Origin of the sequence: Amycolatopsis sp. NPDC024027 (assembly GCF_040638975.1) — a bacterium.
Lineage (GTDB): Bacteria > Actinomycetota > Actinomycetes > Mycobacteriales > Pseudonocardiaceae > Amycolatopsis.
Window position 1 is genome coordinate 228253 of record NZ_JBEZYY010000004.1, and the last position, 90647, is coordinate 318899.

Below are 90647 nucleotides of genomic sequence, written 5' to 3' on the forward strand. Positions count from 1 at the left end.
GGCCGCCGTCCGCGGGCAGCGGCGTGACGAGCGCGATCAGGTCAACGGGAATGTCCGGCGCGGTTTCCAGTGCCATGGCCCGGGCTCGTTCCCGGGCTTCGGCCGCGATGCCGGCGTTGGCGGCGGTGGCGTAGCGGGGGACGTCACCGAGGCGGGGGTGCCAGAGCAGGTGGTCGAAGTGCGGGTGGGTGGAGAACCCGGCGACGACGGGACTCCCGAGCCGGTCCAGGTCGTCGGCGAGTTCGTCGAATTCGGCACCGTGGATGCCGGGGTCGACGACGATCAGCCCGTCGTCCGTTTCGACGACGGTGGTGTTGCTCCAGACCCACGCGCTCTGCCGCACCCACACGCCGTCGGCCACCTGATTCAGCATCGGCTCACCGTGTCAGGTGTCCCTCGCGGACGCAATCACCTCGGGGCGGCGGGGTTTGCCGTGTCTGCGGGGGAGGTGAAGGTTGCCGGTTTACCGGATATTCGGCTTTGGGGCGTCCGGGTTTCGGGCTCTTCGGCGTGGAAGCCGCGGCTCGACCGCCGGATCCCGGGCGCGGATCCTGGGGCGCCCCCCCGAATACCAGTCTATCGGCCCCTGCCGACGAAAACCCCGGAAAAAGCGCCGCCCGGGCCGGCTGGTCCACATCACGAACAGCCTGTGGAAAAGCAGACCCGGGCAGAGAGCTCAGAGGCGTTCCTGCAACGCGTCCGCGGCGGCAAGGAGATCCGCCGCCCAGCGCGCTCCCGGCTTGCGGCCGATCCGCTCGATCGGTCCCGACACCGACACCGCGGCCACGACCGTGCCCGCCGAATCCCGCACCGGCGCCGAAATGCTCGCCACGCCCGGCTCTCGTTCCGCCACGCTCTGCGCCCACCCGCGCCGCCGGACCTCCAGCAGCGTGCGCTCTCCGAAGACCGCGTCGGCCAGGATGGTGCGCTGCGTGTGCGGGTCCGCCCAAGCCGCGAGCACCTTCGCGCCCGATCCCGCCGTCATCGGCAGGCGCGAACCCACCGGCACCGTGTCGCGCAGGCCACTCGGCGGCTCGGCGGTCGAGACGCACACGCGCTGGACGCCGTCGCGCCGGTACAGCTGGACGCTCTCGCCGGTGACATCGCGCAGTTTCGGCAGCACCACGCCCGCGGCGTCGAGCAGCGGGTCCGTCGAACCGCCCGCGAGCTCGGCCAGTGCCGTACCGGGGCGCCAGCGCCCGTCCGGACCGCGGCGCAGCAGCCGGTGCACTTCCAGGCCGACCGCGAGCCGGTGCGCGGTGGCCCGGGGAAGGCCGGTCCGCGTGCACAGTTCCGCGAGGCCGCAGGGGTCGTCCGCGACCGCCTGCAGGACGGCCACTGCTTTGTCCAGTACTCCGATACCGCTATGCTGTCCCACGACCCGATACTAGCGTCCCGCACTTTGGGAAGTCCAGCATCTGGGAAAACCCTGAACTCGAGCTGCGCCCTCCTTCGCGGCTCGCACCCCGGTTCCGCAGGTGCGCGCCCGAGTTCGACGACGAACCGTGGAAGGAGCCGGAGATGACCAGCCCGACCGGCAAGGCCCGCACGCTGGCGGAGAAGGTGTGGGAAAGCCACCTCGTGCGCCGAGGCGAAGGCGCCGAACCGGACCTGCTCTACATCGACCTCCACCTGCTGCACGAAGTCACCAGCCCCCAGGCCTTCGACGGCCTCCGGCTGGCCGGGCGGCCGCTGCGCCGCCCCGACCTGACCATCGCGACCGAGGACCACAACGTCCCGACCGTCGACATCGAGCTCCCCATCGCCGATCCGGTCTCGCGCACCCAGGTCGACACCCTTCGCCGCAACTGCAAGGAGTTCGGTGTCCGGCTGCACCCGATGGGTGACGCCGAGCAGGGCATCGTGCACGTCATCGGCCCGCAGCTCGGCCTGACCCAGCCCGGCATGACCGTCGTCTGCGGCGACAGCCACACCTCGACGCACGGTGCGTTCGGCGCCATCGCCTTCGGCATCGGCACGTCCGAGGTCGAGCACGTCATGGCCACCCAGACGCTGCCGCTGCGGCCGTTCAAGACGATGGCGATCACCGTCGACGGGGAGTTGCGGCCCGGCGTCACGGCGAAGGACATCATCCTCGCGGTGATCGCGAAGATCGGCACCGGCGGCGGCCAGGGCTACATCCTGGAGTACCGCGGCCAGGCCATCGAGGCACTCTCGATGGAGGCGCGGATGACCGTCTGCAACATGTCGATCGAGGCCGGCGCCCGAGCCGGGATGATCGCCCCGGACGAGACCACGTTCGCCTACCTGAAGGGCCGTCCGCACGCCCCGCAGGGCGCGGACTGGGACGCGGCGGTCGAGAACTGGCGGCAGCTGCGCACCGACGACGGCGCCGAGTTCGACGCCGAGGTGCACCTCGACGCGAGTGCGCTGACGCCGTTCGTGACCTGGGGCACCAACCCCGGCCAGGGTCTCCCGCTGGGCGCCGAGGTGCCCGACCCGGAGCAGATCCCGGACGAGAACGACCGCATCGCCGCTGAAAAAGCCCTGTCCTACATGGACCTGAAGCCGGGCACGCCGCTGCGCGAGATCGCCGTCGACACCGTCTTCCTCGGCTCCTGCACCAACGGCCGGATCGAGGACCTGCGGGCCGCGGCCGAGGTGCTGCGTGGTCGGAAAGTGGCGGACTCGGTCCGGATGCTGGTGGTTCCCGGCTCGATGCGGGTCCGCAAGGCGGCCGAGGAGGAGGGCCTCGACCAGGTCTTCACCGAGGCCGGCGCCGAGTGGCGCCAGGCCGGCTGCTCGATGTGCCTGGGCATGAACCCGGACCAGCTGAAGCCGGGAGAGCGCAGCGCGTCGACGTCGAACCGCAACTTCGAGGGCCGGCAGGGCAAGGGCGGCCGGACGCACCTGGTCTCGCCGCTGGTGGCCGCCGCCACGGCCGTCCGGGGCACGCTGTCGTCGCCGGAAGACCTGCTGACCGCCGCCCGCTGACAACCGAGGAGCTACCGAACATGGAACCGTTCACCCAGCACACCGGCGTCGGCGTCCCGCTGCGCCGGTCCAACGTGGACACCGACCAGATCATCCCGGCGGTCTACCTCAAGCGGGTGACCCGGACGGGGTTCGAGGACGGCCTGTTCGCCGCCTGGCGCGGCGACGAGAACTTCATCCTCAACCAGGAGCCGTTCAGGAACGGAAGCGTGCTCGTCGCGGGGCCGGACTTCGGAACCGGTTCCTCCCGCGAGCACGCCGTCTGGGCGCTGATGGACTACGGCTTCAAGGTCGTCATCTCCGCCCGGTTCGCCGACATCTTCCGCGGCAACTCCGGCAAGGGTGGCCTGGTGGCCGCCCAGTGCGAGCAGCACGACGTCGAACTGCTCTGGAAGCTGCTCGAAAACGAGCCCGGCACCGAGGTCACGGTCGACCTCGAAACCAAGACCGTGCGGGCCAAGGACTTCACCGCGCCCTTCCAGATCGACGACTACGTCCGCTGGCGGCTGCTGGAAGGTCTCGACGACATCGCGCTGACGTTGCGCCATGCCGGTGAGATCGACAGCTTCGAGGAAAGCCGCCCGTCCTGGAAGCCGGCGACGACGCCGGTGGCCGCGGGCTAGTCCGGTCGCGGGGTGGGATCGCTTGCGTGACAAGGGATCCCGCCCCTTTTCGGGCTACTGCGCCCGGCCCTCCAGAAGCTCTTGACCGGCCCTCGCCGTGCGGCGGAACCCTTCCCGGGGCAGGGGAAAGTTCCGCGCGCCGGTTGGATTTGCGCTGCCTGGGTAATACCGTGTCGCTAGCCGGCCGACGCGGCCGTGGATCCTTCCTGGAGGACTGGACATGGCCAACAAGGCCCAGCTGATCGAGGCGCTGACCGAGCGCCTGGGCGACAAGAAGGCCGCTTCCGAGGCGGTCGACGGTCTGGTCGACATCATCATCCGGACGGTCAACAAAGGCGAAAAGGTCAACATCACCGGCTTCGGGGTGTTCGAGAAGCGCGCCCGCGCAGCGCGGACGGCCCGCAACCCGCGCACCGGCGAAGCGGTGCGGGTCAAGAAGACGAACGTGCCCGCCTTCCGTGCCGGCACCACCTTCAAGGACGTCGTTTCCGGAGCGAAGAAGCTGCCGAAGGCCACCCCGGTCAAGCGCGCGACGACGGCCACCCGCGCGGCGGCCACGTCCCGCACGGCGGCGGCCCCGAAGCCGGCCACGACGCGCTCGACGACCACGCGAACCCGCGCAACGGCGGCAAAGCCGGCCACGACGAGGACGGCGGCGGCAAAGCCGGCGACCACCCGCACGAGGGCGGCGGCACCCAAGTCGACGGCGGCGAAGGCGACGACAGCGGCGAAGACCGCCGCGGCGAAGGCGACCACGGCGGCGAAGACGACGGCGGCAAAGGCGACGACAGCGGCGAAGAGCACGGCGGCGAAGGCGACCACGGCGGCGAAGACCGCGGCGAAGCCGACCGCGGCTCGCAAGACCACGGCCGCCCGGACCCCGGCGGCCAAGACCACCGCGACCCCGGCGGCCAAGACCACGACGGCCAAGACCACCGCGGCCAAGACCACCGCGGCCAAGACCACCGCGGCCAAGACTCCGGCGAGGCGGACTTCGGCGAGTCGGACTTCGGCCGCGGCGAAGAAGGACTGATCGCCCGAAACTGTCGGACCCCTGCGGTAACGTGAAATCCGGGGGACCCCCTGCGGGCGACCCCCTGCTAGACGAGCAGCTTTCCGGCAGGGCCCCGCGCGACGTGCGCGGGGCCCTGCCGCACGTCCGGACCGTTGCGGCAGAAGCGGCCAGCCCGCCTGGAACGACGGCTCGCGTACCCAGCCAGTCGGTTCAAACCTTGAGCAGTCGGCTCCCGTACCGGGACGGTCGGTTCGCGTACCGGGAGGGTCGGCTGGCGTACCGCGGGGGTCGGTTCAAACCTTGAGCAGTCGGCTCCCGTACCCGGACGGTCGGCTCGCGTACCGGGAGCGTCGGTTGGCGTACCTGGACGGTCGGCGCGCGGCTCGAGTCGCGGCGCGGGTGAACCGGCTGTCCGGCTGGGCAAACCAAGTCCCCGGGCCCGCGAACGAACTGCGGGCGCAAGCGATCCGACTGTCCGGGCCCGTGAACCGACCCTCCACGTACGCGAACCGACTGCCTGAGTACGTGAGCCGACCCTCCGGGCACGCGATCCGACTGTCCACGCCCGCGAATCGACCCTCCGGGCAAGCCAAGCCGAGCGCTCGGGAAGTCACCCGCTGCCAGCACCAGCGTCCCGAACGGACACCGCGCGTCACCCGCTCGGCCCAACCCCGGCCCCGGGACCGGTTCCGCCCAATTTCGCAAAGTTGCTTGAGCGCCCGGCCGAGTGGTGCCACGCTGCGTTCCTCGGGGCCCGCGGGTGGCGCGGGCCGGCCGTGCGCGAGGCGAACCTGGGGGCGACCACCATCGACATCCGGCTGCTCGGCCCGTTCGAAGTGCTCGTCGACGGTGCGCCGGTCGTGCTGACCAGTTCCCGTCAGCGCGCGCTGCTCGCCACGCTCGCGCTCGCCGCCGGCCGCCTTGTGTCGATCGATGCCCTCGCCCGGGGCGTGTGGGGTGAGACTCCGCCCGCGCACATCCGGGGCAGCCTGCAGACCTACGTGATGCGCCTGCGCCGGCTGTGCGGCGAAGACACCGTCGTCACCGAACCGGACGGCTACCGGCTGGTCGCCGACCCGTCCCGGGTGGACGTCCTGCGCTTCCTCCAGACCCTCGACCAGGCCGCCGCCGCGACGGAACCCGCCCGCCGCCGCGAACTGCTCACCGCCGCGCTCGACGGCTGGGGCGGCGTCCCGCTCGAGGGCGTCGGCTCTCCCGCCCTCGCCGCGGAATGGGGGCCGCTGCTGACCGAGCGGTACCTCTTCGCCGTCGAGCAGCGGATCGACCTCGACGCCGGGCTCGTCCCCGACGCGCGGCTCGTCGCCGAACTCACCGACCTCGTCGCCCAGCACCCGCTGCGGGAGTCGTTGTGGGAACGGCTGGTGCGCGCCCTCGCCCGGTCCGGGCGCCGCGCCGAAGCGCTCGCGCGGTACGCCGGGTTGCGGGCGTTGCTGGCCGACGAACTGGGCGTCGAACCAGGCGAAGACCTGCGCCGCCTGCACGCCGAACTGCTCGCCGCCGACGCCGATCCGGCCGTCCACACCGTCCCGCGGCAGCTGCCCTTCGACGTCGCGGGCTTCACCGGCCGCGGCCCTGAGCTGGCCGAACTCGACCGGCTGCCGCCCGGCGGCGCGTCCGGCATCGTCGTCATCGAAGGCACCGCCGGTGTCGGGAAGACGTCGCTGGCCGTGCACTGGTCCCACCGCGTCCGTGACCGCTTTCCCGGCGGCCAGCTGTTCCTCGACCTGCGCGGCCACTCCGCGGCCACCCCGGTCACGCCCGGCGCCGCGCTGGCCGGCTTCCTGCGCGCCCTCGGCGTCCCGGCCGAAACCCTCCCCTCCACTGTGGAGGAACGCTCGGCGCTGCTCCGCAGCAGGCTGGCCGGCAGCCGCACCCTGATGCTGCTCGACAACGCCCGCGACGCCGACCAGGTCCGTCCGCTCCTGCCCGGGCCCGGCAACCTCGTCGTGGTGACCAGCCGCAACCAGCTGCGCGGCCTCGTCGCCCGCGACGGCGCCCGCCGCATCGCCCTGCGCTCGTTCGACGACCGCGACGCGACCGCGTTGCTCGCCGGCAGCGTCGGGTCGCAGCGCCTCGCCGCCGAGCCCGGCGCCGTCGCCGAACTCGTGGAGCTCTGCGGGCGCCTGCCGCTGGCCCTGGCGCTGGCCGGGGAACGCGCTTCGCGGTTTTCCGGCGTCTCGCTCGCCGGAATCGTCGAAGAACTCCGCGACCAGCGGCTGCGGCTCGACACCCTCCGCGACCCGCAGGACGCCGGCACCGACCTCCGGGCCGCGTTCTCCTGGTCGTACAAGGCCCTGCGCCCGGCCGCGGCGCGCTTCTTCCGGCTGCTCGGCCTGCACCCGGGCCACGGTTTCAGCCTCTCCTCGGCGGCCGCGCTCGCCGGCGTCGAGCTACGCGAAGCGCGTGAACTCGCCGACCAGCTCGCCGCCGCCCACCTGCTCAACCAGCCCGGGACCGACCGCTACCAGTTCCACGACCTCTTGCGCGTCTACGCGGGCGAGCTCGTCGAAACCGAAACGACGGAGGCCGAGCGCGCGGCGGCGCTGCGCCGGCTCGTCGACTGGTACCTCGCCAGCGTCGCCGAGGCGAACAAACTGATCCGTCCCGACCTGCTCACCGAGGACATCACGCTCGAACCCCCGCCGCTGCCCGCCGTCCGCTTCGCCAAGCACGAGCAGACCATCGCCTGGTACAACACCGAACGCCAGGCCCTCACCGCGCTCGTCGGCATCGCCGCCGGTCACGGCTGGACCGCGCACGCCTGGAAACTCGCCTGGCTCCTGCGCGGGTTCTTCGCCGAGCGCCACGACCGCGACGACTGGATCACGACCGCGCGCACGGCCGTCGCGGCCACGCGCGACGCCGGCGACAGCACCGGTCTCCAGTACAGCGCCAACAACCTCGGCTCGGCCTACCTGCGCACCCTCCAGCCCGACCAGGCGCTCGAGGCGCTGGAGGAAGCGCGCGCCGCGTCCGAAAACGGCGACGGCACCGCGTTGACGGTGGCGATCCTGTCCAATCTCGCCGGCGCGTACTACGTCCGGGCCGAATACGCCGAGGCCGAACGCCACGCGCTCCAAGCCGTCCACCTCGCGCGCGACCACGGCCAGCGGACGTTCGTGCCGCACGCGCTCCTCAACGTGAGCGCCAGCCGCATCGGCCTGCGCGACTACGACCACGCCGCCGAAGCCGCCCAGGCCGCGCACGAAGCCTTCGCGGAGCTGGGCGACCGCTACCACGCGGCGCTGGCGCTGGGGAACGTCGCCGAGGCCCTCGAAGGTGCCGGCCGGCACGACGAAGCGGAGCGGGCCGGCCTCGACGCGCTCGCCGAGCTCAAGAAGCTGAACGCCGACTACGGCACGATCGACGTCCAGATCACCCTCGGCCGGCTGAAGCACCGCACGGGGCGCGCCCACGAGGCAGGCGGCCATTGGGCCGAGGCGCTGACCGTGAGCCAGCGCCTCGGCGACCCCCGTGTCACGGAGGTCCAAGCCCTGCTGGCCTTGATGCCGGCAGGAACCCCCTCGCCCGGAGATGCGCCGTACCCCTAGCCCGGCGCAGCCCAGCGGGACCCAGGACAAGTACACCAAGATCGACTGTCATGCCGCTGTCTCGTGATGACAGCGCTCTCCGGCGGGGCTTTGCGCGGTATCTCGCCGGGCTGGGGTTTCGCAGTTTTGAAGCCCGGCCGCCACCGGCTGAAGATCGCGGCCGGGTGGCACTGCGGGGCTGTCCACATTGCGGCCCCGATGTGGACCACCGGCTCAGGAGCGGCTGGGGGAGGGGGCCGGGAGGGCGCTCGGGTGGTAGTCGGCCGCCAGGAGCAGCGGGCCTTCCGAGGCCGTCGGCGGGCGGAACGACAACACCCAGAACGAGCCCTTCTTGCTCGGCACCGCTCCGCCGCGCGCTGCCGAAAGCTCCACGCCGTCGCGGTCCGCCAAGGCGCTCACCAGGTCCGGGATCACGCCGCCCTGGCTGCACACCACCGGTGTTCCGCCGTCTCCGGCCACCGCCAGGAGGCGCGCCATGCCCAGGACCGGGTCCGGCCAGTAGCCCTCTTCCGAGAACAACGGCTCGTGGCGCACTTCGCCCGCGAAGTCCTCCGCCACCCCGTGGACCGTCTGCACGCAGCGCAGCCGCGGGGCCGACAGCACCCGGTCCGGGCCGAACAACGACAGCACCCGGCGCAGCGCCGACGCTTGGCGCCGGCCCGCCTCCGACAACGGCCGGAGGTCGTCGTCGCCGGACCATTCGTCGCGCTTGCCCGCCTTGGCGTGCCGCACCAGCAACAGCGTCGTCAAGCCCACCGGCAGCTCGCAGAACGCCCGCAGCACCCGGACGTCCTCCGGCCGCGTCAGCAGCTTTTCCGCCGCCGTCGGGTCCAGCCAGCGCAGCTCGTCGACCTCGTCGTTCTCCTCGAACTCGCCGGAAACCGCTTCCGCCGCGAAGTAGTCGACCGTCTTCGGGACCGTCCCGGACCCGTGGCGCGACGGCACCGGGTACGCCGTCCGGGCCAGGTACCGGCCCAGGACCGCCGTGAACCCGGTCTCCTCCCGCACTTCCCGCACCGCGGCCTCGGCGATCGTCTCGCCCGGGTCGAGCTTCCCCTTCGGGAACGACCAGTCGTCGTACCGCGGGCGGTGCACCAGCGCGACTTCCGTCGCGCCCCCGGCGCCGCGCCACAGCACCGCGCCGGCCGCCCGTACCTCCTGGGTCATCCGGCGGCCCCGTGCAGCTTCGCCAGCTCCAGCTGGTGGTCACGCACGCGCGAACCGTCGGCCGGGAACGGCGACCACTCGCCGCTCGCGGTCAGCACCCAGCAGCGCGTCGCCGGGTCCAGCGCCGAGTCGAAGATGTTGTCGAGCTGCGCGATGAGCTTCGGGTCCTTGACGCGCACGAGCGCCTCGATCCGCCGGTCCAGGTTGCGGTGCATCATGTCCGCGCTGCCGATCCAGTGCGTCCCGCCCGCGCGGAAGTTGAAGATCCGCGAATGCTCCAGGAACCGGCCGAGGATCGACCGGACGTGGATGTTCTCCGACAGCCCTTCGACGCCGGGCTTGAGCGTGCAGATCCCGCGCACCACGATTTCGACCGGCACCCCGGCTTGGGACGCGTGGTAGAGCGCGTCGATGACCTGCTCGTCGACCAGCGAGTTGCACTTGATCCGGATCCCGGCCTGTTGCCCGGCCCTGGCCAGCTCGATCTCCTCGCCGATCGCGCGCACGATGCCGCGGCGGATGCCGTGCGGCGACGTCAGGATCGTCCGGTAGGTGTCCTGGCGCGAGTAGCCGGTCAGGACGTTGAACAGGTCGGTGACGTCCGCGCCGATGCTCGGGTCGGCGGTGAACAGGCCGATGTCCTCGTAGAGCCGCGCCGTCTTCGGGTTGTAGTTGCCGGTGCCGATGTGGCAGTAGCGGCGGATGGTCGAGCCCTCCTGCCGCACGATCATCGACACCTTGCAGTGCGTCTTCAGCCCGACCAGGCCGTACACGACGTGCACGCCCGCGCGCTCCAGCGTCCGCGCCCAGGTGATGTTCGCCTGCTCGTCGAAGCGCGCCTTGATCTCCACCAGCGCGACGACCTGCTTGCCCGCCTCGGCGGCGTCGATCAGCGCGTCGACGATCGGCGAGTCACCGGACGTCCGGTACAGCGTCTGCTTGATCGCGAGGACCTTCGAGTCGGCCGCCGCCTGCTCGATGAACCGCTGCACGCTGGTCGAGAACGAGTCGTACGGGTGGTGCACGAGCACATCACCCTCGCGCAGCGTCGCGAAGACGCTCTTCGGCGTCTCGCGCTCGCCGAACGCCGGGTGCGTCGCCGGCACGAACGGCCGGTCCTTCAGCTCCTTGCGGTCCACACCGGACAGCTGGTGCAGGCAGGTCAGGTCGAGCAGGCCGGGCACCTCGACGACGTCGGCCGGGTCGACGTCCAGCTCGCGCAGCAGCAGCTCTAGCATGTGCTCGCTCATGTCCTGCGCGACCTCGAGCCGCACCGGCGGGCCGAACCGGCGCTGCGCCAGCTCGCGTTCGAGGGCCTGCAGGAGGTCTTCGTCACGGTCCTCGTCGACCTCGAAGTCGGCGTTGCGGGTGACGCGGAAGACGTGGTGCTCGGTGACGTCCATCCCGGTGAACAGCTCGCCCAGGTGCGCCGAGATGAGCTCTTCGAGCGGCAGGAACGTCGCCGTCCGGCTGGTGCGCTCGGTCTCGACGCGCATCAGGCGCGGCACGTTGCTCGGCACCTTGACCCGGGCGAAGCGCTCGGTGCCGCCTTCCGGGTCGCGGACCGTCACCGCGAGGTTGAGCGAAAGGCCCGAGATGTAGGGGAACGGGTGCGCCGGGTCGACGGCCAGGGGCGTCAGGACCGGGAAGATCTGTTCGGAGAAGTAGCTCGACAGCCGCAGCTGGTCGGCGCCGGCCAGGTCGGCCCAGCCGACGATGTGGATGTCCTCCTCGGCCAGCTGCGGGCGCAGGTGCTTCTCGAAGGCGCCGGTCTGCCGCTCGACGAGGTCCTGGTTGCGCTTGGCGATGTAGCCGAGCTGCTCGCGCGGGGTGAGCCCGTCCGCGCTGCGCACCAGCAGGCCGGTCTCGTCGCGGCGCTTCAGGCCGGCGACGCGGACCATGTAGAACTCGTCCAGGTTGGACGCGAAGATGGCGAGGAATTTCGCCCGTTCGAGCAGCGGCTGCGACTCGTCCTCGGCCAGCGCGAGCACGCGGGCGTTGAAGTCCTGCCACGACAGCTCGCGGTTGAAGTACCGGTCGTCGGGCAGCGTCTCGACAGCGGTGGGCGCGGTGGTGACCGCGGGCGGCGCCGACGGCACGGCCTGGAACTCCTCGGGGCCGCGCGGGTTGCCCTGGGTGGAGCTGCGCCGCCGCGTCGTCGCCGGGGTGGCCGCCGGCGACGTGGACTTGCGGGTGCGTGGCTTGCCGGCGGTGGCACGGGCGGCGGTGTCGCGCGCGGTGGACTTCGACGGGACCTTCTTGGCGGCCACCGGTTTGGCGCTGGTGGTCTTCTTCGCCGTCTCCGAAGATCCGCTGGCCGGGTTCCGTCGCCTCCGCTGTGCGGGCGTGCTGCCGTCGTCTGTGCTCACGGCCCCCATTCTTCACTACGTCACGGGGAATTGCGCAGGCCGCGGTGAAGGTCAGATGAACAGCTCAGCGCGCTACCGGGCACGGATCGCCGAGGCGGGCGGCGGTGTGTTTTCCGACACCGAGGGCGCGGACGTGGGCGAGATCATCCGGGGTGTCGACGTCGCTGCGCAGGGTCGGCAGCGGCTGGGACAGGGCGATCGCCCCGGACGCGGCGTGCAGCCGCGCCGAGCCGGGCCCGAAGCGGGGATCGAGGGGCTCGCCGGGCGCGGCGAGCAGCAGGGTGGTGCCGGTGCCCTGGCGATCGGCGACGAAGGCCCGGGTGCCGGCGGCCTCGGCGATGGCGGCGGTGAGATCGACGGCGCGCAGGGCGGGCAGGTCGGCTTGGAGGGCACCGACGACGGCGGCCGGATCGTCGGCTTTGAGCAGGGCTTCGCCGTGGCGGAAGGCGGCGTTGAGGGTCTTTTCGGCGGGTTCGGCGACGATCTCGACGCCGAGTTCGCCCAGCTCGGCGACGGCTTCGGGATCGGCGGCGACGAGCAGGACGCGCCTGACCCGCGCACTCGCGGCCACGGCGGCGAGCGTGTCGGCGGCGAGCGCCAGGACCAGCCCGGGATGGCGATCCGCCTCGACGGCACCACGCAGCCGCGACTTGCCGTCGCGGGGGTGTTTCATCGGCACGACCAGATCCACGTCCACGTGTCCATCTTTACCCGAAAGCCGCGGCGGCCGGGGGTGGGTGGGGTGGGTTGTCCACAGGTGACGGGTGTTGTGGACAGGTTCGGGGTGGGTCGGGTCCGGGGATCCGAACCGCCCTCGCCGGGGCGGCCCGAGCTTGGCCAAGCCGGCCAGGCCGAGCAGCGCGAAAGCAGCCCCCGGCCTGGTGACGACCGCCGTCACCGCCGCCGAACCGACCCTCCCTGGACCGGCCGGAGCCCGGCGCGGCAGGATCAAGCCCCGGACGTGACGTGTGGAGGAGGAGATCGTGGCCCGGCGTGAGAAGGGCGGCTTCTGGGTGGGGCTCGCCGCCGTACTGTTCTACCCGCTCACCGCCATCGGGCGGCGGGTCTACGTCGGGGCCGAGAAGATCCCCCGGCAGGGGCCCGCGCTGCTCGTCATGAACCACATCTCGCACTTCGACCCCGCCGTCGATGCCGTCTTCGTGCACCGGCAGAAGCGCGTCCCGCGGTTCCTCTTCAAGGAGAGCCTGACGCGCGCGCCGATCCTCGGGCCGATCGTCTCCGGGTCCGGGCAGATCCCCGTCTCGCGGGGTTCGGCCGCCGCCGGGGACAGTCTCAAGGCCGCGCACCAAGCCCTCGAAGACGGGAAGATCGTCGTCATCTACCCCGAAGGCACCATCACCAAGGACCCGGCCGGCTGGCCGAAGGAGTCCTTCACCGGCGCCGCGCGGCTCGCGCTGCAGAACGACGTCCCCATCATCCCCGTCGCCCGGTGGGGCACCAGCCAGATCTTCAACGGCTACACGAAGAAGTTCACGCCGTTCCCGCGCAAGACGATCACCCACTTCGTCGGCGACCCGATCGACCTGTCCGCCTACCGCGGCGGCAACACGCGCAGCGCGACGAAGCTGCGCGAAGTCACCAAGGTCATGATGGACGAAGTGACCCGGCTCCTCGCCGAAATCCGGCACGAGGAACCGCCGGTGGCGAAGCCGGGGGATCCCGCCTGATGCGCGCCGACGTGCAGCGGGTCACCGTGCTCGGGGCCGGGTCGTGGGGCACCGCCTTCGCCAAGGTGCTCGGGGACGCCGGCCGGGACGTCACGATGTGGGCGCGCCGGGACCAGGTCGCCGCGGACATCCGGGAGCGGCACACCAACAGTGCCTACCTGCCCGGCGTGACCCTGCCCGGGAACATCACCGCGACCAGCGACCCGGCGGAAGCGACGAAAGGCGCCGAAGCCGTCGTCCTGGCCGTGCCCAGCCAGAGCCTGCGGGCGAACCTGACGGCGTGGCGCGACCTGCTGCCGCGGGACGCGATCCTCGTCAGCCTCGCCAAGGGCGTCGAACTCGGCACGCTCAAGCGGATGAGCGAGGTGATCGGCGAGATCGTCGGTGTCACCGCCGACGACGTCGTCGTCGTCACCGGGCCGAACCTGGCCAAGGAGATCGCCGCCGGGCAGCCGTCCGCCTCCGTGCTGGCCTGCGCCGACCACGAACGCGCCGTCGCGATCCAGCGCGCCTGCGCCAACTCCTACTTCCGCCCGTACACGAACACCGACGTCGTCGGCTGCGAGCTCGGCGGGGCCTGCAAGAACGTGATCGCGCTCAGCACCGGGATGGCCGCGGGGCTGGGGCTCGGCACCAACACGATGGCGACGCTCATCACCCGCGGCCTGGCCGAGATGGCCCGGCTCGGCGCGAAGCTGGGCGCCGACCCGCTCACCTTCGCCGGGCTCGCCGGCGTCGGCGACCTGGTCGCGACCTGCTCGTCGCCGCTTTCGCGCAACCGCACCTTCGGCGAACGACTCGGCCGTGGGGAGACGCTCGAACAGGCGCAGGCCGCGGCCGGCGGGCAGGTCGCCGAGGGCGTCATGTCGTGCTCGTCGATCCGCGCGCTGGCCCAGAGCCTGGGCGTCGACATGCCGATCACCGACGCCATGCACCGCGTCTGCCACGAGGGCGTCGACCCCCGCCAGGCCGGCGCGGAGCTGCTGGGGCGGTCCCAGAAGCACGAGTGGTCCTGATCTCCCGTCAGGTGAGACGTCTTGACCGGCCGCGATGCGGCTGGGACTCTGGTCGCATGTTCGCGCACGCCATGTCCGAGTCGTGGGGCCGCACCGGCCTCGGCTCGAGCGTGCGCGCGTGTCGCTGTTGTCGGTGAACCCCGCCCCGGCCCAGTTCGACACCCTTTTCTTCCCGTGAGGACCTTCATGTTCGCCGTTCCGGACAACACCCTGCTGCGACCCGAAAACCCCGCGCTGCGCCACCCGGTGCGCGTCGCCCTCGAGGTCGCCGCCGACCGCGACCGCTGGCGCCACCTGCTGCGCTACGACCCCGACGAGCGCTTCGCGACGCTGGTGTCGGAGGACGAGCAGCAGCAGGTGTGGCTGATGAGCTGGCTGCCCGGCCAGCGCACCGACCTGCACGACCACGCGTTCGCCAGTGGCGCGTTCACCGTGGTCAGCGGGCACCTGACCGAGGCGGTGGCGCGCCGGGCGCCGGACGGCCGCGCGGTCACCGAGCTGCACGCCCTGTCCGCGGGGCAGTCACGGGTGTTCGGGCCGGGGTACGTGCACGAGGTCCGCAACGACGGCCCGGACCCGGCGATCTCCCTCCACGTCTACCGCGATGCGGGCCGCGCGATGCGCCCGTACCACCTCGACCCCGTGGAAGGGCCGGTCCGGGACTGATTGCTCAGTCCAGGTCGCCGCGAGCCCGGAACTCCCGCTCGATCCGGGAACGGTCCGCGCCGGAGGCCAGCAACGCGTGCAGCAGGATCCGCGACTTCCGCGCGTCCAGCCAGCCCGCCATCGTCGCGCCCATCGCGATCAGGCTCGACTCCGAGCCGTGGAAGCCGTACGTCGACCGCAGCGTCGGGCCCGCCCCGGTCCGCGAAGCGACGACCACCGGCAGCGACGGCACCAGCCGCGCGATGACGTCCGCCGTGCCCGAGGAAACGTGCCCCACGCCCGCCGCGGCGATCACCACGCCGCGCACTCCCGGCTGGGAAGCCACGTGCGCCAGCACCGCTCCCGAGTCGTCGAGACCGGCTTCCACCACCGGGACCAGGCCGCCGAAGTCGGCACCCTCGAGGGCGGGCGGCCGGGACGGCGACGGGTGGAAGTAGTGCACGGCGTGCTCGACGACCATGCCCAGCGGCCCCGCCGGCGCCGACGAGAAGGCCTCGAGGTGGCTCGAATGCGCCTTCCGCACCCAGCGCGCCGCGTGGACGTCGTCGTTGAGCGTGACGAGCACGCCCCGGCCGCGGCTGCGCGGATCGGCCGCGACGGTGAGCGCGTTGCGCAGGTTCGCCGGGCCGTCCGGGCTGAACAGACCGGCGTTGCGCATCGCGCCGGTGATCACCAGCGGGACGTCCGATGGCCAGCACAGGTCCAGGAAGTACGCCGTTTCCTCGAGCGTGTCGGTGCCTTGGACGACGACGAACCCGTCGGCGTCCTGGCGCAGGCCCCATTCGCGGCACCGCAGCAGGGTCGCGAAGTCGAGCGACGCGCTGCCGATCCCGGCGAGGGTTTCCGCCAGGACGTCCATCGGCAGGTCGCCGAGCCCGCCGAGCAGCTCGGCCGCACCGAACCGCGGAACGGCGCCGCCACCGCCGTCGACCGGGGCCATCGAGATGGTGCCGCCCAGCGTGGCGACGGCGATCAGGGGACGTGCCATGCCGCCACCCTATTCAGCCGGTCTTGACCGCCTGGAGCGTGTAGCTCGCCGCCAGCCGCGACGGCGTGTCCTTCAGCCGCCATTCTTCGGTGGCGGGGTCGTGCACCATCTGACCGGGCAGCGCGTTCCACGGGACGCTGTCGTGCTCGGTGAAGCCGGTCACGGTGAGGCCGTGGTCCAGCAGGGCCGTGATGATCTCGCCCAGCGAGTGGTTCCACGAGTGGGTGACGCCGTGCTCGATCGGCCGGTCGACGGCGACGTAGGTTTCGGGCTCGTCGAAGACCAGCGGCTCGGCGTGCTCGAAGTAGGAGTACCGCGGGGACGCCGGATCATTCTCGTCCAGGGTGCCCAGCATGGGGTGCCCTTCGCGGATGAAGAGCCGCCCGCCCGGCCGCAGCAGCCCGGCGACCACCGCCGCCCAGCGCGCCGCCGAAGGCAGCCAGCACAGCGCGCGCCGATCCCGGTGTAGACGAGGTCGAACCGCCCGGCGCCCAGCACCTCGACGGCGTCGTGCACGTCGGCCTCGTGGAAGTCGATCGCCGCGCCGGCCGCCTCGGCGAGACGGCGGGCCTCGGCCAGCGCCGCACCCGAGAAGTCCAGGCCCGTCATGGCCGCGCCCAGGCGGGACAGCGAAACCGTGTCCGTGCCGATGTGGCACTGCAGGTGCACCGCGCGCAGCCCGGTCAGGTCGCCCAGGCGCGGGCGGTCGAACCGCACGACACCGCTCAGGTGCGCCGGATCCGCCGCGAACCGGGTGAAGCCGTAGTCCGGCGAGGCCGCGTGCAGCACCGCGCGCTCGTCCCAGTTGGCCTTGTTGACCGCGAACGAGTCCGTCACGACGTCGCCGCGCGCTCGGCCGCGCTCCTCAGCACGCAGAACTCGTTGCCCTCGGGGTCGGCGAGCACCGCCCAGCCGGTGCCGTCCGGGTTGCGGAGGTCGTTCACCAGGGTCGCGCCGAGGGCGAGGATCCGCGAGATCTCCTCGTCGCGCGGGATGTCCGGCTGCAGGCACAGGTGGAGCCGGTTCTTCACCGTCTTCGGCTCCGGCACGCGCAGGAAGAGCAACGCCGTGTCGTCGGTCAGCTGGAAGCCGACCTCGTCGTTGCCCGGCTGGTCTTCTTCCGGGATCGGTTTCCCGGTGACTTCGCTCCAGAACCGGCACAGCTGGTACGGGTCGGCGCAGTCGACGGAAACGTTCAGGACGGACGACGGCATGGCACTCCTCGAAGACGGGTTGCTGCCGAGTCTGGCGCAGCCGTCCGGGGAGGGCGAACCGATTTAGGACGCCAGCGCCAGCCCCGCCGTCCGGTGCACGCGGCGGCTGTCGTCGACGATGAGGATCTCGCAGTCCGGGCGGTCGGCCGCCCAGGTGATGCCCTCGGCGCCCATCGCGAACGCCGCCGTGGCCAGTGCGTCCGCCGTCACCAGGTCGCCGGCCACCACGGTGACGCTCATCAGGCCCGTCGCCGGCGTTCCGGAGCGGCCGTCGAGGATGTGGGAACCGCGCTCGTAGGCCGCCGACGTCGCGATCGCGCCGTTGCGCGACTCCAGGACCGCGCACACGGCCAGGGGCTGCTCGGGGTGGCGCACCCCGACCCGCCACGGACGGCCCGGCTGCGGTTCGCCCGCGGTGACGACGTCGCCGCCGGCGTTGAGGCAGAACGTCGTCGCGCCCTCGGCCTTGAGCATGTCGGCCGCGCGCTGCACCGCCCAGCCCTTGACCACCGCGCACGGGTCGAGACCGCGGCCGGGCAGCCGCGCGCGGAACGCGCCGCCGGAGAGCTGCTCGTAGTACGCGCAGAGCTCCAGCACCTCGAGGAGGTCGTCGCTGAGCTCGGCGGCCGTGAGCTCGCCCCGGTCGTACCGGCTGACCTCGCTGTCGTCCTTGAACGGGCTGAACCGGGCGTCGACGTCGCGGAACCAGGCGAAGACGTCGTCGACGACCTCGGCGAAGTCGCCTTCGTCACGCAGGTCGAGCGAGATCGGCAGGCCCATCACCTGTTCGACGCGGGTGATCATCGGTTCTTCGCCTTTGCGTCGATCGCGGCCTGCAGGGACGTCTTGTACGACTCGCTGGTCTCGGTGGCTCCGGTCACCGTGTCGATGTCGGCGCTCTGCGCTTTGATCGCTTCTTCCTGCAGCCGCGGGAGAGCGGTCAGCGACCGGCCGCCGTCCGGGGCCTGCAGCAGGGTGATGACGGCGATCCGCGAGCCGGTGAACGTCACCTGCACCTGCACGGTGCCGTACCGGCTCGTCTCGGCGCTGCCTTCGGTGGTCACCGTCTTGTTCGGGTTGTCGCGAGTGGACGGTGTCTCCGAAGTGGACGGCGTGGCCGCGGTCGAGGGCGGCGGCGCGGCCGAAGTGGACGGTGCCGAGGTGACCGGTGTGGACGGTGCGGGTGGTGCGGTGACGTTCGGGGGTGGCGCCTGCGCGATGGCGGCGGTGTTCTGCACCGGCCCGGGCTCGAACCGCCAGACCGAGATGAACCCGGCGATCGACAGCGCGACGACGAAAATGGTCTTCTTCACAGCAACTTCCCCCTAGGCCGCGAGGCTGAAACGTTCGGCGTGGACCTGGGCGTTGGGCACGCGCAGCTCGCGCAGGCTGCGCAGCACGGCGGAAGTCATCCCCGGCGGGCCGCAGACGAACACGTCCCGCTCGTGCACGTCCGGCACCATCATGTGCAGGTTCGCCGGCCCGAGCATCACGCCGCGCGGCCCGACCGCCTGGTCCGGTCCGGTGAGGACACTGACGCTGGCGCCCCGGGCCTTGGCCAGCTCGTTCAGCTCCGGCAGCAGCACCGCGTCGGCCTGGTTGCGCACCCGGTACAGCACGACGACGTGGCCGTCGATGTCCTCCAGCAGCGCGCGGATCGGCGTGATCCCGACGCCGCCCGCCACGAGCAGCGCGTTGGGCCGCCGCTGGTGGATCGTCGTGAAGGCGCCGTACGGTCCTTCGGCGAACACGCGCGTCCCGACGCGCAGGCTGCGCAGCCCGGCACTGGAATCGCCGAGCGCCTTCGCCGTCAGCCGCAGGGAACGGCCGTCCGGCGCGGCCGACAGCGAGAAGGGATTGGCTTGCCACCAACGGTCCTTCGTCAGGAACCGCCAGAGGAAGAACTGCCCCGCCTTGGCCGGCATCTTGTCCAGGTGCTTGCCGGACATGTACACCGAAACGACGTCCGGGGACTCGGAAACCACCGCCGTGACGCGCAGCTGGTGGCGCAGGTTCCGCCACAGCGGCAGCACGACGCGCCCGGCGAGCACCGCGGCGCCGGCGCCGAGCCAGAGCGTCCACCAGTACGCCTTCGCCTGCTCCGAGCCGGCGAACGACTGGCCCAGCGCGATCTGGTGCGTGAACGCCAGCACGATCGCGGCGTAGGTGTAGAGGTGGATGAAGTGCCACGTCTCGTAGGCGAGCCGCTTGCGGGCGAACTTCGCCGAGGCGGCGCCGACGATGAGGATCACGGCGAAGGCGACCAGCGCCCGCAGGATCCCTTCGAGCGTGTTGGCCATCTCGACCAGCTCGTCGACGACGCCCTTGCTGGAGACCTCCGCGTAGCCCATGGTGATGAACACCAGGTGCGCCAGCAGGGTCCAGAGGATCGTGAAGCCGGTCCAGCGGTGCCAGGTGGTCAGCCGGTCCATCCCGAGCCGGCGGTCCAGCCAGGGCAGCCGGGCCACCAGCAGCAGCTGGAACGCCATCGCCAGCGCGCCGTACAAGCCGGCGAGCCTGCCGATCGTGATCAGCACGTTCTGCGAAACCCCGGCCTGGACGAACAGGACGGTGACGGCGGCCACGTTGGCGCCGAGGAAGAGGAAGAGGCCGGATTTCGCGGCGATCCGGGGGCGGATCGCCGGGCGCGCGGCCTCGGCGGTCTGCGTCATGGTCCTCACACGGATCCCCCTTCGGTTCGGTTCACGAAGGCCAGCCTCGCCGCCGGTCCTGTGGCGAGTCTGGGTGCCGGCTGTCGGCTTCCTGTCGGCCACCGCGTCCGGTCGCCGGGCGCGCCCGCCGCGGGAGAAGATGCAGGGGTGCAGACTCCCGACCCCGTGCGCCTGCTCGTCGTCGACGACGAGCCGCACATCGCCGACCTCGTCGCCACCGTCGCCCGGTACGAGGGGTGGCAGGCGGTCACGGCCGGCACCGGGCAGGCCGCGCTGAGCCGGGCCGCGGAGTTCGGGCCGGACATCGTCGTGCTCGACCTGATGCTGCCCGACCTCGACGGCTTCACCGTGCTCGACCGCCTGCGGGCCGGGGGCAACGCGGTGCCCGTGGTCTTCCTCACGGCCAAGGACGCGACGGCCGACCGGATCGCCGGGCTCACCCGCGGGGGTGACGACTACCTCGTGAAACCGTTTTCGGTCGAGGAGCTGATGGCGCGGCTGCGGGCGGTGCTGCGGCGCAGCGCCGGCCTCGCGCACCAGCCCGAGGCACGCGGCGCCGTGCTGCGGGTCGGCGACCTGACGCTGGACGAGGACACCCGCGAGGTCCGCCGCGGCGAGCGGCTCGCCGAGCTGACGCCGACGGAGTACGAGCTGCTGCGCTACCTCATGCGCCGCTCGCCGTCGGTGCTGACCAAGGCGCAGATCCTCGACCACGTCTGGGAGTACGACTTCGGCGGCCGGTCCAATGTGGTCGAACTGGTCATTTCGCACCTGCGGCGCAAGGTCGACGCGGGCGACGGCGAGCCGCTGATCCACACCGTGCGCGGCGTCGGGTACGTCGTGCGGCAGGCCCACCGGTGACGGGCGTCCTCCGCCGGTGGTACGGGGCCTGGCAGCGCACCCGGCTGGGCACCCGGATCACCCTCGGCCTCGGCGCGCTCGCGCTGGTGGTGTTCGCGGCCGTCGGCGTCACGACGGTCGGGATCATGCACGGCTACCTCGACCGGCGGCTCGACGAGCAGCTGTCCAAGAGCCAGAACACGCAGCTGCCCCAGCTGCGCGAGACGCACGGCTCACCGCAGTCGGTGTACTCGTGGTACTCGGCGCTGTACAAGGTCACCGGCGGCGTCGCCGTCCCCGAGCCGGGCGGCAAGCTGCCGGGCGACGCCGAGCAGCTGGCGAAGATCGCCGCCGACGCGGTGGGCGGCGACGTCACCCGGAACATCTACCTGCGTGACGACGGCCCGTACCGGGTGCGGGCGTGCCCGGTCGACACCGACTCGGTGCTGCTGTCCGCCGCGCCGCAGAAGGACCTCGACGGCACGGTCCGGCAGCTGATCTGGGTGGAGGTCGCCGCGTTCGCGCTCGCGCTGGGCGTGCTGGTGGTCGTGGGACGGCTGGTGCTGCGCCGCGGCCTGCGCCCGCTGGCCGACATGGCCGGCACCGCGCACGACATCGCCGCCCACGACCTCACCGCGAACCCGGACCTGCCGGTGCGCGCGGCGGGCACCGGCGGCGGCGCCGAAGTCGAAGAGCTGCGGACGGCGTTCAACGTGATGCTGGCCCACATCGACACCTCGCTCGCCGCGAAGACCGAGGCGAACGAGCGCCTGCGCCGGTTCGTCGCGGACGCCTCGCACGAGCTGCGGACGCCGCTGACGTCGATCCGCGGCTACGCCGACCTCTTCCGCTACGCCGCGGCGAACGAGCCGGCGGAGCGTGAGGCGCACCTGGCGAAGATCCGCGAGGAGACCGCGCGGATGACCGTGCTCGTCGACGACCTCCTGCTGCTGGCCCGCCTCGACGCGCGGGCCGCCGAGACGCCGTTGCGGCCCGAGCGCGTCGACCTGGCCGAGCTGGCCGGGGACGCGGCGGACGCGTTCGCCGCCGGCCGGCCGGACCACCCGCTGACTTCGGCGCTCTCGGCGGCCTTCGTGGACGCCGACCCCGTGCGCCTGCGTCAGGTGCTGGACAACCTGCTGGCCAACGCCGCCGTGCACACCCCGCCGGGGACGTCGGTGCACGTGTCGGTGACGGCGTCCGGCGGCGAGGCCGTCGTCCAGGTCACCGACACCGGGCCCGGGATCGCTGTAGGTGATCAGGAGCGGATCTTCGACCGGTTCTTCCGCGTCGACGACTCCCGCACCCGCGGCAACGGCGGCACCGGGCTCGGGCTGTCGGTGGTCCAGTCCCTGGTCGCCGCGCACGGCGGCACGGTGTCGGTGGCTTCGTCGCCGGGCCGGACGACCTTCAGCGTGCGGTTGCCGCTCGCCCGGTGACGTGCTTCGGGGTGGTCCAGCCGGGGGAGAGGTCTCCGGACGGCTCGGGCGTGCCGAAGACCGTCCGCACCGGCAGCACCCCGGCCCAGGCGGTGTCCGCTTCGACGTCCCGGGGCTCGTCGTCCGGGCCCTCGGCGCGCATCTTCACCGACGCCTCGGCGAGGTCCAATGCGAGCACGGACACCGCGGCGAACTCCTTGGCGTCGACCTCGCGCGCGTGCTCCCACGAGCCCGGCGCGAGGTGGTCGGTGAGGACCTTCAGGCCGTGCATCTTCGCTTCGGCGTCGAGGACCGGCTTCGCCTGGCCGAGGATGACGGCGCTGCGGTAGTTCATCGAGTGGTTGTTCACCGAGCGCGAGTAGACGATGCCGTCGAGGAGCGTCACCGTCACGCAGACGTCGAGGCCGTGCGCCGCGGTGCGGAGGCTGGCGGCGCCGGTCGAACCGTGGAGGTAGAGCGTGTCGCCGTCGCGGCCGTAGCCGGTCGGGAGGACCAGCGGCACGCCGTCGCGAACGACCCCGAGGTGGCAGATCAGGCCTTCGTCCAGGACGGCGTGCAGTGCGGAGCGGTCGGTCACGGCGCGGTGCTTCTTGCGGCCGAGCGTGGTGCGGGGCGTGGTCGACAACATGCGACCAGCGTCTCCCGGCACAGTGGCCTCGGAAAACGGCCACTTCTCGTACACTTGGGAAGTCCACTCGAGGAGGTCCCGTGTCCGACACCGCGCTCCCGGTTCGCCTCGACCGTGCGGCGGTGACGCCGCTGGCCGTCCAATTGGCGGACGCGCTGCGCGAAGCCGCGGCGAGCGGCCACCTGCGCGGCGGCGACCGGCTGCCCTCGACGCGGGCGCTGGCCGGCCGGCTCGGCGTCAGCCGCACGGTGACGTCGGCGGCGTACGAGCAGCTGCACGCCGAGGGCTGGATCGCGGGACGGCACGGTTCCGGCACCTACGTGACGACTCCGCCTTCGGTTTCGGCTTCGGAGGTCCCGGCGCCCGCGGTCCCGGCGGTCGAGGTCTCGCCGTCCCCGCTGCTCGACCTCGGGCCGGGAACGCCGTGGGCGGCGGGACTGGACCGAGCGGCCTGGCGCCGCGCGTGGCGGGCGGCGGCGGACCCGGAGCCGCTGATCCGCGCCCATCGCGCGGGGCTGCCGGAGTACCGCGCGGCGGTGTCGGAGCACCTCCTGCGCCACCGCGGGCTGGCGGCGGGCTCGGTCCTGGCGACCGGCGGCACGACGGCGGCGGTCGTCGAGCTGGCCGCGGCGGTCCTGGAGCGCGGGGACATCGTCGCCGTCGAAGAGCCGGGCTACCAGCGGGCGGTGCAGGCGTTCCGGCGGGCGGGCATGCGGGTGGTCGGTGTGCCGGTGGATCTTGAAGGGTTGCGGCCGGATTCTCTCCCGGACGGTGCGCGGGCGGTGTACTGCTCGCCGGCGCACCAGTACCCGATGGGCAGCCGGCTGAGCGCGGCGCGGCGGGTTTCGCTGGTCGAGCGCGCGCGTGCGTCCGGGATGTTGGTGATCGAGGACGACTACGACGGCGAGCTGCGGTTCGACGTCGCGCCGCTGCCGATGCTGGCTTCGCTGGCGCCGGACGTCGTGGTGCACTTGGGGACCACGTCGAAGATCCTCACGCCGACGCTGGGGGCGGGCTGGATGGTGGCGCCCGAGGCGATCACTTCGGCGGTGCTGGCGTATCGAGATTCGACGGGAACGCGGCCTTCGCCGGCGGGGCAGCGGGTGTTGTACGAATTCGCGCGAAACGGAGATCTGGGCCGTCACCTGCGAAAACTGCGCCGGGAGATGGCGGAGCGGCGCACGTTGCTGGCGGGGGCGCTGTCTTCGGCGGGGATTCCGGTGCGGGGCGACGATGCCGGGGCGCACCTGGTGGTGCCGTTTTCCTCGGCCGCGGTGGAGGCGTCGGTGATCGCGGCGGCCGAGCGGCGCGGGATCCGGCTGGATGGGCTGGCGCGGCACTTCGCCGGTCCGCCTTCCGCGCACGGGGTGGCGATCGGGTACGCGGGGTGTTCGCGGGAGGCTCTGGTGGCGGCTTTGCCGGTGCTGGTGGGGCTGTTGCGGTGAGGTTGTCCACAAGCGGGTCGTGATGGGGACAACCTTGGTGGGGGCGGGGTTTCCGGCCTCTGGTGTCACCGGCCCCAGCGAACCCGGCCCGGCGAACGTGGCTGGTGAACCAGGCCCAGCGGACCAGGCCCAGCGGACAGGCCCGGCGAACCGGGCCCAGCGAACCGGGCTCGACGCCGGACCCACCAGCCCCTCGACACACCGGACGTGCCAAAGCCATCACCGGTTGCGTTCGCCGCGCGGACCGTGCCGTCCGTCGCACCGGGCTGGGCTGTTCCGCGAGGTCACCGGGTACGGTGGCTCACCATGAGCGAGAAGATCCGGGTGGCCGTCGTGTTCGGTGGGCGCAGCAGCGAGCACACCATCTCGTGCCTGTCCGCCGGCAGCGTCCTCGGCCACCTCGATCCCGAGCGGTTCGAGGCCGTCCCGGTCGGGATCACGCGGGAAGGCCGCTGGGTGCTCGGCTCCGGGGACTCCGCTCAGCTCGCCATCCGCGGCCGGGAACTGCCCTCCGTCGAAGACGGTAAGGGGCTCGTCCTCGCCGGGGATCCGTCCAGCCAGGGCCTCGTCGCCGTCGAAGCCGGGCGGGAAAGCGAATTGCTGTCCCGCGTCGATGTCGTCTTCCCCGTGCTGCACGGGGCCTTCGGCGAAGACGGCACCATCCAGGGCCTCCTGGAACTCGCCGGCATCCCGTACGTCGGGCCCGGGGTCCTCGCCAGCGCCGCCGCCATGGACAAGGAAACCGCCAAGAAACTCCTCGCCGCCGAAGGGCTTCCGGTCGGGACCTACGCCGCCCTGAGGCGGGGGCAGTCCAGTTTGGACGAACACGAAAAAACCCGGCTCGGGCTGCCCGTCTTCGTCAAGCCCTCCCGGGCCGGGTCCTCCGTCGGCATCTCGCGCGTCGCCGGCTGGGACGAGCTGGATGCCGCCATCGAACTCGCCCGCGCCACCGATCCCAAGGTGCTCGTCGAGGCCGCCGTCGTCGGGCGGGAGGTCGAGTGCGGTGTCCTCGAATTCCCCGACGGCCGCGTCGAAGCTTCGCTGCCCGCCGAGATCCGCGTCCTGTCCGAAGACGAGAACGCCTGGTACGACTTCGAAACCAAGTACCTCGGCGACGACGCCGAACTCGACATCCCCGCCAAGCTCGACGACGCCCTCACCGAGAAGCTCCGCGCGATGGCCGTCGAAGCCTTCCGGGCGCTGGACTGCCAGGGCCTGGCCCGCGTCGACTTCTTCGTCACCGAAGACCACGAACTGATCATCAACGAGGTCAACACCATGCCGGGCTTCACGACGAAGTCCGCCTACCCGAAGATGTGGGAGGTCACCGGCATGGACTACCCGACGCTGCTGACCACCCTCATCGAGACGGCGATCGCCCGCGGAACCGGCCTGCGCTGACCGAAACCGGCCGAAACCGACCGAAAGCTAACCGAACCGCAGCGGCTGCGGCGCCAGCTTCGCGGCCACCGTGTCCGAAACGGCCTGCAGCGGCCCGGTCCCGGCGCTGTCCGGCACCGTCAGCGCCGCGTAGACCTCGCGGTCCACCACGTACCACGTCGACGCGCCCTCGCCCGGCACCTGCAGCCACTGCACCTTGTTCACCAGCCGCAGCTGCGCCGTCGGCGTCAGCTCCGGGGGACGGCCGAGGCCGCAGCGCAACACCACGGGGTCAGTGGAACCCCAGGCCACCGTCGCGGGCGGCGCCGGGGCCGCCAACGCCCGCACCTTCAGAGAAGTCCCATTGGACGTCAGTTCCGTGGGCACCGCGCCCAGCAGCGTCGCGCACCCCGGCGATCCCGCAAAAGGCGCCGGCACGGGGACCAGCGGCAGCGGTCCCGCGGAGTCCGAAGGGGACGGCCGGGTCAGGGCGAACACGGCGACGGCGACCGCCAAGGCCACGGCGAGCGCGGCCGCGGTGACGAGCACCACTCGGGGCGGTGCGCCGGTGTCGGAGTCAGGCACCCCGCAACTACACCATTGCTCAGAGGTGCACGACCGGGCAGGTCAGCGTCCGGGTGATGCCTTCCACGTTCTGCACCTTCGCGACCACGAGCTGGCCCAGCTGGTCGACGTTGTCGGCGGCGGCGCGGACGATCACGTCGTACGGTCCGGTGACATCCTCCGAGCTGGTGACACCCGGGATGCTGGAGATCTCGGCAGCCACCGCGGCCGCCTTGCCGACCTCGGTCTGGATGAGGATGTATGCGTGGACCACGGCGCGCCCTTTCGTCGGGATCGAAAGCTCAAGGTAGGAACGTCATCAGCAACGTATCGCCAGCTCACGGAAAAACATAGGGCATCCGACTATCGGTGATCGATCTTTGTCCCGGTAGAGAAAGACAGAGGTGACCGGTGTCACCGAACGACGGAACGGTCGCCGAGACCGGGGAGTTCGCGCTCATCCGCGCCGTCACCGAAGGACGGCGCCAGCCCCCGGGCACGCTGCTCGGCCCCGGCGACGACGCCGCCGTCGTCGCCGCCCCGGACGGCCGGGTGGTCGCCAGCACCGACGTCCTCGTCCAGGGCGTCCACTTCCGGCTCGACTGGTCCACGCCCGAGCACGTCGGGCGCAAGGCCGTCGCGGTCAACCTGGCCGACATCGCCGCCATGGGCGCCACCCCGACCACCGTCCTGGTCGGGCTCGCCTGCCCGCCCGACACGCCGAGCGAGGTGGTGAAGGCGCTCACCGACGGCATGTGGGCCGAGGCCGAACGCGCCGGCATCGGCGTCTCCGGCGGCGACATGGTCCGCGCCGACCAGCTCGTGATCAGCGTCACGGCCCTCGGCGACCTCGGCGACCGCGAGCCGGTGACGCGCTCGGGCGCCCGGCCCGGTGACGTCGTCGCGGTGAACGGGCGGCTCGGCTGGGCCGCCGCCGGGCTGGCCGTGCTCGGCCGCGGCTTCCGGTCCCCGGTCGGCGTCGTCAACGCCCAGCGCTGCCCGGAACCGCCCTACGAAGCCGGCCCGCGCGCCGCGCTGGCCGGGGCCACGGCGATGATCGACGTCTCCGACGGCCTGCTCGCCGACCTGGGCCACATCGGCGAGGCATCCGACGTCGGCATCGACGTCCGCACCGCCGACCTCGACATCCCCGCCCGGCTCACCGAGGTCGGCGCCGCCCTCGGCGCGGACCCCCTCACCTGGGTCCTCACCGGCGGCGAGGACCACGCCCTGGCGGCCACCTTCCCGCCGTTCACCGAGCTCCCGGACGGCTGGCGCACGATCGGCGTCGTCACCATGGCCGGCTCCGGGATCACCGTCGACGGGAAACCGTTTTCCCGAGAAGGCGGATGGACGCACTGGCGCTGATCTAGGCTCCGGAAGCGTGAGAATCGTTCCGGTCCCCTACGACCACCCCGACGCGGCCAAGCTCATGACCGCGGTGCAGCAGGTGTACATCGAGCGCTACGGCAGCGAGGACGCCACTCCGCTGAGCCCCGCGGACTTCGATCCGCCGCAGGGCGTGTTCCTCGTCGGCTACCAGGGCGAGGAACCGGTCGCCTGCGGCGCGTGGCGCGCCCACGACGGCCCCGAGCCCGATTTCCAGGACGGCGACGCCGAGTTCAAGCGGATGTACGTCGCCGACTCCGCCCGCGGACGCGGGTTCGCGCGGATGATCCTGTCCGAGCTGGAGCGCACGGCGGCGCTGTGCGGCCGCAAGCGCGCGGTCCTGGAAACCGGGACGAAGCAGCCCGAGGCCATCGCGCTCTACACCTCGTCGGGCTACGCCGAGATCCCGAAGTTCGGCGTCTACAAGAACGAGCCGGAAAGCCGCTGCTTCGGCAAGGACCTCACCTCGGCGTGAGCTTCAGCAGGGCCGCCGCGTGGGGCCGCAGGGTCGAGGAAACGGAGCCGGTGGCAGTGCTCGTTTCCCGGTGGGCCCAGAGATCGCGGACCTGCCAGCGGCCGGGAACCGAAGCGGAGACGGTCGCGGTGGTGCTGCCGGTGTTGAGCAGTACCACCGCGAAACCGCCGTCGCTCAACGGTTTCCCCCACACCTGGTAGCCGGGACCCGCGTCGAGCTGCCGCCCCTGGCTGCCCGCGAAGTCCTGGTCGACGGCGATGGCCTCGGCGTTGCCGAGCGTCGCGAGGTCGCTGTCGCTCAGGTTCGCCGGGTCGGTGCCGGCGAACAGCGGCGCGTTCAGCACGGCCCAGACGCTGAAGTGCGCGCGGGCCTCGTCGGCGGTCAGGGTGCCGTTGCCGACCTGCAGCATGTCCGGGTCGTTCCAGCCGCCGGGCGAGCCGCTGTGGGCGGCGACGCCGGCCTGCTGGTCGATCGTCGTGAGCACCGAGTCCCAGGTCGGGGCCAGGTCGTCGGTGGTGCGCCAGAGGTTCGCCACCGGCCGCGCCCAGGTCCACGGGCTGGAGACGCCGTACTCGGAGATCGCGTAGACGATCGGGCGGGGCAGCGCGGCCAGTTCGTCGCGCATCTTCTCGAACGCGGCCTTCCGGTCGAGGCCGTCGACGGTGTCGGCGTTGCACCAGTCGTACTTGAGGTAGTCCACGCCCCAGCGGTCGAACGTCTCGGCGTCCTGGCGCTCGTGGCCGAGCGAGCCGATGCCGGCGGCGGGGTAGGCGTCGTTCGCCATGGCGCAGGTCCGGCTGCCGGGCACGGCGTAGATGCCGAACAGCAGGCCGCGGGAGTGCACGTAGTCGGCCAGGTCCGCGATGCCGTGCGGGAACCGCGCCGGATCCGGCCGCAGTGAGCCGTCCGCGGCGCGCGTGGGGGCCTGCCAGCAGTCGTCGACGACGACGTAGTGGTAACCCGCGTCACGCAGGCCGGTGTCGGCGAGGGCGTCGGCTGCCTTCTTGACGACGTCCTCGGTGAGGTCGTAGCAGCGGACCTGGTTCCAGCTGTTCCAGCCCATCGGCGGGGTGCCGGCCAGGCCGTTCGCCGGCGCGGCCGACGCGACCGGCAGGCTGAGCAGCCAGGTCAGCACGACGAGCAGGAGCACGAGGCCCGTGCTCCCGGTACTGGCGTTCCGGTTCGCGGCGATGGCGTGATCCAATCGCACGGGAAGTGAAACCGCGGTCACCCGGAGGCGGCATGCCGATCTACGCACTCGGTTCGCTCGAGCCGACGATCCACCCGGACGCCTACGTCCACCCCGACGCGACGGTGATCGGCGACGTCCGGATCGGCGCGCACGCGTCGGTGTGGCCGCAGACGGTCCTGCGCGGCGACCACGGGTACATCGAGATCGGCGAGCGTTCGAACGTCCAGGACGGCTGCGTCCTGCACTGCACCGAGCGGCACCCGACGATCCTCGGGCCGTCGTCGGCGATCGGGCACGCGGTGCACGTCGAAGGCGCGACGATCGGCACCGGCTGCCTGATCGCGTCCGGTGCGGTGGTGCTGAACGGCTCGGTGATCGAGGACGGCGGCATGGTCGGCGCGGGCGCGGTGCTGTCGTACGGCTCCCACGTCAAGACCGGCGAGATCGCGCTGGGCGTGCCGGGGAAGACGCGCGAGAACAAGTCGTTCGGCGCGGAGAACATCGCGCTCGTCGTCGATTCCTACGTCCGGCGGGCGCAGCGGTTCCGGACCGAGCTGAGGCGGCTCGACCCGCTCGGGTGACGCCGGCCACGCCCGGTAGGCTTGCGCGCCGTGACCGCACGACCGTTGCAGGACATCGTCGAGGCAGGCTGGGCGAAAGCCCTCGAACCGGTGGCGCCGCAGGTCACCGCGATGGGGGAGTTCCTCCGCGCGGAGATCGCCGCGGGCCGCACCTACCTGCCGGCGGGTGAACACGTGCTGCGGGCGTTCCAGCAGCCGTTCCACGACGTGCGCGTGCTGATCGTCGGGCAGGACCCGTACCCGACGCCCGGGCACGCGGTGGGCCTGAGCTTCTCGGTGGCGCCGGACGTCCGGCCGATCCCGAAGAGCCTGGTCAACATCTACAAGGAGTACACCGAAGACCTCGGCCACCCGCTGCCGTCCAACGGCGACCTGACGCCGTGGGCCGACCAGGGCGTGCTGCTGCTCAACAGGGCCCTCACCGTGCAGCCGGGGAAGTCGAATTCGCACCAGGGCAAGGGCTGGGAAGAGGTCACCGAGCAGGCGATCAAGGCCCTCGCGGCCCGGTCGGAGCCGATGGTGGCGATCCTGTGGGGCCGCAACGCCCGCAACCTGCGCCCGATGCTCGGCGAGGTGCCGTGCATCGAATCCGCGCACCCGAGCCCGCTCTCGGCGCACAACGGCTTCTTCGGGTCGCGCCCGTTCAGCCGGGCCAACCAGCTGCTGGAGCAGCAGGGTGCGGCGCCGGTGGACTGGAAACTGCCGTAGGTTCGGTGTCCGGATCCGCGGGCCGGCTCCGACCAGGGGGAAACGGATCCTGTGGAGGACACATGAACGTCACTTCGGCCGACGGCACGAGCATCTTCTTCGAGCGGCGCGGGGACGGCCCGCCGGTGATCCTGGTCGGCGGTGCGTTCAACGACCGCACGACCACGGTGGGCCTGGCCGAGGTCCTGGCCGGCGACTTCACGACGATCGTCTACGACCGCCGGGGCCGCGGTGACTCCGGCGACTCGGCCGAGTACGCGGTGGAGCGGGAGATCGAGGACATCGCGGCGCTGATCGCCCAGGTGGGCGGGACGGCGTCGGTGTTCGGGCACTCCTCGGGCGCGGTCCTGGCCCTGGAGGCGGCCGCGGCCGGTCTCCCGATCGACCGCGTGGTGGCGTACGAGCCGCCGTACGCGACCGACGAGCACCCGCGGGCCGACGTCGTGGCCGATGTTCGCGCCCGGCTCGAGGCGGGGGACCGCGACGGCGCGGTGGCGACGTTCCTGAAGGTCGCGGGCACGCCGGCGGAGATGATCGAGGGGATGAAGCAGGCCCCGGTGTGGGCCTGGTTCACGGCGCTGGCGCACACGCTGCCGTACGACTTGACGATCTGCGGCCCGGAGGCTCGCCCGCGCACGGAGAACCTGGCTCGCATCACGGCGCCGACGCTGGTGATCGGCGGCGGCGCGAGCGACGAGGCGCTCCAGTCGGGTGCCCGCGCGGCGGCCGCGGCGGTCCCGGGGGCTCGTCACGAGACGCTGGACGGGCAGGACCACGGGGTGCTCCAGTACCCGGAGACCCTGAAGCCGCTGCTGACGGACTTCCTCAAGTAGGCGTCGGCCCGGCTCCGCATGCAGTGAATGACTCATTCCTGGCGTCAGACGCCAGGAATGAGTCATTCACTGCATCTGTGGCCAGGACGGCTGCGGCCTGGGCATGAAAATGGCGGGTGCTCCGAGGAGCACCCGCCATTCGAACTCTTCTCGCCTCAGCCGCGAACGACCTTGCCCGCCTTGATGCACGAGGTGCACACGTTCAGGCGCTTGCGCTGGGACACACCCACCTTGGCGTGGACGGTCTGGATGTTCGGGTTCCACCGGCGGTTGGTACGGCGGTGGGAGTGCGAGACCGACTTGCCGAAGCCGGGTCCCTTGCCACAGACGTCGCACACGGCAGCCACGTCGAACTCCTTTGGATCTGGGTCAAAGAATGAGCCCAGATGTGCTGGGCAACTCGACCATAGTAACTACTGCGTTCCCGGGGTCCCGCACCGGGTCGATACGCTGCCCCGAAGACCGGTCAGGAGGTTACGGGGTGCGGGTGCTGGACGCGGCGGCGGTGTCGGCCTGGGCTGCGGGTTGTGTGCACAGCCTGGCGAGCCTGCGGCCGGCCATCGACGAGATCAACGTCTACCCCGTCGCCGATTCCGACACCGGCTCCAACATGCTCTTCACGATGACCGGTGCGGCCGCCGAACTCGCCGCCGCCGAGCCGGGAACCGCCGCGGAAGCGCTGAAGATCCTCGCGCGGGGCGCGGTCGCTTCGGCCAAGGGCAACTCCGGCGTGATCCTCTCCCAGGTCGTGCGCGGGCTCGCCGACCGCGCCGAAGGCGACCTGGACGGCCCGTGGCTGGCCCGGGCGCTGGGGCACGCCGACGAGGTCGCCACCGGCGCCGTCAGCCGCCCGGTCGCCGGGACCATCCTGACCGTCCTGCATTCCGTCGCCCTCGCCGTCCGGGGTGACACGAGTTCCCTGGGTGACATCGCCGCGAAGGCCGCGAAAGAGGCCGCCCACGCCCTCGAGAAGACGCCGGAGCAGCTGCCCGCGCTGGCCAGGGCCGGGGTCGTCGACGCCGGGGCACGCGGTCTCGTCGCCGTGCTCGACGCGCTGGTCGGCGTGCTCACCGGCGCGCCGCTCGAACAGGAGCACGCGCTCGAAGTCCGCACCGAAACCCCCGAGGCCTACGCCTGGGAGGTCATGTACCTCCTGGACGGCGTCGACGAGGCGAGCCTGCCGACCCTGCGCAAGGAGCTGAGCGGCCTCGGCGACAGCGTCACGGTGGCCGGCGACGGCTCGGGCAGCCACGCCGTGCACGTCCACTGCGCCGACATCGGCGCCGCCATCGAGGCCGGGCTCGCGCTCGGCCGCCCGCGCAAGATCCGGGTCGAGCCGCTGCTCACGCCGACGCCGATCGAGCCGGGCGGCGGGATCGACCGCACGGTCGTCGCCGTCGTCCACGGCGGGGCGCTGGCCGAGCTGCTGCGCGCCGAGAGCATCCCGGTGCTGGCCGTGCCCGAGGGCGGCACGCCGAGCGTCGAGGACATGATCGGCCTGCTCAACGAGGCCGCCGGGCGCCAGGTGACCGTGCTGCCGGGCAGCGTCGCCCTCACCGCCGCGGCCGACACCGCGGCCGGGCACGCGATGGCCGCCGACCGGGACGTCGTGGTCATCCCGTGCGCCTCGCCGGTGCAGGTGCTGGCCGCCCTCGCCGTGCACGACGCCGGGCGCCGCACCAACGACGACGTCGTCGCGATGGCCGAAGCGGCCGCCGCGACCAGGCGTGGCGAACTGCGGATCGCGCAGGAGGAGTCGCTAACCTGGGTGGGCCGGGCCCAGTCCGGCGACGTGGTCGGCCTGGTCGACGACGAGGTGGTGCTGATCGAGCCCGCGCCCGCGTCCGAGACGAACCTGGTCGCGGCCGCGATGAAGGTGCTGAACCGGATGCTCGCGCTCGGCGGGGAGCTGGTGACGGTGCTGAGCGGGGCGGCGGCCCCGCCGGGAGTCGCCGAGGAGCTCGCGGAGCAGCTGCGGGTGGAGCACCCGGAGGTGGAGATGGCCGGCTACGCCAGTGGCCAGGCGGACGCCGTGCTGCTGATGGGAGTCGAATAGCGGATGGCCGGACTGCGCGACAAGCTGCCGTTGCTGCTGGGTGCCAAGACGGCGAAGGCGCTCGCCACGTCGCTGGACATCGAGACGGTCAGCGACCTGCTGCGCCACTACCCGCGCCGCTACGCCGAGCGCGGCGAGCTCACCGACATCCACGGCCTCGAGCTCGGCGAGCACGCCACCGTGCTGGCGCGCATCGAAAAGGTGAGCAAGCGGCGGATGAAGGCCCGCAACGGGACCATCATCGACATGGTCATCACCGACGGGAAACGCCGGCTGACCTGCGCGTTCTTCAACCAGGCCTGGCGCGAGAAGGACCTCGTCCCCGGCAAGACCGGCCTGTTCGCCGGCAAGGTGTCCGCCTTCCGCGACACCCTGCAGCTGACCAACCCCGAGTACGAGCTGTTCGACGCCGAGAACGAAGCCGAGGCGATGGACAACTTCCTCGCCGCGATCATCCCGGTGTACCCGGCGGCCCAGGGCATGCCGACGTGGTCGATCGCCAAGTGCGTGCGCCAGGTCCTCGACGTCCTCGAGGTCGACGACGACCCGATGCCCGCCGAGCTGCGGCGGCTGCACAAGCTGTCGGACCTCGACAACGCGCTGCGCGGCATCCATCGCCCGGAGAACTGGGCGCACCTGGAGGCGTCGAAGAAGCGGCTCAAGTGGGACGAAGCCATGGCCGTCCAGCTGATCTTCGCGCAGCGGCGCCACTCGGCCGTCTCACGCCCGGCCAAGGCCAACCCGCACGTCAGCGGCGGCCTCCTGGACGCCTTCGACAAGCGGCTGCCCTTCGACCTCACCGCGGGCCAGCGGGGGATCGGCGACGAGATCGCCGCGGACCTGGCCACGGAGCACCCGATGAACCGGCTGCTCCAGGGCGAGGTCGGCTCGGGCAAGACGGTCGTCGCGCTGCGGGCGATGCTGCAGGTCGTCGACAACGGGCGGCAGGCCGCGATGCTGGCGCCGACCGAGGTCCTGGCCGCGCAGCACGCGCGGTCGCTGCGGGAGATGCTCGGCGACCTCGGCCAGGCGGGCGAGCTCGGCGCGGCGGAAAACGCCACCCGCGTCACGTTGCTCACCGGGTCGATGGGCGCGAAGGAACGCAAGAAGTCCCTGCTGGAGATCGTCAGCGGCGAGGCGGGCATCGTCGTCGGCACGCACGCGCTGATCCAGGACCACGTCGAATTCGCCGACCTCGGCCTCGCCGTCGTCGACGAGCAGCACCGCTTCGGCGTCGAGCAGCGGGACGCGCTGCGCACCCGCGGCGCCGGCGACACCAGCCCGCACGTGCTCGTCATGACCGCGACGCCGATCCCGCGCACGGTCGCCATGACCGTGTACGGCGACCTGGAAGTGTCGGCGCTGCGCGAGATGCCGGTCGGGCGCTCGCCGATCGCCACCACGGTCGTGCCGGTCGCCGAGAAACCCGCCTGGTTCGAGCGGATCTGGCAGCGCGTGCGCGAAGAGGTCGGCAAGGGCCACCAGGCGTACGTCGTGTGCCCGCGGATCGGCGACGAGCCACCGTCGGACAAGAGCGACAAGCGGCCACCGCTCGCGGTCCTCGAGGTCGCGCCCGAGCTGGAGCACGGCCCGCTGCAGGGCCTCAAGATCGGCGTGCTGCACGGCCGGATGCCGCCCGACGACAAGGACGCCGTGATGCGGGCGTTCTCGGCGGGGGACCTCGACGTCCTCGTGGCCACCACGGTGATCGAGGTCGGCGTGAACGTGCCGAACGCGACCGCGATGGTGATCATGGATGCCGACCGGTTCGGCGTCAGCCAGCTGCACCAGCTGCGCGGCCGCGTCGGCCGGGGCAGCGTGCCGGGGCTGTGCCTGCTGGTCACCGAAACCCTCGACGGCACCGCGACCCGCGAGCGGCTGGCGGCGGTCGAGTCCACGACGGACGGCTTCGAGCTCTCGCGCCTCGACCTCGAACTGCGCCGCGAAGGCGACATCCTCGGCGCCGCGCAGTCCGGGAAGCGGTCCACGCTCAAGCTGCTGTCGCTGCTGCGGGACGAGGACGTGATCGCCGCGTCCCGGGCCCTGGCGCAGGAGCTCGTCACGCAGGACCCGGAGCTGACGAAGTACCGCGGCCTGGCGCAGATGGTCGCCGACGTCGTCGACGTCGAGCGCGCGGAGTACCTGGAGAAGAGCTGAGCACCGTCCGCGCCGCCACGGTGGCCGACGCCCCGGCGATCGGCGAGATCCACGTGCGGTCCTGGCAGGCGGCTTATGCGGGCTTGATCCCGGAGGACTTCCTCGCACGCCTGTCGGCTTCTTCGCGCGCGGCGTCGTGGGCCCGGCGCATCGGCGAGGGCTCCGGGCAGGTGCTGGTCATCGAGGACGACGGGGTCATCGCCGGGTTCGCGGCATTCGGCCCCGGGCGGCTCTACGCGCTCTACCTGCTGCCGGAGTTCTGGGGACGGGGGCTCGGCCGGACGTTGCACGACCGGGTCGTCGAAGAGTTTTCCGGCGACAGCGCTGTCCTCTGGGTGCTCGCGACGAACGAGCGGGCGAAGGCCTTCTACCTCCGGCAGGGCTGGGTGGACGACGGCGCCCGCCAGACGGAGACGATCGACGACGGGCGCGTCACCCTGGAGGAGATGCGGTTCCGCCGCCGGTTGCCGTGAACACACCGGCTTTCGCGGCCGCGGCGGCCGCGGCGGCGGCGATTCCCGCGTCCGCCGGTGTCACGCCTTCCCGGGACACGAAAAGGCGGTAGAAGATCGGCCCGCAGGCCACCCGCACCGCCTCCACCGGATCGGTGCCGGGCGGGACCTCGCCACGGTCGATCGCCCGGGTCACGGCGGCCGCCGAACGGGCGTGGCGGTCGACGTAGAACTCGCGCAGAGCGTCGGCCGCGCGGGGGGAGAGGAACGCCGCCGAGATCGACGCCGTGGGCAGCTCTCGTTCGCCCGGCGTGGTGAAGTAACGCACCAGCTCGAGGTTGATCGCGCGCAGGTCGCCTTCGAGGGAACCGGTGTCCGGCACCGCCCACTCCTGCTCGGCGCCCAGCAGCAGGGCGGCCGCGACCAGGCCTTCGGCGGACTCCCAGCGGCGGTACAGCGTCGTCTTGTGCACGCCGGAGCGTTCGGCGACCGCCTCGACGGTCAGCTCCGCGTACCCGCGTTCGCCGAGCAGCTCGAGGGTGGCGTCGAGCGCGGCGAGGCGGGTCCGCTCGGTGCGGCCGCCCGGACGCTTCGTCCCGGAAATCTCGGTTGCCAACTGCTACTCCTGTTGCGTTAGTGTGCTCAGTATGCCAGGAACCGTCGCCGTTGCCGAAATCGCCGACCTGATCGGCGACGCCGAGGTCGTCGCCATCGGCGAGAACAACCATCACATCCGCGAGTTCGGCGTGCTGCGCGACCGCCTCCTGCGCCACCTCGTCACCGAGCGCGGGTTCACGGTGCTCGGGTTCGAGGGCGGCTTCGCGGAGGGGCACCTGGTCGACGCGTGGCTGCGGGGCGGCCCCGGCGAGGTCGCCGACATCGCCCGGGACGGCTTCACGTTCGGCCTCGGCGACTCGGCGGAGGTGCACGAGATGCTGACCTGGCTGCGCGGCCGCGGCGTCCGGTTCTCCGGGCTCGACGTGCCCGGTTCGGCGGGTTCGCCGGTGCCCGCGCTCCAGGCGCTGCGCGCGGAGGTCCTGCGGGTGGATCCGGCCAACGTGTCCCTTGTGGACAACGCCATCTCCGCGTGCGAGCCGTACGCGTCGGTGAGCAGCGCGGTCGCGCCGGGTCGTTACGGAGCGATGGGTCCCGAAGCGCGGGATGCCGCGACGACCGCGTTGACCGTCCTGAAAGGACACGTGGAGGCCCTCGGTTACGGTGCCGTCGCCGCGCACCACGCGGAGGGCGCCCTGCGCGTCGACCTGTACCTGCGGGAGCTCGACGCGCTCATGGCGGGCCGCGCGCCCGAGCCGCAGAGCTCGTCGCGGGACACGTACATGGCGGCCACCGTGCGGCTGCTGCGGCGGCGGTTCCCCGGCGAGAAGATCGTGCTGATGATCCACAACGGACACCTCCAGCGCGTCCCGTTCTCGCCGATGCCGGGCATGACGGCGCCGTCGGCGGGCACGCACCTGGCCACCGAGCTGGGGGATCGCTACTTCGCGCTGGCGCTCACCGCCGTCTCGGGGACGACGACCGGCCTGGCGCCCGATCCCGCTTACCCGCTGGGGTTCCGGATGTTCGAGCAGCCCCTCGGGGAACCGGCGGAAGGCAGCGTGGAGGCGGTCCTCGCGGATCGGGCGCCGTGCGTGGTCGCGCATCCGGAGGCGACGGCCATCCGGCACGCGCACATGACGCCCGCGGTGGACGTGGCGGCCGCGTGGGACGCCGTCGTCTGCCTGGAGGAGCAGGAAACGATTTTCGGGGGCACCCCCGGGTAGGTGTGCCCGTTCGGCTGATTGCCGCAGCGCCGGGGTGGGCGTTTCCTACCGGTATGGCCGGGCGGAGGCGGGCGCTGATCGTCGCCAACGGCGAGTACGACAACGCGGGGCTGCAGCGGCTGGGCTCTCCCGCGGCGGACGCCGACGCCCTGGCCGGGGTGCTCGGCGACCGGGCGATCAGCGACTTCGAGGTCTGCGTCGTGCGGAACGAAACCGCGCACGTCGTCCAGGCGGAGATCGAGGACCTCTGTCTCGAGGGCAAGCCCGACGACGTCCTCCTGATGCACTTTTCGTGCCACGGCCTGAAGGACGATTCGGGCGGCCTGTACTTCGCGGCCCGCAACACCCGGCCCGACCGCCTGCGGTCGACGGCGGTCCCGGCGCAGTTCGTGCAGCAGTGCATCCGGCAGAGCCGTTCGCGCAGCATCGTCCTGCTGCTGGACTGCTGCTACGGCGGGGCGTTCGGCCAGGGCGTGGCGGTCCGGGCTTCGGGCGACGCGAACGTGCTCGACAGCTTCCGCGGCGGCCGGGGGCGCGCGGTCATCACGGCGTCCAACTCGATCGAGTACGCGTTCGAGGGTGCGACGCTGGCTTCGGACGAGCCGGCCCGGCCGTCGGTGTTCACGTCGGCGCTGGTGGAGGGCCTGCGCACGGGCGAGGCGGACCGCGACGAGGACGGCTGGATCGCCCTGGGTGAGCTGTACGAGTACCTGTTTGACCGCGTCCGCGAGCGCAACCCGAAGCAGACACCGAGCCGCGACATCGAGATGCAGGGCGAGCTGTACCTGGCGAAGAGCCGGCGGCGGCGCATCAAGCCGTCCGCGGTCCCGCCCGACCTGGCGGCGGCGATCGGGGCGGAGAACCCGTTCACCAGGCTGGGCGCGGTGGCCGAGCTGCGGCGCCGGTTGTCGAGTGCGAACCTGCCGGTGGCGATGGGAGCGTTCGAGGCGCTGAAGACGATGGCCTCGACGGACATCGAGCACGTGGCGGCGGCGGCTTCGGACGCGTTGTCGTTCGCGGTGGTGCGGGTCGACGTGCCGTCGGTGCGGTTGGCGGCACCGGCGGGCGCTCGGGCATCGGCTTCGTTGCGGGTTTCGGGGCCGCCGGTGGCGCGGGAGGTGCGGTTCGAGGCTTCGCACCCGTGGATCCGGGTGACCGAGACGGATTCGGGAGCGGAACTGGCGGTCACGGCCGGGGCGTCGGGGACGCGGCGCGGGAACGTCGTGGTGACCGGGCCGACCGGGGACGCGGTGGTCGCGGTGGAGATCGAGGCCCTCCCGGTCCAGGAGCCGGAGACGGCCGCGGAACCCGAGCCGTCACCTGCTGAACCTGTGGTGAAGCCGGTACCGGAGCCGGCGGTCGCCGAGGTGGAAGGCGGACCTGCCCCGGACTGCGGATCCGCCGTCGCTGCCGGGCCGGAGGCCGATGGTGCGGTGTCCCGGCCCGAACCGACCGGGGAAGAGCTGCGGCCGGCTGGTCAGCTCCCGCCTGCCGTCGCGGATCCCGTGGCGGGGACGGCCGGGGTCCTCGCGATCGCCGCCGCCGTCTTCGCGATGATCGGGCTCAGCCTGGATTACTACTACAGCGACTCTCTCGCCAAATATCGGCCGGGCATGCCCGGCTACGTCGTGATCGTGGCGTTGGGCGCGATGGCCGCCGGGTTCCTGACCCTCGTACCGCGAACGAGGCAGCGGATCGGTCCGTCCTTGTTGGTCGGTTTCGGGTTCGCGGCGCTGTTCGGTCTGCTGCGCTTCGCCGGTGAAGGCTTCGTGATCTCGTCGGATCACTCCGATCCCACGCTGGGCGCCGGGTTCACCTTCGAACTGCTCGCGCACGGCGCGATGGTCCTCGCGGCCGTGTGCGCAGTGGTGGCGTTGCGCCGGAACCCCGCAGGCGGGCTGGGCGCCGGCATGGTGCGCGGCTGGGGAGCGTGGCTGGCGATCGGGCTCGGCGCGGCCGCCGCGGCCGGGTGGATCATCCAGCTCACCGTGCTGGCCGAGGAAGACTCGAGCGTGGCTGAGCGGTCCGCGGCCTACTTCGTCCTCGGCGCGGTGCTCGTCGCCGTGCTGCCCGTCGTCGCGGTGATCCTGCGCCCGCCCGCCGTCGGCTGTGCCGTGCTGGGCGCCGGGACCGTCGGGCTGGCCGGAGTGCTGGCGCTCACGATCAGCACCCTCGAGCCGTATTTCTACCTGAACCTCGCGGGGGAGGGGATCGCGGGGACAGCACTCGTCGGGCTGGTGGTCCACGCCGTCGTCGTGGCCGTCCGGCTCCGGCGGAATCAGCCGAACGGGCGACAGTCCTGAGTTGTCGTCCGGGCAGTGCCGGGGTACCACGACGATCATGAGGATGCTTCTCGCGGCGATGGCCGTGCTCGCCGGGCCGGTCTCGACCGGTGGGGTGCAGCCCGATCCGCCCGGCTGGGGGCTGGACCGGATCGACCAGCGGACCGGCCTCGACCACGCCTACCACTACGCGAGCGACGCCTCGGGCGTCACGATCTACGTGATCGACAGCGGCGTCGACGCGAAGCACCCCGACTTCCAGGGCCGCGTCGCGCCCGGGCGGGACTTCCTGAACGGCGGCTCCGACACCACCGACACCAACGGCCACGGCACCCGCCTCGCCGGCATCGCCGCGGGCAAGGACTACGGCGTCGCGAAGGGCGCGCAGATCGTGCCGGTGCGGGTGCTGGACGCCGGCGGCGGTGGCGCGACCGACCAGATCATCGCGGGGATCGACTGGGTCGCGCAGAACGCCCAGCAGCCCGCGGTCGCCGTCCTGGGCATCGGCGGGGTGCCGAACGACCAGCTCGACGCCGCGGTCAAGCGCCTGGCGACGGTGGTGCCGATCGCCGTGCCGGCCGGCAGCGAGACGGCCGACGCGAGCGGTTTCTCGCCGGGCCGGGTGCCGGAGGCGCTGACGGTCGCGGCCTCCGACGCCCAGGACCGCCCGGACAAGACGTCGAACTCCGGCCAGGACGTCGACCTGTACGCCCCGGGCAGCGACATCCCGGCCCCGATCGCGGGCGGCACGGGGGCGGGCCCGGAATCGGGCACCTCGATGGCGGCGGCGTTCGCGGCCGGCGTGGCGGCGCTGTACCGCGCCCAGCACCCCGGCGACACCCCGGCCCAGGTGGACGAGGCCCTGATCCGCGCGGCGACACCGGACGCGCTCAAGGGGGTTCCGGACGGCACGGCCAACCGGCTGCTTTACGCGGCGCCTGGTGGGTGAGAGGTGCGCCGCCGGGAAGGTGAGAGGCCGGTTGTCGCCCGTGAGGTTCTCCGCAGCGGCAGGCGCCCGCGCTTCGGCGTCCTCGGCGCCTTGACCGCCGTCGCAGCCCAAGAAACGTCGGCCTCTCTCGCCCCCCACCGCGTCGGCGCCGACGTCCAAGCAGCCCTCGTCATCGGCCGCCACGAACGCCACTGGGGGGCCGGTGAACGCTGCCGAGAGACCGGTTGTCCACAACGCAGCCGAGGTGTGGACACCGTGCCCGATTTGCGGCTTTTCCGGCTTGTGTGTCCGCCAGGCCCGATAGGCTGGAGACGGGACGGACCCCCGGGAGGGTGGGCGCTGCTCTGGGGCCGTCGGGGTGCGGCCGGCCACGGCCGGGCGGTTGCGCCACGCGCCGTCTGGCGACCGGGGCCCGGCTCCGGGAAGCTGGTGCCGCAGGAGAAGCGGTACCGGAGGAGGTGCGCCATGCCCGGATTCCCGCTCCCACGTCGGCCGCCCTCGTTCGACCTGGCCGAACTCGTGGGCCGGAAGACCGAGGACGCCAGGGAACGCTGCGAGCGTGACGGCTTCCAAGTGCAGGTCATCGACGCCGGGACACCCTCGGCGGTCACGCTGGACCTGCGCCCGAACCGCATCCGCCTCCACGTGCGCCGAGGTGTCGTCGAGGACTGCCACCAGGGGTGACCGGTGAACCTCCCGGTCCGCATGATGTCCATCACCCGGGACTGAACTCCCGCAGAGCGGGAAGAACCGGGTAACGTGCGTTGACTTACCGATCCAAGAGGGAAGGACCGGGCATGTTCCGCAAGGTTCTGGTGGCCAACCGCGGGGAGATCGCGATCCGGGCGTTCCGCGCCGGCTACGAACTCGGTGCCGGCACGGTTGCCGTGTTTCCGCACGAAGACCGCAACTCGCTGCACCGCCTGAAGGCCGACGAGGCGTACGAGATCGGCGAACCCGGTCACCCCGTGCGCGCCTACCTCTCGGTCGACGAGATCGTCGCCGCCGCGAAGAAGGCCGGGGCCGATGCCGTCTACCCCGGCTACGGCTTCCTCTCGGAGAACCCCGATCTCGCGCGCGCGTGCGAGGAAGCGGGGATCACCTTCGTCGGGCCGAGCGCCGACATTCTCGAACTCACCGGTAACAAGGCCCGCGCGGTGAAGGCCGCGCGCGAGGCCGGCGTGCCCGTGCTCGGGTCGTCCGAACCCTCACACGACGTCGACGCGCTGGTCGCCGCGGCCGAGGAGCTGGGCTTCCCGGTGTTCGTCAAGGCCGTCGCCGGCGGTGGCGGGCGCGGCATGCGCCGCGTCGAGGACCCCGCCGTGCTGCGCGAGTCCATCGAGGCCGCCGCGCGCGAGGCCGAGTCCGCCTTCGGCGACCCCACCGTCTTCCTCGAGAAGGCCGTCGTCGAGCCGCGGCACATCGAGGTGCAGATCCTCGCCGACGGCGCGGGCAACATCATCCACCTCTACGAGCGCGACTGCTCGGTGCAGCGGCGCCACCAGAAGGTCGTCGAGCTGGCCCCGGCGCCGAACCTCGACCCCGAACTGCGCGACCGCATCTGCGCCGACGCCGTCAAGTTCGCCGAGAAGATCGGCTACCGCAACGCCGGCACCGTCGAGTTCCTGCTCGACAAGCAGGGCAACCACGTCTTCATCGAGATGAACCCGCGCATCCAGGTCGAGCACACGGTCACCGAAGAGGTCACCGACGTCGACCTCGTGCAGTCGCAGCTGCGGATCGCCTCCGGCGAGACCCTCGACGACCTGGGGCTCTCCCAGGACAAGATCTACCTGCGCGGCGCCGCGCTGCAGTGCCGCATCACCACCGAAGACCCGGCCAACGGCTTCCGCCCGGACACCGGGATGATCTCCGCCTACCGCTCGCCGGGCGGCTCCGGCATCCGGCTCGACGGCGGTACCGCCTTCTCCGGCACCGAGATCAGCGCCCACTTCGACTCGCTGCTGGTGAAGCTCACCTGCCGCGGGCGGGACTTCAAGACCGCCGTCGGGCGCGCGCGCCGCGCCGTCGCCGAGTTCCGGATCCGCGGCGTGGCCACGAACATCCCGTTCCTGCAGGCCGTCCTCGACGACCCGGACTTCCGCGCCGGGCGCGTCACGACGTCGTTCATCGAGGAACGCCCGCAGCTGCTCACCGCGCGGCAGTCCGCCGACCGCGGCACGCGCCTGCTGACCTACCTCGCCGACCAGACGGTCAACAAGCCACACGGCGAGCGCCCGAAGACGCCGGACGCCACGGTCAAGCTGCCGAAGCTCCCGAAGGGTGCCCAGCCGGCGCCGGGCTCGAAGCAGAAGCTCGCCGAGCTGGGCCCGGCCGGGTTCGCGCGCTGGCTGCGGGAGTCGCCGCACATCGGCGTCACCGACACGACGTTCCGCGACGCGCACCAGTCGCTGCTCGCCACCCGCGTCCGGTCGAAGGACCTCCTCGCGGTGGCGCCGGTCGTCGCGAACACGCTCCCGCAGCTGCTTTCGCTGGAGTGCTGGGGCGGCGCGACCTATGACGTCGCGCTGCGGTTCCTCGCCGAGGACCCGTGGGAGCGGCTGGCCGCGCTGCGCGAGGCCGTGCCGAACATCTGCCTCCAGATGCTGCTGCGCGGGCGCAACACCGTCGGGTACACGCCGTACCCCACCGAGGTGACGAACGCCTTCGTCCAGGAAGCGACGCACACCGGCATCGACATCTTCCGGATCTTCGACGCGCTCAACGACGTCGAGCAGATGCGCCCGGCCATCGAAGCCGTGCGCGAGACCGGCTCCGCGGTCGCCGAGGTGGCGCTCTGCTACACCTCGGACCTGTCCGACCCGGGCGAGAAGCTCTACACGCTCGACTACTACCTCAAGCTGGCCGAGCAGATCGTCGGCGCCGGGGCGCACGTCCTGGCGATCAAGGACATGGCCGGGCTGCTGCGCGCGCCCGCGGCGACCAAGCTGGTCACCGCGCTGCGCAAGGAGTTCGACCTGCCGGTGCACATCCACACCCACGACACCGCGGGCGGCCAGCTGGCCACCTACCTCGCGGCGATCAACGCGGGCGCGGACGCCGTCGACGGCGCGGTGTCGTCGATGGCGGGCACGACGTCGCAGCCGTCGCTGTCGTCGATCGTGGCGGCCACCGACCACTCCGCCCGCACCACCGGGCTCGACCTGCGGGCGATCGGCGACCTGGAGCCGTACTGGGAGAGCGTGCGCAAGATCTACGCGCCGTTCGAGGCCGGGCTGGCGTCGCCGACCGGGCGCGTCTACGACCACGAGATCCCGGGCGGGCAGCTGTCGAACCTGCGCACCCAGGCCATCGCGCTGGGCCTGGGCGACCGCTTCGAGGACATCGAGGCGATGTACGCCGCCGCGGACAAGATCCTCGGCCACCTGGTGAAGGTGACGCCGTCGTCCAAGGTCGTCGGCGACCTCGCGCTGCACCTGGTCGGCGCGGGCGTCTCGCCGGCCGACTTCGAGGCGGAGCCGAACAAGTTCGACATCCCCGACTCGGTGATCGGCTTCCTGCGCGGCGAGCTCGGCGACCCGCCGGGTGGCTGGCCGGAGCCGTTCCGCACCAAGGCCCTGGAGGGCCGGGCCGCCGCGAAGCCGGTCGCCGAACTGTCCGAAGAGGACCGGACGGCGCTTGCCGAGCACCCCCGCCGGACGCTCAACCGGCTGCTGTTCCCCGGGCCGACGAAGGAGTTCGAGGCGCACCGCGAGGCCTACGGCGACACGTCGGTGCTGCCGAGCAAGGACTTCTTCTACGGGCTGCGGCCGGGGGAGGAGTACCCGGTGGACCTCGAGCCGGGCGTGCGGCTGCTCATCGAGCTGGAGGCGATCGGCGAAGCCGACGAGCGCGGCGTGCGCACGGTGATGTCGACGCTGAACGGCCAGCTGCGGCCGATCCAGATCCGCGACCGCTCGATCGCCTCCGACATCCCGGCGACGGAGAAGGCCGAGAAGGGCAACCCGAAGCAGGTCGCGGCGCCGTTCGCGGGCGTGGTCACGCTGCAGGTCGCCGAGGGCGACACGGTCGAAGCCGGGGCGACGGTGGCGACGATCGAGGCGATGAAGATGGAGGCCTCGATCACGGCGTCGGCCGGCGGCAAGGTGGCCCGGCGGGCGATCACCGCGGTGCAGCAGGTCGAGGGCGGTGACCTTCTGCTGGTCCTCGAGTGAGCTGCAGTGAATGACTCATTCCTGGCGTCGGACGCCAGGAATGAGTCATTCACTGCGTTGCGGTCGGCGCTAGCATCGGTGGATGCTGATCAACGCGGTACCGCAACGGCAGGGCGCGCTGGGACCGCGCGCGGCGGAACTGCCGGACGGCTGCGTGGCCCTGTCCGAGCTGGCCGGGCACGTGCTCGGCCGGCCGGTGCACCACGTCCGGCAGACCCGTTCGACGTCCGAAGTGGACGGTGGAATCGCGTCCCGGGCCGAGCTGACCGGCGCGAACCGCGCGGCCCAGCTGGCGGCCCTGGAGGCACCGGGCGGCCCGGTCCTGACGATCGGCGGCGACTGCGGCGTCGAGCTGGTGCCGATCGGCGTGGCCCGCTTCCGCCACGGCCCCGGGCTGGGCGTCGCGTGGTTCGACGCCCACCCGGACCTGAACACGGCGGAGTCGTCGCCGTCGGGCGCGTACCACGGCATGGTGCTGCGGTCGCTGTTCGGCGAGGGCGACCCGGAGTTCGCGGCGGACCCGGCGCTGACCCCGGGGAACGTGGTCCTCGCCGGGACACGGGCGTTCGACCCGGAGGAACGGGCGGCGGTCTCGCGGGGGCTGGCGGTGACTTCCGTGGCCGCTTTGACGGGTGTGGAGAAGCTGTACGTGCACGTGGATCTGGACGTGCTGGACCCGGCCGAGTTCGCCGGGCTGAACTACCCGGAGCCGGACGGCTGGACGATCGCTCGGCTGGTGTCGGAGCTGGACGCGCTGGCCCGGTTCGAGGTGGTCGGCGCGGGGATCACGGAGTGTGTGGGCACACCGCGCGAGGTCGAGGTCCTGGAGCCGGTCGTGGCTGCGGTGGGACGGCTGCTCGCGAGTGGTAAGTAGGGTTCTAACCCTCTTTACCGCTCACGACCGGTAGGCCGCGCGGACTGCGTCCAGGGCTGTGTCCTCGTCCGCGCCCAGGTCCCGGGCCTGGGACGCGAACTCCGCCGCCGCCGCGGCCAGGAGGGCCGCGCGGTCCGGGCGGCCCGAGGGGAGCGTTACCACCGTGCCGCGGGCGCCGGCCGTGGCCACCCAGCCCGCCGCCTCCAGCTCGCGGTAGGCCCGGGCCACCGTCCCGGACGCCAGCCCGAGGTCGCGCGCCAGCTGGCGGATCGGCGGTAGCCGGGCCCCTTCGGGCAGTGCTCCCGCCGTCACCGCCCGGATCACCTGGTCGTGCACCTGCCGCCACGGCGGCACGCCGTTCTCGGTGTCGACGACGATCTTCACGCCGCCGCCGGCAGGCGTTTCGCCGGGGCCGTCACCGCCAGGAAGGCCGCCAGGCCGGCCGCGACCGCCAGGAACGAGATCAAGTCGCCCGCCGGCCAGCCGACCGCCGTGCAGGCGCCGATGCCCAGGCCGACCGCCACGCGCGCGCTGCGGCAGCGCAGCGCCAGGTCGGCACGCGGGGCACCGACCGCCGGGCGGCGCACCGCCAGCAGCGTGATCGCCGCGCTGACCACGACCGTGCCCGCGGCCACCGCCAGCAGCTTCCACTGAGCCGTCAGGCCCAGGTGCAGCAGCGCCGCCGCGGCCGCCAGCCCGCCCAGCACCAGGATCCACGCCGGGACGATCCCCAGCAGCGTCCGCGGCGCCAAATCGGCTTCGCGCCGCGGACCCCGGGACGGGCGCTGGGCCAGCAGCTCGGCGATCAGGCCGCCGAGCAGCAGGGTGGCGAGGATCGAGCCCGTCGTCGTGTCGTCGAGCAGCGGCGGGATCGCGAGGAACAGCCACGGGTACCAGAGCCGGCGCCGCTTCAGGTAGCGGACGGCGAGCTCGACCTCCCCGGCGTCGGGTTCGGCGACGCCCCAGCGCTTCAGCAAGCGCTTACCGTGCTTCTGCCCCGGCCAGAGCACGATCAGGATCACCAGGCCGAACAGGCCCATGATGACCGCGATCCAGAACAGGTTGTCGAGCTGCAGCATCGCCGCTCCTCTCGCTTGTATCAACCACACGATACAAGATGCCGGCGTAACCGCAGCGCGGGCCGGTCGTTGGAGGTTCGTCCGTTCGTACGCACGCCCAGGGGCAGTCGGCGGGACACTTGTCAGCTCATCGCAGCCGAACCGCGTGAAATTGTCACCGTGATGACAAGAAATCGGTTTTCCTTCACGGGTGTGACACGTTTGGCGTTAGTTTTTCGATGTGTCGGTTGTCATCCGGGCAACAGGCACGGGTGCCCGGCCGCGAGGTGCCCGCGACCGGAGTCCGGGGCGGAGCGAAGGAGCTGCGATGTCGGTGGAGCGCGGATTCGATCACGCTGCGCCGCCGCCACCCGCCGCCCTACCGCGCAAGCTCGCCGACATCCTGCGCCCCGAGCTGGCCAGCCTCGCCGCCGAAATCGTCGAAGAGATCCGCGCGACCATCCCGGCCTACGCGCGCCCGCTCGACGGGCCCTACGGCAAGTCGATCCGGGCCGGCGTCGAATACGCGATCACGCTGTTCGTCGCGCAGATCGCCGACCCGACGGTGTCGAAGGAGCAGTCCCACGAGGTGCACCACCGGCTGGGGCAGAACGAAATGCGCGAGGGCCGCAGCCTCGACACGCTGCAGTCGGCCTACCGCGTCGGCGCGCGGGTGTCGTGGCGGCGCATCATGCGCGTCGGGCGGCGCAGCGGCCTTTCGTCGGCGGTGATGTCCCAGCTGGCCGACGCCATGCTGGCGTTCATGGACGAGCTCGCCTCCGTCGCGCTCGACGGCTACCTCGAGGCGAAGGCGCGCACGGCGGGAGCGCTGGACACCTGGCGCCGCAAGCTGCTCCACCTGATCCTCGAGACGCCGCCCGCGTCCCCGAAAGCGATTGCCGAGCTGGCCCAGCTGATCGGCTGGCCGGTGCCGGTGGACGCGACACCGGTGGCGGTCTGCCCGGCCAGTGGCGTCGCCCCGGCCCGCCGGCACGCCGGGCTGGACGCGGACATCCTCGCCGAGCTCGACACGCCGGACCCGAAACTGGTCGTGCCCGGTGAGCTGAGCGGTGCCCGGCTGGCGGCGCTGCAGGTGGCGCTGCCGGACTGCCGCTTGGCGATCGGCCCGTGCGTCCCGCTCGCTTCGGTGGCGGATTCCCTGCGCTGGGCCCGGAACGCGCTGCAGCTGGCCGAGCGCGGCGTCCTGGCGGCGCGCCCGGTGCTGCGCGCGGAGGAGCACCTGGCGACACTGCTGGTCAACTCCGACACGGGCCTGGTCGGCACGCTGCGGCAGCGCCTGTTCGCGCCGCTGGCGGAGATGACGGGCAAGCAGCAGGAGCGGCTCCTGGAGACGCTGCGGGCGTGGCTGGACAGCCAGGGCAACGTGGTGGAGATCGCCGAGCGCCTGGGCGTCCACCCGCAGACGGTCCGCTACCGCATGCGCCAGCTGCAGGCGACGTTCGGCGAGAGTCTCCGCGACCCGGCGGCGCGCTTCGAGATGGAGCTGGCGTTGCGGGCCGGGGCGGCGCCGATGCCGCTGCGGTACCCGGTGAGCGAGCTGCTGCCGTCGCCGCGCTCGGGCGGTTCGCGTCCACAGTGGACGTTGCCGTAGCCGGGGCCCGCACGGACCCCGGCCACGGCGGGCATCACGGGACGTCGACCTGCCAGGAGGCGTCCGCCGCGTAGCCGTTCGGAGTGTCGTACGGGTGCTGGCCGCCGGAGTCGGCCGCCCATACCGCGGTGGTGTACTGGCGCAGGAACCGGCCCCGGGCGCTGAAGGACTCCAGCGTGACGCCGGAGCCGGAGAGCCCGGCCTTCGAACACCAGGTGGCGTCCGCGCGGAACACGTCGGTGCCGTCGGACGCGCCGAGCACGACCCGCAGGCCCTGTTGCCGCAGGTAGTACTCGGGATGGGCCACCGATTCGAAGGAGTGGCAGCTCGGGTCGGCCTTGCCGGGCACGACCCGCCAAGCCGTGTCGGTTCCGGCGCCCGCGCCGACGACGGCGTCGGTCAGGCCGCGCAGGTACCAGCCGGCGGCGCCGGGGCTCTGCGAGCGGACGGACTGGACGAGGGCCGCGTCCTCGTACTGGCCGAGCCGCAGGAAGCGGTCGACGTCGTCGTCGGTGCCCGCCATGGCGGTGTTCGCCCCGGCGACCAGGGCGGGGTGCACGCGGCTCTGCTCGGCGCGCGTCCGCAGTTCGAACAGCAGCCGCCGGTCCGCCTCGCCCTTCTTCCGGATCCAGGTGAACCAGTCCTGCAGGTTCGCGCTGTGGATCCCGGTGCCGATGTACGCCTTCAGCTGCGCCTCGTCCATCGTCCGCAGGGCGCGCTCGGCCGCCGCCCGCACCTCGGTGCCCGTCTTGGCCGCCTGCCACAGATCGAGCACGAAGTTGACGTCCGGCTCGACGAGCTGGCCTTCGCTCGGCACGACGGCGACCACCGCCGCGGCTCGGCTCCGGGCGTCGCGCGCCGCGAGGGCCGCCTTCTTGGCGGCGTCCGCCGTCGTGTCGGCGTCGATCAGGTCCTGCTGGTCGGCGGCGCGGGCGGTGAAGATCCCGGTGAGGATGAAGTCCTTCCGCGCGGCGGCGTCGCCCTGGTAAGCCGCCAGCGCCGCGGCCTTCAGCTTCGGCCCGGAAGCGTGTTCCCACATGGCGAAGGCGAACTCCTGGTCGCTCTGGATCAGCAGCACTTGCGACGGCACGATGCCGTTGACCAGTGCAGCCCGCTGCTTGGCCTCGCGGGCCGCCCGCGCCGCCGCGTCGTCGCGCAGGATGCGGGCCTGGTCACGGGCGTTCGCGTCACGGACTCCGGTCTTGATCCACTGGGTTTGCTCCGGTTCGGTGCCCGCGTAGGCGAGTTCCGCCGACGCCCGCACCTCGGTGCCGGTCGCCCGCTGCCACAGCGCGAACACGAAGTTCCGGTCGGTGAGGATCAGGAGATCGGGACTCGCGACGAGGCCGATCTCCTGCGCCGCGCGGACCTTGTCCTCCTGGGTCGCGGACCGGGGCGCGTCGGCCGTGACCGCGGCGGCGGCCGGGGGAGCCGCCACCGGGGTCACGGTCCCGAGCAGGGCGAGAGCCGCGGCGCCCGCCGCGAGCCCCAGCCGGGTTCTGCCTGTCATCGTGGGGCTCCTTCAGCTCGCCGGGTACACGGTCGCCACGCCGGTGGCGGTGTCGTAGTCGATGCGGCCGCGTTCGAACGTGCTGCGGCGGCCGCCGGGGATGGCGACCTCGTCGGAGGTCGGGTAACCGAGCGTGGACTTCTCCCCGCCGAGGGAGAGCCACTTGGTGCGGATCGCGCCGAGCACGGCGTGCGCGCCGGCGCGGTCGGCCGAATAGATCGAGCCGCCGCCCGCGAAGTTCACGAACCGGCCCGCCTTGTCGGACGTGCAGGCTTCGTCCGTGACCGGCACGCCCAGCGCCGGGTGCCCGCCGAGGCGCAGGTACGCGGCCAGGATTTCGGGGGACGCGCAGGCTGTCCCGCGTCCCGTCGTGAGCGGGTGGACCGCGCCGCCGCGGCTCCAGTAGCTGCGGAAGGCGACCTGCCCCGGCGCGGTCCGGCGCTGGAAGTCCCGGTACCGCACGGCACCGTCGATCTGCTCCGGCCCCAGCGGCGAGACCGGCAGATCGGTGTAGGGGTCGTAGTCGGGCAGGTACTTGTTCAGCCAGTTCACCGTGATCTCGGTCGAGTCCGGCAGCGGTTCGGTGACCCACCAGTAGAACTCGATGCCGACGCCGGCGCGGCCGTCGGCTTGCCGGGTCAGGAAGTCGGCGCCGCCGCGCAGGGTGACCCCGGCGCCGGGCAGGATGTTGTCGACGCACCAGGTGGCGTTCCAGCCGAAGTCGACCGTGCCGTTCGCGGGCTGCACGGCGACCTGCGTCTTCTTGCCGTCGTAGTACCGGGCCAGGTAGTAGTTCGGTTTCGTGGGCGACTCCAGCGAGAAGCAGTCCTCACCCGCCAGCCCCTCGACGACCCGCCAGGTCGCGTCGAGCCCTTCACCGGGCGCCGGTTCCGCGGCCCCGGGCCGGACGACCAGGCCGTCGGCGGTCTCGCGCAGGTACTGGCCGGCGATGTTGCCGTTGACGGCGTTGCGGCTGAAGGACTGCGTCAGCGCCACGTACTGCCCTTGGTCGAGGAACGCGCGGACGTCGTCGACGCCGCCGGCCAGGGCCCGTTCGGCGGCCCGGGCCAGCCGCGGCCGGATGCCGCCCACCACGGCCTTGTGCCGGATCTCGTCGACCAGCGCCCGGTCCGCCTCGGCCTTCCGGGCCAGCACGGCGGCGACGTCCCGCCAGTTGGCCTCGTAGACACCGGCGTCGATGAAGCGCTTCCAGTCCGCGCGGACGCGGCTGCGCAAGGCGGTCACGGCGGCCTTCTCGACCTCGCTGCCCGGCCGGGCGCCGTCGGCGATGACACGGAGGATGTCGTCGTCGGACAGGCTCACGATCTCCGGCGACGGGACCACCAGCACGACGGTCACCGCCCGGCCACGCGCCGCTTCCGCGGCATCGCGGGCTTTCTGGGCTTCGTCGGCCTGCTGGTCGGCGTCGATGGCGTCCTGCTGGTCCTGCGCGTGCGCGGTGCGGACGCCGTTGGTGATGAACTCCTTCTGCGCTGCGGCGGTCGCCCCGAACGCCACGAGCGCGGCCGCCTTGACCCGCGCTCCGGTCGCCCGTTGCGTGATCTGGTAGATGAAGTCCCGGTCGCTCTGGACCACCAGCTCGGCATCGGGTGCGATCCCGACGACGATGGCGGCCTGCTCCTTGGCTTCCCGGGCGACCCGCGCGGCTTCGGCGTCCCGCATCTGCTGCGCCTGGTCGCGCGTGTTGGCGGCGATGATCCCGGACTTGATCCATTCGGTGCAGGCGAGATCGGTACCGGCGAAGGCGAGTTCGGCCGAAGCCCGGACTTCGGGGCCGGTGGCCTGCCGCCAGAGCGCGATGACGAACTCCTTGTCCCGCAGGAGCAGCATGGCATCGGTCGGCACGATCCCGAGGGTGCGGGCGGCACGGAGCTTTTCGGAATCGCTGGCGACGGGCGGGACTTCGGCGGCCGCGGTGGCGACGGCTGGTGCCGCTTTCGCGGGAGTGGACGGCAGGGCGAGCGAGGTCGCCACCACGACGGCGACGGCCAGGGTGGTGAGTGCTCTCACGGTGTCTCCTGTTCCTCGGCCGGATCGCGGACTTCCAACCCGGCCCAGTCCTCGTAGACGTGGTTGTGGGTGGTGAACCCCAGAGTCCGCACGACCTTCGCGAGCGCCCTCTCCATGGCGTCGTTGACCGCTTCGTAGCGCTGGATGTCGGGGTGCCCCGATCGGCCGGCGACGGTGTGCCCGACCACTCGCTCGGTCCACGACGGGTGGACGTACCACTGCACGAACACGCCGGGGGCATGCCGCAGCGTCTTGACTTCGACGACGACGCCGCCTGCTTCCGGGACCTCGGCGTGCACGATGAAACCCGCGGTGCGCAGGCGCTCGGCCACCCGCTCGGCCAGCCGCCGGAGCCGCTGTTCGTGGGCGTGGTCGATGAACGGATCGGGGTTCAGCATCACGGTCTTCTTCCTGGAAGAGTGCTCGGGGCGAGGGCAGGCGGGGCCGGTTCCCGGCCGGGCGGTCCGGCGGGTGCGGTCTCGTGGTGGAGGACCACTTCGATGGCGAATCCGAGACCGCGTCGCGCCTTCGCCTCCGCGACGAGGGTGGCCATCCAGCGGTTGAACGCCCTCCGCTCCGCGAGGTTCTTGCCGTACGGCACCGCCCAGGAGATCTTCGCGCCGGGGTTGTCCTTCAACGCCGTCTTCAGCCTCTTCGCACACCGGGCGCAGGGGGCGCGTTCCGAGAACAAGCCTTTGATCTGGTTCGGCGAATACCCCTTCGCGGCAAGCTGGTCGAGGATGTCGTCTTCGGAGTGGTAGCTGTCGTTGTCGTTGCGGCTGCTGATGCCGATCACGATGTCGGGAAACTTCTCGTGGATCAGCGGCGACTCGCCCGGCCAACCGGGTACGTAGGCCACCGCGATGTTGCGGTTGGAGTCGGAGAGCCCGACCGCGAACCGGACGTCCGCCGCGATGCTGCTGAGCGGATCGCTGTCGTAGACGATCTTGCCACAGGCGAACTCGTCGGAGATGTCGGACTTCTTGCCGGCCGCCGGCCCCGGCGGACCGGCCACGGCTCGCTCGCCGGCGATCCCGCCGAGGACGCTGAACCAGCTGCAGTACCGGTGCAGCCTGGAGAGGATGCTCAGGGCCTTGGCGGCCAGCTTCTCGATCCGTTCGGACCGGAGGATCCACTTGCCGATGTTGGCGACGACGGCCGCGATCGCCTTCACGATCGCCTTGCCCTTGATGAAGGGCAGGACCAAGCCGACCACGTTCACCACGGTCCAGAGGCAGGAAGCGATGTCGCCCTCGCCCAGGCAGCGCTTGAGGTCGTTGACGCCGATGAACTCCAGCAGGACCTCGGCCCCGGCGTCCAGCAGGAAGTCGGTGACGTCCTGTCCGCTGAGGCAGTCCGCGGCCGCCGCGCGGTACTCCGCGAGCGTGGCCCGGCCCTCCGGATCGCTGTTCAGCAGGTCGGCGTCCTCGAGGGTGAGGTCAGGCAGGCACCCCGAGGCGATGATGCTCTGCATCGCCTGCCGGTCCGCGTCGCGTTGCCGTTGGTCGGCCTCGGCCTGGTCCGCCGCGCGTTGCGCGTCCGCGGCGACGTCGCGGGCCCGCTGGGCCGCGTTCGACGTCTCCTGCGCGTGGGCCCTCGCCCGTTCCGCCGCCGCGGCGGCTTCGGCTGCGTAGGTCTCGGCTTGCGCCGCCGCCGCGCGGGCGGCCGCCGCGTCCGTTTCCGCCTGGGTGGCCGCGCCGCGTGCCGCTGCTGCTTGGCCTTCGGCGGCGTCCGCCGCCAGGCCCGCGATCGCCGCGTCCGCGCTCGCTTCGTTCGCCTTCTGCCGCGCTTTGGCGGCGTTCTCGTGAGCTTGCGCGTCGTAGCCGTTGGCCATGTCCGCCGCTGCGCGGGCGAGGTCCGCCACCGAGGCCGCGCTGGCCGCGGCTCGCGCCGCCTCCGCCACCGACTGCGCGGCCTGCGACGCCGACTTCGCCGCGTTGGCCGCGGCCTGGAACGCCGCTTTGGTGTCGGCGGCGGCGTTGTCGGCGGCCTGCTGGGCCTGCTCGGCCGCAAGCCGGGCTTCGTTCGCCCGGTCCTGGGCCGCCTGTGCCTGTTCTGCGCCGGCGGCCTGGGCCTGGGCCGCGACCTCGGCGACGAAGTCGGCGTCGAGATCGGTCCCGGTGAAGGGCGCGACCACGACGATCGCCGTGTTCGCCGGCGCGGTGATGGCGGCCGAGGACGCCCGGGCGGCCAGCGCGGCGCGGCCGGCGAGACCCGCCTGGGTCGCGGCGGAAACGGCCTCGCGGAACGACTCGCCGGCGTTCTGCCCGGCTCTGACCGCGTCGGCCGTCGCCAGCCGGGCCTGCTCGGTCGCCTGCTCGGCGAGCACGGCGGCGGTGCGGGCGTTGGCCGCGGCCTTGACCTCCTCGGCCGTGGCGGTGGCGGCCGCGGCGTTCGCGCGGGTGGCGGACACGTGGGTGTCGGCCGCGGCCGATTCGGCGTTGTCCGCGGCCAGGTCCGCGTTCGCGGCGGCGGTCTGCGCCTGTTCCGCCGCGGCACGGGACGCGGCGGCGGCCGCGGTGGCCTTGGTGGCCGCCTCCCGGGCCCGGGCCGCGGCGCCGGTCGCCCGGTTGGCGGCGTCACGGGCGTCGCGGGCCGCCTGCGCCGCGTTGCCCGCGTCCGCGCGGGCCTCCTGGGCGGCGGCCCAGGCGGGTGCTTCCTGCGCGGTTCCCCTCGCCGCCGCCGCGGACGCCTCGAGCGCTTGCGCCCGGGCTTCGGCAGCGTCTCCGGCGCGTTGTGCCGCCCACGCCAGGTCCCGTGCGGTCGTGGCGTTCTTCTCCTCCCGCCGGGCGGTGTCCTCGCACCCGGCGGCGATGTCCTCCTGGGCGCGGGCGCGGGCCAGGTAAGCCGCGGCTTCGCGCTTCTTCGCTTCCGCCTCGCCCCGCGCCCGGCTCGCTTCGGCCGCGGCCTGGTCGGCCTGCTGGCGGTAGCGGGCGGCTTCGTCGCGCTGGCGTTCGGCTTCCTGGCGGGCCGTGCGGGCGTTCCCCGCTTCCCGGTCTGCCGTGTGGAGGGCGTCGTAGGTGCGTTGCAGGTCCTGCCAGGCCTGGTCACGGGCCGCCGCGGCGGCTATCCGGGCCTGGTTGGCGCGTTCGGCCGCGTCCTTCGCCGCCTTGGCCTGGTCGGCGGCCGCCGCAGCCAGTGACGCCGCCTGCGCTGCGTGCTCGTCCGCGTGCAACCGCCACTGCCGCGCCTCTTCCGCGCGGGCCACGGCCTCGTTCTGGTGCCCGATGGCGGCGTCGGTGGCCACTGTCGCGTCGAGGGCGTGCTGGGCGGTCCCGATCGCCGATACGGCGGCCTGCGCGGCCGAGGACATGCCCTGGGCCAGCCGGGCCCAGTCGGCGCCGTACGGCAGGCCCGCCTCGATCAGGATGTTCGCTTCCGCCGTCGCGGCGACGGAAGCGCTCTGAGCCGCGGACGCCGCTTGCCCCGCGAGGTCCACCTGCCGCTGCACCTCCTGGCGGACCAGGCTGAACGACTCGGGGGAGTGGTGGCCGCCCGCGGTGTTCGCGGCCAGGATCTGCGCGGCCTGCCGGGCCGCCGTACCCGCCGAGACCATTGCGTTCGCCGCGCGCTGCAGCGCCCGGACGCCCCGGCCGTTCGCGACCACGAGGTTCTGCCGGGCCCGCGACGCGCGGGCCGCCCGCTGGGCGAGGTCGCTCGCCGCCTCGGCGGCCTTGTTCCGCTCTTCCAGCTCCTTCAGGTACTGCTCGCGGGCGGCGGCGTCCCGCTGCGCGGCCGCGACGTAGCCGCCGTTGAAGAACGCGACGATCGCCGCGTCCCCGGCGGCCAGCGCCTGCTGTGCGGCGAGCTTCACCTCGGGGCCCGCCGAGCCGGACAGCGCCGTCACCCGCGCCCGCAACTCCTCGGCGCGGGCCTGGGTGTTGCGCCGGGTGCGCTCGTCCCGCTCGGCGGCGATGCCGCGGCCGTAGTCGAGGAACGCGGCCCGGTCGGCGTCCGAACCGGCCAGCACGCGCTCGACCTCGGCGTTGAAGATCGAGCCGCCGGTGCCGCGCAGGTCCAGGACGGCTTCGCGGTTGACCCGGGCCGTCTCGTCGCGGCGGGCCTGGGCGCGTTGCTGCGCTTCGACCTCGCCGGTGTCGAGGAACTCCCAGATCGCGTCCTCGGTGCCGGCGTCCAGCGCGGCCTGCGCCGCCGCCCGGACCTCGGGTTCTTCGGAGAGCTGGGCGATGTCGGAGACCAGCTTCCACAGCCGCGGGTCGAGCGGCTCGCCCATCCCGGCCTCGCCGTCCCAGCCGGGGTATTCGGTGTGCGGAATCGGGCGCTCGCCGGTCGGTGGCGGGTCGTCGGCGGTGACCGAAACGGGGGCCGGGGTGACCGCCTCGACGTCGGTCGTGGCGAACACGGTGCACGCCAGCAAGAGCGCGAACACCTTCGTGACGAATCCGTGCGGCATTTCGGCGTCCTCCGGGAGCGGTTCGGACGAATGAAGGGAAAGCGCTTACTTGTTCGCCGGATTCCGCATCCGGGTTTCCCCGTCGACGGCTTGGGCGAGCAGGTCGGTCCAGAAACCGGCCTGCTCGGCCGCCCAGCTCTGTTCGGCCGCCCAGGCGGCTCCGGTGGGGTCGGCCGCGTCGCGCACGGCCTGCCAGTTCGGCCCGGTCGCGGCCTGTGCGGCCGCGGCCACCGCGGCCCAGTTCGCGGCCTGCTCGCGGGCGACCCGTGCGGCGTCCGCCCAGGCGACGCGCGGCGCGCCGGTCTGCTCGCCGACCCGCTGCCACGCCCGTGCGGCGGCGTCCCGCAGCTGGACCTCGAGCTCGCCGGAGGCTTCGAGGGCGGCCCGTTCCGCCTCCCGCGCGTCGGCGAGGAGCTGCCGGAGCGCGGCCAGCCAGCGGGCCTCCTGCTCCGCGTCCCGCAGGCGGTGGGCTTCGAGGTCGAGTTCGGCGCCGGTCGCCCAGCCGTAGGCGAAGAACTCGACGATGTCCGCATCGGTGGCGCCCGGCCGGGTCGCCCAGGCGGCAGCCGCGCGCACCTGCACGCCGGGGTCGTGCGTGGCGAGCGTGCGGACGTACTGGCGATCCGCTTCGGCGAGAGCTTCCTGCTGGCTGCCGTCCGCCTCCCGGGCGAGCCGGTCGCGTTGCTCCGCGGCCGCGAATCCCTGGCGCACGAACAGGTCCCGATCCGAGTCGGTGCCCAGCAGCGCGCGTTGCGCGGCGGCGTTGACCTCGGGCGCGTACGCCGCGGTGTAGGTCGCCAGGATCCGGCGGCAGAAGTCCGCGTTGACCGAAGCGGTCTCCGCCGCCCGCTGCTCCGCGGCGGCGAGCCCGTGGTCGAGGAACTCGAAGACGACGTCGTCGTTTTCGTCGGCCCACGCCACCCAGGCGTCGGCGCGGACCGCGGCCCGTGGATCCTTCCCGGCGAGCCGGCGCACGAGTTTCCGCGCGGTGGCGGCCGGATCGGCCGCGGCGAGGAACACCGGTGAGTCCGAAGCGGACTTTGCCGCGGCGGGAACTCCGCAGAGCCCGGCGATCGCGGCGGCCACCAGTGTGCCGCTCAGCAGGACGCGAAGCCGCGCCATCGTTGCCTCCCCCTCTGCCGATCGGGCGGGCAAAACGCCCGATCATCAGCAACGTAACACCGCGGTGAAGTAGTGATCAATCGGCCGTTCGGCCCCACGTTCGGTTTTTGTCGTGATCCGATGAAACCGCGAAATTCCCTTGTCGGTCCTTCGATTCTGTGGTTAGCCTCCGAAAAGGACGATTCCGAGGGGGAGTCACGATGGAACGCGCGTTCAAAAGACGGACCGCCCTGCGTGGGGCGGCGGTGCTCGCCGCGGGGACCGCCGTGCCGGTCGGCGCCGCGGACGCGGCCTCGGACGAGTTCACGGAGCTCACGTGGCGGGCGTCCGGGCCGGGCATCAGCCCGCAGCCGTTCCGGACGAGGGTCGTTTCCGGAATCCCCGCGGTCGCCGGCTACGGCACGTCCGTGACGTTCGGCCCGGTCATCGTGCAGGCGATCAGCGACAAGAGCTTCCCGCTGCTCCTCCGGACGACCGGGTACAGCTCGTTGAGCGCGACGGTCACCGGCACGGTCGTGGTGACCGACTCCCGCGGCCTCTCCGGACGCCTGCCGGTGATGATCGTCTTCCCCCGCGTCACGATGCCGGCCACCGCGGTCGAGACCGTCTTCACCGGAACCGCCACCCTGACCGGATCGCCTCAGCTCCCCGCGGTCCGCAATCCCGGAACGATCAAGATCGAGGCGGAGACCGGTTTCCAGGGAGCGGTCAAGGTGTTCAAGGACAACGGCACCAGCGCCTCGTTCACCAGCACGATCACGCTCGTCCCGGTCAACCAGAACCCCGCCGTCGCGACGATCGAGGTGCGGTGACCATGCGCATGGACCCGAGTACGGCGGCCGCGCTCGACGGGGCGAAAGCCCGGCTGGCCGACGAGTACCTCACCGACCCGAACGTCGTCGGCGTCGCGAAGGGCTTCCGCACCCGCGGCGGTGAGCTGACCGAAGAACCGGTCGTGGTCGCCCTGGTCCGCAAGAAGCGCCGCGCCGCCCTGGTTTCCCGGACCCGGTTGCTGCCGGCCACGGTCGGCGGGCACGGTGTGGACGTCGTCGAAACGGGGGAGTTCCGGTTCTCCGGTGCCACCAAGGCGGCCGCGCCGTCGCCGATCGCGGAGCGGTTCCGCCCTCCGTTGCAGGGCGGCAGCCTCGGCTCGCTCGCCGACGGCACCCTGGGCACCCTCGGCTGCCTGGTCCGCGACCGCACCGACGGCTCGATCTGCGTGCTCTCGGCCAACCACGTCCTGGCGAACTTCGGCGCCACCGCGCCGGGCGCCGCGATCGTGCAGCCCGCGCCGCTCGACGGCGGTGCCGCCGAAGCGAACACCGTCGCCCGGTTCAAGCGGGCCATCCCGCTGGTCAAGGGCGTGCCGAACACCGCGGACGCCGCCATCGCCCAGCTGGAGCCGGGCATCGGCGTCAGCTCGACGGTGGCTCGCAACCTGATGGCGCCGATTTCGCCGACCCACCGGGCGATCGGGCTGGCGTTCCTCGCCAGCGTCCACGGCGGCACCTTCATGGCCAAGATCGACACCGTGCTGGCGCAACTGGACGTCGAGCTGCTCACGGCGGACTCGACCACCCCGGTGGTGGAAGGCAGCCGGATCGAGAAGGTCGCCCGCAGTTCGGGGTACACCTCCAGCGTCGTGCTGGACACGACGGCAACGGTGTTCGTCGACGGCTACCAGTTCACCGACCTGATCTACGCGCAGCGGTTCTCGCTCGTCGGGGACTCCGGCGCGGTCGTGTGCGAAGGCGGCAACGGCAAGACCTACACTCCGATGCCGGCGATCGCCTGCCGGATGCTCGGCGCGGCCCAGGCGCTGTACGACCTGCCGTTGGAGAACGACAACGCTTACGTCGACCAGGCCCGCGACGAGTTCTTCGGCCAGAGCACCGTCGGCAACCTGGTCGTCCAGCTCGTCTACCAGAACCTCGACGTCGCGGTGAACCGGCTCGAGGTGGCGACCGTGAGCCCTGAGGAGAAGGCCGAGGCGCGGCGGTACTACGACAAGTACCGCGCGTTGGTCATCGGCTTGCTCGGCGATCCGGCGTCGACCGTGCAGCTGAGCCAGGAGAACGTGGTCGACGTGCGCGCGGTCTTCGCGGGGTTGTCGCCCGAACTGGTCACCTTGCCGGAGAAGCAGGCGCTGTGGGTGATCTTCGACGACGTCATCGCGCCCTCGGTGGGCCGCACGCGCGCCCAGCTGCTCGACTACATGAACGACCTGGCGGTGTACCAGCGGGTGGTGGCGGCGCTGCGGCAGATCCCCGGTCTCGAAGTCGACGACACCTACGGGTTCTCCTCCCGGTGACCACGGCCGCGGACCCCGTCCGGTACCACCTCGTGCGGCTCGTCGGCGGGCTTTCCGCGCCGCTGCGCGACACCGTCGGCGGGCTCGTCGACCGGCCCGGGAAGCTGCTGCGGTCGCGGCTGCTCACCGCCTGCGCCGGATTCGGCCGGCCCGACGCCGGGCGGGTGGCGCGGCTCGGCGCGGTGGTCGAGCTGGTGCACCTGGCTTCGCTGGTGCACGACGACGTGATCGACCGGGCGGCGATCCGGCGGGGCGGACCCGCCGCGCACCGGGCCGCCGGGCCGGAACTGGCGGTGCTCGCCGGCCTGGCCTGCCTCGCGGCGGCCGGAACCGAGGCGGCGGACCTGGGCGAAGGCGTCGCCACCGCGGTGAGCCGGACGGTGGCCGAACTGGCCCACGGAGAGCTGCTCGACGTCGAACGCGGCTTCGACACCGGGCTGTCCCTGCCGGACTACGTCGACCTCGTGCGGCGCAAGACCGGCGTGCTGTTCCGGCTGTGCTGCCTGCTCGGCGCCATCGAGTCCGAGGTGGACAGCGCGGTCGCCGCGGCGCTCGCCGAGTTCGGCGTGGAGTGGGGGATCGCCTTCCAGGTCCTCGACGACTGCCTCGACCTGGAAGCCGCGGGCGACGACAAGCCGGCCGGCACCGACCACCTGCTCGGCCTGTTCGGCGCGCCGACCCTGGCCGCCCTGCGCGCGGACACCACGGGAGAACTGCACCGGCTCCTGCTCACGCCGTCGTTTTCCGGTGGCGACCTGCCGCGGGTGCGGGAGCTGGTCACCGCCCACGGGGGACTGCGGGCCGCCCGCACGCTCGCCGGTGTCCACTTCGGACACGCGCGGGCCGCGCTGGCTCGCACCCCGGACGGCGAAGCGCGCCGCACCCTCTCCCGGATGCTCGAAGCGAGCCGGTCTTGAGCCAGGCCGTCGTCGTCGGCGCCGGACCGGCCGGTGCGGTGGCCGCCGCCGTGCTGGCGCGCGGCGGCCTGCCCGTGGCGCTGGTCGGGCGTGAAGAGCGTGGGCCGGGGTACGACGTCCTGCTCGGCGGCCCGGCGCGGGAGATCCTGCGTTCGATCGGTGTGGCCGTCGATGACTGGCCGGTGCACCCGGTGACGATCGCCTTCGACGCCACCACTTCCCACGCCGTTCCCGAAGCCGGGTATGCCGTCGTGGACAGTTCCGTGCTCCGGGACACCTTGCGAGACCACGCCATCCGGTGCGGAGCCGACTACCGGACGACGGTGCCGGACGCCCCGCACGTGGTGCTGGCCGGCGGCGCGGGACACCTCGGCGAACCGCCGTCGGGCGGCACCGGGGTGAGCTGTGCGCGACGGTTCACCGGACCCGTCGCGGGAGACGGGGTCGTGCTGAGGTTGCTCGCGCCGCCCGCGGACGACCCGCGGGGGCGGCCTCGCTGTGCCTGGCTCGCCCCGGTGCCCGGTGGGTGCACGATCGGCGCGTCGGCGCTGGACGCCGTTGCTGCCGGTGACCTGATGGACGAAGCGGTCGAGGCCTTGGCCGAACTCGATCCCCGCGTCCGGGACTGCGTCCCGGCCGGGCCGTTGGTTTCCGGCCCGCTGTCCTGCGGGTTCAGTCCCGGTTCGGCGGCCGGCCTCGGCGGGCTGCGGGCCGGGGACGCGGCGGGCCTGGTCAACCCGTTCACCGGCGAGGGGCTCAGCGGTGCCGTCCAATCAGGACGGCTGGCCGCGCGCGCCATCCTGTCCGCGCGGGACGATCCGGCCGCCGCGCGCCGGGAATACGAACGGTTGCTGGCGGCCGCGTTCGTGGGCTGTTTCGAGACCGCACGGCACGCGGCCCGCCGGTACCACCTCGCGTGGCGCGTCCTCGCGGCCGGCGCGGGCAGTGAGCACCCCTTCTACGTGAAGGGGCGACGGGCCGTGGTGCTGCCCGAAGGCGCATCCGCACTCGCCGGAGCCGACCCCCTGCACCTGCCGCCCGCCACCCGCGTCCGGCTGCTGCCGTTCCTCGCCACCTGCGACGAGGTGTGCCTCTCGATCGTCCGCGGCGATTGGCCGTTCCTGGCCCGGATGTTCACCGCCGACCGGGATGAAAAACTGCTGCTGCGGCCCGCGATCGGGTTCTTCGCGGCGCTCGTGGCCGGTGGGGACGGCCCGGCGCGAGGGGACGCGTCCGTCGCCGCGGCCATCGAACTCGCCACGCTCGGTGCGCTGGCCTTCCTCGGTCCCGCGGTCGCGCCGCGGGAGGTACGCGGCGTGGACTGGGAGTCCGCGACGACCGTGCTCGCCGGTGACTACCTGCTCGGCCAGGCGTCCCGGCTGATCGCCGAGGCGGCGCCGGAACTGGCCTGGTCCTTTTCGGACTGGCTGGGCGAGCTGACCGCGCTGCGGGCCGCCGTCGTGACGACCGGCGCCGGCGCGGAGGCGGTCTTCGCGTCGCTGTTCGAGTTCCCGCTGCGCATCGGGGCGGCTCTCGGTGGTGTCGACGCCGAGGCGTTCCGGGTCTGTGGCGCGACCCTGGGCCGGTTGTTCCTCCGTGTCGAAGACGTCCTGGCCCTGCGGGGCGACCGGACACGGCTCGACACCACCCTCCCCGACCTGCTCGACGGCCGGATCTCGGCCCTGCCCGAGCTACTTGCCGTGCCGGGCTTGACAGCCGCGGCGCTTCCACGGCACGCCCGGCCGGCCGCCGTGGCGGCGGCTCGGGAAGCCTTCGCGGAGTTCGAGCGGGAGTGCGACCGGCTCCCGGACCCGTTCGCCCGGAGCCTGCTGAGCGCCGTGGGGGCCTGGGTGGCCGCCCCGGCGAAGTGACCGTGTCCGGCGGCTCAGCGGCTCTTGCGGAAGGTCTCCGCCGGGATCGGCGTGACCGGCGGGCACTTGCGGTGGTCCGCTTCCGCGCACAGCGGGATGATCGTGAGCCGTGCCGAGGCCTGGTTGCCGGGGCCGGAGTTCTGACCGGTGAACAGGGAGCTCAGCTTCTCCGCCGCTCCGCAGTTCTTGAACTCCGGCAGGGTGAAGCCCCGGAACTTCGGGTCGGGGTTGTTCGGGTCGGTGCCGATGAAGCCACCGCCGAACGGGTCGTACTCGCCGATCATGTCGATCGGCATCGCCGTCTCCGACACGCAGTCCGGGCCGGCGTCCAGGGGGACGCCGTTCACCTTGACGTCGCTCAGCCGGGAGATCACTTCGAGGTGGTTGCGCAGCAACCCGTCCAGCAGCGTGCCGAAGGAGTGAATCATCGTGCTGCGCTGGTAGTCCACCGGCAGGAACTCGACGGTCGCGCTGATCGGCAGGAAGCCGTAGCCCAGGTAGGACACCGTCACCGGGGCGAAGGCCAGCTCACCGGTGACCTCGCTCCTGATGGGGAATCCGTCCGCGTTCGTGATGTTCAGCCAGACCCCGTTCGCCAGCGCGGCCGGCTTGCTGCGGATCACGGCGCCGGTCTTGGCGATCGTGCTCGTGTTGTCGACCTGGTTCGGCTGCAGCGGCAGCACCATCGTGGTGGTGTCGTCCGGCGGCGGTTCTTCGTCGAGCAGGGAGTGCTTCTGCGGGCCCGCCGGCCGCGGACCGGGTGCGCCCTTCTTCTCCGGTGCCGGCTCGTCCGCCGCGGGCGGGGCGGCCGCCAGGACCGCCACCGAGCCGAACGAGAGGTCCTGGCCGCCGTCGGCCGAGCAGGTCACCTGCTCGGCGGGCTGCTCCGGGGGCGCGCCGGTGAGGCCGAGCGCGAGTTTCGGCGCCGTCACCCGGATCCGCAGCACGCCGGCGGCGGACGGGGAAAACGCCGGGAGCTTTCCGGTGGCCACCAGGGAGAGATCGCCTTCGGCGGGCAACCCGGTGGCGGCGATGGTCATCGGGACGGTGAGGGCGTCCTTGTCCTTCCCCTGCTCCAGCAGGAGCTGGAAGGTCAGTCCGCCTTCGAGGGTGCTGCCGGTGCCGAGCAGCTGCTGGGCGGCGGCGCGCGGGAGGGAGAACGACGCGACCAGGCCGTCGATGGTCACCGGCTGCCCCACGGTCATCGAGGCGGGCAGCGATGCGGTCGTCTTCACGGCGAGCTCGAGCGGTCCGACCGGGTCGGCGAACGGGCACGTCGTGGCCAGTGTCTTGGTCAGCTCGTGCCGTCCGGACGCCGCGTCGCCGTCCGGTTCGCCCGGTGCGGCGGAACCGATGCCGGTGAACGCGCCGGTGGTGACCGACACGACACACATCAGCGCGAGCGCGCCGCGGGTCGCCGTCCGCCGGGTCAGCCGCAAGGCCATGCCGTACTCCAGTTCGGGCCGCTGGGGAAACGAACCGTAGGGATGGCCGGGGCCCCGGCCATCCCTACGGCTGCTTCACCCGGTGATCAGGGGGTGATGACGAAGTCCGGCGAGAACGCGGGGTTCTGCGCGGGCGTGGTGGTCTTCAGGGTGCAGGTCATGTTCCAGTTCGCCCAGGTGTCGTTGGACTTCTTGTGGAACTGCAACGCCGCGGTGATCGGCGAGGCGAGCGACAGCGTGTCCGTGCCGTCGGTCGCCGGGGCGGTGTAGGTGGGGACCGTCGAGTTCGCGTCCTGGGCGATGTTGACCGTGATCGGCCCGCCTGCCGGGTAGATCGTCTCCGGGATGTTGAGGTCGGCCGCCGGCCCGGAGACCGTTCCACGAGCCGCGGTGACCGGGACGGTCGCCAGGCCCCGGATGCCGTCGTAGCCGACGGCGGTCAGCAGCGAGTGGACCGCGGCGGAGATCGTCGCGGTGCCGCCGACGTTGGTCGGCACAGCGGTGCCGTTGACCGGGATCGAGTCCGGCCCGGTCAGGAACGCGGTGATTCCCACGTCCTGCTGCGGGATGCCGGGGAACGTGCATCGGTGCGTGGCCGACGCGGTGTAGGCCGTGTCGGCCGCCGCGACGCCCGCGGTGAGCAGGCCCACCGTGCTGACGATGGCTGCGGTGGTGACTGCCTTGAGGGACAAGGTCCTGAGTCGGGTCATGACTGTCAATCTCCTTCGATCATCCAGTTGACGTCTTGGCCGGCGCTGCCCATGCGCCTCGCGGACCGATCGGTACCCGCGAATTCCCCCGGTATTTCCGTGGCCCAGCCCTGACCCTCGCGAGGTGGCTGTGAGAAATAAGGTTACTCGCCAGTCGGTTGCGCAACAAGCATGTGACGTACCGGGCTGGGCAGTGGTCCTCCCGGCCCCGATTTTTGTCAACAGCGGAGTATGCGCGGGGGGCTCTTGGTTGGCGCTTGACAAAGAACTCGACGGGTGTCGTCCGGCGATTCTCCGGGTTAGTATCTGGGTGCGCGCGTGCACCGTAACCGCGCGAATCGATTCAGCGAAAGAAGATACCGTGGCCGAAGTCTTCCGTTTCCGGAGCGCATCCCGGCGGTCCGCCGTGCTGGCGGCCGCGGCACTGGTCGCCGCCCCGCTCGTGCCGTCCGCGGCCGCTTCGGCCCAGGACACCGGCGGGGTCCTGGAGTGGGGTTACTCGAACTACATCTCGGGGCCGTCGCCGGACGCTCTCGACGGCGTGACCGCGGTGTCCATGGGCAGCATGGACGCGATGGCCCTCAAGGACGGCGGGGTCCTGGTGTGGGGCGACAACAACTTCGGCCAGACGGAGGTGCCGCCGGCGGCGGCGTCCGGCGTCAGCGCGATCGCCGCCGGCTGGGCCCACGAGCTCGCGCTCAAGAACGGTGGCGTGCTGGCCTGGGGAAACGACTGGTACGGCCAGACGGACGTGCCCGACGAGGCGAAGTCCGGCGTCGTCGCCATCTCCACCAGCGCCATGCACAGCCTCGCGCTCAAGGCGGGTGGCCGCGTCGTCAGCTGGGGCCTGCGGTCGGACGTCCCGGCCGCGGCGACGTCCGGCGTCACCGCCGTTTCCGCCGGCGGTGACCACAGTCTCGCCCTGAAGAACGGCGGGGTCCTCGCGTGGGGCAGCGACAACTTCGGCCAGTCGGAGGTCCCGGCCGACGCGCAATCGGGTGTCACGGCCATTTCCGCCGGTCACCAGCACAGCCTCGCGCTCAAGGACGGCCGGGTGATCGCCTGGGGCCGCAACGACAACCACCAGGCCGAGGTCCCGGACGCGGCCCTGTCCGACGTCGTCGCGATCGACGCGGGCTGGACGTTCAACCTCGCGCTCAAGAGCAACGGCGACATCGTCGGCTGGGGGTCCAACGACCAGATGGAGAGCGACCCGCTGAGCAACGGCATCTGCGGTCCGCTGCAGGCCGTCTCCGCCGGCGACCGGTTCAGCGTCGTGCTGAAGGCGGATCCCTCCGCACCCTGCTGATCCGGACACGGAAAGAGGGGCTCCCCGGCCGGGAAGCCCCTCTTTCCGTGTCCGGATCAGCCTTCGGTCTTGGCCGCCAGGTCCAGCGAGATCGTGTTGCCCGGCCCGGAGACCAGCGCGCCCAGCGCCAGGTCGGCGATGAAGCAGTTCTTGAAGTCCGGGATGGTGTAGGTGCCGGTGACGGTGAACTTCGGGGCGAAGATGTCGACGTCCTTGGCGCTCAGGTCGAGCTCGAGCGGCTTGCTCGCCTTGCAGCTGCCCGGCACCGTCGGCAGCGGGATCACCGGGACCAGCAGGCCGGCCCAGATGTCGTAGATCTCCATGTTCGCCTGGGCGTGCGTGGTCAGCGTGCCGTCGGCGAGGGTGCCGGTGGCCGGGCCGGTCGGGGTGATCTTGACCTTCGCCTTGATCTTGAACAGGCCCGACACCAGGGAAATGTTCGCCTGCGACGGCGGCAGCGTCAGGTTCGCGTTGAGGCCGACCGAGCCGGTCTGGTCGTCGATGATCAGGTTGCCGTCGAGGTTGCCCGGGCCGAGGGTCATCGCGCTGCCGGTCTTCTTGACCACGGTGTTGCCGGTGACCGTGTAGCCGACCGGGATCTCGACTACGTCGGCCGAGGCGGGTACGGCGGTGACGACGCTCATCGCGGCGCCCGCGGCCGCCACGACCGCGGCCGCGCGGGCCCATTTCCGGCCATTCGTTCGAGTGCGCAACAAAGTGGGCATGCCAACTCTCCTTCGAATTGTGCAGCGTGCTGAAAACTGGGGTCAGCGGGGGGTGAGGCCGGTAATCTTCCAGGTATTGCCCTCGCGTTCCGCCGTCACCGAAAGCTGCGCGGCCGCGGAACTGCTGGAATTGTTGTCCGCGCGGGTGGCGAACTGATCGAGGAACACGAGAAGCCGGGCGTGGCCGTCGCGGAGTTCCTGAACCGCGGAAGACGTCACCCGCGTCGTCAGCACCAGTTTCTGGGCCGGTGCTTTTTCTTTCACCTGGGCGAACAGCCGGTCGTAGGTCGTGCGCGCGTCACCGCGCAGGACGTCCCGCGCGGCCTGTCCGGTGACGTCGGTCTTGTCGTAGGAGTAGGAGAAGATCCGGTTGAGCGCCAGCGTCACCGCCGACGTGACGTCGGCGGTGGCCCCGACGTCGGTGAGCGCGTGGTTGGCCGCGGCCGGTTCGCCGGCCGCCGAGCGCGCCGCCACGGTGCACACCACGCCCGCCGCGGCCAGCAGCACCGAGACGGCGATCAGCAGGGGGAGCAGGATCGGGCGCCGCCGCGGCCGGTCGACGTCCTCCGGAGCGGCTTCGGCATCGGGAGTGGGCTCGTCATCGGGATCGGGAGGGGTCACGGCGGCCTCTTCTTCGGTGGCGGCCGGTGCGTCGGCGGTGCTCATCGGGCCCCCACCGGCAGCTCGTCGAGCGCGCTGAGCTTCCAGCCGCCGCCGGTCCGCGTCAGTCCCGCCGCGAAGCGGTTGCGCTTGGTCGCCGGGGCGACGCCGTCCTTCTGGGCGGTGATCTCCACCGAGGCCAGCAGCTTCGCGGTGCCGGCGTGCTCGTCGAGCTCGCTCAGGGCCGCGTCCAGCACCTTGCCGGTGGACACCGTCGCGTCCTGGGCGAGGGTCTTCTTCGTGGTGTCGTCGGTGTGGGCCAGCCGGTCGTGCAGCGGGCCGGTCGACGCGTCGAGCCACTGCGCGAGCCCCTGGTCCAGCCGGTGGTAGTCCAGCGTGCAGAGCTGCGCGACCAGCTCCCGGCCACGGGCCAGTGCCTCGTCGCGGGCGGTGCCGTAGGTCAGTTCGGCGCTGTGCGCGGTGCGGTACCAGGAGAACCCCGACCAGCCCGCGAAGGCGGCGGTGACGACCACCGCGAGCACGGCGGCCCGCAGCGGCCACTTCACTTTCCCAGCCACAGCATCTCCTCGATCGTCGGGGACACCGCCAGGCCGGGCGACGCGGGAAGCGGAGCACCGGAGGCGGCCGCCGCGGGGGACGGCACCGGTGCGCGCGACACGTGCTGCGAGCCCCGCACCGAGGTCGCGTCGCCCTTTTCGAGCGTGCAGGACGCACTGGTGTTGAACGGCAGCGGCGAGGTGTCCGTGCTGGGCCGGTACTGCGTGCTCTCGTACCCGGCCCGGCAGGGGACCGGGTCGTAGAACGTCAGCGCCATGGCGAGGTTGCCGTCACCCCCGGGGAAGGCCGTCGACGTCGCCGCGACCATCTTCGGTGTCGCCACCAGCAGCTGCTCCAGCTGGCCGGTGCGGGTCTGGATCACCTGCGCCGTGGTGAGCAGGTTGGCCAGCAGGATCGGCAGCCCGGGGTCGGTCTCCCGCAGCAGGGTGCCGAGCTCGGTCGCGGCCGGCGGCGCGGTGGCGATCAGCCGCCGCAGGTCACCGTCCGAATCGGACAGCTGGGCGGCGAACAGCTTGGCGTTGCCGGCGAACGAGCGCCACTCGGCGGAGGAGTCGAGCTGGGTGCGCAGCACGGTCGAGCCGTCGTCGATCAGCTTCGCCGTCTGCGGCAGGTTGGCCGACGCGTCGTTCGTGAACGACGTCGCGGTGTCCAGCAGCACCTGCAGATCCGGGCCGGTGCCGCGCAGCGCGTCGTCGAGCTCGTCGACGACCGTGCGCAGGTCCCCGGTGGGCACGGACCCGGTCAGCGAGTCGAGGTCGCCGAGCAGGTGCTGCACCGGCATCGGCAGCGTCGTCTTCTCCCGCGGGATGACCGAGCCGCCGTCCAGGAACGGGCCGTCCGACGTGCGGGGCTGGAGGTCGACGTACTGCTCGCCGACCGCGGACCGGTTGGCCACCACGGCCTGCGCGTTCGCCGGGATCGGCGGGGCCGAGCGGTCGATGATCAGGTCCGCCTCCGTCCCGGACGGCGTCAGCCGCAGTTCCCCGATCCGGCCGACGGCGACGCCGCGGTAGGTCACTTCGCCGTTGGTGAAGATGCCGCCGCCCTCGGCGAGCTCCAGCTTCACGGTGTACCCGCCGTTGCCGACGAGCCGGCCGATCCCGGCGTAGTTCGCGCCGACGAACGCGACGGTGACGAGCGAGATCACGACGAACGCGATGACCTGGACCCGGACTCTGGTGGTCAGCATCAGCGCCCTCCCGGGGTGGTGACCTGGCCGGCGGCCGGGAGCGGAAGCGGTGGCAGGGCCGGCAGGCAGGGCGGGTTGCCGGCCGGGGCGTCCGGCTCGCAGGCGGGTGGGACGCCTTCGCCCGGGTTCGGCAGCGGCACGCCCGGTGCCGGGATGACCGACAGGTAGACGTTGAGGTAGTCGCCCTTGATCGCCGGGATCACCGCGTCGGTGTACGGGAAGGACGGCAGGATCTCCAGGGCCTTCGGCAGCGACGCCCCGGCGTCGGCGAGCCGCTGCAGGACCGGCGCGAGCGCGCGCAGGTCGGCGACCAGGTCGTCCTTGCTCTTGTGGATGACGTCGGTGGCGACGCCGGAAAGGTCGTCGAGCGACTGGAGCATCGCCACGAGCTGGGTGCGCTGGTCGGTCAGCGTGCGCAGCCCCGGTGTCAGGTCGGTGAGCGCCCCGGACACCTGCTTGTCGCGGTCGGCCAGCGTCGTGGCCAGCCGGTTGACGCCTTCGAGCGCCGCGGTGATGTCCTGGCGGTGCGCGTCGAGGTCGGTGGTCAGGGTGTTGACGCCGGAGAGGAACGAGCGGATCTGCGTCTCGTTGCCGGTCATCACCTTGCCGAGCTCGCGGTTGATCGTCTGCAGCTGCCCGATGCCGCCGCCGTTGAGCAGCAGCGAAAGCGCGCCGAAGATCTCCTCGACCTCCGGGTTGCGGTTTGTGCGCGACACCGGGATCACGGCGTTGTCGGCCAGCCGGGCCCGGTCCTTCGCCTGGCCGTCGGGGGCGGCGAGTTCGACGAACTTCTCACCGAGCAGGCTGGACTGCCGCAGCCGGGCGACGGCGTCGGCGGGCAGCACGACGTCGCCGTTGACCTCGACGACGGCTTCGGCGGTCCAGCCGTCCGCGCCGAGGCGGATGGTCTGGACCCGCCCGACCGGGACGTCGCCGACCTTCACCGCGGCCTGCGGTACCAGGTCGAGGACGTCGGCGAACTGGACGGTGACGTGGTAGGGGTGGTCGCCGACGTCGGCGCCGCCGGGCAGGGGCAGGTCGTAGACGCCCTTGAACTCGCCCGAGCAGCCGGTCAGCACCAGGCAGCAGCCTGCGGCCAGGGCCGTGACGCGTCGTGCTCTTCTCATTTGCCGCCCGCCTCGTTCGTGTAGACGGACCCGGTCACCGGCAGCGGCAGCAGGTAGTCGATCAGGTCGGTGCGGGTCTGCAGGGTGCCGGTGGCGGGATCGACCGTCTGGATGAGGTTGGTCGCGGCCAGCGGCGCGGTCTCGAGGTACTCGGCCAGCGACGCGCGCTGGTCGACGAGCGTCTGCGTGGTCACCGCCAGCTTGTCCACATTGGACTTGATCAGGGCCCGGTTGTCCTTGATGAAGCCCTGGATGTCGCCGAGCGCGGCCCCGAGCGAGCGCAGCGCCGAGGCCAGCTCGTCGCGGTTGGCCGACAGCGTGCCGGACACCGACGAGAGCTGCTGGTTCACCTGCGTCACCTGCTCGTCGTTGGCGGCCAGCATGGTGGTGAACTGCTGCAGCTCCCGGACGGTGGTGAACAGGTCCCCGGAGTTGCCGGAGAGGGTCCTGGCCAGTTCCGCGAGCTGCCGGACGGAATCGTTGAACGCGGTTCCGTTGCCCCGCAGGTTGTTCGCGCCGGTGGTGAGCAGGTCCGACAGGGCGCCGTTCTTGTTCGCCCCGTCGGGGCCCAGCGCCTTGGTGAGCGAGTCGAGGCTGGCGTACAGCTGGTCCAGCTCGACCGGGGTCGCGCTGCGGTCCAGGCCGATGGTCGCGTGGTTGACCAGCCGCGGTCCGCCGCGGGCCGGCTTGGAGAACTGGACGTACCGGTCGGCGACGACGCTGGGGGCGATGACGACCACGTCGGTGTCGGCCGCGATCGGGGCGGAGCCGTCGTAGGTCAGCGTCACCTCGACCTGCTCGCCGCGCGGGGTCACCGACTCGACCTGGCCGATCCGGACGCCGAGCAGCCGGACGTCGGAGCCGCTGTAGACGCCGACAGCGCGGGAGAAGAGCACGGTGGCGCGGTTGAGGCCGGCGCCGGAGAAGAGCCACCACAGCGCGGCCACGACGACGAGCGCCGTGACGACCGCCGCGGCGAGGAACCGGTAGGTGCGGGTGGCGTTCACTTCGGGGCTCCCGTCCGCTTCGGCGGCACACACGGGTCACGGTTTTCGGGCAGCAGGCCGCAGAGGTAGGAGTCGAGCCAGCGGCCGTTGCCCAGCGCGTTGTTGGCGAGCCGGAAGTACGGTCCGGCGGCGGCCAGGCTCTTGGCCAGGTTGTCGTTCTGCCGGGTCAGCAGGTCGGTCACGGTGTTCAGCTGGCTCAAGGCCGGCTTGAGCGCGCCGGCGTTGTCCGCCACCAGGCCGGAGAGCTGGGTGGCCAGCGTCTGCGCGCCGGTCAGCAGGTCGTGGATGGCCTGGCGGCGCCGGTCGAGCTCGCCCAGCAGCAGGTTGCCGTCGGAGAGCAGCTGCTCGAAGTCCTGGTTCGAGTTCGCCAGTGTCGTCGTGATCTTCTTGGCGTTGGCCAGCAGGCCGGCGAGCTGGTCGTCGCGGGAGGACACGGTCTTCGAGAGCGCGGACAGCCCGTCGAGCGTGGTGCGCACGTGGGCCGGGGCGTTGCGGAAGGTGTCGCTGATCGCGGTGAAGCTGTCGGCGAGCTGCGCGGTGTCGATCGAACCGGCGGTGTTCGCGAGGCCGTTGAACGCTTCGGTGACGTCGTACGGCGTGACCGTCCGGGTGCGCGGGATCGCCTGGCCGGGGTCCTGCACGGCGTCGCCGGTCGGCTTGAGCGCGAGGAACTTGCGGCCCAGCAGCGTCTTGATCCGGATCTCCGCCGACGTCCGGTCGCCGACCCAGGCGTTCTTCACGCGGAAGGTGACGAGCACGTGGTCCTCGGCCAGTGCGACGTCGCGGACCTCGCCGACCTTGATGCCGGCGACGCGGACCTCGTCGTCGGGCTGCAGCCCGGCCGCCTCCGAGAACTCGGCGCGGTAGGTGGTGCCGCCGCCGACGATCGGCAGGTTGTCGTAGTTGAACGTCACGGTCAGCAGCGCGGCGAGGACGACGCTCCCGGCGACGCCGAGGGCGAGTGGATTGCGTTCCTTGAAGGACTTCACGAGCCGCACCTCTTCGCGGTCACGGGTGTTCCGCGGGGCGGCTGGGTCTGGAGGACGGCGCTGCAGACGTAGAAGTTCATCCACGAGCCGTAGGAGCTGATCCGGCCGAGGCTGTTCAGCTTCTCCGGCAACGTGCTCAGCGTCCGCTCCAGACCGGGCAGGGTCTGCTCGTCCGCGAGGTTCTTCGTGACGCCGTCGAGGCCGGTGATGCTGTCCTTCAGCGGGGTCCGCACGTCGCCGAGCAGGCCCGCGGTGGCCGTGGAGAGGTCACCGAGGCCGCCGATCGCGTCGCCGATGACGGTGCGGTCCGCGGCCAGGCCGGAAACGAGCTCCCGCAGCGTCGAAATCAACGTCGTCAGTGCGGTTCCCTTGCTGTTCACCGTGCCGAGCACGTGGTTGAGGTTGGTGATCACTTCGCCGATCAGGTGGTCGCGGCTCGCGAGCGTCGAGGTCAGCGAGCCGGTGTGCGCGAGCAGCTCCTCGACCGTGCCGCCCTCGCCCTGCAGCACTTGCACGATCTCGCCGGAGAGCTGGTTGACGTCGGTGGGCGAAAGCGCCTGGAACAGCGGCTTGAAGCCGTTGAACAGGTCGGTCAGGTCCAGGGCGGGGGTGGTGCGGTTCAGCGGGATTTCCCCGCCCACGGGCAGTGTTCCCTGGCCGCCGGCGCCGCGTTCGAGCGCGATGTAGCGCTGCCCGACCATGTTGCGGTACTTGATGACCGCGCCGACGTCGGCGGGCAGCTGCCGTCCGGCGTCGAGGGAGAACCGGACGTGGGCCAGGCTGTGCCCGGCGATCTCGAGTTCCTCGACCTGCCCGACGCGAACCCCGGAGATCCGGACGTCGTCACCGACGTTCAACGACGTCGCGTCGGTGAAGGTGGCGCCGTAGAGGTCGGTGCGGCCGACGCCGGTGTTGGCGATGGAGATCGCCAGCAGCACGGTCGCGGCCGTGGTGACCAGGACGAAGATCAGGCTCTTGAGCAGCGGGGCGGCGAACTTCCTCACTTCAGCGTCACCTCCGTGCCGCGGTAGAGCGCACCGACCAGCACGCTGCTCCAGTCCGCGACCTCCCCGGTCGGCACGCCCAGCTGCGGGGCGAGCACCGTGGCCAGCAGCTCCCGTTCCTGCGGGGAGTTCGCGACGCCGAGGTCGTCCTGGGTGCCGGTCAGCAGCGGGTGCTGGGGCGTGCCGGGCGCGACCGCGGCGGTGCCGGTCGTCGGGGCGACGCCGCTGGGGTAGCAGCGCGGGCCGCCGGCCGCCGGGTACGCCGGGTCGTCCTTGCCGGGCACGTACTTGCCGCGCGACTGGGTGACGGTGACGGCGGCGTGCATGCCGGGCTGGTTCGTGCCCTTGCCGAGCGCTTCGTCGACCGGCTTGCGCAACGCGTCCATCGCCTTCAGGGTGCAGGGGAAGCTGGGGGAGTACTCCGCCGCGACCTCCAGCGCCGAGCGGCTGTCGGCCGACAGGGCGATGAGGTTGTTCTTGTTGCGGTTCAGGAACTGCTGGACCTCGCCCGCCGAGCTCCGCACCTCCTGGTAGACCGTGGCGAGCTCGGGTGCCTTGTCGTGCACCGTGTTCAGCGTGACGGCCGAGTCGGTGAGCGCGTCCAGCAGGTCGGGGGCGATGTCCCCGTACAGCCGGGAGACCGCCGCGAGGTCTTGGACGTCCTTGGTGAACTTCGGCAGCTGCGGGTTGAAGCCGGTGAGGTAGTCGGCGGCGGTGGACAGCGTCCGGCCGAGCTGCTCGCCACGTCCTTCCAGGGCCGTCGAAACCGCGGTGAGCGTCGTCGCCAGCTTCTGCGGCTGGACCGCTTTCAGCAGCGGCAGCAGGTTGTCGAAGACCCGTTCCAGCTCGATCGCGTTCGCCGAGCGGTCCTGCTCGATGACGTCGCCGGCGGCCAGGTGCGGCGCGCGCTCGCCGTCCGGGATGGACAGCTGGACGTACCGCTCGCCGAACAGCGTCTTCGGCACCAGCAGCGCGGAGACGTTGCGGGGCAGCATGTCCACCTTGCCCGGTTCGAGAGCAAGCGCTATCTCGGCACCCTGCGGGGTGGCCCGGACGCCGCGGATCTCCCCGACGAGCACGCCGCGGGCCTTGACCTGGCCGCCCGCCTGGAGCTGGTTGCCGATGCGGCTCGCCTTGAGCGTCACCGGGACCGTGCTGACGAAGTCCTTGTCGTACACCTTGATGGAGAGCGTCACCAGCACACCCATCACCACGAGGAACAGCACCCCGGCGGTGCGGACCCCGGCCTTGCGGCGGGTTTCCCTTCTCATCCGGCCACCTGCACGGTCGTCGTCGCGCCCCAGATCGCCAGGGACAGGAAGAAGTCGAGGACGCTGATCGCGACGATCGCGGTGCGCACCGCGCGGCCCACCGCGACCCCGACACCCGCCGGGCCGCCGCTCGCGCGGAAGCCGTAGTAGCAGTGCGCCATGACCACCACGATGCTGAACACCAGGACCTTCCCGAACGACCACAGCACGTCGCCGGGGGGCAGGAACAGCAGGAAGTAGTGGTCGTAGGTGCCGGCGGACTGGCCGAAGAACCACACGGTGATCTGCCGCGAGGCGAGGTAGCTCGACAGCAGCCCGATCGCGTACAGCGGGATGACGGCGAGGAAGCCGGCGATCACCCGGGTCGTCACCAGGTACGGGACGCTGGGGATGCCCATGACCTCGAGGGCGTCGATCTCCTCGGAGATGCGCATCGCGCCGAGCTGCGCGGTGAAGCCGCAGCCGACGGTGGCGCTCAGCGCGAGCCCGCTGACCAGCGGCGCGATCTCGCGGGTGTTGAAGTAGGCGGACACGAACCCGGCGAACGCCGACGTCCCGACCTGGTTCAGCGCGGAGTAGCCCTGGAGGCCGACGACCGTGCCGGTGGCGACGGTCATCCCGATCATCACGCCGATCGTGCCGCCGATGACGGCCAGCGCGCCGCTGCCGAAGCTGACTTCGGCCAGCAGGCGGACGACTTCGCGCAGGTAGCGGCGCAGGGCCCGCGGGGTCCACGCGATCGCGCGGAGGAAGAAGAGGATCTGGTCGCCGAGGGTGTCGAGGAAGCCGAACCGGCGGTCGACGGCCTCGCGTACCCGCGCGGTTCTCGGGAGGTCCGTGGTCGTCACTTCAGCTCCCCTTGGGCGGAACGAGTTGCAGGTAGACGGTGGTGAGGATCAGGTTCAGCACGAACAGCAGCAGGAACGTGATGACGACCGACTGGTTGACCGCGTCGCCGACGCCCTTCGGGCCGCCCTTGGGGTTGAGGCCGCGGTAGGAGGCGACCACCCCGGCGACGAAGCCGAAGAGGAGGGCCTTGATCTCGCTGATCCACAGGTCGGGCAGTTGGGCCAGGGCGGAGAAGCTGGCCAGGTAGGCGCCCGGGGTGCCGTGCTGCATGATCACGTTGAAGAAGTAGCCGCCGAGCACGCCGACGACGCTGACCATGCCGTTGAGGAAGACGGCGACGCCCATCGCGGCGAGCACCCGCGGCACGATGAGCCGCTGGACCGGCGAGACGCCGAGCACCTCCATCGCGTCGATCTCTTCGCGGATGGTGCGGGAGCCGAGGTCCGCGCACATCGCGCTGCCGCCGGCGCCGGCGATGAGCAGGGCCGTGACGATCGGGCTGGCCTGCTGGATGATCGCGAGGACGCTCGCCGCGCCGGTGAACGACTGCGCGCCGATCTGCGTGGTCAGCGAGCCGATGTGCAGCGCGATCACCGCGCCGAACGGGATGGAGACCAGCGCCGTCGGCAGGATCGACACGCTCGCGATGAACCAGAACTGCTGGATCAGTTCCCGCGCTTGGAACGGGCGGCGGAAGGTCAGCCGGACGACGTCGAGGCCGAGTCCGTAGAGCCGTCCGGTCTGCCGCAATGCGGCCGTCCCCGGGAACGACGCCGTCGTCGTCCGTTCGGCCATTCGTGTGCCTCCAGCGGTTTCGGCGGCACGCCGAATACACCCGAGCTGACCAAAGGGAAATGGACCGAATGGACTAATAATTACCGGCCATTCACGGTCTCGGGAGTGCCGTGCCGTTTCCTACTGGTCGGTACGCTAACGACGGCCTTGCTGGGAGACAAGAACTTGAGCAGGATCACGGGGTCACGGGCTGGTAACCGCGCATTTCTTGTCCAGAGCTGACAAACGGACCCGATCTTGTTGTCAGCGAAGGAAAAGAAACTCCGCCGGCAACCCCGCCCGCGCTTGACGCCCCACCCCGCTTTGTCAATTCCCGCGCATCCCGGCGGACGACACGCGTGACGGAGGAGCCGGCACGCGTGATCCGGGAGCCGACACGCGTGATCAGGAGGACGACACGCCGCGGGACCCCGGGCTGCGCCGTGTCGACCCTTCAATCACGCGTGTCGACCTTTGAATCACGCGTGTCGACCCTTTGCGCACGTCAGGACTTGAGAGCGGCGAGGAGTTCGTAGGAGCGGACGCGGTCGGCGTGGCCGTGGACCATCGTGGTGACCATCAGCTCGTCCGCGCCGGTGTCGGCCAGAAGCTGCTCGAGTCCCTTTTGGACGGTTTCCGGCGAGCCGACGATGCTGGAGCCGAAGCGCTCGGCCAGGAACGCGCGGTCCATCTCGGTGTACGGGTATTCCGCGGCTTCTTCCGGTGTCGGCAGGGCGATCGGGCGGCCGCGGCGGAGGCTGAGGAACGTCAGCCCGCTGGGGGCGGCCAGGAAGCGGGCGCGCTCGTCGGTTTCGGCGGCGACCACGGACACGCCGAGCATCACGTACGGCTCGTCGAGCACCCCCGGCCGGAAGTTCTCGCGGTAGAGCTGGACGGCCGGGACGGTGTTCTCGGCGGCGAAGTGGTGGGCGAAGGAGAACGGCAGCCCGAGCCGCCCGGCGAGCTGGGCGCTGAAGCCGCTCGAGCCGAGCAGCCACACCGGCGGCTGGTTGCCCTCGGCCACCACCGCGTTGACGCCGCGGGCCTCCGAATGGGTGAAGTAGCCGATCAGTTCCTGCAGGTGCTCCGGGAAGTTCTCCGCGGACAGCCCGCCCGGACCGCGCAGGGCCAGCGCCGTGCGCTGGTCGGTGCCGGGCGCGCGGCCGATGCCGAGGTCGATCCGGCCGGGGTGGAACGCCTCCAGGGTGCCGAACTGCTCGGCGACGACCAGCGGCGCGTGGTTGGGCAGCATGATCCCGCCCGACCCGACGCGGATCCGCTCGGTGGCGTCGGCGACGTGCCCGATCAGCACGACGGTGGCGGAGCTGGCGATGCCGGGCATGTTGTGGTGCTCGGCCAGCCAGTAGCGGTGGTAGCCCAGCCGTTCCGCGGCGCGGGCGAGGTCCAGGGTGTTGCGCAGCGTCTCGCCGACGGTGTTCCCCTCCGAAACGGGGGACAGGTCGAGCACGGACAGCGGCACGTCAGGCAATGAGCTCACAACCGGGGTCAACGCCCCGGTGCCGTCATTGCTTCCCGAAGCGCCGCCGGGTCACCGCCGCGGAAGGTCACGACGCCGTCCGGGCGCACGAGCAGCGCGTCGGCCGGGGCGTCCGGGCAGGCGGCTGTGACGATCTTCACGCCCGGACCGGCGGCTTCCCGCAGGTCGGCGCGGTCGGCGAAGTCGAACAGCACGGTCCGCGCGGCGCGCATGACTTCCGCCACCCGGGCCGGCTCGCCGCCGACGGTCAGTGGCAGGTCGGGGACGTACGGGAGCTCGTCGGCGTCCCGCAGGAGCCCGGCCAGGTGCCGGGTCGCGTCGGGAAACGCGGCCAGTTCGCCGAAGAGTGTCCGCAGGGAGTCGCCGTCCTCGCCGGTCAGGCGGTCGAGCAGGGCCTGGACGCGGGTCTGCGTCAACGTCCGCGCGGCCACCGGGCGCCTTTCGGCGTGGTAGCTGTCGAGGAGGCTTTCCGGAGCTGAACCGCGCACGACGGCGGCGAGCTTCCACCCGAGGTTGACCGCGTCCAGCAGCCCGACGTTGAGCGAAGACCCGCCGGCGGGGAAGACATGCGCGGCGTCGCCGGCCAGGAGCACGCGCCCGGCCCGGTACCGCTCGGCGAGCCGGGCCGAACTCACCGTCCGCGACAGCCACAGCGGTTCGCCCAGCGGCAGGTCGGTACCGAGGACCCGCCGGACGGCGGCGCGGAACTCGTCGAGCGTCGGCTCGCCGGGCGGCTCCGGCGTCACCTCCCGGACGCCGGCGATCACGACGCCCGGTGTCAGCGAGGTCACCAGCACCCGGCCGCCGGGACGGCGGTTCCAGCCGCGCTCCAGTCCTGTCACCGTGGCGAAAAGGTCCACGTCCGCCCGGAAGTGCCCGAGGCGCATCAGCTCGTCGCCGGTGGTGCCGGGGAACCCGATGCCGGCCAGTTCGCGGACGCGGCTGTGCGCGCCGTCGCAGCCGGCGATGTACCGCGGCTCGATGCGGTACTCGCCGTCCGGGCCGCGGACGGTGCCGAAGTCCACCAGTTCGTGACCGCGCCGGACTTCGGCGCCGAGCTCGGTCGCGCGCTCTTCCAGGAGGGCCTCCATCCGTGGCTGCTGCAGCATGAGCCCGCGCAGCGGCGCGTCCAGCCTGGAGAAGTCGAGGGGGACCGGCCCGAACGGGAAACCGGGGAGGGGGCCGGCGAACGTCGCCTCGGCCCGGAACCGGCCGAGGAGTCCCCGGTGGTCCAGCTGCTCGACGATCCGGCCGCCGAGCCCGTTCGCCCGCGGCCGCGGGTCCGGTTCGGTCCGCCGGTCCAGGACCACCACCTTCGCGCCGCCGAGCCGCAGCTCCGCCGCCAGCATCAGGCCCACCGGGCCCGCTCCGATCACCGCTACGTCCATCACGCCCTCCAGGTTGTCAGTTCAAACTGACGCGATTGTCAGGCTAGACTGACACCCGTGGAAGCGGAAGAGCTTTCGGGACGCGTCTCGGAAACGGACCCGGCGGTGGCCTTGCGGGCGGTGGGCGCCCTGCACCGGCTCGCCGAGCAGGTCGAAGCGGCGGCCGTCGCGCACGCGCGGGAGCGGGGCTGGTCGTGGGAGCAGATCGGGGACGCGCTCGGCGTCGCCCGGCAGTCCGTGCACGCCAAGTACGGGAAGTGAGGTGCTCGTGCTCGACCGGCTGATCGCCAGGAGCCCGTTCGCCGTGGTGGTGACGGCGGCCCTGGAGGAATCCCGCCGCCGCGGCGACCGGCGGCTCGGCACCGAACACCTGCTGCTGGGCCTGTTGCACGACCCGGACAGCGCGCTCGCGCTCGGCGTCGGCCTGGCCGAGGCCCGCGCGGCCCTGGACCGCCTGGACCGGGCGGCCCTGGCGGCGCTCGGCATCGAGGTGGAAGGCCTCCGCCCGGCCGAAGTCCCGGCGCGGCGCGGAAAGCTGACGCTGGGAGCGTTCACCTCCGGTGCGCGCGCGGTCGTCAACGAGGCGATCGGCGGGACGCCGCGGCCGCGCGATCCGGCGCGGCTGCTGCGGGTGCTGGTGAAGCTGGCCCCGCCCGACCCGGCGGCCGAGTTGCTGGCGGAACTGGGCGTCGACTCCGAAGCGGTTCACCGGTCGCTGGATTCCCGCACCTGATCGCGCGCTTTTGGCTACGGTGGGCGAACCGGTAAATGAACCACAGGGAGGACCGGGTGCCGCGTCCCGAGCGACCCTTGGATCCCGGGGACGATCTGCTCATCGAATTCGCCGCTGATCTCCGGCGGTTGCGCGAGAGCGCCGGAAATCCGACCTACCGCGAGCTCGGGCGGCGGGCGCACTACTCGGCGGGAACGCTCTCGGAAGCCGCCGGCGGGCGGAAACTCCCCAGCTTGGCGGTCACGCTGGCCTACGTCCGGGCCTGCGGCGGAGCGCCGGCGGAATGGGAGGAACGCTGGCACGCCGTCGCCGAAGAGTCGCGTGCGGACGGTACCGATTCACCGCGCGAGCCGGAACCCGGGGAAACTCCCCCGTATGTCGGGCTGGCCGCTTTCACGTCCGCCGACTCGGATCGATTCTTCGGCCGGGAACGGCTCGTCGAAAAAGTTGTCGAACGGCTCACGAGACAGCGTTTTCTCGCCGTCCTCGGCGCGTCCGGCTCGGGAAAGTCGTCCCTGCTGCGGGCCGGGCTGCTGCCTTCGGTGAAGGGGCCGGCCGTGCTGCTCACCCCGGGGCACCGCCCGCTGGAGGAGTGCGCGGTCAAGTTCGCCGCCGCGCTCGGCGTCGCGCCCGGGGCCCTGTTCGACGACTTCGCCGCGCACCCGCGCCACCTCGGCCTCGCCGCGCGTCAGCTGGCCGACGGCGAGGACGAAGACCTCGTGCTGGTCGTCGACCAGTTCGAAGAGGTCTTCACCCTCTGCCAGGACGACCAGGAACGGGCCCGCTTCCTCGACGCGCTCGTCACCGCGACCACCGAACCCGGCAGCCGCACCCGGGTCGTCCTCGGCATCCGCACCGACTTCTACACCCACTGCGCGCGGCACGCCGAACTCGCCGAGGCCATGCAGGACGCCCAGATCCTGGTCGGTCCGATGACGACCGAGGAGCTCCGGCAGGCGATCTCGCGGCCCGCCGTCGACACCGGCTACCGCGTCGAAAACGCGCTGGTCTCCCGGCTCGTCGCCGACGCCACCGGCCAGCCCGGCGTGCTGCCGCTGCTTTCGCACGCGCTGCTGGAGACGTGGCGGCGCCGCCGCGGCACCACGCTGACCCTCGCCGCGTACGAGTCGACCGGCGGCATCGAGCGGGCCATCGCGCAGACGTCCGAAGGCACCTTCGCCAAGCTTTCCCCGCGCCAGCAGCGGCTGGCGCGGCAGATCTTCCTCCGCATGACCGCGCTCGGCGAAGGCACCGAAGACACCAAGCGGCGCATCGGCCGCGCCGAGCTCGACGCCGACGACGTCGACGACACCGACACCGCCGTGGTTCTCGCCGAGCTGGCCGCCGCCCGGCTGGTCACCCTCGACGACACCGGCATCGAGATCGCCCACGAAGCCCTCATCCGCGGCTGGCCGCGGCTGCGCGAGTGGCTCACCGAGGACCGCGAAGGCCTGCGCGTCCACCGGCAGCTCACCGAGGCGACCGGCGCCTGGGAGTCCGTCGACGAGGACCCCGGCTGGCTCTACCGCGGCACCCGGCTGGCGATCGCCCGGGAGTGGGCCGCGCGCCAGGACTCGGCGCTGTCGCGGCGCGAACGGCGGTTCCTCGACGCGAGCCTCGCCGTCGAACACGCCGAGCGGGACCGCGACCGCCGCCGCACCCGGCGGCTCCGCCAGCTGGTCGCGCTGCTCGCGGTGCTGCTGGTCGTCGCCGTGGCCGCCACCGCCTACGCCGTGCGCGCCGAGACCACGGCCACCGAGCAGCGCAACGACGCGCTCGCCTACAAGGTCGCCGGCCAGGCGCTGGCCATGCGCGCCACCAACCCCGCGCTCGCCGCGCAGCTCGCGCTCGCCGCGTACCGCCTCGATCCCGGGGCCGACGAGCGCAGCGGCCTGCTCGGCATGTTCGGCACGCCGTACGCGACGCGGCTCACCGGGCACACCGGCCGGGTCAACACCGTCGCCCTCCGCCCGGACGGGCGGGTCGTCGTCACGGCCAGCTGGGACGGCACGGCCCGGCTCTGGGACGTCCACGACCCGCACCACCCGGCGCCGCTGGGCGTGCTGGCCGGGCACGAAGGCAACGTGAACAACGTCGCCTTCGCGGCCGACGGCCGGACCGTCGCCACCGCGGGCTTCGACGGCACCGTCCGCGTCTGGGACGTCTCCGACCCGGCGCGGCCGGGGCCCGGCACGACGATCGAGCGGCACGAAGGCAAGGCGTACGCGGTGGCCTTCAGCCCGGCCGGGCCGCTGCTGGCGACCGCCGACGTCAAGGGCACGATCCGGCTCTACGACACCACCGACGCCGCCCACCCGCGGCCGGTGGGGGAGCTGACCGGGCACACGTCCTACGTCAACAACCTCGCCTTCAGCGGCGACGGCCGGCTGCTCGCCTCGGCGTCGGCCGACAAGACCGCCCGCCTCTGGGACGTCGCTTCGCGGACGCAGCTCGGCGTCGTGGCCGGGCACACCGACGTCGTGCACTCGGTGGCGTTCGGCCCCGGCCGGCCCGTCCTCGCCACGGCGAGCCAGGACCAGACCGCGCGGCTGTGGGACATCGCCGACCCGGCCCACCCGGCGCCGCTGGCGTCGCTCACCACGCACAAGGCGATCGTGCGGTCGGTGGCCTTCGCCGCCGACGGGCGCACGCTCGCCACCACCGGCTTCGACCGCACGGCCCGGCTGTGGGACGTCGCCGACCCGCGGCAGCCGCGCGAGCTGCAGTCGCTGCCCGGGCACACCAGCGCGGTCGTCGCCGCGGTGTTCACCCGCGACGGCCGCACCCTCGCCACGGCCAGCGACGACCAGTCCGCCCGGCTCTGGGACCTGCCCGGGCCCGCCGTCGCCGCGCACACGGCCCAGGCGTGCCACGTCACCTTCGGCCCCGGCGGCAAGCTGCTGGCTTCCGGCGGCTACGACGGGACCGTGCGGCTGTACGACCGCACCGACCCGCGCGCGCCGCGGGAGCTGGCCACGATCGGCGGGTTCGGCGACGCGGTCTGCGGCGTCGCGATCAGCCCCGACGGCCGGACCCTGGCCACCGGCAGCTGGGACCACACGATGACGCTGCGGGACATCACCGACCCGGCCGAACCCGGGCCGCCGGTGGTGTTCAACCGGCTCCACGACGACGTCGACGCGGTCGCCTTCAGCCCGGACGGCCGGCTGCTCGCCACCGCGGGCGACGGCCACACGGCCCGGCTCTGGGACCTCGCCGACCGGGCCCGGCCGGTCGAGATCGCGAAGCTCGAGGGCCACGGGGACGACGTCCACACCCTCGCCTTCCGCCCGGACGGCCGGACGCTCGTCACCGCGGGCTGGGACCACACCGCGCGGCTCTGGGACATTTCGGCGCCCCGGGCCCCGCGGCCGCTCGCGAAGCTGACGGGACACACCGACACGATCTTCTCGGTCGCCTACAGCCCCGACGGCAGGCACGTCGCCACGGCGAGCGCCGACCGCATGGTCCGCCTGTGGGACGTCACCGACCCGGCGCACGTGCCGCCCCCGGTGGTGCTGGACGGCCACGCGGACGTCGTCATGTCGGTGTCCTTCAGCGGCGACAGCCGGACGCTGGCGTCCGGCAGCTACGACCGGACGATCCGGCTGTGGGACGTCGCCGCGGCGACGCCGTACGCGGTCCTGCCCGAGCAGCGCGACCGCGTCTACGCCGCGCAGTACGCGCCGGACGGCCACACCCTGGCGGGCGGGGGTGCGGACGGCACCGTGCGGTTCTGGGAGGCCGATCCGGACCGGGCGGCCCAGCGGATCTGCGCGGCGGTGTCACCCCGGATCACCGAAGCCGAATGGAGCGAAAGCTTCCCGGACCTCGGTTACGCCCCGCCTTGCCCCTGATCAGCGCGCCGGGGTTTGTTCGGCGTTGTTGTTCGGTGGGTGAGCGCGGACACCGAACAACCCGGATCGGCTAGACATGCCCTTGGACGCGCTCGTCCCACGACGTTCATTTCACCGGGGGTCTGAAGGGCTCCTTCGAGGGCACGGGAACCCGCCTCCCGCCCCCCGAAGGGGCCCTTCAGCGTCTCTCGCGCCCGGATCAGGCGGCGGGGATCCAGTCCGGGTTCGAGGCCAGCACGATCAGCTGCTGCGTCGCGCGGGTCAGCGCCACGTACAGCACCCGGCGGCCGGTCGTCGATTCCGTGATCAGGTCGACCGGCTCCACCAGCACCACCGCGTCGTACTCCAGGCCCTTCGAATCCAGGCTGCCCACGACCTTCAGCCGCTCGTCCGCCTGCCCCGACAGCCAGCCCGCGACCTCCGGCACCCGGTCCATCGCGGTGATGACGCCGACCGTGCCTTCGACCGCGCCCAGCAGTTCCTTCACCGCGGCCTGCGTCGCCGCGGCCAGGCCGGCCGCCTCCACCGGGCGGACCTCCGGCTCCACCCCGGTGCGGCGGACCGCCACCGGCAGCTCGCCGGACTCCGCGTGCCCGGCCACCACCTTCGCCGCCAGGTCGAAGATCTCCGCCGAGTTCCGGTAGTTCGTGCGCAGCGTGAACCGCCGCCGGGCGGTCTTGACGCCGAACGCCTGATCGCGCGCCGAAGCCGCCTCCGCCGGGTCCGGCCACGAGCTCTGCACCGGGTCCCCGACCACCGTCCAGCTCGCGTACTTCCCGCGCCGGCCCACCATCCGCCACTGCATCGGCGAAAGGTCCTGGGACTCGTCGACGACCACGTGCGAGTACTCGTCGTAGTGCTCCGGCCGCGTCGGCGCGCCGCCCGAGCGCTGCGGCTCGACCTCGATCACCTGGCGCCGCTTGCGCTTCGGCTCCGGCCCGGTCAGGACGCGCAGCTCGTCCAGCAGCGCCACGTCCGCGATCGACCAGCCCCGCGACCGGTCCGCGAAGTCCGCGGCCAGCATCGAGATCTCCGGCCGGTTCAGGACGCCCTTCGCCGCCGAGGCCAGCCGCTTCTCGTCGCCCAGCCACTTGAGGATCTGCGCCGGGTACAGCACCGGCCACCACACGACGAGGAAGCGGTGGAAGTCGATCCGCTCGCCCAGGTCGGTGATCAGCTCCGCGCGGTCGAACGGCCTGCCGTCGTCCTTGGCGTGCTCCTCGGCCTTCGCGGCGAGGGCGTCCAGCAGCATCTCGGCCGCCCGGATCCGCGACCGGTTCGGCGGCGCGCCCTGCGTGTGGGCCTTGCGGCGGATCTTCTCCAGCTCGCGGGCGTTCAGCTTCAGCACCTCGCCGCGGTAGACGATCCGCATCTCCTCCGGCGCCTCCGGCGGCGTGTCCCGCAGCGCCCGCAGCAGCACCTTCCGCATCCGCAGCGACCCCTTGACGGCGGCGAGCGGCGCCGCGTCCTGCCGCGTCGCCTCCAGGCCGTCGAGGACTTCGCCGAGCGCGCGCAGTTCGACGTTCGTCTCGCCCATGGAGGGGAGGACCCGCGAGATGTAGCTGGTGAACACGCCCGACGGCCCGATCACCAGCACGCCGGCCCCGCCGAGCTGGCGGCGGTAGCGGTAGAGCAGATAGGCGGCGCGGTGCAGCGCGACCGCGGTCTTGCCGGTGCCCGGGCCGCCGGTGATCTCGGTGACGCCCCGCCAGGGCGCCCGGATGACCTCGTCCTGTTCCTTCTGGATCGTCGCGACGATGTCGCGCATCTTCTCGCCGCGCGAGCGCCCCAGCGCCGCCATCAGCGCGCCCTCGCCGACGACCTGCATGTCCTCGGGGACGGCGTCGGCGATCAGGACGTCGTCGTCGACGTCGAGGACGTTCTGGCCCGAGCAGCGGATCACCCGCCGCCGCACGACGTCCATCGGTTCCTCGGCGGTGGCCTGGTAGAACGCGGCCGCGGCCGGCGCGCGCCAGTCCGTGACGAGGTTGTCGAACTCCGCGTCGCGGATGCCGAGCCGGCCGACGTAGGTGCGTTCGCCCTCGCGGTCGTCGAGCCGGCCGAAGACGAGGCCCTCGTACTCGGCGTCGAGCGTCTGCAGCGTCTGGTTGGCGTGGTGGACCATCATGTCGCGCTCGAACAGCATCGACGCCTGCTCGAAGATCGCCTCGCGCTGCGCTCCCTGGCCGATCTCGTAGCCCTTCGTGCGCATCGCCTCGGCCTGGGCCTTCAGTTCGTCCAGACGGGTGTACACGCGATCGACGTGGGCTTGTTCGATGGCGATCTCGGCCCGTCTGACCCGAGGTTCGGACACGCATGGCTCCTTGACAGCTTTGGGATCGCCTCCGAGGGCGAAGAACGACTCTACGCGGTGGCCCGGGCGGGGACACCCGTGTCCCGGTCATCCGCGCCCCGTGCCGTCCCCGCACAATCGGGGGGTGACCAGGATCGTGGCCGGGACGGCGGGCGGACGGCGGCTGAAGGTGCCGCCGAAGGGCACCCGGCCGACGTCGGAACGCGTGCGGGAAGCCCTGTTCAACGCCCTCGAGACGGCCGGCGAGCTGGACGGCGCCCACGTCCTCGACCTCTACGCCGGGTCCGGCGCGCTCGGCCTGGAAGCCCTCTCGCGCGGCGCGGCGGACGCGCTGTTCGTGGAGTCCGACCGGCGCGCGGTGGACGTCCTGCGCGGCAACGTCGCGGCGCTCGGCCTGGGCGGCACGGTCCGGGCCGGACCGGTCGAGGCGGTGGTCGCGGCGCCCGCGCCCGCCTCGTTCGACCTCGTGCTCGCCGACCCGCCGTACGCCGTGGACGCGGCCGCGCTCGGAGCCGTGCTGGCCTCGCTGGCCGCGGGCGGCTGGCTGGGGTCGTCGGCCCTGGTGGTGATCGAGCGCGCCGCCCGTGACGGCGAGCCGGACTGGCCGCCGGGCTTCGAGCCGACGCGCGCGAAGAAGTACGGCGACACGGCCGTCTTCTGGGCGGAGTACACAGCTGTGGCGTGAACCACGCGGCGGAGACCCGGTCCGGCACGGTAGCGTCCGCGCCATGCGGCGTGCGGTCTGTCCCGGTTCCTACGATCCGGCCACCAACGGGCACCTCGACATCATCGAACGAGCGAGCGTGCTGTTCGACGAGGTCGTCGTCGCGGTGGGGGTGAACCGGTCGAAGAAGGGCCTGTTCGAGGTCCCCGAACGGCTCGACATGCTCCGTGAAATCACGGCGAAGCTGCCGAACGTGCGGGTCGACTCCTGGGAGGGCCTGCTGGTCGACTACTGCCGCGACCACGACATCGCGGCGGTCGCCAAGGGCCTGCGCTCGGTCAGCGACTTCGACTACGAGCTGCAGATGGCGCAGATGAACCGCGAGCTCACCGGCGTCGAGACGCTGCTGATGGCGAACAACCCGGCGTACGGCTTCGTGTCCAGCTCGCTGGTCAAGGAGGTCGCGGCGCTCGGCGGTGACATCGAGCACCTCGTCCCGGCGGTCGTCTACGAGCGGCTTTCGGAGAAGTTCCCCAAGCTCGGGCGCTGACCCGCCACCGAGTCCACATCGGACCCCGGGTGTCCGGTTCCCGTCGTTCGGCCCCCTCCGTTCGTCGGGACTTGGGCCCGGTGGTGCGGGAGTTCACGTCGACGTCTCCCGACGATCATCCGATCGGGTTACGGTCCGAAAATGGCCAACTACCGATCACGCCTGGTCGCGGTCCTCTTCGCGCTCCTGGCCACGCTGTTCGCCGGGGTCACCGCCGCCGCGGCGTCCTCCCCGGCCTCCCCCGCCGTCGTCGCGCAGAACGCTTGCGGGAACCTCTCCGGCTTCTCGCACACGACGCTCTCGGCGCTGCCGCCCGAAGCGACGAAGACGTACAACCTGATCCAGACCGACGGGCCGTTCCCGTACCCGAAGAACGACGGCGTCGTCTTCGACAACCGCGAAGGCGTGCTCCCGGCCTGCGCGTCGGGCTACTACCACGAGTACACGGTGCCCACGCCGGGCTCGAGCACCCGCGGTACGCGCCGCATCGTGACCGGCAGCGCCGGCGAGTACTTCTACACCGGCGACCACTACGCCACCTTCAAGGTCATCGACATCAGCGGCGGCGGCACGACGCACGCTTGCGGCGACCTGTCGGGCCTGGCGAAGATCGGCTACTCGCAGCTGTCGTCGGCGGCGAAGGCCGTCGTGAACGACGTCCGCGGCGGCGCGGCCACCGGCACGACCTACGAGAACCGCGAAGGCGTGCTCCCGGCCTGCGCGTCCGGCTACTACAAGCTCTTCACCGTCGGCACGAACGACCGCGTGATCTCCGGCAAGGCGGGCGAGCTGGCCTACACCCCCGACCGCTACGCGACCTTCAAGCGGATCGACCTGAATTCCTGATCCGTGCAACGCGCCGCGCCCCCTCGTCCGTGAGGTACACCGAAACGAGGACGAGGAGGCGCGATGCGGGCTGCGGACGACGCAGACTTCCGGGAGTTCGCCAGGGCACGCGCCCTGGCACTGAGACGGACGGCGTACCTGCTGTGCGGTGACTGGCACCTGGCGGAGGACCTCGTCCAGAACGCCCTGGTCAAGCTGTACCGGGTCTGGCCGAAGATCGCGCGGCGGGGGCCCGTCGACAACTACGCCCGGCAGGTCCTGCTGCGCTGCTGGCTCGACGAGCAGCGGCGGCCGTGGCGGCGTCGCGAACGCCGTGACGGCGTCGTGCCGGACCAGCCCGCTGCCGCACCCGAGACCGGGATTTCCGGCCCGCTCCTGCGCGCCCTCGCCGAGGTTCCGCCGAAGCAGCGCGCCGCGGTGGTGCTCCGCTACTGCGCCGGCCTGCCGGCGGCGGAGGTCGCGGACGTGCTGCGCTGCTCGGAGGGGACCGTCCGGAGTCAGGCCGCCCGCGGGCTCGAGACGCTGCGGGGCGTGCTCGAGCACAGCACGGAGAGGACCGCGTGATGACCGACCTGGAAACCCGCCTGCGTGACGTGGAGGTCGCGGAACCACCGCTCGGCTTCGACCCCGACGAGGTCGCCGACCGCGCGGCCCGGCACACCCGGCGGCGCCGGGCGGGGATCACCGGCGCCCTCGCCGTGGCCTCGGCCGTCGCGGCCGTGGCGGTGTTCACCCCCGGCACGCACCCGGTCTCGCCCGCCGCCCCGCCGACCCCGCCGTCGCTCGCCGACCAGGCCCGGATCCGGCAGGCGCTCACCGACGCCGTGACCGGGGTGTTCCCCGGGGTGCGGGGCCTGACGGTCGGCGTGTCCCCGGCCGACGCCATCGGCCCCGGCCTGATGGCCGTGACCGCCGTCTTCGCCGACGAGGCGGGGCGGCCCGGGTCCTTCCAGCTGACGGTGTACGGCCGGCAGGTGCCGGGTGACCACGTGCCGGTGGCCCGGTCCTGCCCGGAGCCGCCCACCGACGGGCTGCGCTGCGACCGGATCCCGCAGCCCGGCGGGGCCGTGCTGCTGGTGTCCGAGGTCGGCTACGTGAGCACCGGGGGGTTCAAGAAGCTGCGCGGCTTCAACGGTGTCCTCAACCGGGCCGACGGTTCCGCGGTGACGCTGGCCGACGCGGCGGACGACGCCGCCGACTCGGCGCAGCTGAGCGAGGAGCAGCTCACGAAGGTGATCACCGATCCGGCTTTCGTGCTGCCGTGGTGACTCCGGCGCCGGGCGTGGTCCAGGGGGACACGCCCGGCGCCGGTCGCGTTCACCGCTTCGGCGCCCGATGCGGGCAGACTGGACACAGCGACAGGGGATTGGAGTTGCCGTGTACCGGGTTTTCGAGGCGCTCGACGAGCTCGTCACGATCGTCGAGGAGGCGCGCGGCGTCCCGATGACGGCCAGCTGCGTGGTACCCCGGGGGGACGTGCTCGAGCTCCTCGACGACGTCCGCGACGCACTGCCGGCGGAGATCGACGACGCCCAGGACGTCCTCGACAAGCGCGACGACCTCATCCACGCGGCCCGCAAGGAAGCGGGCGAGACGGTGGCGGGCGCGAACGCCGAGGCCGAGCGCGCGATCGCCGACGCGACGGACGAAGCGGAGCGCATCCTCGCCGACGCGCGGGCCCGGGCGGAGCAGATGCTCGCCGACGCGCACGACCAGGCCGACCGCACGGTGGCGGCGGGCCAGGCGGAGTACCAGAACCTCACGGACCGGTCCCGCGCCGAGTCCGAGCGCATGGTCCAGGCGGGCCGCGACGCGTACGACCGCGCCATCGAAGACGGCCGGGCCGAGCAGGCTCGCCTGGTCGCCCAGACCGAGGTGGTCCAGGCGGCGCACGCGGAGTCGGCCCGCATCGTGGACGAGGCCCACGCGGAAGCCGACCGCCAGCGAGCGGACTGCGACGCGTACGTGGACGGCAAGCTGGCGGAGTTCTCGGAGCTGCTGGCGACAACGCTGCGGACGGTCGATTCGGGCCGGAACCACCTGCGGTCACCGGCGAACCTGCCGAGTTCCGGCGGGCGGCCGACGCTCTACGACTACCAGGTGTGACGAGCTTCTCCCCGCCTGCCGCCGCTCGCTCCGGACGTGGGGCAGAACACACAAAGGCAGTGCGGGACTACCGCGGAGAAGAAAGGACGACCAGCGAGGGGGGCCACCCGCCCGCACCCCGC

79 protein-coding genes and 1 pseudogene (1 of these 80 running past the window's edge) are annotated in these 90647 nt (G+C 72.3%); 40 read left to right on the forward strand and 40 right to left on the reverse strand.

Features of this window, described 5'->3' with window-relative positions; all coding sequences use genetic code 11:
* Both AB0F52_RS12985 and AB0F52_RS12990 read right to left on the reverse strand, forming a co-directional pair.
* On the reverse strand, positions 1 to 373 hold the 5' portion of the coding sequence (locus AB0F52_RS12985) for an MBL fold metallo-hydrolase (protein ID WP_360168868.1). 335 nt of this gene lie to the left of the window's left edge; only the first 373 of its 708 coding nucleotides appear in the window; the start codon lies at positions 371 to 373; its stop codon lies beyond the left edge, outside the window.
* A gap of 303 nt (positions 374 to 676) precedes the next feature.
* Positions 677 to 1378: an IclR family transcriptional regulator gene (locus AB0F52_RS12990; protein WP_004560682.1), complete on the reverse strand. Its 702-nt coding sequence runs from the start codon at positions 1376 to 1378 to the stop codon at positions 677 to 679.
* Positions 1379 to 1521: 143 nt separating this feature from the next.
* On the opposite strand from AB0F52_RS12990, the gene leuC reads away from it, so the two are divergent.
* From leuC to AB0F52_RS13010, 4 genes are all read left to right on the forward strand, one after another.
* On the forward strand, positions 1522 to 2955 hold the full coding sequence (leuC, locus tag AB0F52_RS12995) for a 3-isopropylmalate dehydratase large subunit (RefSeq protein ID WP_360168872.1): 1434 nt from the start codon (positions 1522 to 1524) through the stop codon (positions 2953 to 2955).
* Between the two features lie 20 nt (positions 2956 to 2975).
* The gene (gene leuD, locus AB0F52_RS13000) at positions 2976 to 3578 is read left to right on the forward strand and encodes a 3-isopropylmalate dehydratase small subunit (protein WP_360168875.1); all 603 of its coding nucleotides are present in this window, start codon (positions 2976 to 2978) and stop codon (positions 3576 to 3578) included.
* A 220-nt stretch (positions 3579 to 3798) separates the two neighbouring features.
* On the forward strand, positions 3799 to 4611 hold the full coding sequence (locus AB0F52_RS13005; RefSeq protein WP_360168878.1) for an HU family DNA-binding protein: 813 nt from the start codon (positions 3799 to 3801) through the stop codon (positions 4609 to 4611).
* Between the two features lie 689 nt (positions 4612 to 5300).
* A complete protein-coding gene (locus AB0F52_RS13010) occupies positions 5301 to 8165 on the forward strand; it encodes a BTAD domain-containing putative transcriptional regulator (RefSeq protein ID WP_360168881.1) in 2865 nt (954 codons plus the stop codon).
* A gap of 213 nt (positions 8166 to 8378) precedes the next feature.
* Here AB0F52_RS13010 and AB0F52_RS13015 read toward each other — a convergent pair whose 3' ends face one another.
* From AB0F52_RS13015 to cofC, 3 genes are read right to left on the reverse strand one after another with little or no spacing between them, the layout of a single operon-like run.
* On the reverse strand, positions 8379 to 9332 hold the full coding sequence (locus AB0F52_RS13015; protein WP_360168884.1) for an NUDIX hydrolase: 954 nt from the start codon (positions 9330 to 9332) through the stop codon (positions 8379 to 8381).
* On the reverse strand, positions 9329 to 11710 hold the full coding sequence (locus AB0F52_RS13020) for an RNA degradosome polyphosphate kinase (RefSeq protein WP_360168887.1): 2382 nt from the start codon (positions 11708 to 11710) through the stop codon (positions 9329 to 9331). Before AB0F52_RS13020 ends, AB0F52_RS13015 begins: the two co-directional genes overlap by 4 nt.
* Before the next feature lie 55 nt (positions 11711 to 11765).
* A complete protein-coding gene (gene cofC / locus AB0F52_RS13025) occupies positions 11766 to 12398 on the reverse strand; it encodes a 2-phospho-L-lactate guanylyltransferase (protein WP_360168890.1) in 633 nt (210 codons plus the stop codon).
* A gap of 271 nt (positions 12399 to 12669) precedes the next feature.
* On the opposite strand from cofC, the gene AB0F52_RS13030 reads away from it, so the two are divergent.
* The 3 genes from AB0F52_RS13030 (at position 12670) to AB0F52_RS13040 (ending at position 15071) form a co-directional block, all read left to right on the forward strand.
* Positions 12670 to 13389 carry a lysophospholipid acyltransferase family protein gene (locus tag AB0F52_RS13030; RefSeq protein ID WP_360168893.1) on the forward strand — a complete coding sequence of 240 codons (720 nt, stop codon included), beginning with the start codon at positions 12670 to 12672 and terminating at the stop codon, positions 13387 to 13389.
* A complete protein-coding gene (locus AB0F52_RS13035; protein WP_360168896.1) occupies positions 13389 to 14405 on the forward strand; it encodes an NAD(P)H-dependent glycerol-3-phosphate dehydrogenase in 1017 nt (338 codons plus the stop codon). Before AB0F52_RS13030 ends, AB0F52_RS13035 begins: the two co-directional genes overlap by 1 nt.
* A gap of 186 nt (positions 14406 to 14591) precedes the next feature.
* Positions 14592 to 15071, forward strand: a complete 480-nt coding sequence (locus tag AB0F52_RS13040; RefSeq protein WP_360169573.1) for a cysteine dioxygenase family protein — start codon at positions 14592 to 14594, stop codon at positions 15069 to 15071.
* Positions 15072 to 15075: 4 nt separating this feature from the next.
* Here AB0F52_RS13040 and AB0F52_RS13045 read toward each other — a convergent pair whose 3' ends face one another.
* The 6 genes and pseudogenes from AB0F52_RS13045 to AB0F52_RS13070 all read right to left on the reverse strand — a co-directional run bounded on the left by AB0F52_RS13045 (position 15076) and on the right by AB0F52_RS13070 (position 19945).
* Positions 15076 to 16059: an asparaginase gene (locus AB0F52_RS13045; protein ID WP_360168899.1), complete on the reverse strand. Its 984-nt coding sequence runs from the start codon at positions 16057 to 16059 to the stop codon at positions 15076 to 15078.
* Positions 16060 to 16072: 13 nt separating this feature from the next.
* Positions 16073 to 16896, reverse strand: a pseudogene (locus tag AB0F52_RS13050) (methyltransferase domain-containing protein).
* The gene (locus AB0F52_RS13055; protein WP_360168902.1) at positions 16893 to 17273 is read right to left on the reverse strand and encodes a VOC family protein; all 381 of its coding nucleotides are present in this window, start codon (positions 17271 to 17273) and stop codon (positions 16893 to 16895) included. Before AB0F52_RS13055 ends, AB0F52_RS13050 begins: the two are co-directional and overlap by 4 nt.
* Before the next feature lie 63 nt (positions 17274 to 17336).
* On the reverse strand, positions 17337 to 18077 hold the full coding sequence (locus AB0F52_RS13060) for an FAD:protein FMN transferase (protein ID WP_360168905.1): 741 nt from the start codon (positions 18075 to 18077) through the stop codon (positions 17337 to 17339).
* The gene (locus AB0F52_RS13065) at positions 18074 to 18586 is read right to left on the reverse strand and encodes an FMN-binding protein (protein ID WP_360168908.1); all 513 of its coding nucleotides are present in this window, start codon (positions 18584 to 18586) and stop codon (positions 18074 to 18076) included. Before AB0F52_RS13065 ends, AB0F52_RS13060 begins: the two co-directional genes overlap by 4 nt.
* 12 nt (positions 18587 to 18598) lie before the next feature.
* Positions 18599 to 19945 carry a ferredoxin reductase family protein gene (locus tag AB0F52_RS13070; protein ID WP_360168911.1) on the reverse strand — a complete coding sequence of 449 codons (1347 nt, stop codon included), beginning with the start codon at positions 19943 to 19945 and terminating at the stop codon, positions 18599 to 18601.
* A gap of 147 nt (positions 19946 to 20092) precedes the next feature.
* On the opposite strand from AB0F52_RS13070, the gene AB0F52_RS13075 reads away from it, so the two are divergent.
* Positions 20093 to 20806, forward strand: a complete 714-nt coding sequence (locus AB0F52_RS13075; RefSeq protein ID WP_360168914.1) for a response regulator transcription factor — start codon at positions 20093 to 20095, stop codon at positions 20804 to 20806.
* On the forward strand, positions 20803 to 22224 hold the full coding sequence (locus AB0F52_RS13080; protein ID WP_360168917.1) for a HAMP domain-containing sensor histidine kinase: 1422 nt from the start codon (positions 20803 to 20805) through the stop codon (positions 22222 to 22224). Before AB0F52_RS13075 ends, AB0F52_RS13080 begins: the two co-directional genes overlap by 4 nt.
* On the opposite strand, the gene AB0F52_RS13085 is transcribed toward AB0F52_RS13080, so the two are convergent.
* Positions 22196 to 22852: a pyridoxamine 5'-phosphate oxidase family protein gene (locus AB0F52_RS13085; protein WP_360168920.1), complete on the reverse strand. Its 657-nt coding sequence runs from the start codon at positions 22850 to 22852 to the stop codon at positions 22196 to 22198. The two genes, AB0F52_RS13080 and AB0F52_RS13085, sit on opposite strands and share 29 nt — an antisense overlap.
* An 80-nt stretch (positions 22853 to 22932) precedes the next feature.
* Between AB0F52_RS13085 and AB0F52_RS13090 the strand changes: the two genes are divergently transcribed.
* Together AB0F52_RS13090 and AB0F52_RS13095 are read left to right on the forward strand one after the other, a co-directional pair.
* On the forward strand, positions 22933 to 24297 hold the full coding sequence (locus AB0F52_RS13090) for a PLP-dependent aminotransferase family protein (protein WP_360168923.1): 1365 nt from the start codon (positions 22933 to 22935) through the stop codon (positions 24295 to 24297).
* A gap of 306 nt (positions 24298 to 24603) precedes the next feature.
* Positions 24604 to 25698, forward strand: a complete 1095-nt coding sequence (locus AB0F52_RS13095; RefSeq protein WP_360168926.1) for a D-alanine--D-alanine ligase family protein — start codon at positions 24604 to 24606, stop codon at positions 25696 to 25698.
* A gap of 27 nt (positions 25699 to 25725) precedes the next feature.
* Here the strand turns inward: AB0F52_RS13095 and AB0F52_RS13100 are convergent, their stop codons facing one another.
* Positions 25726 to 26262: a DUF3515 domain-containing protein gene (locus tag AB0F52_RS13100; RefSeq protein WP_360168929.1), complete on the reverse strand. Its 537-nt coding sequence runs from the start codon at positions 26260 to 26262 to the stop codon at positions 25726 to 25728.
* A 19-nt stretch (positions 26263 to 26281) separates the two neighbouring features.
* On the reverse strand, positions 26282 to 26515 hold the full coding sequence (locus AB0F52_RS13105) for an Lrp/AsnC ligand binding domain-containing protein (protein ID WP_003091994.1): 234 nt from the start codon (positions 26513 to 26515) through the stop codon (positions 26282 to 26284).
* 137 nt (positions 26516 to 26652) lie between these two features.
* Here AB0F52_RS13105 and AB0F52_RS13110 point away from each other — a divergent pair, with 137 nt between their 5' ends.
* Together AB0F52_RS13110 and AB0F52_RS13115 are read left to right on the forward strand one after the other, a co-directional pair.
* Positions 26653 to 27609: a thiamine-phosphate kinase gene (locus AB0F52_RS13110; RefSeq protein WP_360168933.1), complete on the forward strand. Its 957-nt coding sequence runs from the start codon at positions 26653 to 26655 to the stop codon at positions 27607 to 27609.
* A 16-nt stretch (positions 27610 to 27625) separates the two neighbouring features.
* Positions 27626 to 28105 carry a GNAT family N-acetyltransferase gene (locus AB0F52_RS13115; protein ID WP_360168936.1) on the forward strand — a complete coding sequence of 160 codons (480 nt, stop codon included), beginning with the start codon at positions 27626 to 27628 and terminating at the stop codon, positions 28103 to 28105.
* Here the strand turns inward: AB0F52_RS13115 and AB0F52_RS13120 are convergent.
* Positions 28092 to 29315, reverse strand: a complete 1224-nt coding sequence (locus tag AB0F52_RS13120) for a glycoside hydrolase family 27 protein (RefSeq protein ID WP_360168939.1) — start codon at positions 29313 to 29315, stop codon at positions 28092 to 28094. The two genes, AB0F52_RS13115 and AB0F52_RS13120, sit on opposite strands and share 14 nt — an antisense overlap.
* A gap of 32 nt (positions 29316 to 29347) precedes the next feature.
* On the opposite strand from AB0F52_RS13120, the gene AB0F52_RS13125 reads away from it, so the two are divergent.
* The 3 genes from AB0F52_RS13125 (at position 29348) to AB0F52_RS13135 (ending at position 31419) form a co-directional block, all read left to right on the forward strand.
* Positions 29348 to 29878: a gamma carbonic anhydrase family protein gene (locus AB0F52_RS13125; RefSeq protein WP_360168942.1), complete on the forward strand. Its 531-nt coding sequence runs from the start codon at positions 29348 to 29350 to the stop codon at positions 29876 to 29878.
* Positions 29879 to 29908: 30 nt separating this feature from the next.
* Positions 29909 to 30586 (forward strand): uracil-DNA glycosylase, encoded by a 678-nt coding sequence (locus tag AB0F52_RS13130; RefSeq protein WP_360168945.1) that lies wholly within the window; start codon positions 29909 to 29911, stop codon positions 30584 to 30586.
* 62 nt (positions 30587 to 30648) lie between these two features.
* Complete coding sequence (locus AB0F52_RS13135) at positions 30649 to 31419, forward strand: alpha/beta hydrolase (RefSeq protein ID WP_360168948.1); 771 nt, start codon at positions 30649 to 30651, stop codon at positions 31417 to 31419.
* A 155-nt stretch (positions 31420 to 31574) separates the two neighbouring features.
* Here the strand turns inward: AB0F52_RS13135 and rpmB are convergent, their stop codons facing one another.
* Positions 31575 to 31766, reverse strand: a complete 192-nt coding sequence (rpmB, locus tag AB0F52_RS13140; protein ID WP_003091970.1) for a 50S ribosomal protein L28 — start codon at positions 31764 to 31766, stop codon at positions 31575 to 31577.
* Between the two features lie 134 nt (positions 31767 to 31900).
* On the opposite strand from rpmB, the gene AB0F52_RS13145 reads away from it, so the two are divergent.
* The 3 genes from AB0F52_RS13145 to AB0F52_RS13155 are packed head-to-tail and all read left to right on the forward strand — an operon-like array spanning position 31901 to position 36105.
* Entirely contained in the window at positions 31901 to 33475 is a 1575-nt protein-coding gene (locus AB0F52_RS13145) for a DAK2 domain-containing protein (protein ID WP_360168953.1), read from the forward strand.
* A 3-nt stretch (positions 33476 to 33478) separates the two neighbouring features.
* Positions 33479 to 35632 carry an ATP-dependent DNA helicase RecG gene (gene recG, locus AB0F52_RS13150; RefSeq protein WP_360168956.1) on the forward strand — a complete coding sequence of 718 codons (2154 nt, stop codon included), beginning with the start codon at positions 33479 to 33481 and terminating at the stop codon, positions 35630 to 35632.
* A 20-nt stretch (positions 35633 to 35652) separates the two neighbouring features.
* The gene (locus AB0F52_RS13155) at positions 35653 to 36105 is read left to right on the forward strand and encodes a GNAT family N-acetyltransferase (protein WP_360168959.1); all 453 of its coding nucleotides are present in this window, start codon (positions 35653 to 35655) and stop codon (positions 36103 to 36105) included.
* Here the strand turns inward: AB0F52_RS13155 and AB0F52_RS13160 are convergent.
* Positions 36065 to 36700, reverse strand: a complete 636-nt coding sequence (locus AB0F52_RS13160; protein ID WP_360168962.1) for a TetR/AcrR family transcriptional regulator — start codon at positions 36698 to 36700, stop codon at positions 36065 to 36067. The genes AB0F52_RS13155 and AB0F52_RS13160 overlap by 41 nt on opposite strands.
* A gap of 31 nt (positions 36701 to 36731) precedes the next feature.
* Here AB0F52_RS13160 and AB0F52_RS13165 point away from each other — a divergent pair, with 31 nt between their 5' ends.
* The 6 genes from AB0F52_RS13165 to AB0F52_RS13190 all read left to right on the forward strand — a co-directional run bounded on the left by AB0F52_RS13165 (position 36732) and on the right by AB0F52_RS13190 (position 46145).
* Positions 36732 to 37865, forward strand: a complete 1134-nt coding sequence (locus AB0F52_RS13165; protein ID WP_360168965.1) for an erythromycin esterase family protein — start codon at positions 36732 to 36734, stop codon at positions 37863 to 37865.
* 53 nt (positions 37866 to 37918) lie between these two features.
* Positions 37919 to 40168: a caspase family protein gene (locus AB0F52_RS13170; protein WP_360168968.1), complete on the forward strand. Its 2250-nt coding sequence runs from the start codon at positions 37919 to 37921 to the stop codon at positions 40166 to 40168.
* 58 nt (positions 40169 to 40226) lie between these two features.
* Positions 40227 to 41096, forward strand: coding sequence for a S8 family peptidase (locus AB0F52_RS13175; protein WP_360169576.1), 870 nt, complete (start codon positions 40227 to 40229; stop codon positions 41094 to 41096).
* A 465-nt stretch (positions 41097 to 41561) separates the two neighbouring features.
* Positions 41562 to 41780: a hypothetical protein gene (locus tag AB0F52_RS13180; RefSeq protein WP_360168971.1), complete on the forward strand. Its 219-nt coding sequence runs from the start codon at positions 41562 to 41564 to the stop codon at positions 41778 to 41780.
* Between the two features lie 113 nt (positions 41781 to 41893).
* Positions 41894 to 45271, forward strand: coding sequence for a pyruvate carboxylase (locus AB0F52_RS13185; RefSeq protein WP_360168974.1), 3378 nt, complete (start codon positions 41894 to 41896; stop codon positions 45269 to 45271).
* A gap of 82 nt (positions 45272 to 45353) precedes the next feature.
* Positions 45354 to 46145: an arginase family protein gene (locus AB0F52_RS13190; RefSeq protein WP_360168977.1), complete on the forward strand. Its 792-nt coding sequence runs from the start codon at positions 45354 to 45356 to the stop codon at positions 46143 to 46145.
* Positions 46146 to 46166: 21 nt separating this feature from the next.
* On the opposite strand, the gene AB0F52_RS13195 is transcribed toward AB0F52_RS13190, so the two are convergent.
* A complete protein-coding gene (locus tag AB0F52_RS13195; RefSeq protein ID WP_360168980.1) occupies positions 46167 to 46529 on the reverse strand; it encodes a GntR family transcriptional regulator in 363 nt (120 codons plus the stop codon).
* Positions 46526 to 47224, reverse strand: a complete 699-nt coding sequence (locus AB0F52_RS13200; RefSeq protein WP_360168983.1) for a hypothetical protein — start codon at positions 47222 to 47224, stop codon at positions 46526 to 46528. Before AB0F52_RS13200 ends, AB0F52_RS13195 begins: the two co-directional genes overlap by 4 nt.
* Positions 47225 to 47531: 307 nt before the next feature.
* On the opposite strand from AB0F52_RS13200, the gene AB0F52_RS13205 reads away from it, so the two are divergent.
* Positions 47532 to 48815, forward strand: coding sequence for a helix-turn-helix domain-containing protein (locus AB0F52_RS13205; RefSeq protein ID WP_360168986.1), 1284 nt, complete (start codon positions 47532 to 47534; stop codon positions 48813 to 48815).
* 34 nt (positions 48816 to 48849) lie between these two features.
* Here the strand turns inward: AB0F52_RS13205 and AB0F52_RS13210 are convergent, their stop codons facing one another.
* Genes AB0F52_RS13210 through AB0F52_RS13230 form a run of 5 tightly spaced genes read right to left on the reverse strand, consistent with a single transcriptional unit; the run spans position 48850 to position 57892 of the window.
* Complete coding sequence (locus tag AB0F52_RS13210) at positions 48850 to 50325, reverse strand: AbfB domain-containing protein (RefSeq protein ID WP_360168989.1); 1476 nt, start codon at positions 50323 to 50325, stop codon at positions 48850 to 48852.
* 12 nt (positions 50326 to 50337) lie between these two features.
* Positions 50338 to 52356, reverse strand: a complete 2019-nt coding sequence (locus AB0F52_RS13215; protein WP_360168992.1) for an AbfB domain-containing protein — start codon at positions 52354 to 52356, stop codon at positions 50338 to 50340.
* Entirely contained in the window at positions 52353 to 52754 is a 402-nt protein-coding gene (locus AB0F52_RS13220) for a hypothetical protein (RefSeq protein WP_360168995.1), read from the reverse strand. The genes AB0F52_RS13215 and AB0F52_RS13220 overlap by 4 nt, the downstream gene beginning before the upstream one ends.
* Entirely contained in the window at positions 52754 to 56770 is a 4017-nt protein-coding gene (locus AB0F52_RS13225) for a nucleic acid/nucleotide deaminase domain-containing protein (protein WP_360168998.1), read from the reverse strand. Before AB0F52_RS13225 ends, AB0F52_RS13220 begins: the two co-directional genes overlap by 1 nt.
* A 45-nt stretch (positions 56771 to 56815) precedes the next feature.
* Positions 56816 to 57892, reverse strand: a complete 1077-nt coding sequence (locus AB0F52_RS13230; RefSeq protein WP_360169001.1) for a hypothetical protein — start codon at positions 57890 to 57892, stop codon at positions 56816 to 56818.
* A gap of 200 nt (positions 57893 to 58092) precedes the next feature.
* Here AB0F52_RS13230 and AB0F52_RS13235 point away from each other — a divergent pair, with 200 nt between their 5' ends.
* From AB0F52_RS13235 to AB0F52_RS13250, 4 genes are read left to right on the forward strand one after another with little or no spacing between them, the layout of a single operon-like run.
* Complete coding sequence (locus AB0F52_RS13235) at positions 58093 to 58704, forward strand: hypothetical protein (protein ID WP_360169004.1); 612 nt, start codon at positions 58093 to 58095, stop codon at positions 58702 to 58704.
* Entirely contained in the window at positions 58701 to 60203 is a 1503-nt protein-coding gene (locus tag AB0F52_RS13240) for a hypothetical protein (RefSeq protein WP_360169007.1), read from the forward strand. The genes AB0F52_RS13235 and AB0F52_RS13240 overlap by 4 nt, the downstream gene beginning before the upstream one ends.
* A complete protein-coding gene (locus AB0F52_RS13245) occupies positions 60200 to 61120 on the forward strand; it encodes a polyprenyl synthetase family protein (protein WP_360169010.1) in 921 nt (306 codons plus the stop codon). The genes AB0F52_RS13240 and AB0F52_RS13245 overlap by 4 nt, the downstream gene beginning before the upstream one ends.
* The gene (locus tag AB0F52_RS13250; protein WP_360169013.1) at positions 61117 to 62991 is read left to right on the forward strand and encodes a hypothetical protein; all 1875 of its coding nucleotides are present in this window, start codon (positions 61117 to 61119) and stop codon (positions 62989 to 62991) included. Before AB0F52_RS13245 ends, AB0F52_RS13250 begins: the two co-directional genes overlap by 4 nt.
* 14 nt (positions 62992 to 63005) lie before the next feature.
* Here the strand turns inward: AB0F52_RS13250 and AB0F52_RS13255 are convergent, their stop codons facing one another.
* Together AB0F52_RS13255 and AB0F52_RS13260 are read right to left on the reverse strand one after the other, a co-directional pair.
* Positions 63006 to 64436, reverse strand: a complete 1431-nt coding sequence (locus AB0F52_RS13255) for a DUF6801 domain-containing protein (RefSeq protein ID WP_360169016.1) — start codon at positions 64434 to 64436, stop codon at positions 63006 to 63008.
* A gap of 86 nt (positions 64437 to 64522) precedes the next feature.
* A complete protein-coding gene (locus tag AB0F52_RS13260; RefSeq protein ID WP_360169019.1) occupies positions 64523 to 65146 on the reverse strand; it encodes a DUF6801 domain-containing protein in 624 nt (207 codons plus the stop codon).
* 484 nt (positions 65147 to 65630) lie between these two features.
* On the opposite strand from AB0F52_RS13260, the gene AB0F52_RS13265 reads away from it, so the two are divergent.
* A complete protein-coding gene (locus tag AB0F52_RS13265; RefSeq protein WP_360169579.1) occupies positions 65631 to 66455 on the forward strand; it encodes a hypothetical protein in 825 nt (274 codons plus the stop codon).
* Positions 66456 to 66511: 56 nt separating this feature from the next.
* Here AB0F52_RS13265 and AB0F52_RS13270 read toward each other — a convergent pair whose 3' ends face one another.
* The 13 genes from AB0F52_RS13270 to AB0F52_RS13330 all read right to left on the reverse strand — a co-directional run bounded on the left by AB0F52_RS13270 (position 66512) and on the right by AB0F52_RS13330 (position 79455).
* Complete coding sequence (locus AB0F52_RS13270; protein WP_360169582.1) at positions 66512 to 67099, reverse strand: hypothetical protein; 588 nt, start codon at positions 67097 to 67099, stop codon at positions 66512 to 66514.
* Between the two features lie 123 nt (positions 67100 to 67222).
* Positions 67223 to 67846 carry a hypothetical protein gene (locus AB0F52_RS13275; protein WP_360169022.1) on the reverse strand — a complete coding sequence of 208 codons (624 nt, stop codon included), beginning with the start codon at positions 67844 to 67846 and terminating at the stop codon, positions 67223 to 67225.
* The gene (locus tag AB0F52_RS13280) at positions 67843 to 68358 is read right to left on the reverse strand and encodes a hypothetical protein (protein ID WP_360169025.1); all 516 of its coding nucleotides are present in this window, start codon (positions 68356 to 68358) and stop codon (positions 67843 to 67845) included. Before AB0F52_RS13280 ends, AB0F52_RS13275 begins: the two co-directional genes overlap by 4 nt.
* Positions 68343 to 69548: an MlaD family protein gene (locus AB0F52_RS13285; protein ID WP_360169028.1), complete on the reverse strand. Its 1206-nt coding sequence runs from the start codon at positions 69546 to 69548 to the stop codon at positions 68343 to 68345. Before AB0F52_RS13285 ends, AB0F52_RS13280 begins: the two co-directional genes overlap by 16 nt.
* Complete coding sequence (locus AB0F52_RS13290) at positions 69548 to 70675, reverse strand: MCE family protein (protein ID WP_360169031.1); 1128 nt, start codon at positions 70673 to 70675, stop codon at positions 69548 to 69550. Before AB0F52_RS13290 ends, AB0F52_RS13285 begins: the two co-directional genes overlap by 1 nt.
* Positions 70672 to 71682 carry an MCE family protein gene (locus AB0F52_RS13295; RefSeq protein ID WP_360169034.1) on the reverse strand — a complete coding sequence of 337 codons (1011 nt, stop codon included), beginning with the start codon at positions 71680 to 71682 and terminating at the stop codon, positions 70672 to 70674. Before AB0F52_RS13295 ends, AB0F52_RS13290 begins: the two co-directional genes overlap by 4 nt.
* A complete protein-coding gene (locus tag AB0F52_RS13300; RefSeq protein WP_360169037.1) occupies positions 71679 to 72671 on the reverse strand; it encodes an MCE family protein in 993 nt (330 codons plus the stop codon). Before AB0F52_RS13300 ends, AB0F52_RS13295 begins: the two co-directional genes overlap by 4 nt.
* Positions 72668 to 73675 (reverse strand): MCE family protein, encoded by a 1008-nt coding sequence (locus tag AB0F52_RS13305; RefSeq protein WP_360169040.1) that lies wholly within the window; start codon positions 73673 to 73675, stop codon positions 72668 to 72670. The genes AB0F52_RS13300 and AB0F52_RS13305 overlap by 4 nt, the downstream gene beginning before the upstream one ends.
* On the reverse strand, positions 73672 to 74946 hold the full coding sequence (locus tag AB0F52_RS13310; protein ID WP_360169043.1) for an MCE family protein: 1275 nt from the start codon (positions 74944 to 74946) through the stop codon (positions 73672 to 73674). Before AB0F52_RS13310 ends, AB0F52_RS13305 begins: the two co-directional genes overlap by 4 nt.
* The gene (locus AB0F52_RS13315) at positions 74943 to 75794 is read right to left on the reverse strand and encodes an ABC transporter permease (protein ID WP_360169046.1); all 852 of its coding nucleotides are present in this window, start codon (positions 75792 to 75794) and stop codon (positions 74943 to 74945) included. The genes AB0F52_RS13310 and AB0F52_RS13315 overlap by 4 nt, the downstream gene beginning before the upstream one ends.
* A gap of 1 nt (position 75795) precedes the next feature.
* The gene (locus AB0F52_RS13320) at positions 75796 to 76590 is read right to left on the reverse strand and encodes an ABC transporter permease (RefSeq protein ID WP_360169049.1); all 795 of its coding nucleotides are present in this window, start codon (positions 76588 to 76590) and stop codon (positions 75796 to 75798) included.
* Positions 76591 to 77074: 484 nt separating this feature from the next.
* Positions 77075 to 78049, reverse strand: coding sequence for an LLM class flavin-dependent oxidoreductase (locus tag AB0F52_RS13325; protein WP_360169052.1), 975 nt, complete (start codon positions 78047 to 78049; stop codon positions 77075 to 77077).
* 26 nt (positions 78050 to 78075) lie between these two features.
* A complete protein-coding gene (locus tag AB0F52_RS13330; RefSeq protein WP_360169585.1) occupies positions 78076 to 79455 on the reverse strand; it encodes an FAD-dependent monooxygenase in 1380 nt (459 codons plus the stop codon).
* A gap of 57 nt (positions 79456 to 79512) precedes the next feature.
* Here AB0F52_RS13330 and AB0F52_RS13335 point away from each other — a divergent pair, with 57 nt between their 5' ends.
* The 3 genes from AB0F52_RS13335 to AB0F52_RS13345 all read left to right on the forward strand — a co-directional run bounded on the left by AB0F52_RS13335 (position 79513) and on the right by AB0F52_RS13345 (position 84045).
* Positions 79513 to 79716, forward strand: a complete 204-nt coding sequence (locus AB0F52_RS13335; protein ID WP_013223678.1) for a helix-turn-helix domain-containing protein — start codon at positions 79513 to 79515, stop codon at positions 79714 to 79716.
* A 1-nt stretch (position 79717) separates the two neighbouring features.
* Entirely contained in the window at positions 79718 to 80188 is a 471-nt protein-coding gene (locus tag AB0F52_RS13340; RefSeq protein WP_360169056.1) for a Clp protease N-terminal domain-containing protein, read from the forward strand.
* Between the two features lie 77 nt (positions 80189 to 80265).
* Positions 80266 to 84045 carry a hypothetical protein gene (locus AB0F52_RS13345; RefSeq protein WP_360169588.1) on the forward strand — a complete coding sequence of 1260 codons (3780 nt, stop codon included), beginning with the start codon at positions 80266 to 80268 and terminating at the stop codon, positions 84043 to 84045.
* Positions 84046 to 84244: 199 nt separating this feature from the next.
* Here the strand turns inward: AB0F52_RS13345 and AB0F52_RS13350 are convergent, their stop codons facing one another.
* Positions 84245 to 86359 carry an ATP-binding domain-containing protein gene (locus tag AB0F52_RS13350; RefSeq protein ID WP_360169059.1) on the reverse strand — a complete coding sequence of 705 codons (2115 nt, stop codon included), beginning with the start codon at positions 86357 to 86359 and terminating at the stop codon, positions 84245 to 84247.
* A 124-nt stretch (positions 86360 to 86483) separates the two neighbouring features.
* On the opposite strand from AB0F52_RS13350, the gene rsmD reads away from it, so the two are divergent.
* From rsmD to AB0F52_RS13380, 6 genes are all read left to right on the forward strand, one after another.
* Positions 86484 to 87044, forward strand: a complete 561-nt coding sequence (gene rsmD / locus AB0F52_RS13355) for a 16S rRNA (guanine(966)-N(2))-methyltransferase RsmD (RefSeq protein WP_360169062.1) — start codon at positions 86484 to 86486, stop codon at positions 87042 to 87044.
* Positions 87045 to 87087: 43 nt separating this feature from the next.
* Positions 87088 to 87573 (forward strand): pantetheine-phosphate adenylyltransferase, encoded by a 486-nt coding sequence (gene coaD, locus AB0F52_RS13360; protein WP_360169065.1) that lies wholly within the window; start codon positions 87088 to 87090, stop codon positions 87571 to 87573.
* Between the two features lie 141 nt (positions 87574 to 87714).
* Positions 87715 to 88419, forward strand: coding sequence for a ribonuclease domain-containing protein (locus AB0F52_RS13365; RefSeq protein ID WP_360169068.1), 705 nt, complete (start codon positions 87715 to 87717; stop codon positions 88417 to 88419).
* 63 nt (positions 88420 to 88482) lie between these two features.
* Positions 88483 to 88983 (forward strand): SigE family RNA polymerase sigma factor, encoded by a 501-nt coding sequence (locus tag AB0F52_RS13370; RefSeq protein WP_360169071.1) that lies wholly within the window; start codon positions 88483 to 88485, stop codon positions 88981 to 88983.
* The gene (locus AB0F52_RS13375; RefSeq protein ID WP_360169074.1) at positions 88983 to 89687 is read left to right on the forward strand and encodes a hypothetical protein; all 705 of its coding nucleotides are present in this window, start codon (positions 88983 to 88985) and stop codon (positions 89685 to 89687) included. The genes AB0F52_RS13370 and AB0F52_RS13375 overlap by 1 nt, the downstream gene beginning before the upstream one ends.
* Positions 89688 to 89796: 109 nt before the next feature.
* Positions 89797 to 90525, forward strand: coding sequence for a DivIVA domain-containing protein (locus AB0F52_RS13380; RefSeq protein WP_103343880.1), 729 nt, complete (start codon positions 89797 to 89799; stop codon positions 90523 to 90525).
* Positions 90526 to 90647: the final 122 nt, after the last annotated feature.

Bases quoted from the DNA above. Each gene is read 5' to 3' on its own strand.
- leuC (WP_360168872.1), top strand. From the start codon at position 1,522: ATGACCAGCCCGACCGGCAAGGCCCGCACGCTGGCGGAGAAGGTGTGG.
- AB0F52_RS13015 (WP_360168884.1), bottom strand. From the start codon at position 9,332: ATGACCCAGGAGGTACGGGCGGCCGGCGCGGTGCTGTGGCGCGGCGCC.
- AB0F52_RS13060 (WP_360168905.1), bottom strand. From the start codon at position 18,077: ATGATCACCCGCGTCGAACAGGTGATGGGCCTGCCGATCTCGCTCGAC.
- AB0F52_RS13095 (WP_360168926.1), top strand. From the start codon at position 24,604: ATGAGCGAGAAGATCCGGGTGGCCGTCGTGTTCGGTGGGCGCAGCAGC.
- AB0F52_RS13230 (WP_360169001.1), bottom strand. From the start codon at position 57,892: ATGGCGCGGCTTCGCGTCCTGCTGAGCGGCACACTGGTGGCCGCCGCG.
- AB0F52_RS13330 (WP_360169585.1), bottom strand. From the start codon at position 79,455: ATGGACGTAGCGGTGATCGGAGCGGGCCCGGTGGGCCTGATGCTGGCG.
- AB0F52_RS13225 (WP_360168998.1), bottom strand. From the start codon at position 56,770: ATGCCGCACGGATTCGTCACGAAGGTGTTCGCGCTCTTGCTGGCGTGC.
- AB0F52_RS13070 (WP_360168911.1), bottom strand. From the start codon at position 19,945: ATGACGCAGACCGCCGAGGCCGCGCGCCCGGCGATCCGCCCCCGGATC.
- AB0F52_RS13055 (WP_360168902.1), bottom strand. From the start codon at position 17,273: ATGCCGTCGTCCGTCCTGAACGTTTCCGTCGACTGCGCCGACCCGTAC.
- AB0F52_RS13270 (WP_360169582.1), bottom strand. From the start codon at position 67,099: ATGAGCGTCGTCACCGCCGTACCCGCCTCGGCCGACGTAGTCGAGATC.
- AB0F52_RS13285 (WP_360169028.1), bottom strand. From the start codon at position 69,548: ATGCTGACCACCAGAGTCCGGGTCCAGGTCATCGCGTTCGTCGTGATC.
- AB0F52_RS13165 (WP_360168965.1), top strand. From the start codon at position 36,732: ATGCCAGGAACCGTCGCCGTTGCCGAAATCGCCGACCTGATCGGCGAC.
- AB0F52_RS13125 (WP_360168942.1), top strand. From the start codon at position 29,348: ATGCCGATCTACGCACTCGGTTCGCTCGAGCCGACGATCCACCCGGAC.
- AB0F52_RS13190 (WP_360168977.1), top strand. From the start codon at position 45,354: ATGCTGATCAACGCGGTACCGCAACGGCAGGGCGCGCTGGGACCGCGC.
- AB0F52_RS13260 (WP_360169019.1), bottom strand. From the start codon at position 65,146: ATGACCCGACTCAGGACCTTGTCCCTCAAGGCAGTCACCACCGCAGCC.
- AB0F52_RS13185 (WP_360168974.1), top strand. From the start codon at position 41,894: ATGTTCCGCAAGGTTCTGGTGGCCAACCGCGGGGAGATCGCGATCCGG.
- AB0F52_RS13235 (WP_360169004.1), top strand. From the start codon at position 58,093: ATGGAACGCGCGTTCAAAAGACGGACCGCCCTGCGTGGGGCGGCGGTG.
- coaD (WP_360169065.1), top strand. From the start codon at position 87,088: ATGCGGCGTGCGGTCTGTCCCGGTTCCTACGATCCGGCCACCAACGGG.
- AB0F52_RS13210 (WP_360168989.1), bottom strand. From the start codon at position 50,325: ATGACAGGCAGAACCCGGCTGGGGCTCGCGGCGGGCGCCGCGGCTCTC.
- AB0F52_RS13370 (WP_360169071.1), top strand. From the start codon at position 88,483: ATGCGGGCTGCGGACGACGCAGACTTCCGGGAGTTCGCCAGGGCACGC.
- AB0F52_RS13275 (WP_360169022.1), bottom strand. From the start codon at position 67,846: ATGAGCACCGCCGACGCACCGGCCGCCACCGAAGAAGAGGCCGCCGTG.
- recG (WP_360168956.1), top strand. From the start codon at position 33,479: ATGGCCGGACTGCGCGACAAGCTGCCGTTGCTGCTGGGTGCCAAGACG.
- AB0F52_RS13255 (WP_360169016.1), bottom strand. From the start codon at position 64,436: ATGGCCTTGCGGCTGACCCGGCGGACGGCGACCCGCGGCGCGCTCGCG.
- AB0F52_RS13320 (WP_360169049.1), bottom strand. From the start codon at position 76,590: ATGGCCGAACGGACGACGACGGCGTCGTTCCCGGGGACGGCCGCATTG.
- AB0F52_RS13205 (WP_360168986.1), top strand. From the start codon at position 47,532: ATGTCGGTGGAGCGCGGATTCGATCACGCTGCGCCGCCGCCACCCGCC.
- AB0F52_RS13135 (WP_360168948.1), top strand. From the start codon at position 30,649: ATGAACGTCACTTCGGCCGACGGCACGAGCATCTTCTTCGAGCGGCGC.
- AB0F52_RS13005 (WP_360168878.1), top strand. From the start codon at position 3,799: ATGGCCAACAAGGCCCAGCTGATCGAGGCGCTGACCGAGCGCCTGGGC.
- AB0F52_RS13170 (WP_360168968.1), top strand. From the start codon at position 37,919: ATGGCCGGGCGGAGGCGGGCGCTGATCGTCGCCAACGGCGAGTACGAC.
- AB0F52_RS13045 (WP_360168899.1), bottom strand. From the start codon at position 16,059: ATGGCACGTCCCCTGATCGCCGTCGCCACGCTGGGCGGCACCATCTCG.
- AB0F52_RS13290 (WP_360169031.1), bottom strand. From the start codon at position 70,675: ATGAGAAGAGCACGACGCGTCACGGCCCTGGCCGCAGGCTGCTGCCTG.
- AB0F52_RS13375 (WP_360169074.1), top strand. From the start codon at position 88,983: ATGACCGACCTGGAAACCCGCCTGCGTGACGTGGAGGTCGCGGAACCA.
- leuD (WP_360168875.1), top strand. From the start codon at position 2,976: ATGGAACCGTTCACCCAGCACACCGGCGTCGGCGTCCCGCTGCGCCGG.
- AB0F52_RS13180 (WP_360168971.1), top strand. From the start codon at position 41,562: ATGCCCGGATTCCCGCTCCCACGTCGGCCGCCCTCGTTCGACCTGGCC.
- AB0F52_RS13040 (WP_360169573.1), top strand. From the start codon at position 14,592: ATGTTCGCCGTTCCGGACAACACCCTGCTGCGACCCGAAAACCCCGCG.
- AB0F52_RS13035 (WP_360168896.1), top strand. From the start codon at position 13,389: ATGCGCGCCGACGTGCAGCGGGTCACCGTGCTCGGGGCCGGGTCGTGG.
- AB0F52_RS13085 (WP_360168920.1), bottom strand. From the start codon at position 22,852: ATGTTGTCGACCACGCCCCGCACCACGCTCGGCCGCAAGAAGCACCGC.
- AB0F52_RS13310 (WP_360169043.1), bottom strand. From the start codon at position 74,946: ATGAGAAGGGAAACCCGCCGCAAGGCCGGGGTCCGCACCGCCGGGGTG.
- AB0F52_RS13175 (WP_360169576.1), top strand. From the start codon at position 40,227: ATGGCCGTGCTCGCCGGGCCGGTCTCGACCGGTGGGGTGCAGCCCGAT.
- AB0F52_RS13220 (WP_360168995.1), bottom strand. From the start codon at position 52,754: ATGCTGAACCCCGATCCGTTCATCGACCACGCCCACGAACAGCGGCTC.
- AB0F52_RS13020 (WP_360168887.1), bottom strand. From the start codon at position 11,710: ATGGGGGCCGTGAGCACAGACGACGGCAGCACGCCCGCACAGCGGAGG.
- AB0F52_RS13200 (WP_360168983.1), bottom strand. From the start codon at position 47,224: ATGCTGCAGCTCGACAACCTGTTCTGGATCGCGGTCATCATGGGCCTG.
- AB0F52_RS13365 (WP_360169068.1), top strand. From the start codon at position 87,715: ATGGCCAACTACCGATCACGCCTGGTCGCGGTCCTCTTCGCGCTCCTG.